Genomic DNA, 115,343 nt, shown 5'->3' on the forward strand with positions numbered 1-115,343 from the left:
CCGCCCGCCCCCGGAGGATGACGTCCCCTTCTAGGTGCTCGGGCGCGTCCATTCCGGCATGTCGAAGCTGAAAATCACCATTGTCGATGATGACCGCGACACGCGGGAGCTGCTGGCGGCGGCCCTGGAGTACGAGGGCTTCGCCGTCACCATGGCGGCCAACGGCCTGCGGCTCATCGCGTCGCTCCAACTTCACCGGCCGCATGCCATCCTCCTGGACGTGAACATGTCCTGGATTGACGGCTTCGAGCTGTGCCGGGCGGTGAAGAAGAACGAGCAGTTCCGGGACATCCCCGTCATCTTCATCAGTGGCCGCGGGGAGCCCGAGGACAAGCGGCACGGCATGGCGGTGGGCGCCGCGGACTACTTCGTCAAGCCGCTGGACATGGACAAGCTCGTCAGCCGCATTCGCGAGCTCGTGCCCGCGCAGATTCCATAAGAGGAGCACGGACGCTCGTGGCAACGTTTCAACTGAACTCCTTCCTGGCCGCTCAGCAGGCGCGCGTCGAGTCCCTGCTGAACGAGCGCGTGGCGCGGCTCGGGCCTTCCGGGACGCCGCCGCAGCTCGCGGAGGCCATGCGCTACTCCCTGCTGGCCGGCGGCAAGCGCCTGCGCCCGGTGCTCTGCCTGGCCTTCGCGGACCTCGTGGCGCGCGGAAGCGCCGTGTCCGCGGTGGCGGGCGACGCGGCGTGCGCGCTGGAGTACGTGCACACGTATTCGCTGGTGCATGACGACCTGCCGGCGATGGACAACGATGACTACCGCCGGGGCCGGCTCACCAACCACAAGGTGTACGGCGAGGCCATGGCCATCCTGGCGGGTGACGCGCTGTTGACGGAGGCCTTCACCCTGGTGGCCAGTGGGCCTGAGAGCATGCGCGCCGCGCTGTGCCGGGAGCTGGCGGTGGCCTCGGGCGCGGCGGGCATGGTGGGCGGGCAGGTGCTGGACACCGCCGAGGACCGGCCGTCCGCGCTGGACTACCTCATCCGGATGCACCGCATGAAGACGGGCGCCCTCATCCGGGCCGCGTGCCGCATGGGCGTGCTGGCCAGCGGTGGAGACGCGGACGCATTGGCGCGCGCGGACACCTACGGTGACGCGGTGGGGCTGGCCTTCCAGATTGCCGATGACCTGCTGGACGTGACGGCCACGGCGGCGGAGCTGGGCAAGCCCGCGGGCGCGGACGCCGCGGCCGGGCGCTTCACCTTCCCGGCGGTGGTGGGCCTGGAGGCGTCGCGAAAGCTGGCGGACCAGAAGGTGGCCGAGGCCATCGCGGCCGTACGCCCCCTGGAGGGCGAGGACGGGCCGCTGGCGGCGTTGGCGCGCTACACGGTGGAGCGGAAGTCCTAATGTCGGAGTTGCTGTCACGCATCGGCTCGCCTTCGGACGTCCGCGCACTTCCCGAGGAGGCACTGCCGCTCCTGTGCCAGGAACTGCGCGAGGACATCATCTCCATCTGCGGCCGCGTGGGAGGCCACCTGGGGGCCTCCCTGGGCGCGGTGGAGCTCATCGTCGCGCTGCACCGCGTGTTCCATTCGCCCCAAGACGCGCTGCTGTTCGACGTGGGACACCAGACGTACGCGCACAAGCTCCTCACGGGGCGGCGTGACCGCATGCACACGCTGCGGCACGCGGGCGGCATCGCGCCGTTCCTGGACCCGCGGGAGAGTCCTCACGACGCGCTGCTCGCGGGGCATTCATGCACGGCGGTGTCCGCGGCGCTGGGCGTGCTGGAGGGCCGGCGGCAGCACGGGCACCGAGGCCACGTGGTGGCGGTGTTGGGCGACGGCGGCCTCACGGGCGGCCTTACATTTGAAGGGCTCAACAACGCGGGGGGGAGCTCCCTGCCGTTGGTCGTCGTCCTCAACGACAACCAGATGTCCATCAGCGCCAACGTGGGGGCCATTCCCGCGCTGCTGCGCACCCGCGAGGCGCGCGACTTCTTCGAAGGCCTGGGCTTTACCTACCTGGGCCCGGTGGATGGGCACGACCTGCCTGCGCTGATTCGCGCGCTGCGCGAGGCCCGTGCCTCGTCGCGGCCGGTGGTGGTGCACGCGCTGACGCTGAAGGGGAAGGGCTTTCCGCCAGCGGAGGCCGACGCGCAGACGCGTGGACATGCCATGGGCCCGTATGAGTGGCGGGACGGCAAGCTGGTGCGCTCGCGCGGTGGCCAGCGGACCTTCAGCGAGGCCTTCGCGGCGGTGCTCGAGGACGCGATGGCCCGGGACCCACGGGTGGTTGCGGTGACTCCCGCGATGTTGGAGGGCTCGGCGCTCAACGCGCTCAAGGCGCGCTTCCCGGACCGGGTGCACGACGTGGGCATCGCGGAACAGCACGCCGTCACCTTCAGCGCGGGGCTGGCCTTGGCCGGCGCGCGGCCGGTGTGCTGCATCTATTCGACCTTCCTCCAGCGCGCGTACGACCAGATCATCCACGACGTGTGCCTGCCGGGCCTGCCCGTCGTCTTCGCCGTGGACCGCGCGGGGCTGGTGGGCGCGGATGGGGCGACGCACCAGGGCACCTACGACGTGGCGTCCCTGCGCCCGCTGCCGGACCTGCACCTGTGGTCGCCCATGGTGGGGGAGGACCTGGCGCCCATGCTGGACACCGCCCTGGCGGCGCCGCACGCCTCCGTCATCCGCTTCCCTCGCGGCACGCTGCCGCCCCTGCCCGAAGGACTGAGCGCGGGCGAGGTTCCGCTGCGGGGGGCTCGCTGGCTGCTTCGCGCGGAGCAGCCCCGGCTCACGCTGGTGACGTTGGGACCTCTGGGCATCGCCGCGCTGGAGGCTGCGCGGGGCGAGCCCGGCTGGAGCGTGCTGGATGCGCGCTGCGCTTCGCCTCTGGATGAGGCCGCCTTGCTGGAGGCCGGCCGGTCCGGTCATGTCGTGGTGGCCGAGGAGGGCACCACGCGCGGCGGGCTGGGCAGCGCGGTGCTGGAGCTCTTCGCGGCGCACGGGCTGATGGCCCGCGTCCGGTTGATGGGCATGCCCGATGCGTTCGTTCCCCACGGGGACGCGCGGGTTCAGCGCGCGGAGCAGGGGCTGGACGCGGCGGGCCTGCGGCGCGCGGGACTGGCGCTGCTGGCAGGGGGCGGACGGTGAAGCCTCGCAAGGAGCGGTTGGACGTGCTGGTGGTGGAGCGCGGACTGGCCGAGTCGCGCACCAAGGCCCAGGCGCTCATCCTGGCCGGCCAGGTGGTGGTGGGCGACCAGCGCGTGGACAAGCCCGGCACGCTGATTCCGCAGGAGGCGGAGCTGCGCCTCAAGGGCGAGGTGCTTCCCTACGTGTCGCGCGGCGGGCTGAAGCTGAAGGGCGCCATCGACCGCTTCGGGCTCGACGTTCGAGGCAAGGTGGCCGCGGACATCGGCGCGAGCACCGGCGGCTTCACGGACTGCCTGCTCCAGCACGGCGCCACGCGCGTCCACGCGATTGACGTGGGCTACGGACAGCTCCACGAGAAGCTGCGTACGGACCCGCGGGTGCGCTCGCGCGAGCGCGTCAACGCGCGCTACCTCACGGAAGAGGACCTGCCGGAGAAGGTCGGCGTGGTCGTCATCGACGTGAGCTTCATCTCCCTCACGCAGGTGCTGCCGTCGGTGCTGACGTACCTGGAGCCGGGCGGGCTGCTGGTGGCGCTGGTGAAACCCCAGTTCGAGGTGGGCCCGGACCGGGTGGGGAAGGGCGGCGTGGTGCGGGATTCCGCCGCCCGGCAGGACGCCATCGACACCGTGACGGCGTTCGTCCGTGAGCAGGGCCTGGAGGTGCTCGGGTTGATGGACTCCACGGTGCCCGGGCCCGCTGGCAACGTGGAGGCACTCCTCGTCGCCAGCAGGCCCTGAGTCCTCGCGCTACGGCCGGTAGCGGCGGTAGTCGGACAGGGGCAGCGTCTGCACCACGTCGAAGCCGGTGCGGATCCACAGACGGCCTTCCGGGTCGATCGCGCCGCCCAGGCTGTCGACCACCTGGTGGCGGAACAGCTCGCGGGCCTCGCCGCCGGACGTCTGGTCCACGGCGACGATTTCGTTGGGCAGCGTCGGCGCGCCATCCAGCCCGCGGGCCGGCGCGTTGAGCAGGAAGAGCTCCGGCGAGTTGGGCCGCCGCAGCACCTGGAGCACGTTCAGCGCGCCATTCGCGTCGATGGAGCGGTTGTCCCGGTTGCGAATCTGCCCCGACGCGTCAAGGAACCAGACGCGTTGCTTGCCCATCGCGACGAGGCGCGAGGCGCCCGGGTGGTAGAGGATGCGCGCCAGCGGCACCGGGAGCGCGGGGCTGGTCCATTGGAGCCGAGCGCCCTCGCACTCGTCCTGGTTCGCGGCGCACGCGATGACCTGCGACTGCTCCGAGCCGAGCTGGAGGCCCAGGAAGAGCGTGTTGCCCGTGTCGTTGAAGGCGCCCAGGGGGAGGCGCTCGTTGCGCGCGAAGGTCCGCAGCTTGTACGCGGCCCGGGCCGTTCCGCCCGCGCCCTGCTCACCCGTCTCGCCCGCGTACAGCTCGGTGACGGTGACGTCCGTGCGCGAAGCATCCGGGCCCGTGCCCAGTGAGGCGATGAGAATCATCCCGTCCGCGCGAACCAGGGGCGGAGCGATGACGCTCTCCAGCGTCGTGGGCGCGTAGAGCCACTTGACCTCGGCCACGCTCTCCGACGTGCCGTTGGGGTTGTGGGAAAGCCGGCGCACCTCGTCGATGCGGTTGACGATGATGGCGTCACCGCCCGGCAGCACGGTGAGCTGCGTGGGGCCGATGTCCGTCGTCGTGCGCGCGGTGATGCGCAGCTCGGCGTCCACGGCGAAGGCGCCCACGTTCGGGGTCCACACCCAGCGCTTGCCACTGACGGGGTTGCGCTCGGTGATGACCGTCTCGGGAGTGCAGGCGATGGGCATCCCGACAGTGCCCGTCACCTTGCCGCTGAGGTCCACGCGGTACAGCGTGGGAATCTCCGTCGGCGGTTCGCCGCAGCCCACGAACGTGGGGTTTGCGCTGGTGCCGTCGATGACGAAGTGGTCGGTGACGACCTGTCCCGCGTTCTGCGGCTCCACGATGCGCCGCTGTACCGGGAAATAGGAGACCGGAGCGGGCTGCGAGCGGTTCGTGCGTCCGTCTGAGCACGTGGCCACCGCGTTCAGCGACAGGTTCGCGGCCAGGCCCACCGTGGCGTAGGGAATGTCGTTGCGCTCCAGCGTCAGCGTCATGGTGCCGCCGCTGTGCGGGAAGGTCCGGAGCAGGGTCTCCCGGTCATTGACGTTGAGCGTCGAGCCGCCCTCGCAGCCAGACACCGTGACGATGACCTGGAGCTTGTCGTCGGAGATGATGCCCGCGGGCACCGTCAGGGCGACCTGGGGAGGATCCGGTGTGGGAGGGGGCGGTTCACTGCCGCCACAGGCGGCGGCCAGGCTGCCGGCGACGATGAGTGCGGAGCGCCGCGCGCGCCGCGTCAGGGAGGGGTGGGCCATGGCGGCGACTCTAGCCGGTGCGCGGCGTCCCACGCATCCAGGCCCGTTTGTCGGGGTGGCCCGAACCGATTCTCGCTCTCCCCTGGGTACGGAACGTCCCCCAATGTCCGCGGGCTGTGGTAGTTCCGCCAGCGCCGTTGGGACCCTGTGCGGTGGGCGGCGTCACAGCGCCAGGGATGCGCCAGGAAGTTGCATGTGCAGCCCCACTGGCGCCTGATGGGCGGTAGGCAGGGCGGGCGGCCGTGCGCGGTCCGCGGGTGATTGGGAAGTGACGTCCATCGTGTACGCTCGACTCCCGGAGGGCTTGGGGGCGGCGGGGACCGACGTGGCCACATCCTCCCACCCATGCCCGCCGTTCTGGCTCCAGGGCGTGTTCAGCGGCATGATCGGGATCCGAACCATGAACTCTTTCGCACGCAGCGGGTTTTTGCAGCCTCTCTACCCGGCGCAATGTCGCCGGGGCTGGGGTTCACCGTGAGAGTCGAGATGCAGGCTGATCAGCGGGGACGCGTGCTGGTGGTGGCCGCCAAGGAGGCGGGCGATGCGCTCATGGAGCGGCTCACGTCGAGCGGCTACCAGTGTGCGTCGGCGGAGAAGGAGAGCGGCCTGGCCCAGGTCGCGGACACGTTGCAGCCAGAGGTCGTCCTGCTGGCGGTGACGGCGAAGCGCGCCGCGGAGATGCTGGAGTCGCTGCGCAAGGTGGACCGGCTCCAGCGCCTGCCGGTGCTGGTGGACCTGGGCCGCGCGCGCTCGGCGGAAGCTTTCAAGCGGCTGGCCGTGGACGATTGGATCCGCAGCGCCGACGAGGTGGTGCCCCGTCTGGAGGCCGCCCTGCGCGCAGGCCGGCTGCGTGACCGGGAAGAGCGGATCCGTCTGCGCATGGGGATGCTGCTGGAAATCACCCAGGCGGCCACCAGTTCGCTCGAGCTGGAGGAGATACTCCGCATCGCCGTGGACAAGGTGGGCCGTGTCACCGGGACGGACCGTTGCTCCGTGGTGCTGGTGGAGGGCAGCCATGCCCGCACCGCGAAGGTGGTGGCCACGCAGGAGGACCCGAGCCTCGTCCAACTGGACATCGAGGTGATGCGCTACCCGGAGCTGCGCCGCGCGCTGGAGACGCGGGAATCGGTGGTCATCGAGGAGGCGCAGCGCGACCCGCTGATGGCGGAGGTCCGCACCAACATCCTGCCGCTGGGCGTGAAGTCCATCCTGGTGCAGCCCCTCATCTGTCAGGGCGACCTGCTGGGGGCGCTGTTCCTACGGGTCTCGCGCGCTGACGCGTCGTTCGGCCGGGACGAGCAGGAGTTCGCCCAGGCGGTGGCCGGTGTGCTGGCCAACTCCATCCGCAACGCGCGCCTGCACACCGCGGTGAAGAAGAAGCGCGAGGACCTGGAGGAGGCCTACGTCCAGCGTTACCAAGAGCTGAACGAGGCCAACCGCCGGCTGAAGGAGCTCAACCGGCTCAAGGACGAAATCATCGCGGTGTGCAGCCACGACCTGCGCGCGCCGCTCCAGGTGCTCCTGGGGCACGGCCGGCTGTTGCAGGAGGGGCCGCTGGAGCCGCAGCAGCGCCAGTCCTCCGAGGCGATGATTCGCCAGGGAAAGAAGATCCTCGGCCTGGTGGAGTCGCTGCTGGAGAAGGGCAAGGGCGAGGCGGCGCGGCTGTCCATCGAGCCTCGCGTCCTGGATGTGGCGCAGCTCTGCCGCGACGCCGTCAACGAGCTGGAGATTCTCGCCGCGGACCGGGGCGTGTCGCTGCGCGCCGACTGTCCGGACAGCCTGATGCTCATCGGTGACGAGGTGAAGCTGCACGAGGTGCTGCAGAACCTCATCACCAACGCCATCCACCACGCGCGCCAGGACGGTGAGGTGGTGGTGAGCACCCAGCGCCTGGGCCGTCCGGACGGGGACGCTGCCAAGGTGTGCGTGCAGGACGACGGCGTGGGCATCCCGCCGGACGAACTGCACCTCGTCTTCGACCGCTACCGCCACGGCGGCAAGGGCGGGACCGGCCTGGGGCTGGCCATCTGCAAGGAGTTCGTGGAGCTGCACGGCGGTGAAATCTGGGCGGAGAGCCCGCCCGACACCGGCTGCATCTTCGTCTTCACGCTGCCGCTGGCGCAGGAAGCGCCGCGCAACCCGCGTCCGCCGCCCGCCGCCGCGTCCACGCCGCAGGAGCAGCCGCGCGTGTTGGTGGTGGAGGACGAGCCGGAGATCGCCGCGGTGCTGTCGGAGGTGCTGCGCTCCAAGTACCGCGTGGAGGTGGCGCGCGACGGCGCGGAGGGCCTGGCCCGGGCGAAGGCCCAGCGGCCGGACCTGGTGGTCATGGACGTGTTCCTGCCCAAGCTGGACGGCCTGGACGCGGCCATGGCGCTCAAGTCCTCGACGGACACCGCGCGCATCCCCGTCATCCTGCTGTCCGCCCACCAGGGCGTGGCGGAGAAGGTCCGCTCGCTCAACCTGGGCGCGGTGGACTACATGAGCAAGCCGTTCAACGCGGTGGAGCTCCTCAACCGCACCGAGCGCGCCCTCAAGCTGCGCCAGGGTGAGCGCGAGCAGCAGGAGAAGGAGAAGAGCAGCGCCTTGCAGCGGCGCACCGGCAGCGATCCCGCCACGGGCCTGCACGACCGGCGCGGGCTGTTGCTGCGGCTGGAGCAGGAGGTGGCGCGCAGCCGGCGTTACCACCGCGCGCTCAGCCTCGCCGTGCTCCGGCCCGACCGGCCGGTGGAGCCGGTGCCGTCCAACATCGCCGATGTCATGCGCAAGCGGGTGCGCCACCCGGATGCCATCTCCCACCTGGGCGGAGGTGTGTTCGCCGTCGTCCTGCCGGAGTGCCAGGCGGAGGCGGCGCGCGCCGTCATCAGCCGCATGTTGCCGGATGTGGAGAAGGCGACGGACACGGAGTACCGGTCGGCGGTGGCGGACGTGAGCCAGGACAGCGACTCGGTCGAGAAGCTGCTGGAGAAGCTGGGCGCGCCGGCCCCCGAAGAGAGCTGAGGCGACTGCGCGCGGGACGGGCTCACGCTAGACTCATGCTCGCGTGCGCCCCTCTCGCCTCCTCGTGTCCGCCCTGCTGGCCGTCCTCGTGGCGCCGGGTGTGTCCGCGGCCGCCCCCTCACGGCGGCCGCGCGTGGACCCGGAGGCCATGCGAGAGGCCATCGACGCGGGCTCCACGGACGAAGGCCGCTACGCTTCCTCCGCCAGCTACACGAACTACCTCCAGTCCCGGCTGAAGCACCATGCCGGGGACCACCGGGGCGCGGTGGACGCGCTGCGGCTGGCCCTGGCCACGGATGATGGGAACCCGTTGTTGCTTACCCGGCTGGGGGAGGAGTACGCCCGTCTGGGCGATTTGACGCGCGCGGAGCGCGAGCTGCGCCGGGCCGTGCTGCGCGCCCCTGCCTACTACCCCGCGCACGTGCTCCTGGGCCGCGTTCTCACGGAGTCGAAGCGGTTCGCCCGGGCCCGCCTGCACCTGCGGCGCGCGGTGACCCTCAAGCCTCGCGAGCCGGAGGCGTATCTCGTCCTGACCCAGCTCCACCTGGAGATGGGTGCCCCGGACGAAGCGGTGAAGGTGGTGGACGCGCTGGCGCTGGCGCTGCCGGGGGAGGCCTCGGGGTACCAGCGCCTGGGGTTGGCGCTGGCGGAGCGGGGCGACACGGCGCGCGCCGAGCGCCTGTTGGTAGAGGCAGTCTCCCGGAACCCGGGTGACGTGGAGGTGCTCACGGCGCTGGCGCGGCTGTACGAAGACACCGGCCGGCCCGTGCAGGCGGAAGAGTCCCTGGCTCGGGCGCTGGAGCGGGACCCGGACAGCCGCGAGGTGCTGCTGGGCGCCGGACGCGCGGCGCTGAAGGCGGGCTCCGCCGTCCGGGCGCGGGCGTACTTCGACCGGCTGTTGTCCCTCTCCTCCGAGCCGGAGATGCCGGTACGGGTGGCCTTCAGCTACCTTGCCGCGCGCGAGCCCAGGGCGGCCGCGGAGGTGCTGGAGGCGGCGCGCCGGGGGGACCATGCGGACCCTCGGCTGGCCTACTACGCGGGGCTCGTCCATGAGCGGATGCGCCGCTTCGCCGACGCGGCGGAGGCCTTCGCTGGGGTGCCCGCTGAGGCGGATGTCTACGCCGACGCACGCTTGCGCCGAGCCCGCAGCTTGTCGCTCCTGGGCGAGCACTCCCGGGCCCTCACGCTCTTCCGGGCCGCGATGCAGGAGTCGCCAGCGGACGTGGAAGTCCGGATGCAGTTCGCCCGGGCACTGGAGCGCGGCGGCACGCCGAACCGCGCGGAGCTGCTCCTTCGCGAGGGCCTGTCCGCCGGTCCCTCCGCGGCGCTGTATGACGCCCTGGCCGCCACACTTCATAGGCAGGGCCGGGGGCGCGAAGCACTGACACTGCTTCGCGAGGCGGTGGCCCGCTTCCCCCGGGACGAAGACCTGCTGTACGTGCTGGGCGCGGCTCATGAGCGGCAGGGCGACGTGACGGGCGCGCTGGCCCGCATGCGGGCGGTGCTGGCTGTGTCACCGGACCACGCCGCCGCGTTGAACTTCCTGGGCTACCTGCTGGCGCAGGCGGGGCAGAACCTGGACGAGGCCGAGCGGCGCGTGCGGCGGGCCCTGGAGCTGCGACCGGACACCGGGGCCTACCTGGACTCACTGGGCTGGGTGTACTTCCGCAGGGGGGACTACGCCCGGGCCGTGGACGCGCTGGAGCGGGCCTCCACGCTGGCTCCGGATGAGCCCGTCATCCTCGAACACCTGGGAGACGCCTATCAGCAGGTGGCGAGGACGGACGACGCCGCGGCCGTCTGGCGGCGCGCCCTGGAAGTGCTGACGCTGGACCCCGAGTCCGCCGAGCCTCCCGGCCAGCGCGCCGCGTTGGAGCGCAAGCTCAATGCGCTACCCACGCGTGCGCCAGACCGCTAAGTTGGTGGGCCTATGGCGCGTAGCGACGAGGGCTTCTTTCCCGGCAGGGACGGGACACGACTGTACTGGAAGTCCATCCTTCCAGACGCCGAGCCCCGCGCGCATGTCGCGGTGGTGCACGGGTATGGTGACCACTTCGGGCGCTATGGCTTCGTGACGGAAGCACTGCTGGCGGACGGCTTCGCGGTCCACGGCTTCGACTACCGGGGCCATGGCAAGGCCGACGGGCGCCGGGCCTACTGCGAGAAGTGGCCGGACTACCTGGAGGACCTGGAGGTCTTCTGGGAGCGGGTGCGTGCGGTATCGGAGGGCAAGAAGGCCTTCGTGCTGGCGCACAGCCACGGCGGCCTGATGTCGGCGACGTGGGCGTCCAGCCGGCAGGTGGAGGGGTTGACGGGGCTGGTGCTGTCGGCGCCGTACCTCAAGCTGGCCATCACCCCGCCGGCCTCGAAGCTGATGGCCGCGCGCGCGGTGGGCAAGCTGGTGCCATGGCTGAGCATCTCCTCCGGGCTGAAGGTGGAGGACCTCACCCATGACACCGACGTGCAGCGGGCCACCCGGGAGGACCCGCTCCACCAGGCCATCGCCACGCCCCGGTGGTTCGTCGAATCCACCCGGGCGCAGGGCGAGGCCGTGCTGCTGGCGCCGAAGATTCAAGTGCCGCTGTTCGTCCTGTGTGGCGCGGAGGATGGGGTGGCCGCTCCGGCGGCGGCGCGGGAGTACTTCGAGCGGGCGGGGTCGCCGGACAAGAAGTTCAAGGAGTACCCCGGAATGCGGCATGAGCCGCTCAACGAGGTGGGCCGTGCGGAGGTATTCCGGGATATCTCCGGCTGGATCTCCGCGCATCTCTGACATAATCAGGTCGCCCGGCTCCTAGGGAGGAGCTGGCGCTGGGTGAGGTCACCGCATGGCAACGGGTGAAACGGGCATCATCGGCAAGGGCATCGTCATCAAGGGCAACCTCACGGGAGGTGGGGACCTGGTGATCGAGGGACGTGTGGAGGGGCAGATTGCCCTGAAGAACCACCTCACCATCGAGAGCACCGGCAAGGTGCAGGCGGACATCCGCGCCGAGGAGTTGACCATCAACGGCGAGGCCAGCGGCAACATCGACGCCTCGTCGCGCGTGGCCATCAACGCCTCGGCCAAGGTGGCCGGCGACATCAAGGCACCTCGCGTCGTCATCGAGGACGGGGCTGTGTTCAACGGCTCCATCGAGATGGACGTACGGCTTCCTGACGACATTTGAGCTTCACGCCGCGCACGGCACGGCACACACCTTTCGAGAGGCGGACAACACTCATGGCGAATACGGTCATTGGCTCGAGCATCGTCATCGACGGGGAGATCTCCGGCGACGAGGACCTGGTCATCCAGGGCACCGTGAAGGGGAAGATTTCCCTCAAGGAAAGCCTCTACGTAGAGGGCAGCGGCGTCGTCGAGGCCGACATCGAGACGCAGAACGTGGAGATCGCCGGCCGCGTCACGGGCAACATCGTCGCCAGCGACAAGGTGGAGCTGAAGACGGACTGCCGCGTGGTGGGAGACATCAAGGCGCCTCGAATCCTCATCGCCGACGGTGCCTCCTTCAAGGGCAACGTCGACATGGACATGAAGGAGCGCTGATTCGTGGCCACCGCGAAGGAGCTCTCAGCGAGCAGCAACGTCGACAACACCGTGGTGGGGCCTTCCATCCTCATCAGCGGCCGGTTGACGGGCGACGAGGACCTCACGGTCCGAGGGCGCGTCGAGGGTGAGCTGACGCTCAGCCGCACCCTCATCGTGGAGCCCTCGGGCGTGGTGAAGGCCAACGTGGCGGTGAAGAACGCCATCGTCAGCGGCGTGGTGGTGGGCAACATCAACGCCACCGAGAGCGTGGAGCTCACCCGCGAAGGCCGCATGGTGGGCGACATCCGCGCCCCGCGCGTCATCATCGTCGACGGGGCCAGCTTCCGTGGCCGCGTGGACATGGGTGACGTGGAGCCGGGACGTCTGCCGGCCGAGCGCCCCGCGGTGGTCCGCCCCACGGCGGTGACCCGTCCCACGGCGACGCCCACGCGTCCGACGATTCCGGCCGCACGGCCCATGCCTCCGCCTCCGCCGTCGCGGCCCACGCCTCCTCCTCCGCCCGCGCGCCCCTCGGCGCCTCCCGCGGTGACGCGCCCCTCGGCGCCCATCACCCGTCCGGGGTTGGGTGGCCTGGGAAGCAAGCCGCTGCCGCCGCCTCCGCCGACCCGCGTGGAGCGGGCGGAGCCGCAGGCTGAGCAGGCGGGCTCTGCCGAGCCGCCAACGCCAGTCCTGGTGGGTGCTGGCGCAAAGAAGAAGGTCGTGGTGAAGAAGAAGACCCGCTAGCGCGCACGGCCCGCGCCGCCAGTCGTTGGCGGTGCGGGCGCGTGGGCTTTTCAGGGGTGCCACCATGGACGCCGAGCACAGGGTTGATGGACAGGATGGGACGGCGGGTGCTGGGCCCGAAGGTGGCTCGCAGGCGTCGTCCGGACAGGATGGCGGCCAGGGCGGTGCCGTGAGCGCCGCGCCGCACGCTTCGGGGGGCTCTTCGGAGCCGCAGGGCGAGCACAAGCGCGAGGACGCGTCACCGGAGGCCGGTGGTGAGCACCGAGCCGAGGGCACGCCACCCGCCGAAGGTTCGGAGCAGCGAGCCGAGGGCACGCCTTCAGAGCAGGGCGTTGCGCATCGCGCCGAGGACACGCCTTCCGAGCAGGGCGCTGCGCAGCGCGCTGAGGGCATGCCTTCCGAGCAGGGCGCTGCGCATCGCGCCGAGGGTACGCCTTCGGAACAGGGCGAGCCCCAGAACGCCGGCTCTGCGCAGGGGCAGGGCGGTGAGCCTCCCGTCGCCAGTGGCGACACACAGGGCGAGGGCGCACGTCCGCTCGATGCGGGCGGGGAAGCGCCGGGCTCCGCGGACGCCTCCGGGAGCGAAGGTTCAAAGGACCAGGCAGGTTCGCAGGAAGGTGGACTGCAGGCTGAGGGCACCACGTCCCACGGTCAGGCGGAGCCACCTGCCAAGGATGCGTCTCATGCGCAGGGCGAGCACCAGGCCGTGAGTGAGTCCCACGGGCAGGACGGAAGCGAATCAGGAGGCGGGTCCGTCGCCAACGCGGAGACACGTGCCGAGCAGGCCCCCTCCGACGGCGAGGCCCGTGCCACGCCCGGGCTGGACGAGCGCCCCCAAGGCGCGTTCTGGACGGGCGAGGCCGACGGGGACAAAGCCAGCGACGCTGACGAGGAGTCGCGGGAGGACGTCCTCCCCGAACCCGAGCAGCGGCTTTCGGGCCGGGTGACGACGGTGCTCCTGCCGCTGGAGAAGCTGCAGGACGAAAGCGCGTTCAAGCTTCGCCCGGAAGGCGACGTCTCGGGGCTGGCCACGGACATCGCGCGGCTGGGGCAGTTGTTCCCGGTGGACGTCCGCCCGGCGGGGGAAGACCGCTACCAACTCGTCTGCGGCTTCCGGCGGGTCGCGGCGCTGCGCTTCCTCAAGCGGGACGCCGTGCAGGCGCGGATCCACCTGCGGCTCTCGGACGAGGACGCGCTGGTGATGTCGCTGGCGGAGGCGATTCACGCCACGCCGGTGGGCCCGGAAGTCCTGGAGGCGAAGCGCGACGAGCTCGAGGCGCAGGGGCGCTTGAGCGCGGCCGTTCGCGACATGCTGGAGAAGGCGCTCGCCACCGAGGACACGCTGGCGCCGGAGGGCGTCGAAGAGGAGATTGACGCCGACGAGCTGGCGCAGGAAGTGGCGCAGCGGCTCGGGGCCATCAATCAGGACCTCTCGCTGCTGGCGGACGTGTTCGCCGCGCTGGATGAGTCGCGCAAGGCGGAGCTCCTGATGCAGCTCCGCTACTCGTCCGAGCTGGTCACCTATCTGGAGGGGCTGTAAGCCATGGCGGAACCGCTCGTGCGCGACCGTGCCCGGCTGTTGGAGCTGCTCACCGAGCGCTCCTTCGAGCAGCGCCGCGTGGTGCTCTCGTCCGGCAAGGAGTCGGACTTCTACATCGACTGCAAGCGCACGGCGCTGCTGGCCGAGGGCCACTTTCTCATTGGCCGGCTGTTCCTGGAGGCCATCCGGCGCGAGGCCCCGGAGGCCGTGGGCGTGGGCGGGCTGACGTTGGGTGCCGACCCGTTGGCGTCCGCGGTGAGCCTCACCGGCTATCTGTCCGGCACGCCGCTGGCGGCCTTCATCGTGCGCAAGGAGCCCAAGGGGCACGGCACGGGCCAGTGGATTGAAGGCCTGAGCGGGCTGGGGCAGGGCGCGGCGGTGGCCATCGTGGAGGACGTCGTCACGACGGGAGCCTCCACCCTGAAGGCCATCGAGCGGGCCCAGCTGGAGGGCCTGAAGGTGCTGGGTGCCTTCGCGTTGGTGGACCGGTTGGAGGGTGGGCGTGAAGCCGTGGAGGCCTCGGGTCACCGGCTCCACACGCTCTTCACCCGCAAGGACTTCATTCCGTGAGGCGTCCGTTCATCACCGCGGCGCTGCTGGGGCTGCTCGCGGGCTGTGTCACCACGCCGCCCACGGCCATCAGTGATCCGCCGCCGTCGCTGCCGGATGAACACGCGGAGCATTCCTACCGGAAGATTCTCGCGCGCTACACGGGACAGAAGGAAATCTACGACGGCTTCGACACGCGCGTGTTCGCGGGCGTGACGCTGCAGACGCTGTCCTTCCGCGAGGCGCGCGTGCATCGCCAGGCCGCCTTCCAGCAACTGCCCACGGTGAAGGTGGAGCAGATGCTCGCTGAGGAGCAGGCGAAGGCCGCGCAGGCCCACGAGTTCTTCCTGGGCGTGCACTTCAACGACTTCGTCTACGCCGACTTCGACTCCAAGCACTCCATCTGGCGCCTGGCGCTGGTGACGCCCGCTGGCGAGGTGACGCCCTCGCGCATCCGCCGGCTGGGCCGGGTGAACATGCAGACGCGGGCGTACTACCCGTACACGTCGATTTTCTGGGTGGGGTGGGAGATTCAGTTCCCCACGCAGATGTCCGACGGGAGCCCCGTCATTCCGCCCGGCACGGAGACGGTGACGTTCCGCATGGCCTCGTCGTTGGGCAAGGCGGACATGCAGGTGCGCGCGCAGTAGCGCCGCTCACGTCTGGCTGGTGCGCTTCAGCCACTTCTCGGCGGGCGGCATCGTCGGGCCCGCCAGCAGCCGGTCCACCAGGGCCGTGGGCGACGCGCTCACGGCGAAGGGCGCGGCCTGCTCCATGGGGACGAAGCCTTCCTCCGCGTGGTGCCGCGCCATGGCCAGCAATGGCTGGAAGAAGCCGCGCGTGTCCAGCAGTCCCATGGGCTTGCGGTGCAGGCCGAGCTGGGCCCAGGTCACGATTTCGAAGAGCTCGTCGAGCGTTCCAAAGCCTCCGGGCAGGGCGATGAAGGCATCCGAGCGCTCCGCCATCATCGCCTTGCGCTCGTGCATGGAGCCAACGGAGTGCAGCTCCGTGAGGCCCCGGTGGGCCAGTTCCTTGGCGCCAAGGAAGCCAGGCAGCACGCCCACGACGTTGCCACCAGCGGCCAGCGCGCCGTCCGCCACCGCGCCCATGAGCCCCACGCTGGCGCCGCCGTAGACGAGCGTCAGTCCTCGCCGCGCCAGCTCGGCGCCCATGCGTGTGGCGGCGTCCATGTACTCCGGACGCGCGCCGGGCCGGGAGCCGCAGAACACACAGACACTTCGCACTTCCATGTCAAAAGCCTCCACGCCGCTCGGGGTGGGCTGCGTAGAGCGCCACCACCACGGAGAGAAAGAGAAGGATGGGCAGGGCGCGCGCATAGACCTGCCGCCCCATGCGCAGGGCCAATCCGCAAGGCAGGCCGAAGAGGAAGCCGCCCAGATGCCCCGCCCAGCTCACGAAGGGGAGCAGGCTGAGGACAGCCACCTGCGCCAGCCAGATGAACAAGTCCCGGCGGCCCTCGCGTGTGGCGACGGGCAGCATGGCCCCCGCCCAGCCGAGAATCATTCCGGACGCGCCCACCGTGGGCACGTCGAAGTCGAAGATGAGTGAGAAGGTGGACGCCCCCAGCGCCGTCACCAGCGACAGGCCGAAGAAGCGCAGGCTGCCGATGCCTCGCTCCAGCGTGAAGCCGAGCGTCACCACCACCGACATGTTGAAGAGGAGGTGGAGGGGACTGCCGTGCTCCAGCACCGCGCCCAGCAGCCGCCAGTACTGGCCCGCCTGCACGAAGGGGCCGTACAGGCCCAGGGGCGGAATCTGCATCCGCCCGTGCTCGCTCCGGACCACCTGGGAGATGGGCAGGACCTGCTCGGCCAGGAAGAGCGACACCGCGCAGGCGATGAGCGCGTAGCACACCCAGGGCCGCGGCTGCGGTGGGCCTGGCACCGGTGGGCCAGGGGGCTGCGCGCCGGTGCCTTCACCGCCCGAGGCGGCGGAGGAGGGGGCATCGAGAATGCGTCGTGGACGGGAGGACATTCGGGCTCACGGCTCCCTGGACACGACGGTGTCTCGCAGCCAGCGGTGGTCGTCCGGGTGCGGGTAGTCCAGCGTGTAGTGGAGGCCGCGGCTCTCCTTGCGGCGGCTGGCGCAGTCGACGATGAGGTAGGCGACGTCGGCGATGTTTCGCAGTTCGATGACGTCGCGAGTCACCTTGAAGCGCCAATAGTAGTCGCGAATCTCCTCGCGCAGCAGCTCCAGCCGGCGCCGCGCGCGCATCAGCCGCTTGTCCGTGCGGACAATGCCGACGTAGTTCCACATGAGCCTGCGAATCTCGTCCCAGTTGTGGGTGACGACGACGCTCTCGTCCGACTCCACCGCGCTGCCCGAATCCCAGGGCGGCGGGTCCTCGGAGGGAGTGGGCTGGGAGCGCACTTCTTCGGCGGCCACCTGCACGGCGCGGTGGCCGAAGACGAGCCCTTCCAACAGCGAGTTGGACGCGAGCCGGTTGGCGCCGTGCAGGCCCGTGCAGGTGACTTCGCCGATGGCGTACAGGCTGGGCACGTTGGTGCGTCCCTCCAGGTCCGTCACCACGCCGCCGCACATGTAGTGGGCCGCCGGGACGACGGGGATGGGCTGCACCGCCATGTCGATGTTGAACGCCTTGCAGGTGGCGTAGATGTTGGGGAAGCGCTCGGCGAGGAAGGCGCGCCCCAGGTGCGTCATGTCCAGGTAGACGCAGTCGTCGCCTGTGCGTTTCATCTCCGCGTCGATGGCACGCGCCACCACGTCACGCGGCGCGAGCGCGCCCATGGGGTGGTAGCGCTCCATGAAGGACGCGCCGCTCTTGAGCTTCAGCTTGCCGCCCTCGCCACGCAGCGCCTCGCTGATGAGGAAGCTCTTGGCCTCCGGGTGGTAGAGGCACGTGGGGTGGAACTGGTAGAACTCCATGTTCGCCACCTTCGCGCCCGCCCGGTACGCCATGGCCACGCCGTCACCCGTCGCCACGTCCGGGTTGGACGTGTACAGGTACACCTTGCCAGCGCCGCCGGTGGCCAGCACCGTCACCTTGGCCAGGAAGCGCTCGATGACGCCGTCCTCCAGCAGGGCGTAGACCCCCAGACACCGGCTGACCCCAGGGGAGGGGACGCGCCGGTCCTGGATGAGGTCGATGGCGGCCGTCTGCGGGAAGAAGGTGATGTTGGGGACTTCGTCACACGCGGCGAGCAGCGCGCGCTGCACCTCGCGGCCGGTGATGTCGCCCGAATGGATGATGCGGCGCGCGGAGTGGCCCCCCTCGCGCGTGAGGTCGAATTCGCCGGTGATGCGGCGGTTGAACTCCGCGCCCAGGTCCGCCAGTTCCTGCACACGGCTGGGGCCTTCCTTCACCGTGACTTCCACCGCGTCGCGGTGGCACAGCCCCGCACCCGCCACCAGCGTGTCCTCGATGTGGGCCTCAAAGGTGTCAGGGGGCGCGAGCACGCTGGCGATGCCGCCCTGGGCATAGGCCGTGTTGCTTTCGAACCGGTCGCGCTTGGTGAGGATGGCCACCGTGCCATGGCGGGCCGCCTGGAGGGCGAACGAAAGACCCGCCACGCCGCCTCCCAGGACGAGGAAATCGAACCGATGGGGCATGGTGAGCAGCCTTAACGACTGTAAGTGCTGGAAACAAGGCGTTTTCTTGAGGACTTTCCCGCGGATGTCTAAGGTTCGTGGGCCGATATGCGTGCCTATTCCGCGTTCCTCTCCGTCGCCGTGCTGGCCCTGCCCTTGTCGGCGGGGGCGGATGCCATCTACCGGTACGTCGAGAAGGACGGCACCATCATCTATACGAACGTGCAGCCCTCGGGCAGCAAGCGGGCCAAGACGCTGAAGGGCACGTTCACCAAGGCCCCCGCGAAGAACACGCCGGTGGTGGGCCGCAAGCGGACCCCGCCGGAGTTGGATCCGCACATCACCGCCGCGGCGCTGCGCTACCGCATCCCGCCGGCGCTCGTGCGCGCCATCATGCACACCGAGAGCAACTTCAACCCCAACGCGCTCAGCCACAAGGGCGCCAGCGGGCTGATGCAGCTCATGCCGGCCACGGCGACGGACATGTACGTGAAGGACATCTTCAACGAGCGCGACAACATCGAGGGCGGCGTGCGCTACCTGCGCGTGCTCGCCAACATGTTCGACGGCGACATGGTGAAGATGGTTGCCGCGTACAACGCCGGCCCCGAAGCGGTGAAGCGCTACGGTGGCAAGGTGCCCCCCTACGAAGAGACGCAGGGGTACGTGCGCAAGGTGCTCAAGCTCTACTACCACTACAAGGAGCGCGAGGCGGCCGTCTCGAGCGGCCCCAGCGAGCCCACATCCCAGAATGACGACGCGCGCGAAGGGGCGGGGGGAGACGAGCCCCGCTGATGATGAGTTCCTCCAGCAGCTCTCCCGCGGTGGCGAGCTGTTGGCCGCAGGCAGGGTCCACGAGGCTCAGCCGTTCCTGGAGCGTGCCCACCAGCTCCAGCCCCGCATGGAGAAGGCGCAGAACCTGCTGGGCCTCTGCTACTTCAAGCTCGGCCTGTACGACAGGGCGGCCGAGCTGTACGAGATGCTGGTGCGCGACAACCCGGTGGACCCGACACTGCGGGTCAACCTGGGCCTGGTGTACCTGAAGACGTCCGCGCTCCAGCGCGCGGCGCGCGAGTTCGAGACGGCCACCGACCTGGCCCCCGAGCACCAGAAGGCCCAGAACTACCTGGGCCTCACCCTGGCGCAGATGGGCGAGTACGGCCGCGCCCGCGAGCACTTCCTGCTCGCCGGCAGTGACGTCATGGCGGAGAAGATGTCTCGCGCCATCGCGGGGGAGAGCTACGCGAAGCCGGCCGCCGCCGCCACGCCACCGCCGCCCCGCAGCGCGCCGGTGGAGCCCCGTGTCGCCGAGCCGCCGCCCGGCGCCCAACCGGAGGAAGAAGAAGAGATTCGCTTCGCCGAAGACGAGGGCCCCAGTGCCCTGTCCGACGCCTCGGCGTCCGAGGCGACGGAAGCCACGGCTGACAGTGGCGTGGCGCGGGAGGCGCCTCCCGAGTCGACCTTCGATGAGACCTCCGAGGCGGTGGCCACGAGCGTGCCGCCGGCGCCCGTGCCCCTGACGCGGTTGCATCTGCGCAAGATGCCCGCGACGTCGCTGGCGCCCACGTCTCCGGCGCCGGAGTCCTCACCCGCTCCGGACGGCGGGCGGTCGTCGCTGGCCGAACTCGCCGGCGCGGTCGTCCTTCCCGGCGCGGAGGCGTCGCGGCCCTTCGGCGCGGGGCCGGGCTGCTACACCGTGACGGTGGAGGGGGAGCTCCTGACGCGCCTGGATGGCCTGGTGGCGCTGGCGGGGCAGCTCTCCTTCCAGCCGGAGATGAAGCGGTTCCGGGGCCGGGCCACGGACAAGTCATTCGGGGAAGGGGCGGCGCGGATGGTGCGTGCCCGGGGGCAGGGCGTGCTCTATTTGGAGCCGGCCGCGACCCGTACTTTCCTGGCGGTGGACCTGGGCGAGGACTCCGCGTACTTCCGCGACGAGTGCGTGTTCGCCTTCGAGGAGCCGGTCATGTTCGAGAACGGACGGGTTCCGTCGGACATCGCGCCGGACCTGGACCTGGTGCACCTGCGAGGGCAGGGCCAGGTGCTCTTGAGCCTCCCGGGGCCGCTGCGCGCGGTGGCGGTGCGCCAGGAGCAGCCGGTGACGGTGCCGCTGACGCACCTGGTGGGCTGGCAGGGCAACCTCACGCCGCGCATGGTGCCCGTGCTCAAGTCCCCCTCTGGGGAGCCGCTGCGGGCGGCGGTGGAGCTGGGCGGTGAAGGTTTTGCCCTCATCGCCCTCGGTGTCCGCTAGAAGGGCCCCTGCCATGGCCACGGACCGAGCGGCGCGGAAACAGCGGAAGCGAGAGGAGCGCGCCCGGAAGCGCGCGGCGCGCAAGCCCAGCGTGTTGGTGCAGGAGTTCTGGAACCTGCCCAACATGCTCACGTTGGGGCGCATCCTCATCATTCCGCTCTTCGTGTGGCTGACCTACGACGCGGACCCCCTCAACTCGCTGCTGGCGGGGCTCGTCTTCGCGGTGGCCGCCATCACCGACGTGGTTGATGGCTACCTCGCGCGGAAGTGGAACCTCATCACCGTGGTCGGCAAGTTCATGGACCCGCTGGCCGACAAGCTCATCGCCATGGCGGCCCTGGTGATGATGGTGCGGCTGGGGCGCATCGCCGCGTGGGTCGTCATCGTCCTGCTGGCGCGGGAGCTCATCGTCAGCGGACTGCGCACCATCGCGGCCAGCGAGGGCATGGTCATCGCCGCGGGCCAGGAGGGGAAGTGGAAGACGTCCCTCCAACTGGTGGGCATCATCTCGCTCTGCGTCCACTACGTGCATCCACTGGAGTTCGGCACCTTCTCCGTGCCGGTGGACTACAACCTGGTGGGCCAGGTGCTCGTCTACCTGTCTGGTGCCTTCTCGGTGTGGAGCGCGGTGGTGTACTTCCGGGCGTTCCTGGCCATGTTGGCGAAGCGTGGGGGGGAGCCTGACCCCACGAAAAGTGTTTGACGGGTCCGGAAGGGCTCTGTATACCCCACCTCACTTCCGGCCCGGCGGTCACACGACGGTGACGGAAGTGCGGTACCTGATGCGGGAATAGCTCAGCGGTAGAGCATCGCCTTGCCAAGGCGAGGGTCGAGGGTTCAAATCCCTTTTCCCGCTCCAAAATCGGGCCCTCTGGAAACCCAGAGGGCCTTTTAGTTTGCAGGGTCTGACGCGGGAATAGCTCAGCGGTAGAGCATCGCCTTGCCAAGGCGAGGGTCGAGGGTTCAAATCCCTTTTCCCGCTCCAAATTGAGGCCCTCTGGGAAGCCAGAGGGCCTTTTGTTTTTCCGGTGTCCTGGTGGCTCAGGCGCTGGAGCCAGGGCCGGACATTCGCTCGGTTGATGGCTTGCTCTTCAAATGAGCAGCCATCCGAGGGCGTCAGCAGAGTGGGGCCGGGGCGCCGGGCGTCCTCGCAACAGCAAGCGGCCCTGCTATAGAAGGCCCCCTCATGATTCGGCTCGTCCGTGAACTGTATCAGTACCGGGGCTTGCTCATCAGCCTCGTCCAGCGGGAACTGAAGGCGCGTTATCGCGGCTCGTTCCTCGGCTTCCTGTGGACGTTCCTGAATCCGACGCTCCACATGCTGGTGTACGTGCTGCTGTTCACCGTGGTGATGCGGCAGAACATCCCCAACTTCCCGTTCTTCATGTTCACGGGGTTGTTGCCGTGGATCTGGTTCTCCACCTCGCTGGCCAGCGGCGCCAGCGCCATCAGCGACCGGCGAGATCTGCTGACGAAGGTCCGCTTCCCCGCCCAGGTGCTGCCCACCACGGTGGTGGTGACCAACCTCTGCAACTTCGTCCTCTCACTGCCGCTGATGCTGGGGCTGGGCATGGCTTACGGACAGTGGCCGACCTGGCATGTCGTCATGTTCCCGGTGGTGGTGCTCATCCAGCTCATCTTCACGCTGGCGCTGGCGTACATCCTGGCCGCCATCAACGTGACGTTCCGGGACCTGCAGCACATCGTCAGCAACCTGCTGACGCTGTGGTTCTTCGCCACGCCCGTGTTGTATCCGTTCTCGACGATTCAAGATGAGAACGTCCGCACGCTGATGATGGCACTGAATCCCATGGTCAGCTTCATGGCGTCGTACCAGGCCATCTTCTACGAACACCGGCTTCCGGATTCCGGACCGCTGCTGGCCCTGGGGGCTGTCTCCGTGGTGCTGCTGTGGGGCGCCTCGTCCATCTTCGAATCCCGCCGCGAAGAGTTCGCGGAGTCCATCTGAGCGTCGGTATGACTGAACCCATGGACGCCATCATCCTGAAGGACGTCGTGAAGAGCTTCCGGAAGCGGACCATCCGGGGCGAGTACACGACCTTCAAATCCGAGCTGCTTCGCTGGTTGCGCGGCAAGCGCCAGGCGCGTGATGCGAGCCTCATCACTGCGCTGCGCGGCATCAACCTCGCCATTCCCAAGGGCAAGACGGTGGGCATCATCGGGCGGAACGGCTCGGGGAAGAGCACGCTGCTCAAGCTCATCACGGGCATCTACACGCCCACCTCCGGCGACCTGCAGATCAACGGTCGCATCTCCGCCTTGCTGGACCTGGGCGCTGGTTTCCATCCGGACTTCTCCGGACGGGAGAACATCCTCATCAACGGCATCATCCTGGGCATGACGCGCGCCGAGGTCCGGGCCCGGATGGATGAAATCATCGCCTTCAGTGAGCTGGGCGAGTTCATCGACGAGCCGGTGCGCACCTACTCCAGTGGCATGTACATGCGCCTAGCGTTCGCGGTGGCCACGCACGTGGACCCGGACATCCTCATCATCGACGAAATCCTCGCCGTCGGGGACGAGCACTTCAGCAAGAAGAGCCTCGCCAAGATGATGGACTTCAAGCGTCAGGGGAAGACCATCGTCCTGGTGACGCACGAGCTGGGCACCGTGGAGCGCTGGTGCGACCTGGCTGCGTGGATTGATGGCGGCTACGTCCGCCGCGTAGGCAAGCCCTCGGAGGTCACCGCCGAGTACCGCGAGGCCATCTCCCTGGCCGAGGCCCAGTCCGCTGCCTTCACGCCCCCGGCGCTGACGGAGGGCGGCGGGGCGCTGCCGCAGGTGCCGGCCGCGACGCTTCCCTCCGAAGGGCCCGTTCGCATTCACAGCGTTCAGTTGACGGACGCGCAAGGTGCACCCCTGGAGCTCCTGTCGCCTGAGCAGGGCGTGGAAGTACGCGCGGCGTTCGCGGTGGATGAGGCCTGCGAGGACGTGGACTTCGAGGTGCGGCTCCAAGCCGCGGACGGGCGAACCCTCTACGAGACGAGCACTCGCCGCGAGTCGGTGGTGCTTTCGCGGATGCCGTCTCAAGGCGTGCTGCGCTTCCTGATTGAGCGACTGGGCGTCCTGGGCGGAGAGTATTCGCTGGTGGTGTCGGCCCGGTCCTCGAAAGGGGATTCGTCCGCGCGTTGTGTGTTCAAGGTGGTCTCCGAGGACGAGGACGAGGGCGTGTTCCGGCCTCCGCACCGGTGGTTGGTGGAGGCGGGGCTGGAGGCTCAGTCGGGTGTCCCGTGTGCTTCGGGCACACCCCAGCGCGTGGTGGTGGGATGAAGCACTGGGAGCGCGCCAGAACCCACGGGGAAAGGTGAGCCATGTGGCAGAAGTGGGCTGAAGTGACACAGGGGCCCGCGGAGGCGCCTGGTCCGGGGGAGTTCGCGCAGATGGTGGCTGCCCTCCGGAAGGTCCTGGAGGAGCGCCAGCCGTGCCTCCCCGAGCAGTGTGATGAGCGCAGCGCGCTGGAAGGCGCCTTGCGGCTGGCAACGGAACACCTCCACCGCGCGCTTCCCGAAGGGGGGCAGGGCCTGTCCTCGCTCCAGGAGGCCGCGCGGCTGGCGGACCCGGGTGCGTTCTCCGTTCCCGCCTCACACCGGGCGCGTGGCGGCAAGCTGGTGACGACCGCCAAACGTGCCTTCGTCAACGGGCTCGCGCCCTTCCACATTGAAATGCTGCGCCCGCAGGGGCGCTTCAACCGCGCGCTGGTGCGGGTGCTGGAGTACCTGACGGTGCACCGGGCCCTGGGCTTGCGTGATGACGTGACGTCCTGGGCCGTGGCGCAATTGGAGCCGCTGGCGGTGCCCACCCGGTGGGGAGTTGGCTCGCACCGCGGGCGCGTGGCGGGCGCGCTGGTGGGCTTCGCCAAGCGGGGCTATCTCCTCACGCTGGGCCCGGTGTTGGAAGCCGTACTGGAAGGGCAAGCCCGGTGGAACCTGGCCATGGTGGACGCCATCCGTGTGGCGGCGGGCCTGAATGCGCCGGCGGAGGCCGAAGCGCGGCGCGTGGTGGCAGAGGTCGAGGCGCTGCGGGAGCCGCAGGCCGGCCGCGCACTGCCCGGGGCACTGAAGGCGACTCACGTGCTGTGGGGCGAGGTGCTGCGGCGCCAGGCCCGTTTCAATTCCGAGTCCGTACTCGCGCTCGCCAACCTGTTGGGCACGCGGACGGCGCCTCCGCAGCCTCCGGCGCTGACGGACTATCCCGCCTGGTGTGAGTCGCGCGAACCGGCGCGCATCGCTGCGGCGCGTGAGGCTGTGTCGCGGCTGGCGGAGCGGCCCCGGCTGTCGCTCGTCACCCGTGTCCACGACACACCTGAGTCCTTCTTGCGCGAGTGCCTGGGCTCGGTGGCGTCCCAGGTGTATGCCGATTGGGAGTGGGTGCTGGTGGATGGCGCCAGCAAGGCGCCTCATGTCGCGAGTCTCCTTCGGGAGGCAGCGGCGCGGGAGCCGCGCATTCGCGTTGTCACCTCCGCATCTGGTGGAATCGCCCGGGCTACCAATGCAGGGCTCGCGGCGGTGCGTGGCGACCTGGTGGGCTTCCTGGAGCCGGATGCGACGCTGGCGCCGCACGCGCTGGCCGAGGTCGCGCTGGCATTCGCGGAGCAGCCCGAACTGGACGTCCTCTACACGGACGAGGACCAACGGGATGCGGACGGCCGCCGCACGTCGCCCTTCTTCAAGCCGGACTGGTCTCCCGACCTGATGCGCTCCGTGAACTATGTGGGCCACTTCCTCGTGGTCCGTCGCGGGATGCTCGAGCGGGTGGGGGGCCTGCGCGAGGGATTCGACGGCGCCCAGGGCCATGACCTGGTGCTGCGGCTGAGTGATGCCTCCGCACGCATCGGCCATCTCCCGGAGCCGCTGTACCACGGGCGTGCGGCGTTGACGCCTTCCCCAGGGAATGTCGAGGCCACGAAGGCGGGTGTGCGGGCGTTGATGGCGCACCTGGAGCGCAAGGGCGAGGTCGCCGAGGTGACGAGCCCGGCGCCCATGCAGTACCGGGTCCGCTATCCGGTGCGGGGCACGCCGAAGGTCTCCATCATCGTTCCCTTCAAGGACCGTCCGGACCTGCTGCGAACCCTGGTGGACAGCCTGCTGGCTCACACCCGGTATCCTCACTTCGAGGTGCTGCTCGTCTCCAACAACAGCACGCGTCCGGAGACGTTCGCGCTGCTGGAGCAGTGGGTGGACTCGCGGCTGGTGAAGCTGACGTGGGACCACCCCTTCAACTACCCCGCCATCAACAACTGGGCCGCGAAGCAGGCCACCGGGGAGCTGCTGCTCTTCCTCAACAACGACATGGAGGTGGTGGACCCTGCCTGGTTGGACGAGCTCGTGTCGCAAGCCCAGCGGCCCGAGGTGGGCGCGGTGGGGTGCAAGCTGCTCTTCCCCGAAGGCACCGTGCAGCACGCGGGCGTCGTGGTGGGGATGACGGGCTTCGCGGGGCATCCCTTCTGGCGGCTGCCAGATGGCCCCATCTCCACACCCTTTGGACACACGGAGTGGACCCGGAACTGGCTGTCCGTCACCAGTGCGTGCGTCATCCTCCGCCGCGAGGTCTTCGAGTCGCTGGGGGGCTTCGATGAGCGCTTCCAGGTGTGTGGCAGTGACGTGGAGTTGGGCCTGCGGCTGAACACGAAGGGGCTGCGCGTCGTGTGCACGGCGCAGACTCGGCTCATCCATCATGAGTCCGCCAGCCGGCGCGCGGACGCCATTCCGGAGGCGGACTATTGGTTGTCGTATGCGGCCTACCGGCCCTGGCTGGGACCCAAAGGCGACCCCTTCTACAATCCACACCTCACGCTGACCGCCACGGACTGCGGCCTTCGCCGCCACCTGGAGGACGGGGACTCGCTCGCGGTGCGCACCCTGGGGCGGGACGTGCCCAGTGCGAAGGACGTGAGGGGTGAGCAGCGCGCCCGGGCTCAGCGTCATCTGGTGGAGCACCTGGATGCCTGGGACTTCACGCCGGAGCAGGCACGGTCCGCGCGCGAGTCGGCGCCGGGGGCCCTGGTGGCGCTCCGCGCGAAGGGCAGGGTGGAGACCGCCACATGGTTCGTGCCCGCGTTCGGCCACGTCTATGCGGGCATCCACACCATTTTTCGCTTCGCGGACCTGATGCAGCGCCGCCATGGTGTGCGCAGCGACTTCGTCATCTACGACCAGCCGACTGTTCGGCCCGGGGACATCGAAGCGCGCGTGGCGAGCATCTGCCCAGGTGCGGTGGGCGCGGTGCGGGTGCTGCGCCGTCCGGAGGACGTGGCGGAGCTGCCCGCTTGTGACCTGGCGCTGGCCACGGCGTGGACCTCCGCATACCGCGTGCTGCATCACCCTCGTGCCGGCGTCCGCGGGTACTTCGTTCAGGATTACGAGCCGCTGTTCCACGCGGCGGGAACGCCTTCCGCGCTGGCCGAGCAGACGTATGGCCTGGGCTTCTACGGCATCTTCAACACGCCGGGCCTCTACCAGCACGTCGTGGACCTGCATGGAATGGACGGTGTCTGGTTCGAGCCGGCGGTGGATGGAACGCTGTTTCACGCCCGCCGGCCACCACGCCAGGGGCCTGTACGTGTGTTCTTCTATGGACGGCCTGGCAACGAGCGCAACGGCTTCGAACTGGGGCTTGCGGCCCTGGCCCGCCTCAAGCGGGAGCTGGGGCCGGCGGTCGAGGTGCTCGCCGCGGGAGCGGAGTGGGACCCGGAGGCCTATGGGGTCCGGGGGCTGGTCACCAATCTGGGGATGTTGCCCGCGGAACGGACGGCCGCGCTGTACCGCGAGTGTGATGTCGGGTTGTGTTTCATGTTCACCCGGCACCCGTCTTATCTGCCGCTGGAGATGATGGGTTGCGGTGTCACTGTCGTGACGAACGATAATCCCACCAATCGATGGCTGCTGGCGCATGGCGACAACTGCCTGCTTGCCGAGCCGACCCCGAGTGGCGTACTGGCCCGGCTTCGAGAAGCCGTTTCCGATGGCGCGCTCCGGCAGCGGCTCGGCGCGAATGCCGCGGAGCGGGTTCGTCGAACGACATGGGAGGCCGAGGTTGACCGAGTCATGACAGGCCTGCTGACGGGGGAGAGCGAGCTGCACCCTGCCAGGCAGGTGGGGTGAAGCCAGTCGCTTCGGCGGAATCGCGCGGACCCTGGGGGGCCGCGCCAGAAGGGATATCTCATGCGGGACAGCACCCAGCACCGAATCGCTCCGGAGCCTGAGCCGGACCCTTCCCACGGGCCGCGTTCGGACGAGCCGGAAAGCAGTCAGTATTGGAAGTCCACCAGCGGCTACACATACCGGGAGATGATCCGCAACCGGCAGGAGCACGGCAGCCGCGGCTATGCGCAGCAGGAGCAACTGCTCACCACGCTCATGTTGACCGAACAGCGCGCGCTGTCACGGCCACTGGACGTGCTCGAGTTTGGCTGCGGCTTCGGCCGGCACGCGGCTTATCTGTCGTCGCTGGAGGGCGTGCGCTACCACGGCTACGACTTCTCCGAGGCCATGATGGAGCCGCTGCGCAGCGCGCCGCCCGTGGGGCTCCAGCCCGTCGAGGAGCGGCTCTGGAGCGGTCCGGACGCGCTCACGGCAGTGGGGAGCCGCCAGTTCGACATCGTGTTCACCGTCTCCGTGCTCATCCACAACCCTCCGGAGCGGCTTCCGGGGTTGCTGGACACGCTGGGGAAGCTCGTGCGGCCCGGAGGGCTGCTGTGCCTGGTGGAGAACAAACTCGTCCCGGTGGGCGTCTGGGACAACGGCTGGCACGACGGCTGCTGGCTGCATCCCTATGCGGAGCTGGTACCCACGGGATGGGACCTGCACTACGGCTCCGGGTTGATGGAGACGCACGACCTCTACGTCTTCAAGCGCAATGAGGGCCAGCGGCGTCGCTACTTCCTCCTCTCGGCGGCGGAGCGCGCCCGCGAGGAGACCCGTGAAGTGACGCTGGAGTCGCTCCAGGTCCAGTCGCTACCCCGGTTGCGCGAGTGGACGCTCCAGGCGGGTGAGGCGCTGCGGGGCGCGGGGCGCACGGGAGACATGCGCGTCTCGGAGCTGAAGGAGCGGTTGGATGTCGAACTCCAGCGGTCGGCCCGGAAGCAGCGCCTGCTGGCACTTTCCGACGAGCTGGCGCAGCTGCGAAGCGAGCCGCTGGAGGCGCTTCGACCCGCGGCTTCGGCCGCGCCGACGTCGCCTGGGCACGTCGTCGTCACCGAGGGCGTGGTGGTCGACGCGCCCCTGGACACGCGCTGGGCACACCCGGAGCCCCGGCTGGCCCGGCTGGTCCACATCTTCCATCAGGAGTGGTACGGCATCCGCGCCGCCTCGGGCTACGCGCCTGGACACAAGATTGGTATCACCGCCAGCCGCCCGCTGACCGCGGCGGACCACCGGCGCATCGTGGAGACGTGCGAGGCGCTGGGGGCACGCGCTGTCGTCTTCCAGGGCTTCTCCCCCAATGCGCTTGAAGTTGTGCACATGCTCCGCCGCGTGTTTGGCGGTGCGTTGAAGCTGAGCTGTGTGTGGCATGGCTCCACGTCCCAGTTCCACTTCGACGTCGAGCTGAACAGCTTCAGCCGGCTGCTGGCGCTGAAGGCGGAGGGGGTGCTGGACGGGGTGGCCTGCGTCAAACCGCAGATGCACCAGTTGTCGCCGCACATCTACCCGGACGTGCTGCTGAACTTCCCGCCGCGCGTCGCGCCCGAGGACTGCCGCCACCGGGCCCCCGCCACACGCGCGGCCCTGGTGCCCACGCCGAACAACTGGTGGAAGAACTTCTACTCCAATGTCTCCGTGGCCGCCTCGCTGCCTCGGATCGACCGGGTCTTCGTCACCAGCGCCTTCGCGTCCTCGCCTGAGATTCCGCTGCGCGCGTCCATCGTCAACGTGGGCCCCTTGGGACGCGCCGAACTCTTCCACCTCATCCGAGAGTCGGACGTGCTGCTCAACGTCTCGCTCTCCGAATGCCAGCCGATGACGGCGTTGGAAGGCTTGGCGCACGGCGTGGCGTGTCTCACCGGGCCAATCTCGCTTGGCAAGCTGGATGAACACCCGTTCCAGAAGATGGTCCAGATCGCGGGGACCGGGGCGCTCGGTGACATCCGCTCGGCGGTGTCCCGCGTCCTCGAACTTCGCGACCGCGCTCCCGACGAGTACGCGCAGATGCTGGAGGACTACACCCGCATCCTCTGCGCCGACGCCGTCAACCGTTACCTCGAGTTCGCCCAGCCATGAGTCCTACCCGCGTCTGCCTCGTCACTGACGAGCTCTACCCCTTCACGGCAGGGGGCATTGGCCGCCTCACGCACAATCTCATCGTGGATTCGCTGCGACGGACCGAGGACGTGGAGTTCCACGTGCTGGTCCCCGCGACGGTGCCGCTCCAGCCGGCGCAGGTCGAGGTGTACTTCGGCAACCGGGTGAAGCTGCACGTCTGTCGCTACCGAGAGCCCCAGCAGGGCGCCGCGGACGCGCATGGCATCTACCCGCCGCTGTCGGCCTTCCGCGACACGCGCTGGCATGGGGAGTCGCTGGAGTTCATGCGCTACCTCAAGGCGCGTGAGCAGGAAGGGCTGCGCTTCGACGTCGTCGAGTTCATCGACTTCCACGGTTGGGCCTTCTGCAGCCTCCAGGAGAAACGCCTGGGGCTCGCCTTTGCCCAGACGACCCTTTCGGTGCGGCTGCACTCCACCAGCGGCATCCTCATGCCGCTGGAGCCCAACACACTCGAGGTGGAGAACCTCGGCCGGTATGAGATCGAGCGGAAGGCGCTGTTCGACGCGGACGTGGTGGTGGCGCACCTGCCCTGCATCGCCAGCATCAACCAGCGGTTCTACGGGTTCGACGAACAGTGGCTGCGCAAGGTCCGGGTGGAGTTTCCGCCCGTGGTCGTGGACGCGGCACCCGTGCCCGCGCCGCCGATACCCGCGACTCAGCGCAACCTCGTGTTCATCACGAAGATTCAGCCGCTCAAGCATCCCGATGTCTTTGTTCGCGCCGCCGTCCTCCTGATGCGCGGGTGGCCGGAGTACGCGGGCAAGGCCGTGCTGGCGTGCCATTCCTTTGATTCGAGCTACCTGGCCGAAATCAAGGGGCTGGTCCCCGCGGACCTGATGGACCGCTTCGTATTCATGAAGCCGGGGCCGGACCGGGACGTGCTGATGCGTTCGGGGGTGGTGGCCATCACCTCCCGCTTCGAGTCGCTCAACCTCACGGCCTACGAGAGCTCGGTCGCGGGCGGGCGGCTGGTCCTCAACGCGGAGTGCGCGGCCTTTGGCGACGACAGCCCCTTCGTGGATGGCGTCAACTGCCACAAATACGACGGCACGGTGGATGGCCTGGCGGCCACCCTGCGCAAGGCCTTGGAGGCGCCCGGGCTCGAGCCGGTGAAGTGGACCGTGAGCACGCCCTACTGGGAGACACAGGCCCCCGTCGCGGCGCCCGCTGCGTCCACCAGGACGCCGCTGGTCAGCGTCATCATCCTCAACCAGGACCGTGGGCGCTCCCTGCCGGAGGCGCTGCGCAGTGTCGCTGCCAGCACGTACCCGGAGGTGGAGGTCATCGTCGTGGATGATGCGTCGACCGGGGGCTTCGACCTTCAGGTGCTGACGCGACTGGAGCAGTCCGCGGCGACCACCCAGGACCTCCGGGTCATTCGTTCTCCGGTGCGCCGCGGCCTGTCGGGGGCTCGCAACCTGGGCCTCCGCGCCGCGCGTGGCGAGTACGTCCTGTCGCTGGATTCGGATGGCTGCCTTGCTCCGGGGTTCATCCAGTACGCGGTGGCGGCGCTGGAGGCGCAGCCCGCGTTTTCGGGGGTGGCGCCAACCTCCGGACGTTTCCATGGGGCCGAGGACCTGGCGGAGCGCAGGTTCGCGGATTTTGACGTGTACCTGGGCGACTGTCCGTCCCTGTCATTGGTGGCGGACCGCGTGTCCTCGCACGCCGCGCTGCTTCGCAAGTCTCTCTTCGAGAAGCACGGCTACGACGAGGCCTTGTTGAGCCATGAGGACTGGGGGCTCTTCGTCCGGTGGGTCCAGGGTGGGCACCGTTTCCTGGTGACGAACCAGGCCCAGGTCTTCACCCGGCGGAGCGAGCGCCCGCCCTTGACGGACGCGGAGCGGCGCCGCTTCTTCCAGCGCCTCGTGGGCATCTTCGATGGGATGCAGGGGCCACTGCATCCCTCGGTGCGTGTGTTCAGCCTGCTGGCACACTCGCGCGATGCGATGGTGGACCTGTTCAGCACCCTCCACGCACCCGCGCCCGCCTTGAATGCATTTGCGCCCGTGGATGTGGCCCAGGCGTTGTCTGCCGCGATGCGTCCGTTGCGCTATGACGTGGTGGACTGGATGAACGCCGCGGTGAAGCGGTTGCCTGGCGTGCATCCGCTCCTCAAGCAGGTGGCGGGGGCTACTGCCGTTGGGAGCGGCCCGGGTGACAGCGCGGAAGGTGGGGGGGGCTCGCCGCTGCGCTACGCACTGGTGGACCGCGTCAACGGCTTGTTCAAGCGAGCGCCCTTGGTTCACAGCGCGTTGCGCTGGACGATTTCCAAGGTCTCCTGATGTGCACGGGGCGCTACCCAGGCCGAGGCTGCGCTTCGGTTCCTGGGGGCGCCTCTTCGGTTGTGAGTAGCGCCAGCGTGGCGAAGGTGGCGATGACCGACCAGTAGATGAAGCGGAAGTCGTTGCCGATGCCAATGACGAGATAACTGAGCGCATAGCCCAGCCCGGACAGGGCCGTGCAGCAGGCTATCGGCGTCCTCCTGACGCGCCTCAGCGCCACGACGGTCAACGCGCCCAACACGAGGAGCCACGCCCAACCGCGGAAGAAGATCGACTTGCCAGCCCAGTTTTCAATGGTGCGCGCCCACTGGTTCACCAGTCCTTCTCTGGGGGAGCGAAGGTGGAATGGATTCGCATCGATGTCCTGGAGGATGGGAAATGGCATGGGACCCGCGAATGCGCCCGTTAGGTGCCGGAACGAGGCAATCCGATGCTTCATCCAGGTTGTAGGGTGCGCGCGGAGGACCCGAAACCATTCGTCCACGAACTCCTGGCGCCGGAAGACCAGTGGGTCGAACGGAATGGGGCGCGCACCTTCAGCTCCTCCGAAAAGCGGCCACACATGGGTCGGCGTGTAGCTGATTGCCAGTTCTTTCGCGGAGGTCTTCTCTGCCAGCAATGAACTCGGTAACAGCTCCGGGTGGACGGTATAGATGCCTGCGAGATCGAACAGGAATAGCTGTCCCGCCGCCCATCCCCGATTGGCATTGAGCAGATGGTTGGGCAGGGCAGGCACAAGGGCAAGGCCCCCAATCATCACGACCAGCGCCGGTATTTTCAGGGGCCAGCGCCAACCATGTGGCGCGAGTTGGGCCATGGTGGGGATTGCCAATGGAATGGCTGCGACGATTGCGTTGTGACGAAATGCCACGCCCGCCAGAAGGAGTAGCAGTGCAAGAACGGGACGGTGAACCTTGAGCGCGGCGACTGCTCCGAGCAGCGCTGCGGCCATCATCACGTCCTTCCACAAGACGACAGCGAGTGCCCATACCGTGGGAGTGAGCAGGAATGCTCCCATGATGATCAGACCCCACTTCCCTCTGGCCGGGTCGGAGGAACGGGCCAGATACGACATGGCGATGCCCAGACCAATCAGTTGCCCCACGAATGCCAACCAGGGGGAGCCCGTGAGCTTGCCGCTGAGGCCCAGGAGCCATGAACCTAGTGGTGGGTGAATGTCATTGTAGCTCCCGGTGAGTCCCTGGGTGTATTGGTCGATGGAGTCAGGGGACATCAGGCCGGGTTGGAATGCAGCATAGAGCGCTATTGCCCAAAGCAGGACTTGGATGTGAAGCACCTTGTCCCGCGACTGTGCATCATGAAGGAATGGCAGGAATCGCATTGTTCGCCTCTGGCCTTTCTCAATGAACAGGGGTCATCGCAATGCGGTGATTCTTGCGGTTGGAGACGGAGTTGGCGTCAGGCAGGTGTGTCAGGTGGGTGCTGAAGGTCGTGAGGTAGGGATTTCGCTTCGGTGACGAGCAGCGCCAGGGTGGCGAACGTGGCGATGATTGACCAGTAGATGAAGCGAAAGTCGCTGCCGATGCCAATGATGAGATAGCTGAGGGTATAGCCCAAGCCGGAAAGCGCAGTGCAGAAGGCAATTGGCTTTTGTCGGACAGACCGCAGCGCCACGACAGTCAGGCCGCAAAGCACGAGCAGCCAGGACCAGCCACGAAAGAAGAGCGAGTTCGCGGCCCGAAGCTTGATGTCATGCAGGCGTTTGTACATCCAGCCTTCGCTGGCCACGCGAAGCTGGAACGGGTTGGGGTCGATGCTGTGGTGAAAGGGATAGAAGACGGGGCCAGGGCTGGCGCCAACCAACCCGGCGAAGGAGTCCAGCCTGTGGCGCATCCAGGTGGTGGGATACTTGCGCACCATCCGGGACCATTCGTCGATAAACTCCTTACGTCTTGGCTCAAGAGAGCCGAACATGATGGGGCGTGTTCCTCCGTGCCCTGCAAACAGGTGGCCCACATGAAGCGGCGAATAGGCTCGGACGATTTCGTCGGGGGACGTATCACCGGATAGAAATGACTGAGGAACCAGCTCGGGATGTGCAGCGTAGATCCCCGAGAGGTCGAACAGGAAGAGTTGGCCCGCGGCCCAGGCGCGATTGGAGTTGAGTGTCCTGCTGACGAGCGCAGGCGAGAATGTGAGCCCCACGACCACGATGACGAATGCTAGGCACTGTTGAGGTCGGCGCCACGTCTGAGGTGAGAGTTGAACCACGGCGGGGATTGCCAGCGGCACTGCCGCAATGAGTGCATTGTGGCGGAATGCCACGCCTGCCAGGAGAAGAACGAGTGCGATCGCTGGCCGACGGTACTTGAGTGCTGCGACAGCACCCAGGAGTACCGTCGCGGTCATCACGTCCTTCCACAGGATGACGGCGAGCGCCCAGACAGTGGGCGTGAGTAGGAATGCTCCCATGATGAGGAGCCCCCAACGCCCCTTTGTGGCGTCCGACGACTTGACGAGTGCCGCCATGCACGCCCCCATCACGAGGAGCTGCATGGCGAGCACGAGCCAGGGGGAGCCGACCAGCTTTCCACTGATGCCCAGAATCCACGAGCCCAGAGGTGGATGGACATCGTTGTAGTGTCCATTGAGGCCCTGCGTGTACTGGTCGATGGAGTCGGAAGACATCAGCCCTGGCTGGAACGCGGCAAAGAGCGCCGCGGCCCAGACCAGGACGCCCATCCGAAGGGCTCGATTCCGTGAGGGCTCATCCACGAGGAGCGTGGCGGACCACTTCATGTAGATGGACTTGAGGGTGGCTTGAGTGTGCATTGCTTTGAGTGGATGCCTCACGAGGCCCTGGGAGGGCGCCGGACTCGAAGTCTGGAGAGGAGTTGGTGACGGAGCGGCCGGGAATCATCCGGGTCGTTGAGTAGTCGTTGGGCGGTGCGACGAACCAAGGTATGAACAGATTCGAATCGCTTGAGTGTGCTGTTGACCCTGTCGGCGACCTGCGTCAGGAGTGGAGCGGGGGCGGCGTTGGCCATGCGGATGCTGGCTTCTTGTCGGTGGGCGCGTCCTAGATGCATGCGGAGTGCGCGCTCCGGGTGGAGCGGCAGCGTGGGGTGCTTCTGGCACAGGTAGGCCATCAGCGCATAACGGTCGTTGACGCGCATGCTGCGAGTCATCGAGTCCGGACGCAGCCGGTAGTGGAAGAGCGGCTCCGGGATGATGGAGCCCGTGAGGCCTCGCTCCGCCAGGGAACAGAAGACGTCCCAGTCCTCGTAGGCCGTGAGCCATTCGTCGTAGCCACCAACCTCTTCCACGCGCCGCCGTTCCATCAGCGCGGTGCAGGTGGAGGCTACGTTCTCCGCAAGCAGGGCGTCGCGCTCGGTGCCCCAGGGAATCCAGCCACCCACCGGCGCGTCCGGGCTGTCGACGAAGTAGGAGACGAGGGAGGAGACGTATGCCAACCCTGGCGTGCTCTCCATCACCGCAACGGCCTTCTCCAGGAATGTGGGATGGATGAGATCATCTGGATCCAGCGGAAGGATGTACCGGCCTCGTGCGGCGCGCAGCCCGACATTCCTCGCCGAGCTGAGCCCTCCGTTCGGCTTGCGAAGGATGCGGACGTCCGCTGCATCGAGCGCGTCCAGTACGGCAATGCTATCCGGATCGGTGGAGCCATCATCCACGATGATGATTTCGTAGTCGGTGAATGTCTGTGCACGGATGGAGCGCAGCGTCTCCGGCAGGTAGCTCCCCATGTTGTAGTAGGGCACCAGAATGGACACATGGCGCGAGGTGCCGGGTGTAGCGCGGGGCGCGGCGCCAATGGGGCCAGGGTGGCGACTCGGCATGGCATCCGCCACTGTGGCCTCGAACCGGCGGACGAAGCTCGACGGCGCGCAATGCGAAGCGATGCGAGAAGGAGCTGCCTGACGAGCAGCTGCGCGGAGCGTGGACGAGGAAAGGGCCTGGCCGAGCATGGCTGCCAGATGCGCGGAGTCATCAGCCCGGAAGAGCAGACCGCTGTGGCCGTGCTCGATGAGTTCAACCATGCCTCCGGCATCGCTGCCCACCACGAGTGCTCCGGCCGCCATGGCCTCCAGGCACACGTTGGAAAAGCCCTCCCACCGGGAAGGGATACAGCACACCGTCGCGCCAGTGAGGGCCGGGCCCAGTTCGGAGTCAGCACGCCCGGGGCCAAAATGGAATCTGCTCCTCCAAGCGGGCGCGATGCGCTGTTCCAGCCAGTCCCGCATGGAGCGTCCGCAAGGGCCGGTGCGGGTGTCTTCGCCCACGAGGTGGACCTCCGCGGAGAGACCTCGGTCGAAGAGGGACTGCATGGCCTCGACGAGCAGGTGGACGCCCTTCCGGTACTCCAGGCTTCCGAAGTACAGCACTCGAGGTGGGCTGTCGCCTGCAGCCGGCGCGGTGGCGGAGCGCGGGGGGGGCTGGAAGGGAGGCGGAAGCACGAGACCGGTGTCCTTCATGCCCAGCCGAATCCGTGCACGTTCCAGGGCGGCCGCGGAGGGAGCGAGCACGAGGTCTGCTTCACGGATGGCGCTGTCCTCCATGTGCTCCCCCTGTGCGGCGTCCATGTCCAGCGCGGCAATTCGGTTGAGCCACAGCCGGTCGTGGCTGGAGTCGTGCAAACGCACCGCGAGGACCGCGGTGCGGAAGTGTCCCAGCGTCCGCCGGGCGCGCATCGCGAAGTAGCCCTCGCCTTCGGTGTCAGGAAATTCGATGACGTCGAAGGGATGGCGCGTGTGGAGCTCCAGGACGCTCCGGTACGCCGACCACGCGTGGCGAAGGGCTTCGTGTGGGAACGCGCCTCGGAGGTCCGTCTCGCGCTCATCGACGGCGTGGACGCGGACATTGGAGAGGAGTGCCTTGGCCTGCTGCTTGGCCGCGTGGGCCTTCGTGAGGACGTGCACCTCGTGGCCTTCGGAGACGAGGGCTCGGCTCATCTGGGCGACGTAGGTCCCGAATCCATTTCCAGCGAAGGCGGTGAGTTCTTTGTAGACGAGACAGATTCGCAAGGACCTGACCTTGGGAAGGGACAGCGCCGAATGGACGGGGCATACACCCGAACGGCGGCCCGCCTCAACGGTGCCTCGGCCTCAACGGTGCAACGCTCGCCCTTCGTTGTCAGCGCTTTCGTCTCGGAGGCCGCTTCGGTGTCCCCGCTGGAGCAGGTTCGTGGCGCTCGGCAGTGACATGGCCCGTGGCTTCGAGCTTCGCCAGCCTACGCTCCAACTCCTTGCGCCATGCGGCCTGGGCACGGGCCTGCTCACGCTGCACGTCGTGCAGCGTGGCCAGCGCGTCGAGGATGGACTCGTTGAACTCCACCTGCTTGCGCAGCACTTCGTTGATGAAGAGCTGGAAGGTGAGGCGGAAGGCGCGCTTGGCCAGGACGAGCGCCGTGCCTGTGAGGCCTCCCCGGTGGGAGGTCGCCGGTTCCGCGTAGCGGCTGTCCATCTTCCCACGCGCCTCCTGGAGCAGCGCGGGCCAGGGCGCGGGCGTGGGTGGACGGGCCGCCGCCTCTAGCGTCTGGCGAAGCGCCTCCTGGGCTTCATCGGAGGGCGTGGGCAGTTGCTGCGTTTCGCGCGCCACGGCCTCGGCCGTGGGGGTGCGCGTGATGAGGTCTTCAGGTCGCACGTGGGAGGACTCCCGTTGAAGCCAGCGTCGTGAGCAGTGCCTGCAATGCCGTCTCGACGTGAGCCGGCTCCTCCACCACCAACCTGCCACCCAAATGCTCCCGAATGGATGCGAGCAGGGCCGGCTGGCTGGCAGGTGCACAGATGCCCCAGGCTCGCGCCGAGACATGGGGCAGCAGTGTCTGCGCAGATACCGTGTCCGCGCTCAGCAGCACCACGGGCGCGCTCGAAGCCCGCACCGCCGTCTCCAGCGCGGAGGACCCCGGTAGGGCCGTCCTGGGGTTTGAGTCCACCGGTTGGTCCGGCGTGAAGTGCGTCACCGCGACACCGTCGTCGCTGATGGGCTCCGGCGACAGGGACGCGTCCTCACCCCACGGGCGCAGGGCAAGCACCCGGGCACCTGGCAGGCGCTCCGCCAACCGGCAGGCTAGGCGCGAGGCTGGCTCCTCGGGCCGCACGGTGAAGCCAGGGCAGACGAGCTCCACGGTGGCCGCAGTCGTCGTGGCCGCCGGGCGCCGCGGCGCCGTACCGGAGCAGATGCCTTCGAAGGCGACGCGGACCTGTTCGGCTACGGCCTCCTGCGACAGCTCGGCGATGCGTTCACGTTGCGCGGTGATGACCTGCGCGCGCAGCCCGGCGTTGCGGTCCAGCACGGCGAGCAGCTTCGCGACCTCGCGAGGCTCGTCCGAGCGCGTGGCGAGCCCCGCGCCGCCCATCGTCTCCGGCACGGCGGCGGCGCCGTAGGCCACCACGGGAACGCCCCGGTACATGGCTTCCAGCAGCGGCACGCCGAAGCCCTCGTGGCGGCTCATGGAGAGGTATGCGGACGCCGTGGCGAAGCAGGCGGAGAGCTGCGCGGCGCTGACGCGTCCCAGGAAGCGGACCTGCTCGGCGCCCAGCACGTCCTTCAACCCGTGCAGATAGGCGCCGTAGGCCCCATCCCGGTGCAGGTAGCCCGCGACGACGAGCCGGCTGCGGGGCTGGTAGAGCCGCTGGTACGCGGTGAAGACGCGCAGCACGTCATCCACCTTCTTGCTGGGCACCGCGCGGCCCACGAAGAGGATGTTGGACATGCCGTCGTCCAGCTCGGCCTGGAGCGCCGGGTCCGGCGCCGTGTCGAACGCCGCCCAGTCGATGGCGAAGGGCAGCACCGCGACGTTCGGGTAGCCCGCGGCCACCAGCTCCTCGGCGCTGAAGCGCGAGTAGGCGAAGGCCGCTTCGACGTGGGGTCGCAGCGCCAGCAGTTCATCCCGGGCGGCGTCACACGCGGCGGCCACTTTCCGCTCGAAGCCCTCGAACAGCCTCGCGGGCGTCACGTTGTGGTAGACGAGCACCTTGCGGCCTGGGCTCTTCGCGATGCGTGGCACCAGCCGCGATTCGAAGCTGTGATGCACCAGCAGGACGGCGTCGCGGTCCGCTTCCCGCGCGTAGTCGCGCATCGGGCGGACCTGGTCCTTGCAGGCGTCGTCCCAGGCGTCGGCGTAGATTTCGGAGGCGTGGCCCCAGCGGCGCAGCAGGCCCTGGAGATAGCGCACCTGATTGCCCACGGCGTCGCCCCAGGCGAGCCGAGGGAGCACCTGGTGGATGGCGGGAAGCCCGGTCCGGAGGGGAGGGGGGCGCGGTATGCTCACGACCGGCTCCCTTACCCCCGTGCAGGGCCGCCCACAAGCCTGGCTTCCCTCGTGCCTTGACGGTTGTGGACCCCTTCGATACGCAGGCGCTCGCTCCGAGCGCATGAGGTCCACGGGACAATGAACGTACTGGTGACAGGTGGCTGTGGCTTCATCGGGTCCAACCTCGTGAAGTATCTGCGCCGTGAGCGGCCTGCCTGGACGGTGGTCAACCTCGACAAGCTCACGTACGCCGGTAACCTCGAGAGCCTGTCCGAGCTGGAGGGCGACCCCCAGCACGTCTTCATCCGGGGCGACATCGGCAATCGCGAGCTGGTGGAGCACCTGATGTCCGTGCACGCCATCGACGCGGTGATGCACCTGGCGGCGGAGAGCCACGTCGACCGTTCCATCCTCGGGCCGGAGGTGTTCGTCACCACCAACGTGCTGGGCACCCAGCAGCTCCTGGAGGCCAGCCGCGCCCGCGGCGTGAAGCGCTTCCTCATGGTGTCCACCGACGAGGTCTACGGCTCGCTGGGGCCCACGGGCGCCTTCACCGAGTCCTCGCCGTTGCAGCCCTCCAGCCCGTACTCGGCCAGCAAGACGAGCTCCGACCTGGTGGCGCTCGCGTATCACCACACGTTCAACCTGGACGTCGTCGTCACGCGCTGCTCGAACAACTACGGCCGCTACCAGTTCCCGGAGAAGTTGATTCCGTTGATGGTGGTGAACGCGCTGCACGACAAGCCGCTGCCGGTGTACGGCGACGGCGGCAATGTGCGCGACTGGCTCCACGTGGAGGACCACTGCCATGCGCTGCTATTGGCGCTGGAGAAGGGCCGGGCCGGCGAGGTCTACAACATCGGCGGCGGGGCGGAGCGGCGGAACATCGACATCGTGAAGGCGATTCTGGGCCTCGTGGGCAAGCCGGAGTCGCTCATCCAGTACGTGAAGGACCGGCCGGGACATGACCGGCGCTACGCCATCGACCCGTCGAAGATTCGCGCGGAGCTGGGCTGGACGCCCGCGCACACCTTCGAGCAAGGCCTGGCGGAGACGGTGCGCTGGTTCGTGGACCACCCTGCGTGGTGGCAGCGCGTCACGAGTGGCGCCTATCGCCAGTACTTCGAAACGCAGTACCGCACGCGCCTGCAGGGGAGGGCCTGAGCCATGCGCTTCCTCGTCACGGGTTCCAACGGGTTGGTGGGCAGCCGCGTGTGTTCCTTGCTCCACCAGGGCGGGCACCAGGTGGTGGGCCTGGGCCGCGGTGCCCGGCGCACGGGCGGAGCGTATGGCTACGCGAGCGTGGACCTCACGCGCGAGGCGGACGTCGCCGCCGCCGTGGAGACCGCCGCGCCCGAGGTGGTCATCCACTGCGCCTCCATGACGGAGGTGGATGCCTGCGAGAAGGACCCGGAGGCCGCGTACGCGGGGAATGTCACCGCGGCCGCCGCCGTGGCGCGGAGTGCTCGCAAGGTCGGTGCGCACCTGGTGCACGTGTCCACGGACTACGTCTTCGACGGCGAGGCCGGGCCCTATTCCGAGGACGCGATTCCGAATCCTCGCGGCGTGTACTCAGTGACGAAGCACATGGGGGAGCAGGCCGCGCGCGTGCTCGCGCCCGGCTGCGCCATTGCTCGCACCGCCGTGGTGTATGGCTGGCCTCCGGTGGAGGGCCGGCTCAACTTCGGTGCCTGGCTGGTGACGGCGCTGGAGAAGGGGCAGCAGGTGCGCCTCTTCGAGGACCAGATTGTGTCGCCCAGTTTCGCGGACAATGTGGCCGCCATGCTGGTGGAGCTGGGGACGCGGCGGCTGGGTGGAGTGTGGAACACTTGCGGCGGAACGGTCATCGACCGGGTGGGCTTTGGCCGCGCGCTGTGCGAGGTATTCGGGTTCGATGCGAGGCTCATCGTCCCCACCCGCATGGCGGAGCTGAAGCTCGCCAGCCCCCGCCCGCTCAAGAGTGGTCTGCGCACCGACAAGGTCCGGGCCGAACTTTCCGTTCCTCCCTTGGCGCTCGCGGAGTCCTTGTCGCGCTTCCATGCGACCTGGCTCGCGGCTCGGGGACACTGAAGTGCCGAGGTGGACATGAAGGGCATCATCCTCGCCGGTGGTTCGGGGACGCGGCTGTACCCACTGACGCGCGTGGTCAGCAAACAACTGCTGCCCGTGCATGACAAGCCGATGATCTACTACCCGCTGAGCACGCTGATGCTCGCGGGCATCCGGGACGTGCTGGTCATCTCCACGCCGCAGGACCTGCCGCGCTTCCAGGAACTGCTGGGCAGTGGCGACCAGTGGGGCATGCGCTTCAGCTATGCGGAGCAGCCCAGGCCGGAGGGACTGGCCCAGGCCTTCGTCATCGGCCGGGACTTCGTGGGCGCTGACAGCGTGTCGCTGGTGCTGGGCGACAACATCTTCTACGGCCACGGCCTGAGCGAACTGGTGAAGCGCGCGGCGTCGCGTACCTCGGGCGCGACGGTGTTCGGGTACTACGTGAAGGACCCAGAGCGTTACGGCGTGGTGGAGCTGGACGCGAAGAACCGCGCGGTGAGCCTGGAGGAGAAGCCGCTGAAGCCGAAGTCCAACTACGCCGTCACCGGGCTGTACTTCTACGACAACCAGGTGCTGGACATCGCCGCGGGCCTCAAGCCGAGCAAGCGGGGCGAGCTGGAGATTACCGACGTCAACGCGGAGTACCTGCGGCGCGGCCAGCTCGACGTGGAGCTCATGGGGCGCGGCTACGCGTGGCTGGACACCGGCACGCACGAGTCGCTGATGCAGGCGTCGAACTTCATCGAAATCATCGAACGCCGCCAGGGCCTCAAGGTGTCGTGCCCGGAGGAGATTGCGTTCCGCATGGGGTACATCGGCGCGCAGCAACTGCTGACGCTGGCCGAGCCCATGCTCAAGAACGACTACGGCCAGTACCTGCGGGCGCTGGCGGAGAACCGGGGGGCCGTTTCGTGAAGGTGACGCCGCTGGAGATTCCGGAGGTGCTGCTGCTGGAGCCCAAGGTATTCGGCGATGACCGCGGCTTCTTCATGGAGATGTTCCATGCGGCGAGGTACGCGGCCGTGGGCATCCCCGGGCCCTTCGTGCAGGACAACTACTCGCGCTCGGCGAAGGGGACGCTGCGGGGCCTGCACTTCCAGGAGCCGCAGGCCCAGGGGAAGCTGGTGCAGGTGTTGGCGGGCGCCGTGTACGACGTCGCGGTGGACGTGCGGCGCGGCTCGCGCACCTTCGGCCAGTGGGTGGCGGCGGAGCTGTCCTCGGACAACCGCCGTCAGCTCTGGATTCCGCCGGGTTTCGCCCACGGCTTCTGCGTGGTGAGTGACTCCGCGGACTTCCACTACAAGTGCACCGCGCTCTACGCGCCGGAGACGGAGCGGAGCGTCGTGTGGAATGACCCGGACCTGGCGATTCCCTGGCCGGTGAGCGAGCCGCTGTTGTCGCCCAAGGATGCCCAGGCCCCGAGACTCCGCGACGCGCCCTTGCTTCCGGAGTACGTGGGCTGAATCGTGCCTGGGCATCCGGCTTCCAGCAACGCTGAGGCAGGAGGAGATTCTCCAAGGGGCTCGCGGCTGGCCTCGATTGCGGTGGCCAGCGCGCTGTTCATGGAGTTCGTGGACTCCACCGCGCTGTCGACCGCGCTGCCCCGGTTGTCGCTGGCGTTCGGCACCGACCCCATCCACCTGAAGCTGGCGCTGACGTCGTACATCCTGGCGTTGGCGGTGCTCACGCCCGCGAGCGGCTGGGTGGCGGACCGGTTCGGGCCCCGTCGCGTCTTCATGTTCGCGATGAGCGTGTTCCTGCTGGGCTCGGTGCTCTGCGGCTTCTCACAGTCGCTGACCCAGTTGGTCCTCTTCCGCACCCTCCAGGGGCTGGGCGGCGCGTTGATGACGCCCGTGGGGCGCATCATCGTGGTGAGCTCGGCGCCGCGAGAGCGCCTGGTGGCCGCCTTGAGCTGGTTCACCATGCCCGCGCTCGTGGGCCCGCTGGTGGGGCCTCCGCTGGCGGGCCTCATCCTGGGCGTCGCGGACTGGCCGTGGATTTTCTTCATCAACGTGCCCGTGGGCATCCTGGGCATGCTCGCGGTGGCGCGCTTCGTTCCGCCGCTGCACCAGCCAGACCCGGGCCCCTTCGACACGCGGGGCTTCGTGCTCGTGGCCGTCGCCATCACCACGCTGATTGGCGCGGCGGAGACGGTGGGCATCGGGCTGATGCCGCTGCCGTTGCAACTGGGGCTCGCGGCCGTCGCGTTCTCGTCGCTGGGGGCCTACGTGTGGCACGCGCTGCGCGTGGAGCGGCCCGTGTTGAATCTCCGGTTGCTGCGCATCGACACCTTCCGGGCCAGCATGATTGGTGGAACCCTGACGCGCATGGGCCTGGGGGCGTCGCCCTTCCTCCTGCCGCTGCTGTTTCAGGTCGGCTTGGGCTGGACGCCCGTCGAGGCAGGGCTGGTGACCATCGGCGGCGGCGTGGGCGCGCTCGCCTGCAAGTCGGTGGCGCCCTACATCATCCGGCGGTTCGGCTTCCGGCAAACGCTCATCTGCGCCAACCTGGCGTCCGCCGTCCTGACCGCGATGCCGGCCTTCTTCCGGAACAGCACGCCGATTCCGCTCATCGTTGGCTTGCTCATGGTCAGCGGATTCATGCGCTCGATGCAGTTCACCGCGATCAACACCGTGGCGTATGCGGACATCCCCCCGGACACGGTGAGCAACGCGTCCACGCTGTCCGTGGTGACGATGCAGATGGCGCTGGGGTTGGGCATCAGCTTCGGCGGGTTGATGCTGCACCTGGCGCGCGGCGCTGGCGAGGCGCCGTTGACGCCGGACCGCTTCGTGCTGCCGTTCATCGCGGTGGGCATCATGTCGTCGCTGGCCGGACCGCTCTATCGCCGGTTATCGCCCAATGCCGGGGCGCACATCGGGGGCCGCAGGGTGGGGTGAGCCGAGCGGCTCATGTGCCCGAGCGAAGCCACTCCGCGAGTCTTGCGCGCTTCTTCCCGCGAAGGTTCGTCATCAACGCGCTGTCGCTGATGTTCCACGCTGCGCCGAGGCGCCTGGCCGTGCGCGCCACCCAATCAGGAAGTTGCATCAACTCGCATGCGCCAAGTCCCTGGATGTCCTTGTGCAGCTTTTCGTTGTCGAAGTGGGTGTCGCTCCAGGCGTTTCTATCGAGGCCATCCATTCGGGATGTCTGCCAGACACTGAACCAGCGAGGGGCGCGGCTATCCACGTTGATGTTGCAATGATGGACGAGGGAGTTCGCCGCATGGGTGTCCCCAGCCAGAAAGTAGGTTCTGAACCAGATGGCATCCAGCTCACCGAAGCCCAGGTGCCGCGCCAGGTCGAGCGCGGGCGAGCGCGCGCGACGCCCCTGGAGCAGGGCCTCCATTCGCGCGAACAGGTCGTCCATCACGGGGGTGGAGCGCGCGTGCTTGCGCAAATCCTCCAGGCGGTCCAACTCCCAGCCCTGGCTCTGCACGGCCCGCTCCACATGGGGAATGAGCGCATCGACCGAGGCGTCCGATGCATCCACCGTCAGCACGGCCAGCATGTCCAGCGACACCTGCTCACAGGCCACGACAGCGGTCTGGATGGCCTGGAGCAAGGACGGGGTGTTCGCCAGCGCCTGGAACTTTGCTTTGCGCTGCTTCGAGCCCCACGCATACGTCGTCTCCAGGTCGAGCAGGCCCTGGAGTGCTGCCTTCCAGGTTGCTCGGAGCTCGTCGTCGGAGGCTTCTTGGGGGACCGCTTCGCGTAGGAAGTAGGCGTAAGGCCGGGAGTCGGCTTCGAGCCGACCCAGGAGCGCGCGGATGACAGGGGCAGGGAGCTGCTGGCAGTTTCGCCCGAATGACCAGAGGGACGCGGGCTGCCCGTGAATGAGACTCAACGCGGCGTGTGACGCAAGGTCGGGGTCGACACCCGCTGGCAGCGCCTTGAGCGTCTTGGTGAACTGCTCCCAGTTCTGGCGGACTGGCGCGCGGAGAATGGATTCCACTTCCGCCACGGAGGGACGCTGAGGCATGCCCCGGGCTCTACCAGAAACGCTCCGGGCTCACCCGTGACGAAGCTCAATCAGCTGGTTGTGCATTGCCACGGCCGGGAATATGTTGAACCATATGGTTTAGCAATGGCGCCCACCCTCGGGTTGAAAGGAAGAGCCATGTCCTCAGCACAGAGCGTCCAGGTTCGCGTCACACGGCGTTTCAACGCGTCGCCTGAACGGGTGTTCGACGCGTGGCTCGAGCCGGAGATGGTCGGCCAGTGGATGACCGGGCCGACGGTCCGGGACGAGGAGGTGCTGCGGCTCGCCATCGACCCGCGAGTGGGCGGCAAGTTCTCCTTCTTCGTGCGGCGGGCCGGAGAAGAAATCGACCACGTGGGCACGTACCTGGAGATCGACCGTCCGCGCCGGCTCGTCTTCACCTGGCACATCGACAAGGAGGGGGACGAGCTCAGCCGGGTGACGGTGGAGATCTCCCCTCGCGACACCGGCTGTGAGCTGACGCTCACCCACGAGATGGACGCGAAGTGGGCCGACTACGCGAGCCGGACGGAGCAGGGCTGGGCCACCATGATTGACGTGCTCGTCCGCGTGCTGGCGCAGGGCTGACACTCCGGTCATCCGTCGCGCCTTGATTTGAAGGTTAATCTCGTTATGCAGCTAGAGTCGCCTCTCCCGTCCGGGTTGCACCGTGACAACCAGAGAGGTGGCCATGAAGCGCATGACGACATGGAAGCGGACGTTCCTGCTGCACGCCACGTGGGCGCTCCTGGGGGGCACCCCGGCGGCGGCCGTGACGCCGTCGAACGTGACGAAGGTCTCCCGGGTGACGGGCGCGACGCCCGCCGGTGAGCTGCTGCCGAACCCGAACCAGACGCACACGAACCACGACGTCCATGGGACGGACCTGGGCATCGTCTGGGACAAGGGCGGTGGCGAGGTGTTCGTCCTGTTCGGGGACACCTTCGGCGCGGGCTGGTGTGGCAATGGCGGCTGTGGGGGCGGCTGGCGCAGCAACGTCCTGGCGCGTTCGTCCGATACGAACCTGGCCGACGGCTTGTCCTTCTCCTCCATGATTCAGGACGGGCCTCGGCATGCGAAGGAGATCCTCGCGTCCCGGAAGGTCAACTTCGACGAAATCACCGTCATCCCCACCGCGGGCGTCACCATCGGCTCGCGGCACTACATCCACTACATGTCCATCCACCACTGGGGGGACCCGGGCATGTGGTTCACGAACCATGCGGGCATCGCGTACTCGGATGACCAGGGGCAGAACTGGGTGAAGCACCCGACGGCGCGTTGGCAGAACACGTCGGCCTGGACGAACAACTTCCAGATGGCGGCCTTCGTCAGGAACGGCGGGTTCGTCTACATGTACGCGACGCCGAACGGCCGGTTCGGGAACGTCCACCTGGCCCGCGTGCCGGAGACGGCGCTGCTGGACATCAACGCCTTCCGCTACTGGGATGGAAACGGATGGAGCGTGTCGCAAGCGGCGGCGCGGCCCGTCGCCATTGGCATCGCGGGTGAGTTGTCCGTCTCGTACCACGCGCCGCTCGGGCGCTTCCTGATGACGTACCTGAACGAGCACCGGCAGGCGGTGGTGATGCGTGACGCCGCCACGCCCACGGGGCCCTGGAGCGGAGAGAAGGTGCTCGCCAGTGGAGCCGTGTACCCGGGGCTCTACAACGCGTTCATCCACCCCTGGGGCAACACCGGAAACTCGCTGTACTTCGTCATGTCCCAGTGGACGCCGTACAACACCTTCCTCATGCGGGCCACGCTGGCCCACGACGCGCACAGCGACAACCTGCTCTCCGAGCCTGGCTTCGAGACACAGGCGGCCACGCCGGTGATGGCGCCCTGGTATCTGCAAGGCTCGGGCGGCGTGGACCGGGCGCTCGGCAACGCGCGCAGTGGGCAGGACAACGGCTTCGTGTACGCGAGCAGCGGTTGGAATGCGCTCAAGCAGCGCGTCGTCGTCCAGCCCTACACGGACTACACCCTGCGCGGCTGGGTCCGCAGCTCCGCCAACAACACCGCGGGCTACTTCGGGGCTCGCGGGCCGGGCAATGGCCCCATCCTGGGCGAGGTGCCCTTCGGTGCGCTGGGGGCCTACACGGAGCAGGTGGTCCACTTCAACTCCGGGCCGAACGCGCTCATCGAGGTGTATGGCGGCCTCTGGGCCGACAACGTTGATACCTGGCTGCAGCTCGATGACGTCAGCCTGACGCGTGGGAGCAATCTCATCCACCAGGCGGGCTTCGAGCAGCAGTCCTCCAACAACGCCACGTCGCCCTGGTACACCGAAGGCAGGGCGGGCATCGACCGGGGACTCGGCTATGCGCGCACGGGCGCCAACAACGCCTGGGCGCGGAACGACACGGGGTGGAATGCCGTGAAGCAGGAGGTCGCGGTGACGCCGAACACCCAGTACACGTTGACGGGCTGGGTGAAGACGTCCACGAACCACGCGGATGGCTACTTCGGCGCGCGGCTGCTCCGGGGCGGGCCCATCCTCAACGAGGTGCGCTTCGCCCAGCCGCTGGGCAACTACACGCAGTTGTCGGTGTCGTTCAACTCCGGCGCCCAGCACAGCGTGGAGGTGTTCGCGGGGATGTGGGCGAACAACGGCGACACCTGGATTCAGGTGGACGACCTGACGCTGACGCGGAACTGAGGCCCCTTACCGCGAAGGCGGGGAAACGGCCCCTGTGAAGGGGGGGCCTGGTGGTATTTCCTCGACTTCGCGGACGTGGCGGGCGGCATAGCCCCGCACCGCCGCGATGAGCGTCAAGAGGCCGGCGGCGATGAAGCACAGCGCGATGCCCCGGCTGCGCGCATCGAGCTGTTCCAGCGGCCCGAAGAGGGCGGGGATGGCAAAGGAGACGCCGTCCAGGTGGTCCGCCATGACGCCCGCCGCGAGGTACGCCAGCGGCTGGACGGACCAGGCAATCATCCCGCGCATGGCGAAGACGCGTCCCCGGAGTGCGGCGGGGACCTGCCCCTGCCAGATGGCCTGGCTGCTTGCATCCATGATGGGGATGCAGAATCCGGCCATGAAGGTGCAATACCCGAGCATCCTCAGGGTGGGGAACAGCCCCGCGAGCACCACGACCGTCCCCAGGCCCAGCCCGACTCCGAGCACCCCATGGATGCGGTTCTTCGGCCCGCCCCACGCGGTCATCACGACGCTCCCCAACAGGAGCCCCAGGCCCCCCGTGGACAGGAGTCCCCCGAGGACGGCGGGGTTGGCGATGTCCAGCACCAGCGGCGGAAGCAGCACCTGCATGGCGGAGAGCGAGCAGTTGGTGGTGACGGAGAACGCGAGCAGACCGAGCAGACCCCGGCGTTCCTTGAGGTAGTTCCACCCTTCGAGGGCTTGTTGCAGCGCGGAGGTGCTCGCATCCGAGGAGGCCCCGCTCCCAGTGGGCAGGCTCCGAACGAGCGACAGCGTGGTGATGGCGGCCAAGCAGCTGATGAAGTCGATCAAGACCACCGTGCCCAGGCTGGTGGCGCTCATCAGGAACCCCGCCAAGGGAGGGGCGATCAGGGGCACGGCGGCATCGCTCGCCTGGACCAGTCCGTTGGCGCGGCCCAGGTGCTTCGCGGGGACGAGTGCTGGCGTCAGGGCGGTGTACGACGTCCGCTGGAGCGCACCGCTCACCGACGCAATGGCGGTGCCCACGTAGACGTGCCAGGGCGCGAGCTGACCAAACGAGATCAGAATGGCATAGACGAGGGTGACCAACCCCGCGCCGCAATCTCCCAGACGCATCGCGTTCCGGAGATCCCAGCGATCCACCAGCACCCCCACGATGGGGGCCACGAGCACCCCGGGCAGGATGGTCAGCACGGAGATCAGCGCGAAATCCGTGACCGAGCTGGTGAGGCCATACACCCAGAGCCCCAGGGCGAAGCTGGTCAGGGCGCTGCCGAGCTTCGACACCGTCTGGCTGCCCCAGATGATGGCGAAGCGCAGCACGCCGTTCCCTGGCTCGCTCATCGCTGCTCAGACGCGGGGGACCTGCGGTGCAGAGAGGAATAGGCCTCTTGCAGTTTCATCCCCAGGGCAATGCGTGCCGCCACGGGACCGACGCGAACCGCTGACGGGATGTCCCACCACCAGAGGTTGAACGCGATGGAGGGGGAAACGGTGTGGACGCGATGCCACCAGTTCACCGGCAGGAAGAGCAGTTCGCCCGGTTCGAGGATGAAGTCGTAATCCGGCCGGAGCCCGCTCGCGGTCATCTTCCTGGCCGCTCCCGCCTCGAGGTCCACTCCGCTCAGGTCCGCAGCCCAGTCGAGCGGTGCCGGTTGGAGGCGCCGGGCCTGGTGGGGCGCATAGAGTTGCCAGCGCTTCTGGCCGGAGAGCTGGGCGTAGAGGTTGTGGGCGCGATCCCTGTGAAGCTGGGCGAAGGTGCCGCGCGGGGCGATCCAGACAGAGGATTCGGTGAGGCGGTTCAACCAGCGGGGGGCATAGTCCGGGAAGCGGACGTCCTCCCGCAGGGAGGGGACGGCCCGAAGCAGCGACGGACCCACCAGATGGTTGATGTCCTCCGGCCGCTTCCCCAGCATCTGGTCCGAGAGTTCATCCAGGTCGCTTTCGAGCGGAAGCGACGAGGAGGCCCCCACCTCGTCCAGATAGGTGGACAGCTTCATCCTCCGTGCGCCGCCCAGGGGCTCCGAAGTGCCTGGCAGGGCGCCCCGCGTGTAGAGCGCCGACCTGACGGTGATCTCGACGCCTCCGTGCATGGCGCGGAACCACTCGAACGTCCACTTCGAGAAGGCGGGCCATTCCTGGACGGCGCCGGTGAAGATGACCGGTTGTCCCGCCTTCTCCCACGACGCAATGAAGTGCTCGCGGGAGACGAGCGGAACCCGGGGGATGGCCTGAGGCATCATGGCGTGCTCCTCCATCCTCCGGGTTACTGTACGGTCACCGCCGTCTCGTGGCCGCGCCGTTTCAGGTCCAGGATCAGCAAGTCGAGCGACATGTTCTCGTCGTTCGTCGAGAAGATCTTGTTCTCGTTGAGGTACTGCGACATCTCGTTGATGAAGGTCTCGATGTACTCGACCTTCCGCGGGTAGTCGTCCTCGTCCGCGTAGCCCAGCAACGAGTCGAACGAGCTGGACCGCTCGTAGCGCTTGCGGAAGGGGGACTTGGAGTAGTCGCGCGAGGTGATTTCGAGCGGGGTGAAGAGGCGCAGCTCGAGCCTTCCTCGGACCGTGAAGAAGGGGCGGACCTTCTTCTCCAGCACGTTCTTTCGCAGGAAGTCCACGGTCATCTTGAGCTGATCCACTGTCTCACCGGGATAGTTGTGGAACAGCATCAGCTTGTTCACGATCCCCTTCTGGCTGCTGATGTCGAGGATGTTTTGCACCTGCCGGATGGAGACCCCCTTGATCATCTTCTTGAGGACTTCCTGCGAGGCGGACTCCAGGCCCCATTCGATGACGCGGATGCCGGCCTTGTGCCAGAGCTCGAGGATCTTCTCGTCGGTGAACTGGGGCTCGAAGCGGGCATAGGTGAGGATGTTCACGTCGAGGCCGCGCCGGATCAGCTCCTCGGCGATGGCCGTGCCCTCCTTCACCTCCAGCATGTCATCCACGAAGTGGAAGAAACGCGTGTTGTAGCGCTTCGCCAGGAGCTCGATGTTGTCCACCGTCTTCACGGCGTCGTTGCTGTAGTAGCCGGAGTACGTCTTGTAGTGGTTGCAGAACGTGCACTTGGCGAAAGCGCAGCCGCGCGAGGTGGACAAGGGCAACGTCGGCAGCAAGAACTTGTCGAGGTCGTAGCCATCGAAGTCCGGCCGGAAGATCGAAAGCTGGATGTCGTGGCGCGGCTCGTTGACCTGGATGTTCCCTTCCGCATCCCGGAAGACGACGCCGTCGAGCTGCTCCACGGGCTTGCCGCGCAGGAACTCCAGGAAGGTGGTCTCCGCTTCCTTGAGGAAGGCGTAGTCGATGCAGTCGTTGTTCTTGAGGTACTCTTCCTTGAAGGTGGAGGCGTCCGGTCCCCCGACGGCGATCTTCCCCTGGATGAGCGGCTTGAGGCGCCGAGCGAACCAGAGCGTGGCCTTGCGCTGAATCTGGATGACGGAGAAGCCCACCACGCGCGGGTTGAGGGCCGCCACCTCCCGGACCTTCTGGTGCAGGAAGTTCGTCACCGGGTTGTCGATTTCTCCGCCGGCCTCGTCATAGGTCAGCGCCAGGTCGATGACGATGTGCAGCATCCCGGTCAGCACGAAGATGAGCGAGGCGAGGCTGCTCTCCTGCTCGTCGCAGAAGACCTCTTCGTACTTGCGGGCCTGGAGCTTCTGCTTCACCTGTTCGACCCTGGCGAAGCCAATCTGGTTGTCGATGTAGTGCAGGTAGACGAGCGCGTTGCGGATGCGATCGAAGTCCGCCGGGACGTCGATGTGCGCCTTGGCGAGTTCAGGGAGGAACCGGTAGGCCAGATCCTTCAGCATCTCCTCCGTGAGGAGGAAATCCCGGAGCAGCACGTTGACGTCCTGCTGCTTCACCTTGAAGAAGTTCTTCCTCAGGGCCGCCGTCAACGTGGGCACCGCCAGATGCGGATAGTCCATGTTGTGGTTTGGCATCTTGAGGAGGACCGCGTCGGTGCGGCGCTCGCGGGCGGCCGGCGTGTCGGCGTTGTCCTTCCCAGGCTGGGCGGCGTTGTCGTCGGCCATGGACGGATTGCTTGCCATCGGTGTACCCCAGTGTGATTGGTTCAGCTCTTGCGACCCTTGTCGGTCGCGAGCTCCAGCGAGTTGCGCTCCAGGATCCACCTGTTGTCCACGAAGACGGGGGACTGGCACTCGTAGGTGTCGGCGATCGAATCCAGATCAAACTCCAGCACCACGCTGTTGCTGCTGTGCCGCCACTCGTTGTACTGGCCCAGCGAGGCATACCGCTCGAGGAAGGCCTGGTCGAACGCGGCGATTCGGGCCTCCACCGCGGCCTCCACCCCATAGCCTCTGCGCAGCTTCGCGATATCGGCTTCGACGGACTGCTCCTGGTTCATGATCCGCGCGAGGTGCCACAGCTCCTTCAGCGCGTAGAAGTGCTTCACGAAGCCGCCCCGGCTCAGGTTCACCGAGTCGTTCAACTGCGGCCAGCGGGACCAGAGTTCGGCGAGGGCGTTCGCCAGTTGCGCCGAGTCGTCGCCACCGGCCGTGAAGGGGACTTCGATCACCGGGAAGCGAGACAGGAGGTTTCGATCCTCCGGGCTCTCGGAGAGCTTCCGCAGCTCGGAGAGCAGCGCAGGGAGCGTCTGGGGCAGCCGCTCGGCGGTGATGCAGAACCGGAAGTCGATGATGTAGCGCCGCAGGAGGGCGGCCGTGGACCGGAGACTGTCCGCCAGTCCGGAGAAGTTGTCATGGTCCGTCAGGTGCGGCAGCAGCATGAGCTTCGGCAGCCGGCAGTCCAGGCGGGTGAGGAGGTCGACGAACGACGCATCCGGTTGCGCCGGGCTCAAGATCTTGAAGTTCGGGTCCGGCTTCTGCGAGTCCTTGCGATCCCGGAACACGCCAATGATCTGCTCGAGCTGTGCGCGTACCTGCGCGTTGTCGTGGGGCACCACGAGGAATGCTGTCAGGTGCGCGTAGTGCGTGTTGTGGTACCAGCACAGCTCCTGCTCTATCCGCGCGAGGAGACTCTGCTCATCCAGGACAGGGAGGACATACTCGACGATTCGCTTACGCAATCTTCCTCCACCTTACAGATGGCGGGCTGTTCACGATTCACACGAATTATAACGGTCGGCGGGCGTCAACGCTACCCGGGGCCATTCGCGCTGCGCTGCGTCGGCGCCGGGCCTAGCCCTCTTCTTCGGGGCGCCGCGGGGTGACGGGTTTGGGTTTGATGCGGCGCAGCCGATCGAAGTCCGAGGCGCGGCGTGTGTCTTTGAGGACGCCCTCTTGCTTGCGCTCGGTCTCCGTCTGGAGCTCCAGACGGGCGAGGCTCCTGTCCGCCCCGCTGGCGAGCTGCCGTAAGAGCAGCTCGTATTGCCGGTGCATCCGCGAAATGGTCGCCTCGTCGAAGATGTCGGCGTCGTAGCTCCACGAGGCCTCGAGCCCGCCGTCGTGCTCCGTGAGGATGACGACGAGGTCGAACTTCACCGCGTCGAAGTTGGGCGTGACCTGGCTCAAGCTCAGGTCCCCGAGGCGGAGCGGTGGCAGCGGCGTGTTCTGCAACACGAAGAGAATCTGAAAGAGCGGGTTGTAGCTCAGTGAACGCTCAATCCCGAGCTCGTCCACGACGCGCTCGAAGGGCACGTCCTGGTGCTCGTAGGCCTCGAGCGTCAGCGCCCTGACGCGCTGGAGGAGTTCCTGGAACGAGAGGGAGCCTTGAACCTGGCACCGGAGCGCGAGGGTGTTGACGAAGAACCCGATCAAATCCTCGGTGAGCGGGTGGGCCCGATTGGCCAGGGGAACTCCCACCACGACGTCCTCGCTGCCCGTCAGCCGGTGGAGCAGCGTGTAGAAGGCCGCCAGCGCGGTCATGAAGAGCGTCGTCCCCTCCTGTCTTCCGAGCTTCTGGAGCGCTTCGGTGTCCTGGGGGCTGAGCCGTCCAACGACGAGCTTGCCGCGGTGGCTCGGAACTTCGGGCCGTGGGAGCGCGGAGGGTAACGCGAGCCGCGCGGGGGCTCCGGCCAGCCGCTGGCGCCAGTACTGGAGCTGGCGCTCGAGGAGCTCGCCCTGGAGCCAGTGCCGTTGCCAGTACGCGAAGTCGGCATATTGGATTGGCAGGGGCGGCAGCGGGTTCTGCTTGCCTGCGCTGAACGCCTCGTAGAGCGCTGTCATCTCGCGGAAGAGCACTCCCAGTGACCAGCCGTCCGAGACGATGTGGTGGAGCGTCACCAGCAACGCGTGCTCCTGTTCGTCCAGCCGCAGCAGGCGAACGCGCAGCAGCGGGGGCTCGGCGAGTTCGAACGGCCGCTCCGCCTCCGCCTTCTCGATCTCCCGGGCACGCGCCTCGCGCCCGCCCGTGGGCAACGCGCGGAGGTCCTCGACCGGCATCTTCAGCGTCAGCGCCGGCACGATGCGCTGGACCGGGCGTCCCTCCTGGGACTCGAACGCGGTGCGGAGCACCTCGTGGCGCTCCAGCAGCGTCTCCACACATCGCTCGAGCACCGCCACGTCGAGCGCACCGGTGAGCCGCAGCGCTCCCGGGATGTTGTACGTCGAGGCGTGCGGCTCGAGCTGGGCGAGGAACCAGAGCCGTTGCTGCGAATAGGACAGTGGCAGGGGGGCGCCCCTGTCCACTGGGGAGAGCGGCCGCGAGGCGGCCTGCCGGGAGCGGCTTGCCGCCTCGATTCGCTCCGCCAGCGTGGCCACGGTGCCGCCCTCGAACAACGACTTCAACGGCAGCTCGATGCCGGTGGTTTCACGCACCCTGGACAGGAGCCGTGTCGCCAGCAGCGAGTGCCCACCCAGCTCGAAGAAGTTCTCGTGAATCCCGACGTGGGTCCTTCCGAGCAACTCGCGCCAGAGCGACACGAGGGTCAGCTCGGCCGCGGTGCGAGGTGCGCTCAGGGGGCCTCCAGCCTCTGGGCCGTCCAGAGGCGCTTGGGCAAGCACCCGCCGATCGACCTTGCCGTTCGGGGACAGGGGCAGTGCGTGGTGGAACACCACGGCGGATGGAATCATGTGCTCTGGGAGCTGGGGCTCCAGGTAGCCCCGCAGGTCGCCGGAGGTGAGGGCGGAGGCGTCCCTGAGGACGACATGCGCCACCAACCGCTTGGTGTCCGCGCGCTCCCCGGCTGCCACCACGGCGGCGTCACGCACCGCCGGGTGCCTGAGCAAGGTGGCCTCCACCTCACCGGGCTCAATCCGGAAGCCGCGGACCTTCACCTGGTTGTCCACCCGGCCCAGGAACTCGATGCGCCCATCGGCCCTCCAGCAGGCGAGGTCTCCCGTCCGGTACATGCGGCTGCCCGGCTCGCGGCTGAACGGGTCCGGCAGGAACCGCTCCGCGGTCAGGTCGGCATGTCCCATGTACCCACGCGCGAGCCCGTCGCCCGCGCAATACAGCTCGCCGGGCGCTCCGAGCGGCACGGGCTCGAGTCCTGCATCGAGGAGATGGACCCGCGTGCCCGTGACAGGCGCGCCGATGGGGACCGGTGCCGTGGCCTCCTCCAGCGCCTCCATGGAGTGGCAGCAGGTGAACGTGGTGTTCTCCGTGGGGCCATAGCCGTTGATGAGCCGGAGCCCGGGGTGACGATCGAGCACGCGGCGCACGTGGGTGGGGGAGAGCACGTCTCCGCCCGCGAGGAGCTGCCGCACCCCCGAGAGTGCCTCCAGGTGGTGCTCCACCACGTTGTGAAAGAGCCCGGCGGTCAGCCACAGCGTGGTGACCCGATGCCTGGCCAGGGTGTCCTCGAGGCGCTCGAGTGATGTCCCGTCGCCGGGGAACAGGACCAGGCGGCCACCGTTCAACAGCGGCCCCCAGAGCTCCAGCGTCGCGGCATCGAACGAGAATGGCGCGAGGTGGAGGAAGGCATCCTCCGCGGACAGCGTCACGTAGTTGGGGGCGGTGACGAGGCGGACCACGGCCCGGTGGGGGATGCAGACGCCCTTCGCCTGGCCGGTGGAGCCCGACGTGTACATGACATAGGCGAGGTTCTCGGCTCCCACCGCGTCCGGCACGCCTCCCGCGGACTCACCGGCGATGGTCGACCATCCGGCGTCGAGGCAGAGCCGGTCCGCGAGGGTGCCCTCGAGCGTCGGCTCCAAGGCCTCCTCGGTGAGGACGAGCCTCGCGTCCGCGTCCGTCAGCATCCGCGTGAGGCGCTCCCGTGGGTGGCCCGGCTCGAGAGGCAGGTATGCCCCCCCTGCCTTCAGGATGCCCAGCATGCCGATCACCCTCTCGAACGAGCGGCGCACATACAGGCCCACCCGGGTGTCGGGTCCAACGCCGCGGCGCCGGAGGTGATGCGCAAGCTGGTTGCTGCGTCGATCCAGTTCCCCGTACGTCAATCGCTGGTCGTCCAACTCGACGGCGACGGCGTGTGGGTTCCGGGTGGCCTGCTCCTCGAAGCGCTGGTGGATGGTCGCATCGCGCGGGTACCCACGCCCGGTGCTGTTGGCCCGGGTCATCACCGCCACTTCCGGCTCGGTGAGCAGCGGGAGCCGCGCAATCGGTGCGCCGGGGTGTTCCAGCGCTCCCCGGAGCAGCCGCTCGAAGTGCTCGGCCATGCGGGACACCGCCTCGGTGGTGAGCCAGGTGGTGTCGAACTGCCAGCTCGCCACCCAGCCTTCACCCCTTTGCTCGATCTCGAGCAGGAGATCGAACTTCGCCTGCTCGGGCAGCACCTCCTCGAAGGAGGTCTTCAGGCCCGGTAGGGTGGGGCCCCCGCCGGGCGTGTCCCGCAGGAGGAACATGAGCTGCAGGAAGGGCGGCCGGCTGGACGTGCGGACTGGCCGGACAGCCTCCACCAGCTTTTCGAATGGCAGATCCTGGTGCGCGAGGGCGGTGAGGGCCACCTCGCGTACCCGTGCCACGAGCTGCTGGAACGTCACGTGCTCGGGAAGGTGGTTTCTGAGGACCAGCGTGTTCACGAAGAACCCGGCCACCCCTTCGAGTGCCCGATGGGTCCGGTGCGCCACCGCCGTGCCGACCACGAGATCGCGTTGCCCGGTGTGCCGGTACAGCAGCGCGTCGAATGCGGCGAGCATCGCCATGAAGGGCGTAGCGCCCTCTGCGTGGCAGAGCGCGTGCAACGAGGCCATCAGTGGCGCGGGCAGGGGGCGCCGGACGACGCCAGCCGGACCGGGGACGCTGGAACGCGTCCGGCGGGACAGGGGGAGCTCAAGCTCCGTTGGTGCGCCCTCCAGTGTCCTCCGCCAATGCGCGAGCTGCTCCGCTTGCACTTCGTCATTGAGCCACCCGCGCTGCCACACCGCGAAGTCGGCGTACTGCACCTCCAGCGCTGGCAGCACCGCCTCACGCCCGGCGCTCCGGGCGCCATAGAACTCGGCCAGGTCCCGGAAGAGGAGGTCGAGCGACCACGCGTCGCACACGACGTGGTGGAGTACCACCACCAGGCGGTGCTCCTCTTCGCCCAACTGGAGCAGCCGCGCGCGCATCAGCGGCGCTCGTGAGAGATCGAAGGGGCGGGCGGCCTCTGCGCGGACCAGCTCCTCCGCGCGAGCCTCCCGTTGCCCGGGAGGCAGCGCGCGCAGGTCATCCACCTCGAAAGGCAGTTCCACCGCGGGCTCGATGAGCTGGACCGGTTCACCATCCCGCTCGAGCAAGCGGGTCCGCAGGATTTCGTGCCGCCGCGTCAGCTCGCTCAGGGAGAACTCGAGCGCGGCGGCATCGAGCCTTCCAACGAGGTGGAGCGTCCCGGGCATGTTGTAGGCGGCGCTGCCGGGGTCCATCTGGGCCAGCAGCCACAGCCGTTGCTGCGCGAAGGACAGTGGCGGTGGTGAGGTGCGGCTGGCGCGGACGAGCGGCGGAGTGGCACGGGGGGCGGGGGTATTTCCGGCCTGTTCGATTCGCGCCGCCAGCGCCGCGATGGTGCCCTCCTCGAACAATGCCCTGAGTGGCAGTTCCACCCCGAACGTGCTCCGGAGCCGGGCGAGGACCTGCATGGCCAGCAATGAGTGGCCTCCCAACTCGAAGAAGCCCTGGTCGATGCCCACGCGCTCGAGCTGCAGGACGTCCGCCCAGATTCCGGCGAGCATCGCCTCGGTCTTCGTTCGCGGCGCTTCTCCTTCGAACGAGGAGGGCGGGGGAGGCAGGGCGCGCCGGTCCACCTTTCCGGAGGAGCCATACGGGAACGCGGCGAGCCGGACGATCGCGGCCGGCACCATGTACGGGGGCAGCCGCGCGGCGAGCTGAGCGCGCAGGGCCGACGGCGCCACTTCCGGTGCGGCAACCGCGTACGCGATGAGCCGCGCCTCCTTTCCCGCGTTCTCCCCCTGGAGGAGGACGATGGCGTCGCGGACGCCCTCACAGGCGCGGAGCGCGGTTTCAATTTCACCTAGCTCCACGCGGAAGCCCCGGACCTTCACCTGGTCGTCGGCGCGGCCCAGGTACTCCAGCACGCCGTCCGCACGCATGCGGGCCAGATCGCCGGTGCGGTACATGCGGCTGCCCGGCGTGGTGGCGTGCGGGTCCGCCATGAAGCGCTCGGCGGTCAGCGCGGGATCGCGGAAGTAGCCTCGGGCCAGGCCCTCACCCGTCAGCCACAGCGCCCCCACGCCGCCAGCCGGTACGGGCTCGAGCCGCCCATCGAGGACGTAGGCGCCCATTGTCCGCAGCGGTTGTCCGATGGGGACGTCGTCCAGCCCCGTTGTCGTCGCGGCGGACAGGTCGTGGCAGGTGGCGGACACCGTTGCTTCGGTCGGCCCGTAGACGTTGATCAGGTGAATGGACGGTGGCGCGTGGCGGTGCCACTGCGTCACCCGGTCGGCGCGCACGCGCTCCCCTGCGACAATCACGAAGCGAAGCGACGAGGGAAGCGTGAGGCCCCTCTCGGCCATCGCGGCGACCACCGTGTGGAAGAAGGCGGTCGGCAGGTCCAGCAGCGTCACCGCCCACCGTTCACACCCGGCGAGGAATCCCTCCACGGTATCGAGCATCGCCGCGTCACGGAGGACGAGCGTGGCGCCCGTGCAGAGCGCGAGGAAGATCTCCTCCACGCTGGAGTCGAAACTGAGGGAGTTGAACTGGAGGACGCGATCCTCGGGGACGACGCCAAAGCGCACCCGCTCGGCCTGGACGAGGCTTGCGAGGGCGCGATGGGACACCATGACGCCCTTGGGCCGCCCGGTGGAGCCAGACGTGTAGATGACGTAGGCGAGGTTCTCCGGCGTCACGGCGGAGGGCGGCGGCTCATGGCGTGTCTCCCCGGCCTCCACCGTCACCACAGTGACGCCCTGGCTGGCGAAGAAGGCCGCGTGGGACGCATGGGTGACGGCGATTCGCGCCTCCGAGTCCGCGAGGACGTCCGCGCGCCGCGCGTTGCTGAACTCCGGGTCCAGCGGTACGTAGGCCCCTCCCGCCTTGAGAATCCCGAACACCGCGATGAGCTGCTCAATCGAGCGTTCGAGGTAGAGCACCACGCGGGTGTCGGGTCCTACGCCCATCTCGCGCAACCGCCAGGCCAGCGCGTTGGCCCGGGCGTCCAACTGCCCATAGGTCAGCGAGTCCTCTCCGGACAGGATGGCGGCCGTCTCCGGCGAGTGCCGCGCGCGCGCCTCGAACCAGGTGTGAACGCAGGCGGGCGATGGCGTCTCCAGGGCTCGCCCCCATGCGAGCAACCGCGCCCGGTCTTCCGCGGGGTCGAGCTTCAGCGCGGCCAGCGGCGCATCGGGCTGGTCCACGGCGCTGTGCAGCAGCGACTCGTATCTCCGCAACAGCCGCTCGGCCGTCCCGGGCTCGAAGAGGTCCACGTTGTATTCGAGCGCCACATGGAAGCGCCCGTCGAGTTCAGCGATGGAGATGGCGAGGTCGAGCTGGGCCGTTCCGAGCTCCAGCTCCAGGGACTCCATGGCCACACCCGCGAGCGAGAGCCGCGCGCCGCCCGTGCCCTGGGCCAGGGCCGCCAGTCCTTTCTCGCTTCGCGGCGGAGATTGCTGGAAGGAGAAAATCGTCTGGAACAACGGGGAGCGGCTCGCCTGGCGCAGGGGGGCCAGACGCTCGACGAGGAGGCTGAACGGCATGGCCGCGTGTTCGAGCGCCTCATGGACGGTCCGGCTCGCTTGCGCCATCAACGCGCGGAACGAGAGCCCATCATCCAGTTCCAGGCGCAGCACCAACGGGTTGACGAAGTACCCGACCGTCTCCGCCAGCTCGGCGCGATCGCGGCCCACGGTAGGTACTCCCACCCAGAGCTCCCGCTGGCCATTGTGCCGGTGCAACAGCGTGGCATACGCCGCGAGCAACGGGGCGAAGGGAGTCGCCGTTTCGCGGCGAAAGAGCTCCTTCAACCGCGCCGTGAGCGCCGCGTCCAGCACGCGCTCCTTTCTGCCGCCGCGGTACGTCTGCACCGGCGGGCGGGGGTGATCCGCCAGGTGCTCGAGGACCGGCGGGGAGCCCGACAGCCGGTGCCGCCAGTACTCCCAGACGCGCTGTCCGTGCTCACCTTCGAGCCGTTCCTGCTCCCAGCGCACGCCGTCCGCGTAGGTGGCCGCGGGGGCGGGAAGCACCGCCGCGACACCGTCCCGCTCGGCGGGGTAGAGCGCGGAGAGTTCCCGGGCAAGCTGTCCGAGCGACCAGAAGTCCGCGATCAGATGATGCGCCACCACCAGCAGTACCTGCTCGGTCCCGCTCCGCCGGTACAGCCGGACCCGAAGCAGGGGACCCCGCTGGAGCTCGAACGGGAGCGAGGCCTCTTCGCGGAGCCGGGCGCGCAGCGTGTCGTCACTCCAGGCGGAGGCGTCCTCGTAACGGAAGCCGGCTTCTCCTTCCGGGTGGACCCGCTGGAAGGGCGTCCCTTCATGCGCGTGGAACGTGGTGCGCAGGCTGGGGTGGCGCTCGACGAGCCGGTGCACCGCGCGCCGGAGCAGTCCCTCGTCGAGCGGCTCCAAGACGCGGAGCGCCGCGGCGATATGGTAGGCGGCGCTGTCGGGCGCGAGCTGGTGCATGAACCACAGCGCGCGCTGGCCGTGTGACAGAGGGAAGTCACCTACCTCCGCGCTGGCCGGGCGCTCGGGCTGCCAGTGCGCGCCGGCTGCGCGCGCCGCTTCGACCCCAGCGGCGATCTCCGCCAGGTTGCGGCTGCCCAGCAAGCGCGGCAACGGCACGATGACGCCCCATCGAAGCTGGAGCCGGTGCTGGAGCTCCACGCTCGACAGCGAGTCCAGGACCAGTTCCTCCAGGCCCGCCGTGGCGGCAACTGGCAGCGAGAGAACCTGGGAGACCTCCTCCGCGACTTCGCGCCACAGCGGCGAGTCCTCGAAGCCGGGCGGCGCGCTCTCTGCCGCGGTGAGGGGCCCTGTCCTTGCCGTGTCCGGTGTGGCGTGTGCCAGGACCTGCAGCTCGCCCGCGAGGAACGCCGCGCGGCACGCATGTCGTTGAATCTTCCCGCTCGACGTCTTGGGGACCGAGCCTGGTTCGATCAGGACCACCGAGGAGGCCATCAGCTCGTGCTGCTCGGCCACCGCTCTGCGAATCGCGCTGATGACCTCGTCGAGGCCGCTTTCCACGCGCTGCGCGTTGGCCTCGTAAACGACCACGAGCTGCTCAGTGCCATCCGCTTCCACGGAGAATGCCGCGCCAGAGCCGGGGCGCACCGCCGGGTGGCATTTCTCGACCGTGAACTCGATGTCTTGGGGGAAGTGGTTGAGCCCGCGGATGATGATGAGGTCCTTTGCGCGCCCGGTGACGAAGAGTTCACCGTCGCGGAGGAATCCAAGGTCACCCGTGCGGAGAAACGGGCCCTCGCCCGTGCCGCGCAACCGGGCCTGGAAGGTCCGCGTGGTGGCCTCGGGTTGGCCCCAATAGCCACCGGCCACGCTCGAACCCGAGACCCAGATTTCGCCAATCTCCCCATCGCGCCGGAGCTCGAAGGTTTCCGGATCCACGACAGCCAACCTGCCGTCGATCACATTCCGTCCGGAGCCCACCAACGCGTGTGCCGCGGCGTGCCCGGCCTCCACCGGGATGGCCTGGCCCCTCTGGAGCGCCTGTCCGTCGAAGGACGCCACCTGGGGGGCTTGCCCCACCTCCGAGCCCGAGACGATCAGTGTCGCCTCCGCGAGCCCGTAGCAGGGATAGAACATCTCGCGGCGGAACCCGACCGGGCCGAACGCCTGTGTGAAGCGATCGAGGGTCTCGGGACGGATGGGTTCGGCGCCGTTGAAGGCCACGCGCCAACTGCTCAAATCCAGACCCTCGCGCTGCTCCGGACGGATTTTTCGCGCGCACAGCGCATACGCGAAGTCGGGTCCTCCGCTGGTGGTGCCGCGGTACCGGGAGATGGCCTTCAGCCAGCGCAGGGGCTGCTGGAGGAAGTCCATCGGAGACATGAGCACGGCTGGGTAGCCCGTGTAGAGCGGCTGGAGGATTCCGCCGATGAGCCCCATGTCATGGTAGGGCGGCAGCCAGATGATGGCCCGGCTTGTCGGGTCCTGCCGGAAGCACCGCCGGATTGCCTCCAGGTTGTGCAAGAGATTGCGGTGGGTGAGCGTTACTCCCTTCGGCAGGCTGGTCGAGCCGGAGGTGTACTGGAGGAAGGCGAGTGAGTCGCCGGAGAGCGGCGGCGGCGTCCACGCATCCGAGGCGCGATCGTCGACTTCATCCGTGACGATCCAACGCAGTTGAGCCAGCTCGGGGGCGATTGGATAGAACTGGCGGAGCAGCTCCAGGTGCTCGCTCCGGATGAGGCCGGCGGCGGCCTGGGCGTCGGTGGCGATCGCCTGGAGCCGCAGGAGCGAGCGGTCGTGCCGTGGCGGGTACACGGGGACCGCCACCATCCCGGCGTAGAGGCAGCCGAAGAACGCGGCGATGTACTCCACCCCTGGCACATAGAGGAGCAGGATGCGGGTGCCCGGCGGTAGCTCCGCCAGCCGGGCCGCGATGGCCCGGGCGCGACGATCCAGCGCGGCGTATGTCAACCGGTCTTCCTGCGTCTCGCCATCTACCAGGAAGGTGTAGAGGCCGAAGTCCGGCGCTCGTTGAGCTCGCTCGCGCAGAAGCTCCACCAGCGTGAGCGCGTGGGCAGGATTATCGCTGTGATGGCTCATTTGGCGTGGGCATTCTATGCCCAGTTTGGAGCCCGCCGCATCCCGGAGCGGAGCGGGCGGTGGCTTTGCCACAGGGCGTCTGGAGAGGAGTTTCGTGCTGCGGTAAAGTCTTTCCTCTCCCGTCTCCGCGTGGGTGCCTTTTGAGGATCTGTCTCATCGCGCTTCCCTGGTCTCTGTACCGCCATCCATCGGCCGCCCTGGGCGCGCTGTGCGCCTACCTGAAGCAGCAGGAGCCCACGCTCGAGGTGGTGTGCCGTTCTGACTTTCTCGACGCGGCGGCTGCGCTCGGTTTCGGCTGCTACGACCGGATCTCTCAGTCCTCTTACGATGTCGGCGAAATGTTGTACGCAGCGCTGTGTTTTCCGGAGAGGAAGGAGCAGGTGCGCGCCTTCTTCATCTCGCGGATGGAGGAGTCAGGTGCGCCGCTCACGGGAGCGGGCAGCTTCCTCGACCCGAAGATTCACGGCGAGCGTCCTACCTGGTCGAGCGCGTTCGACGTCATCCAGGCCCGCTTGGAGGCGCACCTGGACCGCGTGGCGGAAGAGGTGGCCGGACGCTACCAGCTCGTTGGTTTGACGACTTGCTTCGGACAGCTCTTCGCGAACCTGGCGCTCAGCATGCGCATCAAGCGGCGCTCCACCGGGACGCGGATTGTGCTCGGAGGTTCGACGGTCTCCGAGCGCGTCGGTCCCTCTCTCTTGAAGGAGCTCGACTGCTTCGACTACGTCATCCAGGGTGAGGGCGAGCAGCCGCTGCTGGCGTTGGCGCGCGGACTGGCCGCTGAAGAGGACGTCAGCGGCCTGAAGGGGCTCATCACGCGAGAGACCGCCAGCGCCCTGCCGCGCGGCGCGCCCTTCTGGGAGGTGTCCGACGTCAACAGCCTGCCCATCCCTGATTACAGCGAGTACGCGACCCGGGCGGAGGCGCTCAACTTCCTCTGGCTGATGACGGTGGAGGGCTCCCGGGGCTGTTGGTGGGATCGGGCGAAGCGGACTGGCAACCCCAAGGCGACGTGTCACTTCTGCAACCTGAACGTGCAATGGAGTGGCTACCGCGAGAAGGGGGCCGAGCGGCTCGTCTCGGAGGTGGTGGCCCTCAACGAGCGCTACCACAACAACGTTCTTTTCTTCCTAGACAACATCATTCGGCTCAAGGGGGTGGATGAGTTCGCGCAACGGCTCATCGATACCGGCAAGGACTGGGTCATCTTCTATGAGATGCGTGCCAACATCCGTCCCCACGAGCTGTTGATGTTGTGGCAGGCCGGTGTCCGGTTCGTCCAGTTCGGTATCGAGAGTCTCTCCGAGTCGTACTTGAAGCGGATCGGCAAGGGGACGTCGGTCATCACCAACCTGCAGGTGATGAAGATCTGCCATGAGCTGGGAATCTCGAACGGCGCGAATCTCCTCACCGACTTCCCTGGCGGGCGGCCAGAGGAAGTGGCGGAGACCTGCGAGACCATCCAGCGGTACGCGCTCGGCTACGAGCCGCTCTCGGCCAACCGTTTCTGGCTCGGACGCGGGGCCACCGTCCAGGTGCTGAGCCAGGAGTATGGGGTCCGCAACCTGCGCAACGCCGACTTCTACCGGGCCGGGTTGCCCGAGGCGCTCTACGAGCGGCTGTACCTGCTCGATCTGTCGTACGACCAGGACGGACCCGTGGCTGACTGGAGCCACGTCCGCGCGCTCTGCAAGCAGTGGGGGGCCGCTTACTCCGCAGCACGCGCCAGCGAGTACCGGCACCTGCTGACGTACCTCGACAGCGGGCAGTCCATGCGCATCTTCGATGCGCGGACCGGTGTGCTCCGGACATCCGTGTTCAAGGGCCTCGCGCGCGATGTCTACATGTACTGCGCGGAGATACGCCGCTGGGACGATCTCAACCAGGAGTTCATCGAGCCGGGCAGGGCCACCGCGCAGCAGCTTGCGGAGCTCCTCGAGGGGTGGAACCAGCAGGGCTTGCTGTACCGGGAAGGGGAGCGCTTGGAGGGGGGCCGGTTCCTCTCACTGGCCCCCGCCTTCACGCCTGAGCTGGCGTCGCGGCGCATCCGTGCGGCCCACGCGGCGGAATTGAAGCGGCGCGGCGCCAGGGCGGATGCGCCGAAGCCCCATCCCATGCCTCCTCGCGCGGGTGACAAGGCCCCGCCGCCCGTCCAGGTGAAGGCGTAGGCCGGGCGGGTCAGAGCCGGATGGTGGCGTACGTGGAGACGCGCAGGTTCGCTGTCGTCCACGCGGGGAGCCGCGAACGCGCCTCTTCGAGCGGCGGCGTCCATTCCGCGAAGAAGGCTTGTACGTCCACCGGCACCTCCTCCTGGCCTCTCAGATGCAGCGAGACCTCGTAGTGCCCCCCTGGCGGTGCGAGCACGTCGAGGACATAGACCGAGTCCTCCGGCGCCAGTGGCGGGAGGGGGGCCGGGAGCGACCATCCCGCGAGGGCGGCCCGCGGAATCCGCACCCGGCCGAGGTATGCCGCGCCCAATTGGAGGCGCAGCCGCACGGTTCGGAGCGCGGTAGTTCCGTCGTCCTGTGATTCGAGCACCTCGACCTGGGGTGCAGGCAGATCCGCGGGCGGCACTGGCGCGGTGTAACCACCGCGAAAGCCCGGCATCCGCGCGGCCGCTTGAAGGGGCCCGGGCTGCCCGGAGAGCGCGGCGCGCGGGTCGGGAAAGTCCCAGCTCGAGTAATGCACCTCACTGCGGCCCTCCTGAAGGCGGTGCTCCAGCCAGAGCCGCTTGGGCCGTTCGGGCGTGTACGGGAAGCGCAGGAGCAGCGCGGCCAGGAAGGCCACGCTCACCGTGGCGAAGGCCGTGGTCGATGGGCCGAAGCGGGACTGCTCCTGGACAGGGGCAAGTCCGAGCACGGTCGCCAGGGCCACCGGCAGCGCTGCCAGCAGTGCCACGAGTGGATCGAGTGGTACCCCCAGCCGAAGGTGGCCCGCCACCGGGACGAAGAGCTCCAGCAGGGAGCGCCCCATCTGCACGGTCAGCAGCAAGCCCGGCACCCAGCCCACATACAGGGCCATCATCCGAGCGCGAGGCGAGGCGAGGAAGGTGGCGGCGATGAGCCCGAGCGCGCCGCCCAGGGTCCACCACAGCGCCAGGTAGGCGGTGCCAAGCCCCAGAAGCTGCAACGCTCCCAGTGTCAGCACCCACAGCCAGAGCCCACCGAGCCAGGCCGTGAACACGCGCTCCTGGGGCGCCACGCCCCGGGCAGCCAGTCTTCGCGCCCACAGCGCGCGGGGGAGCAGCGCCCCAGTCACAGCGAGCGTGCCGAAGGCCGCGACGGCCAGCCACGGCGAGGCGTACCAGCCATGTGGGCGTTCGAATGCGTAGTGGGGCAGGAAGCCGAAGGCAATCGGCACCACCAGCGCCACCGCGAGCGAAAGCGTACAGAAGCCGAGCCCCTCGGCGGCCAGGGACAGGCGGACGAGTTTCCGCCGTGAGGCGAGGACGGTGGCGCCAGCCACCAGCAGCGCGGCGGCCGCGGCCCAGGCCCACGCCGCGTGGGCGCCGTACTGGAGCATCCAGCGCCCCAGCACGTCGTAGTAGATGGACGGGCCCGAGCCTTTCCCGTCCGGGAATGGCCGTGTGGCGAGCTCGCGTGTCACGGCCAGCGCGCTTTCGCCCATGTGCTGAAGGCTTCCGGGTTCTACCCGCTCAGGCCGATCCAACGGGGAGTGCACCGCATAGCCATCCCGGAAGAGGGCGAGATCCAATCCGGAGATGCCCGCGCTGCGGTACACGTGGCCGTCGGTGCCCGCCGGAACCAGTCGATGCTGGAAAAGGTCCTGGCCCAGCACGTCGCCGAACGGTTGGGGCACGGCCCGGGCATAGGCCTCCAGGAGCCAGGACGCGTCCGGCCCGGCCTGGAAGAGGATTGCCCGGCCGCCCAGCCCGGTGGCCTCGAGGTTCAGGAAGGTGCGGACCTGGCTCGCCCACCGGTGCTGCATGAAACCGGCTGCGCCGAGCAGGCCATATTCCTCGGCTCCATTGAAATTGAAGAGGACCGTATTCTCGAGCTCCGGTCCGTTCGCGAGTGCGCGCGCGACCTCGACCATCGCGGCGATTCCGAGCGCGTCGTCCGCCGCTCCGGCGCCCTCGGGAGAGCTGTCGTAATGGGCCGAGAGGAGCACCGCGTCCGGCCTGCGTCCCGGCAAGCGGGCCACCACGTTCCGGACGGTGTAGGCGACGAGGGTGTCGTCATCGAGATAGAGCCCCTCCGCCTCCTGAATCTCGACCTCGAGGCGCGGAAGCTCGCGCAGCACGCTGGCCAGGTAGGTGGCTGCCTCCTGGTGGGCGGGGGTGCCGGGGATGCGCCGGCCGATGCCATCTGCCAGGTGCCGCATGACGCGCTGGGCACGCACTTCGGAGAACTCGGTGGAAGGCGCGTCCGCGGTGCGGGGACTGGGTGTCCGGATTGCTCCGGCCTGGATGGCGACGACCACCAGGGTGAGCCCCAATCCGAGCAGCCAGGGGCGAAGCGCGCCAAACCACGAGGAGGGGGATGGAGGGGCCACGTCGTACCGTGCGAGAGGCGCCACCGTCGCGGCGGCCGTGCCCACGCGAGTCTAAGAGTTCACCGCGCCACCGGAAAGGATGCCTCCGGCAACGCGTTCCGGAGGGCGAGTCCTCCGGAAGAGGTCCACCACCCGGCGCTACTTCTTGAGCTTGCCCAGGAGCTTGTCCAACTTCGACTGGTCCAACCCGGCCAGTGGGAAGTCTGAAGGCGCGAGGACCTGCCGCTCGGGAACCCCGCGCTCCGCGAGCAACGTCCGGAGCGTGTCCAGGTACCGAGCGGAGAGCCGCTCCACGGTGGCGGTCTCATGCAGGTCGGTGCTGAAGTACCAGGTGACATGGAGCTGACCGTCCGCCACGCGGGCAATCACCGCCAGCTTGTGCTGGCGCGTGGGCGCCCGTTGCTCCGGGTGGTCCAGCACGGTGAACCACGGACCCGCGAGGTGGTACTGCCCCACGTACCGGAAGAGCACCTCGGCCTGGGGCGCGCGCGCCAACCGGGCGCGAAGCTCCGCGTCGGGTGAGAGGTAGCGCAGCACCCCGTAGCCCAGGCCCCGGTTCGGCACGGAGCGGAGCTGCTCCTTCACCGTCCGCACGGTGGCGCTGGGCCCCGCCCGTTCCGGCGTGAGCCGCACGGGGTACAGCGAGGTGAGCCAGCCCACCGTCCGGGAGAGATCGACGTCCTCGAAGACGTCCTCGCGCCCGTGGCCTTCGATGTCGAGCAGCACTTCCGGATGACCCGTCCACTCGTGCAGGGTCCAGGCCAGGGTGGCGATCAGCAGCTCGCCAATCTCACACCGGTACGCCTCGGGCAGCTCGTTGAGCAGGAGCCGGCTCTCTTCAGGCGACAGGGCGTGTGTGAATTCCCGCTCCAGGTTTGTGGGAACCTGGGGCTCCGGGCGCTCCACAGGAAGCGGCCGGGGTGGCTCCTTCCCCTGCGCGGTCCAGTGCGCGAGTTCCTCCCGCAGCCGGGGCGAGTCCGCGTAGCCCTGGAGTCGCTCGAGCCAGTCGCGGACCGAGGTGGTCCTGGGCGGCAGCTTGCATTCGCCGCCTCCTCCGAACTGCTCGTAGGCGAGCTGGAGCTGTTCGAAGAGGACGCGCCAGGAGACGCCGTCCACCACGAGCCGGTGCGCGGCGATCATCAGCCGGCTCGGGCGGTGGGGGCCCAGCTCGAGCAGGGCTGTCACCACCACGGGGCCCCCGTCCAACCGGAGCTTCGCCTGGAGTTCCTGCCCTAGCGCTTGGAATCGCTCCTCGAGCAGGGCGTCAGGGACCGAAGCGAGGTCAATCCGGGTGAACGGCATCGGTGCGCCAGGCGGGGCCATGAGGGCTTCCCAGCCGGAGCCATTGCGCGTCACTCGGAGCCTGAGCACGTCGTGGTGGTTCAGCAGGGCGGTCAATGCCTGCTGGAGCCTGGACGGGTCCAGGGGTTGCCGTGCTTCGAGGGGTACGACAATGCCCCAGCCATCCAGGTCCGGTACTTCCTGCTCCAGGAACCAGCGCTGGATCTGGGTCAGCGGTAGGGAGCCGGTGACCGGGCCCTCGTCGTCGGGAGAGGCAGGTGCCTGGGCCGCGACGCTGGCCAGCTCGGCGATGGTCTGGTGCTTGAAGAGCTGCCGCGGGGTGAGCTTCAGCCCTGCCTGGTCGGCTTTCGAAACGACGAGGATCCCCAGGATGGAGTCCCCACCGACGCTGAAGAAGTTGTCGGTGACCGACACCTCCTTCAGGTTCAGGACCTGGCACCAGATGTCCGCCAGGGTGGCTTCCACGGGCGTCCGAGGGGCAACGAGTTGGCTGCGTTGCCTCCGCCGCGCCTCCTCCAGGGAGGGGAGGGCCTCGTGGTTGACCTTCCCATTCAGGGTGAGCGGCAGCTTCTTCAGGTGGACGTAGACGTTCGGGAGCACCTCCTCGATGAGCCGCTCCGCGAGGAAGGCGCGGAGTTGAGCGTGCTCCTGTTCCTGGCGCGAGACGTAGTAGGCGACGAGCACCTCGTTACCGTTCGTGTCCCGTTTCAGCATCATCACGCTGTCGCGCACCTGAGGGTGCTGATTGAGCGCGTGGCGCAGCTCGTTCAGCTCGATGCGGTAGCCGTGGTACTTCACCTGGTTGTCCGCCCGGCCGAGGTGCTCCAGGGTTCCGTCGGGCAGGTGGCGGGCGAGATCCCCCGTCCGGTACATCCTGGCACCGGGCGTGGCGCTGAAGGGATTGGGGAGGAACGACTGCGCGGTCAGGTCTGGACGGTTCAGGTACCCCCGGGCGAGCGCAGCACCACCGATGTAGAGCTCGCCGCTCATGCCCACTGCCACGGGCCGCAGCCTCGCGTCGAGCACGTAGACCTGGGTGTTGTCGATGGGGCGCTCGAGCGGGAGGGTGTTGTTCGCGGCGAAGGGCCGCGACGCATCCAGCCGGTACGTCATCACGCCCACCGTCGTCTCCGTGGGCCCGTAGTGGTTGTAGATGCGGCACTCGGGCGCCTGGGCTTGCAGTTCTTCGGCCCAAGCGCGGGGCGTCGCCTCGCCGCCAAGGATGAGCCGCTGCCGCGGGAGAAGCGCCCCGGCCGTGCCAGCGCTCGCGAGCGCGCGCAGGTGGCTGGGGACAATCTTGAGCACGTCAATCGGGTTGTGCTGGAGGTACTCCACGAAGGCCGCCGGATCCGACACGCGCTCGGCGGAGATGACGTGCAGGGTTCCGCCGAGACAGAGCGCGGGGAAGATGACGGTATTGCCGAGGTCCGCCGAGAAGGTGGAGACGGTGGCGTAGGCAGCGCCTTCGGGCAGGTCCAGCCGCTCCATCACGCTCGCGACATAGTTGTGGAGCTGCCGGTGCTCGACGACGACACCCTTGGGACGGCCGGTGGAGCCGGAGGTGAAGAGGACGTACGCGGGGTGCTCCAGCAGGGCTCCGCCGCGTGGGGCACTGGTGGGTTCCCCGGCGAAGGTGGCCTCTTCGTCGAGGCACAGCACCTCGCGCCCCTCGGCCTCGGGGACGGTTTCGCGCAACCGTTTCTGGGTGAGGAGGACCTTCGCCTGGATGTCGTCAAGCAGCCCGGCGAGCCGTTGCCGGGGTTGGCCCGGATCGAGCGGGACGTAGGCCCCGCCAGACTTCAGGACGGCCAGGATACCCACCATGATTTCGAGCGAGCGGTTGAGGTACAGCCCCACTCGCATCTCCGGACCTACGCCCCGGCGGCGGAGCGCGTGCGCCACCCGGTTGGCCCACGCGTCGAGCTGCGCGTAGGTGAGCGTGCGCTCCTCGTAGACGAGGGCCACCCGGTCCGGATGGCGTGAGGCTTGTTCTTCCACCCAGGTGTGGACGCAGCGCGCCGGGTGTTCCCGGGCCGTGGCGTTGAAGTCCACCAGCAACCGTGCCCGCTCGCGTGGGCTCACCGCATCCAAGCCATCCAACCGCGCCCGCGGTGAGCCGGCTATCTGCTCCAGGAGCGCTTCGAGTTGCCCAAGCACCTGTTCAGCGGCAGCGGGCGGGAAGAGGCTTCGATCGTACTGGAGTTCGAGCGTGAGCGTGGACCGCGTCCGCAGGCAGCAGAGGCACAGCTTGGATTGATCCACATAGGCGCGTGCCGATTCGAGTCGGAGCACACCCGCGCCCTCGTGCGGCGTCTCCGGCACGTCCTCCCAGCGGAAGCCGATGACGGGGAAGTCCCGGCCAGGAACGCGCTCGCCATCCGAGGCGGGCCAGACATAGTACCGTTGCCACTCCAGCACTTCGCGCCGCTCCTGCTGGAGCTGGAGGGCCAGCTCGCCCAGCGGCTGGGCCGCGTCGAGGCGGACGCGGAGCGGCACCCAGCGGGAGAGGGGGCCGACCACTTCCGCCAGTTCCTCGTGCTCGCGTCCGTCGCTCTGAAGGCCCAGCACGAGGTCCGTCTGGCCGGTCAGCTTCCAGAGCTCCGCGCTCCAGGTGGCGAGCAGAAGGCCCTCGAGGGAGCACCCCAGCTCGCGCGCCGCCGCGTCGAGCCGCGACAGCCGCTCGCCGTTCAGCGTCAACTCGAGCGATGCCGGGTCGAACGCCTGCGCCGCGTTCGCGGGCCTTTCAAAGGGCAGCATCACCGCCGCGCCTGCGGTGGTCCCGTGCTTCTCCCAATAGGTGGCCGCGGGGTGGTCTGGCTCCGTCAGCTCCTCGCGGAGCTCGTTCTGCCATTCAGAGAACGAGAGGTGAGAGGCCTGCTCTCCGTCCTGCTCCGGTTCCTGGGCTTGCCCTGCGATGTCTCGCTGAAGCTCCGAGCAGAAGCGCCGCAGGGTGGCGGCGTCGGCGCACAGCGCTGGCGCCACCAGCCCCAGCAGGTGTTGCCCGGTGTCCAACGTCATCAGGCTCACGCGGAGGACGGGGCCGGTGTCGAGCTCGAAAGCGCGCTGGCCCACCTGTTGGAAGTGGGCGAGGGCGCGTTCCTCGCGCGTGGCGGCGGGGAAGGTGCGGAAGTCCACCCGGTCCCACTCCACCTCGCCGCTCGCCATCAGCTCCTGCACGGGGGCGTCCAGTCCCGGCAGGCTCGGGAAGCGGGTTCGGAGCGGCTCATGTCGCGCGACGAGCCGCGCCACCGCGTGCTCGAGGGCACCGGGTTGGGGGGCGCCCTCGAGCCGCATCAATGCCTGGACCCGAAGCGTCTGGTGCTTGCCGTGCAACCGCCACAGACGAAGCTGCTGAGGAGAGAGCCGATACGCTTCGATGCTCAATTGCGAACTCCCATCATCTTCCAGCCAGCACCGCTTGGGACGAGGCGCCGCTCCATTGGCGCACCAGCGCTTCCATCTGCCCCACGTAGTCCCGCTGCTGGACGCGCTTCGTCTCCGAGGAGACGGAGGCGATCTCCAGCGCAAGGAGCTGGTGGGCCAGCCGCATCAGCGCCTTGAACTGCTCCGTCTGGAGCCCCCGCCCGAGCAGGTAGGGGATGATCCAGAAGTCGAATGACCACTGCGGCAACCAGACGGAGTCCTTCACCGTGAGGAACATCCGGTCGATGTGGTCCATCGCCTCCAGGCTCTCCATGGTGTCGTGCCGCCAGTTGAACCCCTGGCCGGTAATCCCATACTGCTGCCGCTTCGCATCCACGGCGGTACCGGGTTCGCAGTACCAGAGCTGGGTGCGGTAGTAGTGCGGCCGGGTCTCCTGGATGAACGCGAGGGTCTCGTCGACCGTCTCTTCCGTCTCGCCGGGGAAGCCCAGGATGAATGACGCGAAGGTGAGGATGCCGTGGGCATGCAGCCGCTTCATGCCGCTCACGTACTTCTCCACCGTCGCGGCCTTGTTCATGTTGGCCAGGATTCGCGGCGAGCCGGATTCAATCCCAAGGAAGACGCCGCGGCACCCGCTCTGCGCCGCCAGGTCCACGGCCTCGTCGTCCGAGTTGCTGCACCGGAAATAGGAGAACCAGTTGAAGCCGTAGCGGCGCTCGATCAGCAACCGGCACAGTTCCTTGAAGCGCTTCAGCGGCACGTTGAACGTATCGTCAATGAAGACGACGTTCTGGGTGCCCAGCTCGGCCATCGCGTCCAGTTCGCGTGCCACCGCATCCAGGCTCGCCAGGGTCAGGCTGCCGGCACGCATGGGATAGGCACAGAACGAGCAACTGTATGCACAGCTCCGGGCGGTGCGGGTCTGGAGCGTGGGGCCCAGGGGGCTCTCCGCCATGCCGCGCCAGTCGATGATGTTCTCGTCGAGGGAGTTGCTTTCCGCCTGCGGTGGGTTGATGCGATAGCGCCCTGCGCGGACGGGCCCTCCCTCGGCGGGGTAGATGAGGTTGGGGACGTCGCCCAGCTCCTGGCCCGCCTTCAGCCGGTCGAGGACCCGCGAGAGCGTGAGTTCGCCCTGGCTCTCGACGACGTAGATGTCCGCGCCGAGGTCGTCGAGCACCACCGCGAGTTCATTCCCCTCGTAGCGCCGGTGATGATTGGAAACCAGCGGACCGCCGACGATGATCCGGACGTCGGGGTTGTGCTGGCGGATGAACTGCACCATCTCGATGACGGGATCATTGAGGACGTAGAAGGTGGTGGTGATGGCCACCGCGCGAGGGTTTTGAGCGAGCAGCTCGGCCAGGCGCTCCTTCTCGTGCTGGAACAGGTTGAGGTACGTCACGTCATGGCCGTGGCGGCGCAGGAAGCTGCTGAGATAGACGGCAGCGAGGCTGGGGATGCCTCCAGAGCGGAACGCTGCGTGCGGCGTCCCCGAGGGGAGGGCCCTGCGGTACACGTGGTTCAGCAGGTCCACGTAGTTGAGCCGCTTGCCTTCGAGCTCGATGAAGCTGAACTTCAGATCCCGATACGCTTCGGAGTCCTCGCCAAAGCGCCTGATTCCGGCTTCGTACTCGTCGAACGGGGTCTCGTTGTACCCGATGACGATGCAATCGCGACGTGTCGCCTCCGCCATGACCGCTCCCCTGTGCTTCGGTCCGCTGCTGCCGGATCCGCCTCGCCACGGTGAGCTGGGGCTGCTTCCGGGGTGGGCCGGGAGCGCTCCCCTCTACCGCTACCTATGAATTGCGGATTTTGCGGAATTCTCGCAGACGCTGCTACCTGATTCAACCTGCGCCGGGGGCACCCACTCCTGGAGTCCCTCCATCAACGCACAGAGTCTCTGTTCGGGGTCCCCGAGGAGACGCTCGAGCACGTACTGCATTTGCGCCAGCGCACGGGTGGCCGTGTCCTCGTCAATCCAATCGCGCTGCCAGCCGAGTTCGAGCCTCAGCGGTGGGCCCGGGACTGCCACCAGTGACAGCGGGTAGGGCCAGCGATCGATGATCCGCATGGCCTCTACCGTGAACCCCGGTGCCGTGCGTTCGAGGACGAAGCGGATGGGGTAGTTCTCGAAGCGGAGGACGCTGTCGAACAGGGGGTTGTCGTCTGGCAGCCCGGTCCAACGCCTCAACGCCGAGAGTGGAACGTGGCTGAACTGGCGCTGCTCGGCCTGTTGGGCTTGCAACTGGGCCAGCCACTCGAGGACGGGAGCGCCCGGTACCAACCGGACCCGCGTGGGAAGCGTGTTGATGAGGTGCCCGACCATGTCCTCCACACCCGGGAGGTCCACGGGGCGCACGGCCGCGGTCACCCCGAAGACGACCTCCTCGGCGCGAGGGCCATTGGCCAGGACCAGTGCCCACGCACCTTGGATGAGGGTGTTCAGCGTGAGCCGGTGTGTCCTCGCCAGTTCCTGGAGCGCCGTTGTGGTGGCCGGCGCCATCTCGAGCGTTCGTTCCGCATACCGCGAATGCTCCAGAGGTCGCTGCCCGCCGGCTGGGGCGTGGGAGGCCGCCGGTGGTCCGGCCAGGCCCGCCAACTCGCGCCGCCAGTATTCCTCCGCGCGCCAGGGCTGCTGGCGTTGCACCCAGGCGACGAGTTCCCGGAAGGGGGGCCGCGGCGGCAGCTCCACGGGGACCCCGCGCGAGAGGCTGCCGTACACCGTGAACACTTCTTCCAGCAGCAGGGACATGCTCCAACCGTCGAGCATGCCGTGGTGGCTGCTCCACACGAGGTGGCATGCCTGAGGCGCGAGCTGGATGAACGTGAGCCGTAGCAGCGGCGGCCGGTCTGGGCTGAAGCCGGTCTCACGGTCCGCCTCGAGGAATTGCTCCAGCAGGACGCGCGCCTCACTGTCCGTTCGCTTCGTCCAGTCGAGCCGCTCGACGGGGAGCGAGGGGGCGCGGTGGACGAGCTGGTGGGGCTCCGCCGTCGCCTCCAGCGCCACCGAGCCACGGAGCGCCGGGTGCCGCTCCATCACACGCTGGCAGGCCGCGACGAAGGTGTCTGGCGAGAAGGTGCCCACCAATCGGCACGAGAGCTGGGTGAAGTAAGCCCACGCCCCGGGGTGGGCTCGCGTGTGCTCGAACATCTCGCGCTGGCCAAGCACGAGTGGATACACGTCTTCCGTGCCGGGCGCCTCCGCCAGCAGGCGCTCAAGAGACACCGGTGCCAGCCGCGCAAGCGGGAAACGGGCCGCGCGGCCCCGGTGCCCGCCCGCGCGCGAGAGCGCGACGAGCTCCCTCAGCACCTGGAGGAAGCGCTCCGCGAGTCGGGCGATCGTCGAGGCGTGGTGGCGGGCCTCGCTGTAGGCCCAGCCGATCCTCAGCCGACCGGCGTGAATGAGTCCGTTGACCTCGAGCGCGTGGGTGCGCGGCGCCAGGGGGCTGACGGTCGGGCCTGGGGACTCTTCCGCGGGTTGAAAGAGGCCGTCGCCCGCGAACACCTGATCGAATTGCCCCAGGTAATTGAACAGCACCTGCGCTTCGTCTGAGGGGAGGCCACCGGCGTCACCCTGGCGCAGGTAGCGCAGGACGCCGAAGTCGATGCCCTGGTTCGGGATGCGCTGGAGCTGGGCCTTCACGGATTCCAGCAACTCCAGGAGGCCGCCACCCGCGGGGGCTTCGAGCACCACAGGGAAGATGGAGGTGAACCACCCCACCGTGCGAGAGAGGTCAACGTCATCGAACAGCGGCTCCCGGCCGTGGCCCTCCAGGTCCACGAGCCACCTTCGGCCCCCCGTCCAATTCGACAGCACGGAGGTGAGCGCGGTGAGCAGGACATCGTTCATCCCGCAGCGGAACGCCTCAGGCACCTCGCGGAGGAGCGCGGACGTCTCCTCCGCTCCGAGTTCCACGGTGTACGTCCGGGCGTCCGCGGCGGTGTCGCTGGCGGCCGATGCTCCGGGCAGGTCCTCCGGGAGCCTTGCCACATTGGAGCGATCCATCCGCCGCCAGTAGTCGAAGGCGGGGGTGGCGGAGGCCGCGTACTCGCGCAGCCGTCTGGACCAGTGCTGGTACGAGGTGGTCTTCGCAGGGAGGTGGATTTCGCGTCCCTGGAGGAGGGACTGGTACGCCGCCTGGAGATCCTCCAGCAGGACACGCCAGGAGAAGCCGTCCACGGCCAGGTGATGGGCGAGGAGCAGCAGGCGTCCCGCCTTCCCGTGGCCGAGGTCGAACCACACGGCCCGCAGCAGTGGGCCCTGTTGGAGATCCAGGCTTTCTTGGAGGCTTGCCGCGGTGGCCTCCAATTCGCGGCGCTGATGTTCCGGGGGCAAGCCGGAGAGATTGAACATGCTCACGGCTGGCGCGCGCTCCAGCTCGACACAGTGCTGGGTCCAGCCATGCCCGGTTTCTTCAAAGCGCAGCCGGAGCGCGTCGTGATGGGCGAGGAGCGCCTGGAGCGCCGGATCGAGGAGGTCCGAGCGGAAGGCCGCGTGGGTTTCCAGCAGCACGGCCTGGTTGAAGTGGTGGGGGGCGGGTTGGGGCTGCCGGAAGAACCAGCACTGGATTGGGGTGAGTGGGACGTCACCCTTGACCAGTCCCTGCTCCGCGATGATGGCCCCACCGGTACCCGCCGCCGCAGCGAGCTCCTCGAACGTCTGATGATCGAAGAGTTGCTTCGGGGTCAGGTGCAGGCCGGCCCGGTTCGCCCGGCCAATCAGCTGCACGCCCAGGATGGAGTCGCCGCCGAGGTCGAAGAAGTTGTCGCGGATGCCGACCCGTTCCAGGCGCAGGATCTCGGCACCGAGGGAGCACAGCAGGGCTTGCGTGCGGGTCCGAGGCGCGACGTACGCGTGGTGGGGTTCGCGTGCGAGCGCCTCCGGCGCGGGGAGCGCCCTGCGGTCCACCTTGCCGTTCGGCGACAGGGGCAGTGCGTCCAGTGGCACCACCACCGAGGGGACCAGGTGTTCCGGGAGCTTCGCGCGAGCGAGCTGGCGCAGCACCTCGGGCTCCACGTCCGCGCCTTCATTCGGTACCACGTAGGCCACCAGCCGCTTGCTGCCCTCGAGGTCCTCGCGCGCGACCACCACCACCTCGCGGACGCCGGGGGCCTGGCCGAGCACCCCTTCAATCTCGCCCAGCTCGATGCGATATCCTCGCACCTTGACCTGCTCGTCCCTGCGGCCGAGGAAGTCCAGCACTCCATCCGGGAAGCGGCGCACCCGATCCCCAGTCCGGTACAGCCTGGCGCCAGGGATGTCGCCGAACGGATCCGGCACGAAGCGCTCCGCGGTCAGCTCCGGCCGGGCCAGGTAGCCGCGGGCCACGCCGTCCCCGCCGATATAGAGTTCCCCGGGCACTCCCACCGGTACGAGGCGCAGGTGCGCGTCGAGCACGTAGAGTCGCGTGTTCGCGATTGGCCGGCCGATCGCTACTGACCCCGTGCGGGCGTCACCCGGCCTGGCCTCGTGGACGCAGCAGCCCACCACCGTCTCGGTCGGCCCGTACTCATTGATGAGCCGTGTCCCTGGTGCGTGGCTCCTCCAGGGCTCCAGCGCTTCGGCGGTCAATGCCTCCCCGCCAATGACGAACGCTCGCGCCTGTCCGGCCAGCGCCGCCGGGTCGAGCTGCCGCGCGAGCAGCTTCAGGTGCGTCGGCGTCAGCTTGACCAGGCTGAAATCTGGCTTCGAGCGGAGTGCCTTGGCCAGCCCCTCCAGCCGGTCGTCCTCTGGGACCAGCGTCACCGTCCTTCCTGCCACCAGCGGCGCGAGAAGGCTCGTCACCGTCAGGTCGAAGGAGATGGAGGAATGCACCGGAGCCCCCGAGCCCTCCGCCACGTGGTACGCGCCGGTGCACCAGCTCAGGTAGTTCACCACTCCCCGGTGTTCAATCATCGCCCCCTTCGGCGTGCCGGTGGAGCCCGAGGTGTAGAGCACATACGCCAGGTTCCCGGCGGTGACGGGGGCCTCCAGATTCGACGTCGCCTCGCGCGCCAGCGGCTCCTGGTCCGCGTCCAGGCACAGCAGTTGCTCTCCTTGCGAGGGGAGCCGGTCGGCGATTCGTTCGAGGGTGACCAGCACCGGAACGCGGGCGTCCCGGAGCATGAAGCCGAGCCGCTCGGAGGGGTAGGTGGGGTCGAGCGGGAGGTACGCACCGCCCGCCTTGAGGATGCCGAACAGGCCCACCACCAACTCCGGACCGCGCTCGAGGCACAGGCCGACCACCGTCTCGGGGCCAACGCCCATCGCCCGCAGGCGCCTGGCGAGCTGGTTCGCTCGCTCGTTCAGGTCGCGGTAGCGGAGCGTGAAGCCTTCGTGGAGGACCGCGAGGGACTCGGGCGTCCGGCGGACCTGCTCCTCGAAGAGCGTATGAACGCAGGCCGCGTGGGGGTACTCCGCCCGGGTGTCGTTCCAGACGGCGAGCAGTTGCTGCTCCTCATCCGCGGACAGGAGCGGGAGCGCGGAGATGCGGCAGCCAGGGGCCGCCACCGCGCCCGCCAGGAGCCGCTGGAAGTGCGCCACCATCCGGCGGATGGTGCCTTCATCGAACAGCTCCGTGCTGTACTCCCACTTGCACTCCAGCCCCCGCGGCGTCTCCGCCACGAAGACGGTGAGGTCCAATTTCGCGGAGGCCTGTTCCAGCTCCACCGGCTGAATCGTGAGCCCGGGCAGCGACAGCTCCGAGAGCGCCACGTCCTGGAGCAGGAGTTTGACTTGAAAGATGGACGCATGGCCCCGGCTCCGCTCGGGATTGAGCACCTTGACCAGCTCTTCGAAAGGCAGGTCCTGATGCGCGTACGCGTCCAGCGCCGTGGCGCGCACCTGCCCGAGCAGCTCCCGGAATGGGGGATCTCCGTCGAAGCGGGTGCGCAGCGCGAGCTGGTTGACGAAGAAGCCGATCAGCCCCTGGGTCTCGGCGCGGCTGCGATTGGCCACGTCCGTGCCCACGACGATGTCATCCTGTCCGGTGTAGCGATGAAGGAGCGCTTGGAACGCCGCCATCAGCATCATGAACAGGGTCGCGCCTTCGCGCCGGGCCGCTGCCCGGAGCGCCTCCGCCAGCTCCGTGGGAATGAGGGACGCCAGACTAGCGCCCGCGCCACTCCACGCCGCCGGACGCGGCCGGTCCGTTGGCAACGCCAGCACCTGCGGCGCGCCCGCGAGCTGCCGCCGCCAATACGAGAGCTGGCGTTCGAGCACCTCCCCCTGGAGCCAGCTTCGTTGCCAGAGCGCGAAGTCCGCGTACTGGATGGGCAACTCCGGTAGCGCGGGCCCGGTGCCGGGGGCCGCGGTGTAGAGCGCGGCCACCTCCCGCACGAGCACGGTCTCGGACCAACCGTCCGAGACAATGTGGTGGAGGGTGAGCAGCAGCACGTGGTCGTCCGGAGCGAGCCGCAGCAGGGTGGTCCGCACGAGCGGTCCCCGGGTCAGATCGAATGGCCGCGAGGACTCTTCCCGAGCCATCCTCGAGGCCATCGCCTCTCGGCCGTCAGGCGGATGTTCCTCGAGCGACACCAACGGGACGGGATGGGGGGCTGGCGGGGTGATGTGCTGGAATGGCTGGTCCTCGGCCATCTGGAAGGTGGTGCGCAGCGACTCGTGACGCCGCACGACCTCGGAGCAGGCGCGCCGGAATGCCTCCACGTCCAACGGGCCGCGCAATCTGAGCGGCACCGCCATGTTGTACAGGGCGCTGTCCGGCTCGAGCCGGTCGAGGAACCACAGCCGCTGCTGCGCGAACGACAGCGGAATCCGCGGGGGCCGTGGTGCGCTCGGGATGATGGCGTGGGTGGGGGTGGCCGCTTGGGCCTCTCGAAGGAAGTCGATCAGCTCCGATTTGTGGGCGCGCAAGGAAGCGCGCAGCTCCTCGGTGAGCACGCCCTTGGGCGCGCTGCAACGGAGCTGCTCCTGCTCCAGCCACAGCCTTACGCCCCGCTGGCGCAGCTCCGTGACCAGCTCGAGGACTGTCACAACTCCACCTCTTCGCGCTCGATGTCCTCCGGCTCGTCCTTGGGAGGGCCCGAGGTCGCCCAGCGGAGGGCCTCGATCTTCTCCGCCAGCCGGGCCACCGTGGTCAGCTCGAACAGGGTCCGCAGCGGCAGGTCGATGCCGAAGAGTTCGCGCAGCCGGGAGTGCGCGCGGACAGCGAGCAGCGAGTGGCCGCCGAGCTCGAAGAAATCATCCTCGACGCCGATCGGCTGGCGCGACAGCACCTCTTGCCAGAGCGCCACGAGCCGCTCCTCCACATCGGAGCGAGGGGGCGAGGGCGCACGCGCTTCCTGGGCAGCGGCGGCGTCCGGTATGGGCAACGCCTTGCGGTCCACCTTCCCGTTGGCGTTCAGCGGCAACGCGGGCAACACGACGAAGACAGAGGGCATCATGTAGTGCGGCAGATGTCCCTGGAGGAACTCACGGAGGAGGGTGATGCCCTCGTGGCCGTCGCGGCTGCTGCCCCCGGCAGCTCCGGGCCAGGTCCCCTCGCGTGGCACCACATAGGCGACCAGTTGTTTGCCGCGGGTGGGCAGCTCGCGCGCCACCACCACGGCTTGCCTGACCGTTGGGTGCCGGGCGAGCACCGACTCCACCTCACCGGGCTCCACCCGGAAGCCGCGAATCTTCACCTGGAAGTCCGCCCGGTCGAGGAACTCGATGCTTCCGTCGGGGCGATAGCGGCAGATGTCACCCGTCTTGTAGAAGCGCGCCCCGCTGAGGGTGGAGAACGGATCCGGTAGGAACGACGCGGCCGTGCGCGTGGGATTGTTCAGGTAGCCGCGGCCCACCCCGATGCCGCCAATGTACAGCTCCCCAGCGAGCCCGACAGGCACCGGACGCAGCCGCGAATCCAGGATGTACATCGTCAGGTTCGGCAGCGCGTAGCCCACCGGTACGCGCTCCTCGTCGTCCGGTGGTGGCTGGGACACCGTGTAGAGGTTCGTGTCGTCCGAGGTCTCCGTCGGGCCGTAGGCATTGAGCAGCGGCACGCGCGGGTACAGTTTCAGCCACCGTCTGCAAAGCGCGGGCGGGAGCACCTCTCCGGTGGGAATGAGGCAGTGGAGCGACTGCATCGGCAACCGCGCGGGGTCCATCCGCTCGAGCTGCTCAATCATCGCCGTCAGCAACGCGGGAACCACCTCGAGGACTGTGATGCCTGTCCGGTCCAACTCCGCCAGGAAGCTGGCGGGATCCCGCGTCAGCTCGGTGTCGAGAATCTGGACGCGTGCTCCCAGCAGCAGCGGGGCGAGGAACTGCCAGACGGAGATGTCGAAGCACTGTGAGGCCGTTTGAGCCATCACGTCCGCCGGCCCCAGCCGCAGGAAATCAATCATGCCGCGCATGTGGTTGATCTTCCCAGCGTGCTCCAGCATGGCGCCCTTGGGGGCGCCCGTGGAGCCGGACGTGTAGATGACATACGCCAGGTTCCGCCCGTGGCTGCGGCACGGCGGATCGTCCGCTGGCGCCTGGCGCTCCAGCAACTCTGGGATCTCCAATGCGCGTGGCCGGGCACCGGCGGGCAGGAGCGCCAGCGCCGCGTCGAGCAGCGCGCGGCGTTCTCGGGACACCACCACCATGGGGGTCTGGCTCTGCCCGAGGATTTGCGCCAACCGCTCGGCGGGGTGGTCCGGATCCAACGGGAGGTAGGCGCCTCCCGCCTTGAGAATCCCGACGATGGAGGCGAGGAAGTCCACCCCTCGATCACCGAGCAGCGCGACGACGATGTCGGGCCCCACGCCTTCCGTGATGAGCGGATGTGCCAGCTGGTTGGACCGGGCGTTGAGCTCGCGGTAGGTGAGCTGGTCGTCGCGGTGAGTCACCGCGATTGCGTCCGGGGTCCGTGCGGCCTGCTCCTGGATGAGCTGCGGGATGGAGCTGTTGAACGGGTAGTCCGCCCGCTGCTGGTTCCAGTCGAGCAGGACTTGCCGGCGCTCGGCGTCCGGCAGCATCGAGAGTTCGTCCAGGCGCCGCTCGGGGTGATGGGCCAGCTCCTCGAGCAGCCGCGCGTAGTGCGTCAGCAGCCGCGCGAGCGTCGCATCGTCGAGCTGCCGGCGATCGTAGCTCGCCAGGAGGGTGAAGGCAGGGCCGGGGACAACGTCGATGTGAAGGATGTAGCTGGTGAAGTCGTAGGTCTCGATGTCCGTGACGGTCGCGCCACCGCCCGGCGAGGTCTCGGCGTGGGCGAAGGGGAAGCTCTCGAAGACGAGCAGCGTCTCGAAGAGGTTCTGGCCGCGCGGCACCTCGCTCCAGCCGTGAATCTGCACGAGCGAGCTGTACTCGTACTGGCGCGCTTCGGCCTGCTCGCGCTGGAGCTGTTGGAGGTATGGCAGGACGAGGCCGTCTGGATCGACCCGCGTCCGCACCGGCTGGGTGTTGATGAACATCCCCACCATGGATTGCGCGCCCGGCAGGTCAGCGGGCCGTCCGGACACCGTGGTGCCAAAAACGACGTCGGACTGGCCGCTATAGCGGCTGAGCAGCAGCGCCCAGATGCCTTGGAAGAGGGTGTTTGGCGTCAGCGCGTGCGTCCGGGCAAGGGCGCGGAGCTGCTCCGACGTCTCTTCGGAAAGAATGAGTGAGGAGCGCCCATGCCAGGAACCCTCGGCCTTCGTGGCCCGCGCCACCGGCAGGGGCGTGGGTGAGGAGAAGCCTGCCAGCCGCTCGCGCCAGAAGTGCTCCGCCTGCCCGGATGATTGCTGTTGGAGCCAGGCAATGTAGTCGCGGTAGGGGCGCGTGGCGCTGCGCGCGGGGCGTTCGCCCCGGACGAGCGCGTGGTACGCGTCGAGGCACTCCTCGAGGAGCAGCCCGAGTGACCAGCCATCCAGCAGCAGGTGATGACAGCTCCAGACGAACGTGTGGGTCCGAGGGCTGGTGCGGATGAGGAGCAGCCGCATGAGCGGCGCCTGGTCGAGCGCGAACCCGCGCTGGCGATCCGCATCGAGGAGGGCCGCCAGCTCACGATGCTGTGCCTCGGGTGCGAGGTGGCCCCAATCCTGCCGGGTGAGCTGCACGGAGACGGCACGGTGGACGACCTGGAGGGGCTCCTCCAACTCCTCCCAGGTGAACGAGGTGCGCAGCGCTGGGTGCTGATCGAGGACGTGCTGCCACGCTGCCTCGAAGTGCGCCGGCTCCACGTGCCCCTCCAGTGTGCACGTAATCTGGAGGAAATACTGTCCTGCCTCGGGAGCGTACAGGGTGTGGAAGAGCATCCCCTGTTGCAGGGGCGAGAGCGGGTAGATGTCTTCGATGGCGTGGTGTGACATCAGTCAGCCCGTCCGGTTCGTTGAGAGGGACACGCCGCGAGCAGGGCGGCAATGTGAGAGGTACCGTTGTTTCAATGGCAGTTCAATCCAGGGAACACGTTCCACGCCTATGTATGGGTGGAGCGTGCGCCGCGCGCCCACGCCACGCGTTCGTCGATGCGGCGGCTCAACCGGTAGAGGGCTGGACTGAAGCCCATGCGGGGCCAGGCGCGGGAGGCGGTCAGATTGGTTGCGCGCCAATCGGTGATACAGGCGCGGAATCCCATTCGCCTGGCCTCCTCCACGCCGCGCGCGAACAGCGCACGGCCAACGCCGCGGCAGCGAACGTCCTCCCGTGTGACCCCTACCGTGAAGGTGACGCTATTCGGAGGCGTCAGCACTTCATCGGGGGACTGTTCAGCAGGGCTGAAGATGGCGAACCCGAGCAGCCGTCCTTCCTGCTCGGCGAGCCAGATGCGATCGGCTTCGCCCTCAATCAACTCCGTGTAGTCCTGCGGCCAGTCTTCGGAGAACTCGGGCAGGTACGGCGCGAACACCGGTGACGCGCGCTGGTGCTCGGAGATGAGCCCCGCCATTTCCAGGAGCCGATCCAAATCGTCCATGCCCGCGCGGCGGATCCGGAGGGGGCTGTCCAGGGCGCCAGGCCGAAGGTCCACCGGGTCCAGGGAACGGAGCGCGTGGACTTGCTCATGCCCGAAGCCGGCGCCGTACCAGGCCTCGAGCGCGGGACGATCATGGGCGGGGACGAGCGCGGCGTGAACGAAGCAGCCGTCCTGGACCCACTGCGCGGCCAGGGCCGCATACAGGTCGCGGTACACCTCGGGACTCGTTCCCGGGGCGAGCGCGTGGCCGGGCGCGAACAGCCAGGCCGAGCGCCCCCATGTGGTGTCGATCCGCAGTGTCCCGAGGGCGAAGCCGATGAGCTGCCCGTTCTGGAGCGCGGCGAAGCCGCTCGTGCGAGGCCGCTGCCGGAGCGCTTCCAGGATCCGCCGCGCTTCGGCGGCTGACTCGGGCTCACCCGGCAACAGCGGGAGCGCGGCCCGGTGGGCGCGGTGCCGCAGGGCGAGCAGCGAGGCGGCCGCTTCCAGGTGCTCGTTCACGAAGGGGACCAGGTTCATGGTCCGAGCTTGTCCCGTCTTCCGCGGACAGTCCATGTTCCCTGGAAGCCACGCCGCGGCCTCACGCCACGGGCTGCGTCAACGCCAGACGCACCAGTCGCATCGCTTGTTCGAGCAGCTTGGGGTCGTCGGATGGGAAGCGGTAGGGGAACCGGTAGCGCGCGCGCAGCGACGCCACACGTTCGGCGATCTGCTCCGTCGGCTGCGTCTGGAGGATCGCCGCGACGAAGAGCTTGGCGAGCTCCTCCATGTCGTCGGCCATGAGTCCGTGGTACGTGGGCTCGTTCAGGCCGACCCGGAGGACCGGTTCAGGAATGCCGGGCAGCGATGGATAGGCATTGGTGCGGATGCCCGCGTCGAACAGCCGCTGGCTCGCGGTGAACGCGTCCACGCCGGATGCCCGCGTCCGGACCCAGAGCTGATGGCCGGCAGAGAAGCCGCGTTCCTTGCCGTCAAGCTCCAACCCAAGACGATCGAGCGCGGCGCCGAAGCGCCGGGTATTCAGCACCACCTGGGCAGCGTACTGCTCACCCCGGCAGTGCTTGAACTCGAGCAGCGCCAACGCCAGGCTCACCGTCGCGCCGAAGTGGTGGCTGCTCACCATGTACTGCTGGGTTGCTCGGAAGCGCTCGAAGAGTTCCCTCCGGTTGGTGGCGAAGATGGCCTTCTGCGGTCCTGGGAAGGTCTTGTGGGTGGAGCCGCCGAAGGAGTGGGCGCCCTCCGCGAGCGGATTGGGAAGCTGGCGGCCGAGCACCAGACCCATCCAATGGCTTGCGTCGATGTGGAGCAGGGCGTTCGGGGCCTCTCGCTGGACGGCCCGCGCCAGCCGTTCGACGTCCAGGGGAAACAGCGCATTGGACTGATCGATGTAGACGAGCCCCGGCTGGTGGGCGCGCAGCGCCTCGACGAACTGTGTCTCGTCCACGGTGTGCGCGTCGGGCCCCGTGGCGTAGCAGACCTTCAATCCCAGCCGGGCGGCGACGCTCGCGGTCGCATAGTGCCCGCCCTGGGCGCGGGATAGCAGCATCACCGTGGAGCCAGGGGGGCCTCCGAACGCGGACAGCGTCAGGGTCATCAGGTTCAGCCCGGACAGCGCGCGCACGTTGACGAACTCGGCGCCGGCCAGCTCGCGCAGCAGCGGCCTCGCCAGCTCGGTCTCCAGCGAGGACAGCTCTTGTACGCCCCGGAACTCCCAGGGCTCCTCTTCTGCCCCATCATTGAAAAAATAGCGGTGGTGTAGATCGAGCAGCATCGGCAGCTTGGCCAGCGCCGACATGCTGTTCTCGCTCGGCACCATGTTCAGGGTGCGCGCGGCGCGTGTCTCGTGCTGTTCGAGGCGGGTCAGGATCTCTGAGATCTGTTCCAGGTCCACGGACACTCCTTGAGGGAGGCCCGCGAGACAGGCCTCCACCGTGCAATCCTAACGTCATGTGCCAGGCGCTGGTTCGCTGTCGGAGCCGCGAGCGGCACTTGCATGACTTTCCCATGATTGGCACAATCCTGGACTCTCACCGGAGGGTTCAGGATGAACGTCCGGATGCGCAGCCCCCACGTCGCGTGAGCACGTCCAGACGGCAGCGCGCTTCAGCCGTTCCCGGGCGGGCGCGTGGGCCGGGTGGGGAAGCGTTCGAGGCGGTGAGGAATGGCAAGGTCGACACCGCAGGTGGGTCTCCCTCTCGAGGACGCTTCATCCTTCCTGCTGCACGAGCAGGTCGCGGAGCAGGCCCGGCGCACGCCGGACGCCATCGCGATCTGGTCCGAAGAGGAGGAGGTGTCCTACGGGGAGCTGGAGGCTCGTGCCAACCGGCTCGCCCACCACCTGCGGCGGCTGGGGGTGGGACCCGAGTCCATCGTGGGACTGCACGTCCCTCGCTCCATCGACATGGTGGTCTGTGTGCTCGGCATCTGGAAGGCGGCGGGTGCCTATCTTCCGCTCGATCCGGAGTACCCCGCCGAGCGCCTGCGGCTCTTCCTGGCGGAGGCGCGCGCGGACCTGCTGGTGACCTCCGGCTCCGTGGACGTGCGATGGGAGTGGGGCGGCCATCGCGCCGTCGAGCTGCGGCGGGATGCGGCCCGGATTGCTTCCGAGCCCGATTCTCCGCCCGATAGCGGACCCACCGCCGAGCACCTGGCCTACGTCATCTACACATCGGGCTCTACTGGGAGCCCGAAGGGCGTGATGGTGACGCACCAGGCGGTGGCCAACCACTTGCGCTGGCGTCAGGAGACGTACCCTCTGGGCGCGGCAGACGCGTTCCTGCAAAAGGCCTCCCTGAGCTTTGACATCTCGGTCTGGGAGATCTTCGCGCCGCTGATCGCTGGCGCGCGCCTGGTGCTCGCTCGGCCGGGCGGGCAGCGGGATGGAAGCTACCTGGCCGGCTTGATCGCGCGGCAGAACGTGTCCGTCGCGCACTTCGGCCCCACGCTGCTTCGGGTGCTGCTGGCGGCGCCGGAGCTGGAGCGCTGCCTATCGCTGCGGCACGTCTTCTGTGGTGGCGAGGTGGTCCCGGTCTCCTTGTGTGAGCGGTTGCTGGCGCGGGTGCCGGCGCGGCTTCACCACCAATATGGGCCGACCGAGGCGACCATCGATGCCTCCTGCTGGGACTGTGTCCCGGGGGAGACGCGCCCCTATGTCCCGATGGGAGCGCCGGTGGCGAAGACGCGGCTCCATGTCCTGGACGCACGCGGTTTCCTCTCCGCGCCGGGTGAGGTGGGAGAGCTCTTCATCGGGGGCGTGGGGCTGGCACGGGGATACCTCCGGCGCCCGGACCTCACCGCGGCTGCCTTCGTCCCGGATCCGTTCAGCGAGGAGCCGGGCGCGCGGCTGTACCGCACGGGAGACCTCGTCCGACGGATGCCGGATGGGACGCTGCAGTTCCTTGGCCGCCGCGATCATCAGGTCAAGGTTCGTGGCTACCGTGTCGAGCTGGGTGAGATCGAGGCGGCCCTCGTGGGCCACCCCGGGCTCCGCGAGGCGGTGGTGGTCCATGGCGAAGGGGAGGGCGAGAGCCGACTGGTGGCTTATGTCGTCCCGGCGCGGAATGCCGCGGAGCCGCTTGGGCTCACGGCGCTTCGGGCGTTCCTGGAGCGGTCCTTGCCGGACTACATGGTTCCGGCGGTCTTCGTTCAGTTGGACGGACTTCCCCTGACTCTGACAGGCAAGGTGGACCGTGGCGCGCTGCCCGAGCCATCGGCGTTCAACCGCCTCGTGCCATCAGGCATTCAGGAGGCGCCGCGGGATTCGCTGGAGGAAAGGCTGTCTCAGCTCTGGGGAGAGGTGCTGCGCGTCGCGCCCCCGGGACGCCACGCGCACTTTCTGGAGCTGGGAGGGGACTCCATCCTCGCTGTCCGGATCGCTGCCCGTCTCCGCGAGGCGGGTTGCCGGTGCCGGCCCTCCCAGCTCTTCAGCCATCCCACCATCGCGGAGCTCGCCGGGGTGCTGCGCGCGGCCTCGCAGCAACTCCCGGAGGGAGGGCGCGACTCCGCTGTCCTGGAGGAAGAGTGGCCCTCTTCTGCCGTGGCAGAGCCGTATCCGCTCACGCCCATGCAGGAGGGAATGCTGTTCCACACGCTGCTCGCGCCCGGTTCGCGCGTGTACCACGAGCAGTTGGAGTTCGAACTTCGCGGTCCGCTCGTTCCGGAGCTTATCGAGCAAGCCTGGTGTGAGGTGGGAGCCCGTCATCCGGGGCTGCGGATGCGCTTCCAGTGGGAGGGGCTCTCCGCTCCACGCCAGTCCGAGGCGCGGGAGTTGCCGCCAATCGAGTGGTGGGACTGGCGCTCACAGGATCCGCTCGCGTTCGAGGAACAGCGCGAGCGTTTTCTCGCCGAGGATCGGGCGCGCGGTTTTGCGCTCACAGACGCGCCGCCGGTGCGCCTGTCGGTGGTCCGGCTGGAGGATGGGCGGTATTGGGCCGTCTGGAGCCTGCACCACCTCGTCTTTGATGGCTGGAGCGCGGCGCTCGTTCTGGGCGAACTCTTCGCCACGTACGCGGCGCTCCGGGCTGGGACCCGCCATGCGCTGCCCCCGGCCCGGCCGTACCGGGATTTCGTGCGATGGGTCCGCTCGCGTGACTTCTCCTCGGAGGCTCCGTTCTGGCGGGAATCGCTGGGGCCTGGCGTCTCTCCAACACCCCTGTTCGTGGACCGCCGGCCCACCAACCGCGTGCCGGAGCCGGACGCGGCGCTGCGGCTGCGGCTCGACGCCGGACGGACCGCCCGGCTCAAGGCCCTGGCGGGGCGTCACCGCATCACGCTGAACACGCTTCTGGCGGGAGCGTGGGCCGTGCTCCTGGGGCGCTACAGCGGCCAGCGCGAGGTGATGTTTGGGCTGGCGGTGTCCGGGCGTTCCATCGAACTGGACGGAGTGGAAGGCATCGCCGGGTTGCTGCTCAACACGTTGGCCGTGCGGGTGGAGGTGCCCTCCCAGGCCACCGCCGACGGCTGGCTGCGCACGCTCCAGGCTCGGCTCACCGAGCTCCTTGCTCACGAGCAGACACCGCTCGCCGAGGTCCAGCGGTGGTGCGCCGGCAAGCCCGGTGAGGCGCTCTTCGAGAGCCTGCTCGTCTTCGAGAATTACCCTGCGGAGGCGGCGTGCTGGAGCCCGCCGGGCACCGGGCTCGTTGTCGAGCGCCGCTTCGGCGCGGCGCGTGCTCCCTATGCGCTTACGATCACCGCGCGTCCGGGCGAGGCGCTCGAACTCTGGGCCTCCTACGAGCGCGCCCGGTTCAGCGATGAGGTGATCCAGCGGTTGTTGGGGCACCTGGAGCAGTCACTCTGGGCGCTGGTGGAGGGAGGCTCCAAGGCGTTGGCGTCGCTGGAGTTGCTGCCAGGGGGCGAACTGTCGGCGCTGCTGGAGCGCGGCCGAGGACCGCGAGTGGCACCCGCGGTTGAGGCCGATCTCCCCGCCCTCTTGGAAGCCCAGGCCGCGCGCACTCCGGAGACGGTCGCGGCGGTGTTCCAGGACGAGCGGGTGACGTACCGCGAGCTGGACGCGCGCGCGAACCAGCTTGCCCACATGCTGCGAAGCCATGGCGTGGGTCCAGAGGCGCGGGTGGGGCTCTGTCTCCCGCGCTCGCTGGAGCTGCTGGTCGCGGTGCTGGGGGTGCTCAAAGCGGGTGGGGCATATGTCCCGCTGGATCCAGACTACCCAGCCGAGCGGACGGCCTACATGATGGCGGACGCGGGCGTGACCGTGCTGTTGACGCACTCCGCGGTGCGCGGCCGGCTTCCCACGGGGCAGGTCCGGTCGATCCTCTTCGATGACGTTCGCGGTGAGCTGGCCGCGTTGCCCTCCACGCCTCCACCGCGGTCGGCGCTCTCCACCCGGTTGGCGTACGTCCTCTATACCTCCGGCTCCACCGGGCGTCCCAAGGGCGTGATGGTGACGCACCAGAACGTGCTCAACTTCCTCCAGTCGATGCGGCGCGAGCCGGGGCTGGGGCCCGAGGACGTGGTGCTCGCGCTGACCTCACTCTCCTTCGACATCGCGGGGCTGGAGTTCTTGCTGCCGCTGGCGGTGGGCGCCCGCGTGGTGATTGCTCCGCAGGCGTGGCAACGCGATGGGGCACTCCTGGCCGCGGGGTTGAGCCGGTGCGGCGCGAGCGTGCTGCAGGCCACCCCCGCCACCTGGCAGATGCTGTTGCAGGCCGGGCTCCCGGTGGGCCTGCGGCTGCGAGCCTTCTGCGGTGGAGAGGCCATGTCCCGGCCGCTCGCCCGCGCGCTCCGGGACGCGGCCGTGAGCGTTTGGAACCTGTATGGCCCCACCGAGACGACCATCTGGTCCGCGGTGGCGCGCCTCCAGGGCGAGGCGGCGGAACCGTCGCTCGGCCACGCCATCGACAACACGGAGTTGTACGTCCTCGACGCGGGGGGGCGCCCGGTGCCGGTGGGCGTCGCCGGCGAGCTGTTCATCGGCGGTGAGGGAGTGGCTCGGGGCTACCTCGGCCAGCCGGCGCTCACGGCGGAGCGCTTCGTTCCTGATTCCTTCTCGGCCAGGCTGGGGGCGCGCCTGTACCGCACCGGTGATCTCGTCCGCTGGCGGGAGGGCGGGGGGCTCGAGTTCCTTGGGCGCATGGACCATCAGGTGAAGGTGCGTGGCCACCGCATCGAGCTGGCGGAAATCGAGACGACGCTCGCCGGGCATCCGGCGGTGGCGCAGGCGGTGGTCGTTGCCCGGGTGCACGCAGCCGAGGATGTGCGGCTGGTGGCGTACTTCATCCCGCGGACGGGCCAGGACGGGCTGGATGTGCAGGCGCTGCGCCAGTGGCTCTCGGAAAGGTTGCCTGGGCCCATGATGCCCACCGCGTTCGTCCCGCTGGTCTGCTTCCCGTTGACGCCGAACGGCAAGGTCGAACGCCGCGCATTGCCAGAGCCGGAGTGGGGGGCGGCTCCACGGGGGACGGGTGCATCCGTCCCGCCGCGGAGCGCCACCGAGCGAGCCGTGGCGGGACTCTGGCGCGAGCTGCTGGGGGGGAGTTCGATTCCCGGCGTGTTCGACAGCTTCTTCACGCTGGGGGGACACTCGCTGCTGGCGGTCCGGTTCGCCATGCGGGCGCACACAACCTTCAGGGTCGAGCTGTCGCTTCAGGCGCTGCTCGAGCAGCCGACCGTCGCGGGGATGGCGGCGGTCATTGATGCGGCGTTGGAGCGCTCGCCGGTTCCGAGAGGGGATGCGGAGGTGGATCCGCTGGCCGACGCCGTGCTGCCACCCGGGATCGAACCTCGTGGCGCGATGCCCGCGCGGCCGCGCCCCCCTCGGCACCTCCTGCTGACGGGCGCGACCGGCTTCGTGGGCGCCTTCCTGTTGAAGGAGCTGCTGGAGCGGCTGCCCGCGCGCATCCACTGCCTCATCCGCGCGGCTGGGCGCGAGGAGGCGGGGGCCAGGCTGGAGCGGCGGCTCCGCGCCTATGGACTCTGGGAGGAGCGCTTCCGGGAGCGGATCGAACCTGTCCCGGGAGACCTGGCGAAGCCCGGGCTGGGGCTTTCGTCCGAACAGCTCGGCGCACTCGCCGGGCGGATCGACGCCATCTACCACTGCGGCGCGGAGGTGAGCTTCCTCTACCCGTACCGGGAGATGCGGGCGCCCAACGTGCAAGCGACGCAGGCGCTTCTGGAGCTTGCGTGCCGGGGCCGGCCGAAAGTGTTCCACCACGTGTCCACGCTGTCCGTCTTCCCGCCGCATCTTCGCCGGGGAGGGGCCCTGCTCACGGAGGATGATGCCATCGAGGGCGCGACGGGCTTCCGCACCGGTTATGCCCAGAGCAAATGGGTGGCGGAGCGGTTGGTGGCGCAGGCCCGCAGCCGGGGAATGCAGGTCGCCATCTACCGCCTGGGCAACGTGACCGGCCACAGCCAGACGGGCGTCTGGAATACCACCGACTTCGTCACCCGAACCCTGAAGAGCTTCATCCAGCTCGGCAGCATGCCGGTGTTGGATGGCACGCTGGACCTGCTCCCAGTGGATTTCGTCGCGAAGGCGATCGTGCACCTGGCGCAAGAGCCGCAATCCCTTGGGAGAACGTTCCATATGAGCCACCCGCGGCCGGTGTCGGCCGGGCTGCTGCGGGGGTGGCTGGAGACGTTGGGCTATTCGCTGCGCAGCCTGTCGCAGGCCGAGTGGCTCGATGAGTTGCGGCGGGAGACGGAGCGCCGGGACCACAACGCCCTCTTCGCGCTCGCTCCGCTGATTGGAGCGCGGGAGGCGCCGGGCGGCGCGGGGCCCCTGCAACTGTTTTCATCCTGGGGGCGCGTGGACCACCGGAACACGCGCGCGGGATTGGAGGGCAGTGGCATCGAATGCCCGCTGGTGGACGAGTCCCTCTTCCGCACCTACTTCAAGTACTTCGTCGAGAGCGGCTTCCTCCGCGCGCCTGGAGCCTGAGCGTCGGCCCACGCCGGACGGCGCTCTGCCGCCTAGTCGGACACCTCTGGAGGCAGCATGTCCTGGCAGCGCCGGATGCCTCGCTGGGCCTCCACGAGCTGCGGATGGTCGCGCTTCAAGGCGCGATAGAGGGTGATGGCCGTCTCGCAGTTGCCGTCATTCTCCAGGGCGCGGGCGCGGGCCATGCGCTTCGAGGCGTCCTCCACCTTGCCCGCGAGTGCCGCCAGCTCGGGCTCGACGGCCTCCAAGCCCAGGCTCCGTGCCTGGGCCAGCCGTTTCATCGCGCTGTCCAGCCGGCCTTCGTTGAAGTCATTGCCGATGTCGATGGCCTGTCCCGCCGCGAGCACCTTGAGCTGCCGGGTCGCGACATCGTCGGGCGCCGTCTCCACCGTCCCGGTGGTGGCGTGAGGTGACGCTCCGGCCTCTTTGGCGGGGGGCGCCGGTTGCGCCGGGGAGGCGACTGGAACCAGGGTTCCCTCCTTGACGTCGTCGCCGCTCCCGCCCCGGAGGGCCACGAGGCCCACGCCGCCCAGGAGCAGGAAGCCCGCGATGCTCAGCCCCACCACCGCGCTGGATTTCGAGCGCTTCGGCGCCGCGTAGGGGGAGGCCGCGTGCGCCGTCTTGTTGAAGCCCTCTGCGCCCACCCGGAGCCCGGAGGGCGCGGCGGGCTGGGTCAGCGGAATGGGCGCGGTGCCCGTCACCGGCGGGGGCTCCGCCGGGGCGGCGCGCACCAGGGTGGCCTCGGAGCCCTCCGTGCCAAACAGGAGCGTGGCCGGTCGCGCTGGTTCGAGACCGCCGCCGGTGATGGCGGGGTTGACGCCGCTGACGGCGCGCCGGCTGGTGAGGGTGGGCAGCGCGTTGACCAGGTCCGACGCGAAGGCCTCCATGGTGGCGTAGCGCTCCTCGCGGCGCTTCGCGGTGGCCTTCTGGATGACGGCGTCGACGGCTGGATGTTGGAGGTCCGCCGTCACCTGCGCCAGTCGTGGCATGGGCTGGTGGACCTGCTTCTGCATGATTTCGGTGACGCTGTTGCCGTCGAAGGGCTGCTGACCGGTGAGCAGCTCGAAGAGGACGATGCCCACCGCGTACACGTCCGCGCGGGCGTCCACGTCCAGGCCCATGGCCTGCTCGGGGGACATGTAGCGCGGCGTGCCGGCCACCGAGCCCTGGAGGGTGAGCCGTGTCGCGCCGTCGGTGATTCGGGCGATGCCGAAGTCCAGCACCTTCACGTGCCAGCCGCGCATGCCCTGCCGGACCATGATGTTCTCCGGCTTGAGGTCGCGGTGGATGACCTGGCGCGCGTGGGCATAGGCGAGCACGTCCGCCACCTGGAGGACGATGTCCACGGCTTCGTCGAGCGCGAGCCGGCCACAGGTGGCGAGCAGGCTCTTGAGGTCATCCCCCTCCACATACTCCATGGAGATGTAGAGGCTGCCTTCCTCGTCCTGCCCGAAGTCGTGCAGCGTCACCGCGTTGGGGTGCGCCACCCGCGCGTAGCTCTTGGCCTCGTTGAGGAAGCGGCGGGCCACGTCCGGGTCCATGGACAGGCCGCTGTTGAGGAACTTCATCGCCACCTGCTGGCCGATGCCCACCTGTTCGGCCAGGTACACCGAACCCATGCCGCCCTGGCCCAGCCGCCGGAGGATGCGGAAGCGGCCTGCCACGACACGGCCGAGCATCCGGTCCACGGCCGGCGCCACCGTCAGCAGCTCGGTGCCGCCACAGGCCGGACAGGCGCCGTCCCACTTCTCATGCTGGACCTCGCACCGCTGGCAGATGAAGAGCGACATGGTGTCCTTGCTGGGCCGGAGGGGAGGGGACCGCGGTCAGCGCGTGGCCGGGGCGTAGCGCTGGAAGAGGATGCGCTCCAACTCGCGAGCTCCCGCCTCGGGAGACTTCCGCTGGGCGGAGGCCGCGCGGAGCACGTCCGTGCGCGCATCTTGCGGCAGGTCCGTCTCCAGCACCGTCAGCGCGCCGTCCAAATCTCCGGCGCGCTGGAGCGCGGCGGCGCGCCACACGCGGTACTCGGCGCGCTCGGGCGCCGCTGATGCGGCCTTCGCGAACAGGCGCTGCGCCCCGGCGGGGTCTCCACTCTGGAGCGCCGCGAGCCCTTCCAGGAAGGGCGCCTGGGCAGCGGCATTGGCGGACGGCTCCCCCGTGTCGCGAGCCAGGTCGAAGAGCGCGCCAGACTCCCGCAGGCGCGCCGTGGGGAGCGCTTCACCGGCCAGGGCCCGCTGGTGCAGGTCGTCGGTGGTGGCCTGGGAGGCCGTGCTCAGCCGCGCGGCCATGTCCCCCAGGTCCGTGCCCAGGTAGCCCTCGGACACCAGCGTGCGCAGCGTCTCGCCCGCCGCGCCGGGGCCCACCAGCCGGCCTTCCTCCAGCGCGGCGAAGAAGCCGGCCTTCAGCTCCACGTGCCGGGCCGTCATGTCGGGCGGCACCTTGTTGCGCTTCTTGCGGCGCGCAGCCTTCAGCTTGCGCTCGCATAGGGCCAGCTCGCGCTGCGCCTTGGTGCGGTCCTGGATGTCCGGCGCGCTGCGCACATAGGCGCGGTAGGCGGCGCAGGCACCGGGGACGTCCTTCGCCCCCATGCGCGCGCGGGCCAGGCCGAGGTAGGCGGGCAGCAGGGATGGGTTGGCGCGCGTGGCCTGGAGCAACACCTCCGCCGCGTCCTTGTGCTTGCGCTTGTTGTAGAGGCGGGTGCCCTCGGCCAGCAGCGCATCGCCACGGCCGACGGAGGGCCCCACCAGGGGCTCGGCCAGGGACAGGCCACACGTCAGCAGCACACAGGCCCACGTCAGGCGCCGCAGGTCAGAACGCATAGCCCAGCCCTCCGCGAATGTTGCTCGTTCCGGCAATCTTCTTCAGCAGCGTGAAGCTGTGCTGGTACGCGACGGAGGCGTACAGGCCCTCGTACACGAAGATGCGCGCGGTGGCCTGTCCGGACGCGTGCAGGTCCAGCGCGTAGAGGCCGTCCTTGAAGATGGCCGCCTCACCCGCGCGTTCCTTCACCAGCAGTCCTCGGCCCTCCAGTCCCACCTGGATGGCGAAGGACACGGGCCCGAGCACGTAGCGCAGCTGCGGCTGGAGCGCGCGCAGCGACACCGCCTGTACCCGCGTGTCCAGCGACGACACGCCGTCCGGCCCCACGCCGCCCACGCCAGGCGGTACGTCGATGCCCAACGTCCAGGTGTCGCCGGTGGAGGCGTAGGTGGCGCCCACCAGCATGACGCCGAAGAACTGCCCATAGCGGCCGTACTCGACACCTACGCCGCGCAGGTTGCGCGAGCCCGGTGCGCGCACGTCCCGGGTGCGCAGGCTCTCCAGTTCCTCCGAGGTGCTCAGCGGCTGGGACGCCAGCGACGTGCCCGTGAGGCGCTGCATCTCGAACGAGGCCTCCAGGTAGCTCTGCCGCGCCATGGTGGCTTCCTTGCGGCGGCGCATGGCCAGCTTGAAGGCCTGCATGGAGGTGGGCGTCAGCGCGTGCTCCAGCGTGTAGGTCCCGCCGGGCGCGATCTCCGCCTTCACCTCGTGGGGCTCGTAGCCGTCGAGCGTCAGCGACACCCTGCGCGTGCCGGGCTGGATGCCCTGGTCCACCGCGGTGGTCCCCACCGGCTGGCCGTCCACGCGAATCTCCGCGCCCTCCGGCTGCGCCTTCACCACCAGCCGCGCGGGCACCTTCTCCAGCGCCGCGTTCAGCTTCACCTGCTGGCGCGAGCTCATCACGCGCGTCTCTTCCTTCGGAAGGTGCGAAGCCAGCTCGAAGCGGAAAGTGTGCTCACCCGGCAGTACCTCCGTGGTGAAGGGCGTGGAGCCCACCTTCACGCCGTCGATGAAGACGGTGGCCCCCGCGGGCGTCGTCTCCGCCACCACCGTGGCATTGAGCGACAGGAACTTCACCAGCACGCCGGCCAGGGCCTTCTCGAACGCGGGGTTCGCCGTCTCCGCCTGCCCCCGGGCGCCCGTGCCGGGCCGGACGCTGACGGCGCGGAAGCGGTAGCCGGCGTCGTCCTGGCCCACCTGCACCAGCACCACGCGCTCCAGGCCCAGTGATTCCAGGTACGCCTCCAGCGGCTCCCGGCAGCGCGCCTCGCCGGACACGCAGCGCAGGTCGCCACCCTGGCCCTTCAGGTGCATGGCCAGGGCGCCCCGGCCGATGAGCTGCTCCGCCTGCACGTCCTGCGGTATCAGCGCGGCAATCCCTTCCTCGGTGCGTTGCAGCAACGCGTCCTGTCCTGGGTACAGGGCCTGGACGAGCCACAGCGTGTGCGAAGGGGCGGGTGCCTGGGTGTCCGGGGGCATTCCGGGTGTGGCGCCGGCGCTCAGCGCCAGGCTGACACTCAGGAGACAGGAGACGAACATGGCGTCCTCGGGAGAGGGGGCCGCGGCGGAACCGACCGGCGGCCCCCGTCCAAGGTGTACGCCAATGAACGCTCTCCTGCCTAGGGGGGAGGACCGAGAACGAAGGGATTTCCGGGAAGGCGCCTTCCAGGGGCTTCCTGCTCGCCTGTCCTCCGGCCGCATGCAGGGAAGCTGGGGGCTGGAGGTCGCCTGGGGTGTGGGGAATGCGCATCGTTCCCCCGGTCGCAGCACCTCCGAGGAGGCGGAATGGTTCTCCCTGGCAAGGGAATGAGCTGGAAGAAGTTCTTTCTGGCGCTGAAGGACGAGTGGACGCGCGACGAGGTGGGGGACGTCGCTGGCGCGCTCACCTTCCGGGTGATTCTGGCGCTGTTCCCATTCCTGCTGTTCCTGGTGTCGCTGGCGGGTCTCCTCATCGAGCCCGCCCAGGCCCAGGTGCTCATCCAGGAACTGGCGCGGGTGGCGCCCCGGGAAGTGACGTCCATCCTGAGCGAGCGCATCGAGGCGCTGGCGAACAGCCGGCCGGTGGGGCTGCTGACGGTGGGCGGCGTCGGTGCCGTCTGGGCGGCCTCCGCGGGCGTGGTGGCGCTGATGACGGCGCTCAACAAGGTCTACGGCGTGACGGAGTCGCGTCCCATCTGGAAGCTGCGCGGCATCGCGCTGCTGGTGACGCTGGGCGGCGCGGCGGTGGCCATCTTCGCGGCGTTCGCGGTCATCGTCACGCCGGTCATCGCTGGCAAGCTTCCCGGCGGGTTGGGCACCGTGCTCATGTGGCTGCGGCTCCCGGTCGCGGGCCTGCTGATGATGTTCCTGTGGGCGGTGCTGTACTACGTGCTGCCGGACGTGAAGCAGAAGTTCCGTTTCATCACCCCAGGCTCGGTGGTGGGCGTGCTCATCTGGGTGTTCGCGTCGTGGGGCTTCTCCCAGTATGTGGCCAACTTCGGCAAGTACGACGTCAACTACGGCGCCATCGGCGGTGTCATCGTCATGCTGCTGTGGATGTGGATCTCCGCGCAGGTCATCCTGCTGGGCGCGGAAATCAACGCCATCCTCGAGCACCGCTCCCCGGAGGGAAAGGCGCCGGGCCAGAAGGTCCCGGAGCAGGGCAAGGCGCTGACCGCCACCAAGACGGAACTGGAGGCTGGAGGTGCGTTGCTTCCGGGCGCTCCGGGCTTCCATCCCGTGGTGGACCCGGTGACGGGCCGGCCCCTGGATGACCCACCGTCCGCTCCGCCCAGGCTGCGTGACACGCCGCTCGCGGCGGCCTTCAAGTGGACGCTGGGCATGGGCCTGGGGTTGTTCCTGCTGCGCAAGTCGGCCCCGCGGTAGACGGTCCTTCTTTCCCCAGCGAAGCCGGGGCGTTCGTGCGTGACGACGGGTGGCTTTTGACTCGCGGCGCCACTCCGGTGTGAAGGGTTGTCGTCGCAGGGGGGCTTGCGGAGCGCCTACTCCCAGTGCGAGCGTGCGCGCCATGTTGGCTGGACGACAGTGGCTTCCGTCATCCACTGACAGCCCCCCTCGGACATCCCCCCGCACCCTGATCGCCCCGGCGCACGGACCGCGTACGCCCTGGAGTTCCGATGTCTCAGACCCCCTTCTGGCCACTGCGCTGCGGTGCGGTGCTGCTCACGGCTCAGCTCGTCCTCGCGTGTGGTGGCGGCGAGCCGAAGCCTCCACCTCCCACCGACCTCACGCCGCCCACGACGCGCGCCACGCCCGAAGGAGGCGACTTCACCACCTCCGTGGTGGTGACGCTGGCTTGTGACGACGGCGGCAGTGGCTGCGCGGCCACGTACTACACGCTGGATGGCTCCACGCCCGGCACGGGCTCCACGCAGTATCGCGAGCCCTTCACGCTGGGGCGCACCACCACGGTGCGTTTCTACTCCGTGGACGCGGCGGGCAACGCGGAGGCGCCGGGGACGGCGACATTCACCCTGGTGGGTTCGGCGGACACCGAGCCGCCCAGCACGGTGGCCAACCCCGCGAGCGGCGCGTTCAGCAGTCCCCGGAGCGTGGCGCTGACGTGTGACGACGGTGCGGGCAGCGGCTGCGCGGCCACGCACTACACGCTGGATGGCAGCGTTCCCACACAGGCCTCGCCGCGCTACACGGCGCCCCTGTCCATCGCCATGTCCACCACGTTGCGCTTCTTCTCCGTGGACCGGGTGGGCAACGTCGAGGCGGTGCGGCAGGCGCGTTACGTCGTGGACACGGGCGTGCCCCAGGTGGCCGCGACGCCACGGGGGGGCCCGTTCACCGGGACGCGCGTGGTGACGCTGACGTGTGACGACGGTGAGGGCAGCGGCTGCGCGGCCATCCACTACACCACCAACGGCGCCATTCCCTCCCTGGACTCCTCCGTCTATGAGGAGCCCCTGGTGCTGACGGCCACCACCCGCGTGCGCTTCATCGCGGTGGATTGGGTGGGCAATGTCCCCGAGGTGGTGTCGGAGCTCTACACGCGGGAGGCCTCTTCCGAGGACCGCGTGGTCCCCACGACGACGGCGACGCCCGCTGGCGGTGTCTACTGGAGTGCCCAGTCCGTCGTCCTGAGCTGCGCGGATGACGCCGAGGGAAGTGGCTGCGCGGGTACGTACTACACGGTCGACGGCAGCGCGCCGACGACATCCAGCATCCGCTACACGGGCCCCATCACCGTGGCCTCCTCCACCACGCTGCGTTTCTTCTCCATGGACATCGCGGGCAACGTCGAACCGGCGAAGTCCGAGCAGTACACGATGGACACGGTGCCGCCGGTGACGACCGCCACGCCCGTGGGCGGCGTCTATCACGACGCCGTCACCGTGACGCTGGTGTGCAACGACGGTGGTTCGGGCTGCGCCGAGACTCGCTACACGCTGGATGGCTCCGCGCCGGTGTCGAGCGCGTTGCTGTACGAGCGGCCCATCACGATGACTCGGAACACGATGCTGCGCTTCGCCTCCACGGATGCGGCGGGCAACGCGGAGCAGGCGAAGCAGGAGTCCTACGTGCTGCCCGACCTGGACCGGACGGCGTCCGAGCAGATCCAGGCCGTGCGCAACGCGGCGAATGGCCCGGTGAACCTCCTCATCAACGGAGCCCGCGTCACCTTCATCAAGGACGCCGTGGGCAACGCGGTGAACGACGCGGCGGGTTTCTTCCTCCAGGCGGAGCGGACCGGGCCCGCCGTCTTCGTTCCGGTGGACCCAGCGACGCTGTCCCCCGTTCCGCAGGTGGGAGACCGGGTGCGTGTCACCGTGAATGCGAAGAGCCTCGTCAACGGCCAGACGCGCGCGAGCCTCTCTGGCTTCAACGTGCTCAGCTCGGGGCACTCGGTGTCGGAGCTTCTCCAGGACGTCAGCGACGTGGACGTCACCATCGGTGGGACGCAGCCCGAGTATGAGTCCGAGTACATCTCCATCACCGGCACCATCGGCGCACCCGGGTTCTCCGCCGCGGGGCTGGGGCATCTGCAGGCGCCGCTGACGACGGTGGGCGTGCCGGCGGGCTCCTCGGCCGCGGTCGCGCTGCGCTTGCGCGTGGTGGAGCCTCTTCGTGACAGCCTGGCCTTGACGTCGGGCTGCTCGCTGACGGTGACGTCTCCGCTCTGGATGTTCATGTCCGGCACGCAGATGACGCCCACCATCCAGCCCTCCGTGTGGACGGCGAGCCAGGCCACCGTGCACTCGTGCCCGGCGCCCCGGGTCATCAACGCATGGGCCACGGGCCGCAACACGGTGATGGTGCGTTTCGGCCGCCCGCTCGACGCGGCGAGCCTGGTGGCCAACGGCAGTCAGTTCTCCATCCCCGGGCTGAGCGTCACCCAGGCTCAGTTGCAGAGCCGCACCGAGGTCGCGCTGACGACCAGCAACCAGACGCCGCGCCAGCCGTACACCGTGACGGTGGCGACCACCGTGCGTGACGCGCGCGGCGTCGCGCTGGATCCCTCGGCCACCCAGACCAGCTTCCCGGGCTACGTGCAGACGGCGCGGCTCCGCCTCTCCGAGCTGGCGCCCGCCGTTCCTCAGAACCGCGACCTGGTGGAACTCGTCGTCCTCGCGAGTGGCTCCGTCCAGGGCGCGACGCTGACGGATGGGAACACGGCGCTGGCCACGCTCCCCGATGTGCAGGTGTCGACAGGCGACATCATCGTCATCCACCTCAACCCGGACCGCGTCACGCCCGGGGTGGACGCACCCGCGTCGGAGACGACCAGTCGGACCCAATACCCGTCGAGCCAGTACACCGCGAACCATGACTCGGCCTGGGATTTCCAAGGGGGCACGATGGGTCTCTTTTCGGGCAACCGGGTCCTTCGTATCCGGGACACGTTCGGCACCACCCAGGACGCCCTGGCGGTCATCGAGACCAACAACACCTTCTTGAACTACCCCGCGATGCTCCAGGCGCTCCAGGCAGAGGGCCAGTGGTGGCCGGCGGACTGCTCCGGTGTGCCCTGCGCCTATCCGGATGCGTGGTACGTCTCGGTGGACTGGACCCCGGCCTTCGACTCGCCGGGGCTGGCCATGTCGTTGGGGCGAAACGGGCAGGGGGACACGGACTCGGCGAGTGACTGGTCGGTGAGCATGTCCTCGTTCGGCTACGTCAACCCGTTGCCGTAGCTCGCGCCAGACGGAGCAACGACAATCGCCGCCTCGTCCCGGGAGCGTATCCCCGGGCCGGGCGGCGATTCGTGTTTCCGCGTCGTGCCTGTTCCTACCGGCGGCGCGCGGCGACGTCGGAGTGCTTCTCCACGAACTCCGAGTAGGGCCCGTTGAAGTCGAGCACCTCCTGGCCTGCCTGGAGCGACCAGATGCGGGTGGCCACCTCGGAGATGAGCTCCTGGTCGTGCGTGACGACGATGACCGTGCCCTCGTACTTCTGGAGGCCTTCGGCCAGCGCGGCGATGGACTCGAGGTCCAGGTGGTTGGTGGGCTCGTCGAGCACCAGCACGTTGTCCTGCATGATCATCAGCTTGGACAGGAGCAGCCGCACCGTCTCACCACCGGAGAGGGTGTCGGTGTTCTTCATCCGCTCCTCACCGGAGAAGAGCATCCGGCCCAGCACGCCGGAGATTTCCTCGTTGGTGAGCTTGTCGTGCAGGTCACGCAGCCAGCCGAAGCAGGTGGTGCCCTTGCGCACGACGCCGTGGTGGTCCTGCGGCAGGTAGCCCACGGAGGCCTGGTGGCCCCAGCCAATCTTTCCGCCGTCCGGCTCCAACTGGCCGGCAATCATCTTCACCAGCGTGGACTTGCCCACGCCGTTGCGGCCGATGACGCAGACCTTCTCGCCCTTGCAGACCAGGGCGTTGAAGGGCTTGATGACCTCCTGGCCGTCGAAGGACTTGTGGATGCCTTCGACCATCAGTGTCTGCTTGCCGCTGACCACCTTCTGGTCGAAGCGGATGAACGGGCGCGCGATGTTGGAGCGCTTGAGGTCGTCCGACTTCAGCTTGTCGATCTGCTTGATGCGGCTCTGCACCTGCGAGGCGCGGGTGCCGGCGTGGAAGCGCGCGACGAAGTCCTGGAGCTGGGCAATCTTCTTCTTCTTCTCCTCCGTCTCGGACTCGACGCGGCTGCGCACCTGCGCCTTCTGCCGGACCATGTCGTCATACCCACCGGGGTAGTGGATGATGGTCTCGTAGTCGATGTCCGCGATGTGCGTGCAGATGGCGTTGAGGAAGTGCCGGTCGTGGCTGATGGTGATGAGCACGCCCTCGTAGTCGTGGAGGAAGCTCTCCAGCCAGCGGATGGAGTCGATGTCCAGGTTGTTCGTGGGCTCGTCGAGGAGCAGGCCTTCCGGCTTGCCGAACAGCGCCTGCGCGAGCAGCACGCGGAGCTTGAGGCCGCCGGTGAGCTGCTTCATGGGCTCTTCGTGGAAGGCCTGGTCGATGCCAAGGCCCGCCAGCAGGGTGGCCGCGTCGCTCTCCGCCGAGTAGCCGTCCTCCTCGGCGATGACGCCCTCCAGGTCGCCCAGCCGGTTGCCGTCCTCCTCGGTGATGTCGGACTTGGCCAGCAGCTCGTTCTTCTCGGACATGGCCGCCCACAGGGCACGGTTGCCCATGAGCACCACGTCGAGGACGCGGTTGTCCTCGTAGCGGAAGTGGTCCTGGCGCAGGATTCCCAGCTTGCGAGGCCGGACGATGTTGCCCATGTCCGCTTCCTCGTCCCCGGCGAGGATCTTCATGAACGTGGACTTCCCGGCCCCGTTCGGACCGGTCAGGCCGTAGCGGCGGCCCGGCGAGAACGTGACGTTGACGTCCTCGAAAAGCTTCTTGGGCCCGTAGGCCTTGGAGACGTTGATGACGTTGAACATGGCGGCGGCGTTGTAGCGGAAATGGTGCGGTGGGCCAAAGCGGCGACGTGTTTCGCGTTCTGCAGGAGACCGCGAGGACTCCATGTAACCGCTGGGAAGGCGGGAGAATGCCGCCCCGGAGTCGACTTCAGGCCCCGGAAGCGGCGGCGGAGGACGTGAGATGCCGGGAGGCCGGCGGCGTTCCGCCTGGGACGGAATGCCAGGACGCCTGTACGGCTGTCCAGGAGGGAAGGGGGCCGGGATGGCGGGTGGGGGAGCGGGCAGGGCAGATGGATGCGGTGCCTGCCGGGCATGACGGGTATAAGCGCCGGCCCATGGCCGTTCGTTTCGAGCTCCTCACCACCGACCCCACGGGCGCCCGTGCAGGCATCCTGCACACACGCCGGGGTTCCTTCAAAACCCCCATGTTCATGCCGGTGGCCACCCACGCGGGCTTCCGGCACCTGGCCATGGAGGAGGTGAAGGAGGCGGGCGCCAGCATCCTGCTGGCCAACACCTACCACCTGATGCTCCGGCCGGGCGCCGAGGTCTTCAAGCGCTTCGGCGGCATTCACCCCTTCATGCAGTGGGATGGGGGCGTGCTCACTGATTCGGGCGGCTTCCAGATCTTCTCCCTGCCGGAGGATCGGCTCATCACGGAGAAGGGCGCCCACTTCCGCAGCTTCTACGACAACAGCCGGCAGCTCCTCAGCCCCGAGTCGAGCATCGCCATGCAGCAGGCCATCAACTCGGAAATCATGATGGTGCTGGACGTGTGCATCGACTCGCGGACCGACGAGGCCGGCACGCGCGAGGCCATGGAGCGCACCCACCGCTGGGCGGTGCGCAGCCTGGAGGCGAAGGCGGCGCGGGACACCGGGCAGGCGATGTTCGGCATCGTCCAGGGCGGCGTCTTCCCTCACCTGCGTGACGAGAGCGCGGACTTCCTGACGAAGCTGCCCTTCGACGGCTTCGCCATTGGCGGTCTGGCCGTGGGCGAGACGAAGGTGGAGCGCGAGTCCATGACGTTGCGCGCCACCGCGTCCCTGCCCCCCGACAAGCCGCGCTACCTGATGGGCGTGGGCACGCCCACGGACCTGGTGGAAGCCGTGCTGCGCGGTGTGGACATGTTCGACTGCATCATCCCCACCAAGATGGCCCAGCAGGGGTACGCGTACACGTTCAGCGGGCTCATCCGCATCTCCCGCAGCGTGTTCCGCCTCTCCGACGAGCCGCTGGACGCGGAGTGCGACTGCTACGTGTGCAAGCGCTACACGCGCGGCTACCTGCAGCACCTGATGCGGGGCAAGCACCACCTGGGCTCGCGCTTCCTGTCCGTGCACAACGTCCGGCACTACCAGAAGCTGATGGGGCGCATCCGCGAGGGCATCCTGGGGGGGACGTACGCGCAGGTGTACCGCGAGCTGAAGGCGGCCATCGCCACGCCCAAGGACTTGAAGGACGAGGCCAACGCGCGCGCGGTGACGCTGAAGGAGGTCGGGTGAGCACCGCACCCGACGCCAACCCGCGCGACGGCGACTTCGAGCTCATCACCCTGCGCAATGGCGCTCGCGCCGTGCGGCACCTGGGCCATGGCGAGGTGATGCACCCCTCCGTGGGGCCGTGGCAGGAAGCGCTGCGCCTCTATGTGGAGCAGGCACGGCTGGCGGACCGGCTGCGCCAGCCCGGGCCGCCGCTGGTGATTCATGACGTGGGGCTGGGCGCCGCCACCAACGCGGTGGCCGCGCTCACCTGTGCCAGGAGTCTGGGCGCGGAGCAGCGCCGGCCGCTGGAGGTGGTCAGCTTCGAGGTGGACCTGGCGCCGCTGCGGCTGGCACTGGCGGACGCCGAGGGCTTTCCCTTCCTCCAGCCGTTTCGTGACGCGGCGGAGACGTTGATGCGCGACGGGGTGTGGGAGGCGGAGGGCCTCCGCTGGCGGCTGCTGCTGGGGGACGCGGTGCCTCACCTGGACGGCACGCTGCCCGTGGCGGACCTCGTCTACTTCGACCCGTTCTCGCCGGCGTCCAATCCGGACATGTGGACCGAAGCGGTGCTGGCCCGCGTGCGCCGCCACTGCCGCGAGGACGGGGAGGGGACGCTGCTGCTCACGTACAGCGCGGCCACGCCTACGCGGGTGACGCTGCTGCTGGCCGGGTTCTTCGTGGGCGCGGGTGTGTCGACGGGGACCAAGGGTGAGACGACGGTGGGCGCCTCGCGGCGTGAGTCGCTGGAGGCGCCGCTCGGTGAGCGGTGGCTGGAGCGATGGAAGCGGTCGTCATCCCGGGCGCCGCACGGTGGGCAGCTCACGCCCGACATCGAGGCGCGCGTGCTGGCGCACCCGCAGTGGCGGTGACGGGCCGGGCCGCAGGGTGCCCTTCGGCACGCCACGCTGTGTGGCTCGGCACGGCGTTGGGTCGGGTTTCCGGGGCGGGTGCTGCTTCCGCCTCTGCGGGCGGGCTCCGAGTGACGGAAGACATTCGCCGCGGTCCGGGTTAATCGACGGGACATGCACGACGCCCTTCAGATGGAGGACTGGGGCGGCACCGGTCCGGTGCTGCACCTGGCCCACGCCAACGGCTTTCCTCCGGGGTGCTACCGCAAACTCATCGAGCACCTGAAGCCGCGCTACCGCGTCTTCACGCTTCGCACGCGGTGCCTCGTGCCGGGCTCCGACCCGCGCGAGCTGCGGACCTGGGATGACATGGCGGATGACCTGATTCACGCCCTGCGTGCGCACGGCGTGCAGGGTGTCGTGGGCGTGGGGCACAGCATGGGCGGCGTGGCGACGCTGCTGGCCTCCGCGAAGGCGCCCGCACTCTTCCGGGCCGTGGTGGCGTTGGACCCGGTGTTGTTCACGGGGGCGCGGGAATGGGCGCTCCGTGCCTTGACGCTGCTCGGGCTGCGAAGCCGCGTGCCGCCCGCGAGTCTGGCTCGGCGGCGGCGTGAGTCGTGGGGCGCTCGTGAAGAGGCCGCGCGAAGCTACGGCAAGAAGCCGCTGTTCGCGCGCTTCGACCCGGAGTGCTTCCAGGACTACATCACCCACGGCCTCACCGAAGCCCCGAGCGGCGGCTTCCGGCTGACCATCCCCAAGGCCTGGGAGGCGCGTGTCTTCGAGACGTCTCCGAAGGATGTCTGGCGCGAGCTGGGCACCGTGAACGTCCCGTCTCTGGTGATTCGCGGCGGTGAGTCCGACACGCTGACGCGCGACGCGCTGGAGCGGGCCCGCATCACCTTGAATGATCCCCAGACTGAGGAGCTTCCCGGCACGGGGCACCTCTTCCCGCTGGAGCAGCCGGAGCGATGCGCCCAGCGCATCGTCACGTTCCTCGATGGCCTGGAGTCGGCCCGCGCGGCTGCCAGGGCCGCGCGTTGAACCACAGGGGCGGGTGCTGACATGTCCGGCCCCGATGACCTCCAGGGGCGCTGACCGGACCCCTCAGGAGTGAGCTTGCGAGGTCGCTGTTCGGAAATGTCGGGACTTTTGTCGCGCCAAAACCCCCGACATTTCCGAACAGCGAGCTCCGTGTCCGCGACCGGGCCCCCCACCTGCTGAGGCCACTTCGGGGGCGGGCACCCAGCGTTCGGGCACCCATCCGTTGGGTTCAGCGCTCTTGGGGGCTGGCCCAGCGGCTTGCGCCTCCCGATGGCCAGAGGCCTGACGGGGCGCAGTGCGCCTGCGCGCAAACACCCATCCGTCGAGCTCGGCGCTCCTTGGGGCTGGCCCAACGACTTGCGCCCCTCCGGCGGGCCCGGACGCGGCCGGGTACCCTGCGCGCGAACACCCATCCGTCGAGCTCGGCGCTCCTTGGGGCTGGCCCAACGACTTGCGCCCCTCCGGCGGGCCCGGACGCGGCCGGGCACCCTGCGCGCCGAAATCCATCCGTTGGGCTCGGCGCTCCTTGGATTCGGCTCAGCGGCTTTCGCTCTCCGGCTGCCCCGGGAGCTGATGGAGCAGGGGCGCTTCCAGGCTCCTCGCCCGCGCCGCCTCGCGCGCGAGGAAGGCCTGCCTCGCGCGCAGGAGGTCCTGGCCTCGCCGTGCTTCGAGGACCTCGAGATAGGGGCCGACACTCTTCCTGACGCGGCAGATTTCCGCGAAGTGTCGAACCTCATCCGAGGTGGTGAGCCCTGAGAGGAGGGCGTCGTGGAGTGCTCGCACGGCGATAGGGAATCCCAGCTTGTTTCGATACTTGAACAGGTCCGCGACCGTCTTCGCGACGCCGTAGACGGTGATGGGCAATCCCCAGAGCAGGCGGTGCTCGATGCCCTCGGTCTGTGCACGCCCCGAGAAGCGGACCACCTGGAGCGGTGGCTGGTCCCAGCGCGGTTTACGCGCATGCGCTCCAATGGCCATCCAGACCTCTGTGGGGGATTCAGACAGCAAGCCGTGGACCCACAGCGCGGACTTCAGGCAGAGCACGCCCCGGGGGACGCGCTTCACGGCGATGGCCGCGGCTGTCACCATCGCGCTCGAACGAGCCCAGACGCCGGGCGCGACTTCTCGCAGGGCTCCGACATTGCACAGCAGGTTGAGCTGGCTGCGTGGAGCGCCATGGGTCTCCAGGTTTCGAGACCGTAGCAACCCCAACGACTCAGCCAATCCGGCCACGGAGGGCCGGGACTTGTAGCCAGGCCTCCGACGCAATCTGCTTCCCATTCCCCATCCCTCCCCAGCGCCCGGCGTTACCGGAGCGCATTCCGGGAACAGCGTACCGGGGAGGCCCGACAGACTTCCTGCGGCTCAGCGTGTGGCCTGCTCCTTGGAGGAGAAGGTGAACTCCGCGCGGCGGTTCTTGCGGAACGCCTCTTCCGTCTGGGTGTCGGACAGTGGCCGCTCTTCGCCGTAGGAGACGATGGAGAGCTGCTTGGGCTCCACGCCGAGGTTGCGCAGGTAGTCGCGCACCACCGCCGCGCGCCGGTGGCCCAGCGCGATGTTGTACTCCGTGGTCCCCAGCTCGCAGGTGTGGCCCGACACCGTCACTCGCGTCAGGGGCCGCTCCCGCAGGCCCGTGGCGAGCTGCGCGAGCATGTCGCGCGACTCGGGCCGCAGCGTGGCCGAGTCGAGCTCGAAGTACACCGGCTCGGCGGACAGAGGGCTCATGGCCCGGCGGGCCGCGTCCTCGTCGTCATCGGAGGTCCGGTTGGACGTTGCCGCCGTGGCGGTGGGGCTGTGCTGCCGGTCCGGCAGGTTGTCCGTGACGGAGGACGTCTTGGGCTTCGAGGCGCAACCAACCAGACTGACCGCGGCGAGGAGAGACAGGAGGGTTCGGTTCATGCCCTGTGTCATCTACAAGGCCCGTGCCGCGCCCCCGGCCCTCTGTGACGCCCCAACCGTGGCCCGCTCACCATTGCAGCGTGCCCAGGTCAGCGTTGCGGATTGCCTTCCGCGCGCTCGCGCCGGTGGATGGTGGAGACGTCGATGCCGAGCAGCTCGGCCGCCTTCGTCTTGTTCCCCCCGCACCGGGCCACGGCCCAGGCGATGTACTCCGTCTCCAACTGCCGGAGGGGGACGATGGTGCGCTGTGCCGCGGCCAGCGGGTGGTTCTCCTGGCTGGTGTCCGAAGGCAAATGGGGGCGCAGTTGCGGCAGATCCACCACCTCCGTCGAGCCGAGCACGACCAGCCGCTGCACCAGGTTCTCCAGCTCGCGCACGTTGCCCGCCCAGGGCAGGGCCCCCAGCGCTGCCAGCGTCTCCGGAGAGAACCGCTGCACGACGGAGCGCGGATTGCGCGCCTTGGCCTGCTGGAGGAAGTGCTCGATGAGCGCGGGGATGTCCTCGCGGCGCTCGCGCAGGGGCGGCAGCCGCAGCGTGACGACGTTGAGCCGGTAGAAGACGTCCGCGCGGAAGCGGCCTTCCTTGACGCGCGTCTCCAGGTCCTGGTGTGTCGCGGCCACCACCCGCACATCCACCGTGCGCGAGCCGTCCGCGCCCACGGCCCGCACCTCGCCGTCCTCCAGCACGCGGAGCAGCCGGGCCTGGAGCTCGGGGGCCATGTCGCCAATCTCGTCCAGGAACAGCGTGCCGCCGTCCGCCTCCACGAAGAGGCCACGCCGGGCCGTGGTGGCGCCGGTGAAGGCGCCTTTGACGTGGCCGAACAGCTCACTCTCCAGTAGCGCGTGTGGCAGCGCGGTGCAGTTGACGGCCACGAAGGGCCCCGCGCGCCGGGTGCCCTCGAAGTGCAAAGCCCGGGCGACCAGCTCCTTGCCGCTGCCGCTCTCGCCGCGCACCAGCACCGGGGCGCCGGACCAGGCCACCCGCTCAATCAACGCGTAGAGGTCGCGCATCGCGGCGCTGCTGCCCACCAGGGCACCCAGGCCCCCACGGTCCGCGGCCTGCTGCTTGAGCGTGCGGTGCTCGGTGCGCAGGCGGCGCTGCTCCAGCGCGCGCTCCAGTGACAGGCGCACCTCGTCCAGCCGGAAGGGCTTGGTGAAGTAGTGGAACGCGCCGCGCTTCATCGCCTCCACGGCGCTCTCCACGCCGCCGAAGGCCGTCATCATCACCACGGGCAGGTCCGGGTCCAGCTTGCGCGCGGCGTCGAGCACGTCGAAGCCGTCCACGTCCTGCATGCGCAGGTCGCACAGCACCGCGTCGTAGACGCGCGCGCGCAGCTGGGCGATGGCATCCGCGCCGCCGGTGGCGATGTCGACCTTGTAGCCGTCGTCCGTCAGCGGTTCCTTCAACATCTGCCCCATCTCGACGTGGTCGTCGACGACGAGGACCCTGGCTCTAGACGACATGTCGCTCCTCTCCGGCGGGTGCCGCGGCGGGCCAGCGCACGGTGACGCGGGTGCCTCGCTCTGGCGCGCTGTCCAGTTCGATGCGGCCTCCATGGTTGCGCACGATGTGCGCCACCATCGTCAGGCCCAGTCCGGTGCCCTGGCCGCGCTTCTTGGTGGTGAAGAAAGGGTCGAAGACCTGGTGGACGTGGCGGGGGGCGATACCGCAGCCGTTGTCCTCGACGTCCACGCGCACCATGCCCCAGGCGCCCGGTGCCTCTCCGGTGTCCATACTCGCGCTCAGCCGGACGCGTCCGCCGGCCCCGCACGCGTCACACGCGTTGAGCACCAGATTGATGAGCACCTGCTGGAACTGGTCGGGGTCGGCCGCCACCGCGGGCGCGGGCGAGGCGACCGTCACCTCCAGCTTCAGGCGCCGCCGCTCGGCCTCCATCCACAGCAACTCCCGCACGCTGTGCACCAGGGGCTCCAGCGGGACTGCCTGCGCGTCCGCGGGCTGGAGCCGGGAGAAGTCGAGCAGCTGGCGCAGCGTCCGGCTCACCCTGTCTATCTGCCCGACGATGGTGCCCAGGCCGGCCGCCTGGGGGTGCTCGCGTCCCAGCTTCTCCTGCACGTACTCAGCCCGGCCGCGGACGATGCCCAGCGGCGTGCCAATCTCATGGGCGATGCCCGCCGCCAGCACGCCCACCGTGGCCAGCTTCTCCGCGCGCAGCAGCTGTCCTTCCAGTGCGCGCAGGCTGCTCAGGTCCTCGATGACGACCAGCGTGTGGACCTCCGGCGTGTTCGGCTCCAGCGGCACCGCGTGGACGTTGTACTGGCCCGGCTCTTCGAAGAGGCAGAGCGGTTCTCCGTGGAGGCTGCGCACCCGGCCGTCGCTCATGGCCGCGTGGACCAGGTCCTCCAGCCGCTGGATGACGGGGGCCTGGGCCTGGGGAAAGGCCGCCGTCAGGGGCTGGCCCACGACGTCCGCCGGCATGCGGGCGCTCAGCGCGCGGTTGGCGGCGGAGATGTGCCGGGTGGAGGAGAGCGCCAGGACCCCGGTGGGGATGTTGTCGAGAATCTTCTGCGTCTTGTCGTGCAGGTGCGCCAGCCGCTGCGCATGGAGCTGGCTGTCCCGCAGGGCTTCCGCCCGGCTGCGCGCGAGCACCACGTACACACCGAAAGCGATGAGGAACCCGGAGACGAGCACCGCTGCCAGCGACAGGCGGAGCACCAGGCCGCGCTCATGGCTCCGGAGCACGCGCGTCGACGCGAGCGTCGCCACCGGCCAGGCCGCGCCATTCTTGAACCGCACCGGGCTGAAGGTGGCCACCACCTCCGAGTCGCCCAGGCCGAGCCGGGCGGCCTCCTTGCGCTCGATGATGCGCGTGCCCGACTCACCCGCGCGAAGCGCCCGCGCCAGCGCCGCGAGGCCGGGCGTCTGGTGGCCGTCGGTGTCCAGCCGCCGGTAGCTGTCCGCCAGGTTCGGGTGGGTCAACGCTGTCGGCGTTCCATGGACACCCAGCACCAGCAGCTGCGTCTCCGAGTCCGACGCGAGCAGCTTCAGCGGGGCGAAGCGCGGCTCGGCGTCCACCAGCACCACGACGACGCCGCCGCTGTCCTGCGCGTCCTCCGGCAAGGCGGTGGCGAAGGCGCGCAGCCAGCCCGATTGGGCCCGGGGAAGGGGCGGGGATGAGATGACGTGGCCCGGCGGATGACTGCGGGCCTGCGCCACGGTGAGAGCCAGGTCCTCCGCGGTGAACTGGTGCGTCATCGCCGCCGCGCTGCGCCGGTCCACCAGTCGGAGCCTTTCCTGTCCGTCCGTGCCGAAGACGAGGATGGCCTTGTACTGACCCACCGCCTCCAGCAGGGCGCGCATCTCGCGCCGGTGCTCCTCGGCGGTGCCCGGCTGGGCCAGCAGCTCGCCCGCGAAGCGCAGGTCCTCCTCCGCGCTCTCCAGGGCGGCGGAGACGCCGCGCACGGCCTCCAGCAGCTGCGCCTGTCGCTCGCGGGCCATCTGGTCCACCAGCGCCTGCCGGTCGCGCTGCATGAAGTGCAGGACGCCCGCGATGACGCCGGAGAGCATCAGACACAGCAGCAGCACGGGGAGGACAGGCAGGCGCATGAACACGGGAGGCAGGGGCGACACCGGCGCGGGGGCTCCGGTGCTTGCCGGGCCTCCACGCCGCCTGGCAGCGCTTCGTCCCGGAGGAAAGCTCCTCCGGTAGCAACGCCCGTGCCCCCCGGCTTGTGCCTCTGCGCGGAGGCGGCGCCCCATGGCGAAGCGCCGCAATCTGCATGGCCCCCGTTGCATCCTGCCAGGGCCCGCGCGGGTGACGCGCGCTGGCGAAGGCAGGCGGTGACCGCCTCAGCGGCGGGACGCCTGCTGGGTGAGCTGCTGGGACGCCTCGCGCACCTTGCCCTGGATGCGGCGGAGGTTCTGCGGCCCCATCCGCAGCAGGTGCTTCTGCGCGGCCGTCAGCCCTTCGAGCTTCGGGTCGGCGTAGACGAACATGGCGCCCTTGGGGACCACCTCGACGTCACCGTCGATGACAGGGACGGCGAGCACCTGCTCGAAGGCGAGGTGGAGCGTGGCGTCGAAGGTGCTTCCGGGGCGAGCCGTCTCCATGTGGAGGCGCTCGGCCAGGTGTCGCACCTCGCGGTAGGTGGACACCAGCACGCCCATGTCGAGCGAGCCCACCACCTTGCCGATGACGTCGTAGCGCGCGTAGCTCTGCTTTTCGATGACGAGCTTGCCGGCCTTGCGGCGTGCCTCGAAGGTGCCGGCCGGAGCGAGGAAGCTCACCGCCTCGCGGGGGCTGTCACCATGGGCCACGTTGCCCACGACGGTGACGAAGCGGCGCAGCAGGGCCTGCTCCTTCAGCCACGTGGCGAACTCCGGCATGAGCGACGCCCGGGCGAGCCGTGTGCGCAGCAGCGCGTCCATCTCCGCGGAGGAGGGCAGCGGCGGCTCCGCGCGCGGCGCCAATCCGGGGTGGGACGGCTTGGGGATGACCGCCATGGAGGGATGCGGCAGCGCCGTCGCCGACTGGCGCAGCACCAGCCACGTGCCCACGCCCGCGAACAGCATCACCAGCGCCGCCACGCCTACGCCCCAGTGCATCCGGCGCTGGGGCTTCGTCACCACTTCAGGGTTGCTCATGCGTCCATCCTCCAAGGGATGCCGCATGGGATTGCAGCCGCGATGCCAGCAGAACCGCGCCGCCGTGAAGCCGCGCGGTTCCCTCTGAGACGTGGGCCGTCGTGTGGCCCTGGGGCCACGCTCGGCCGCCTTGCGAGCGTGGCGTGCTGCGCGGCATCCCGTGGCGAAGCGCCACGGGGCGCGCAGGGGATTGCTACGCGCGAGGCCGGGACGCGCCCGAGTCGTCATCCGTGGCGGAGAGGGCGGCCTCGGCTGGGGCCTCGGACCAACGGATGTGGAAGGTGGCCGCGGTGCCGTCGAACTCCTCGGGGATGCTGACCACCCGCCACCCACCGCACAGCTCCACCGCGCGCGCCAGCAGGCCCGCGGAGAAGGTGGGCAGGTCCGCCAGCACGTCGTTCATCCGCAGCTCCACCGAAGTGGGGCTGCGCTCGACGATTTCGACCACACTGAAGTTGTTGCCGGCGCGAAAGCCCATGCCCGCGCGAAGCAGCATCCGCCGGGGCCCGGCCAGCCGGACGACGCCCAGCAGGGCCCGGCCGAAGAAGGTGCCGAAGTACGCGTCCATGAACCGCTCGCCCAGCGAGTAGTAGGCCGCCTCGGCGGGGACGCCGCCGTAGACGTGGCCGGCGGCGATTCGGAGGAACTCCTTCCACTGCTCCAGGGTGTAGGCCCGCTCCAACTTCTGGTCGAGCTCCAACCCCGCCCGGCGCAGGTGCTCACGGCACGCCGGAGTGAGGCGGTTCTCGAGGGCGCGCACGAAGAGCGCCTCGACGGTCTGGTTGAAAACAAGCTTCTCGGAAGGAGTCATAGAGGCGCCCCGTATACACCGGGCGGGCCGTGGGATGCTTGCCTACCGGTGAAGGTTTGTTCAGTGAAACTGTCAGCGAGTGTCAGAACGACCTGCGTCACGTACTGGCTGTCAGAGCGACATGTGGGTGACACGCGCAGGGCGCACCTCCTGGTTCCTTGACGGGGAGTGCAGTTATTCCAGTTCTATCCCATTCGCGCGAGGACCTGGGAGGGGGGCGTCCCCGGGCAGGCACGAGAAGGCCATTGCGCCCTGGCGAGCCCGGCCGCAATGACGGAGGCCATGGACACGCGCGCCCCTGGTACCTCGAAGACGGACCCGTCCTACAACGTGCTCCACCAGCAGCGGACGCGGCTGCCGCTGGACGTCCTCTTCGCGCCGCGCAGCGTTGCCGTCGTCGGGGCCACCGAGCGGCCCGGCAGCGTGGGGCGCACCGTGCTGTGGAACCTCATCAGCAACCCCTTTGGCGGCACCGTCTACCCCATCAACCCGAAGCGGCCCAACGTGCTGGGCATCAAGGCATGGCCGTCCCTGGGGGCCTTGCCGGAGCGGGTGGACCTGGCCGTCGTCGTCACGCCCGCGCAAGCGGTGCCCGGCGTCATCCAGGAGTGCGCGGAGTTGGGCATCCGGGGCGCCATCATCCTCTCTGCGGGCTTCAAGGAGATTGGGGCGGAGGGGGAGCGCCTGGAGCAGGAGATCCTCCGCATCGCGCAGGCGGCCCAGGTGCGCATCATTGGCCCCAACTGCCTGGGGGTGATGCGCCCGCCCAGCGGCTTCAACGCGACGTTCGCCGGCGCCATGGCCCGGCCGGGCAACGTGGCCTTCATCAGCCAGAGCGGCGCGCTGCTGACCTCCATCCTGGACTGGAGCCTGCGCGAGGCGGTGGGCTTCAGCGCCTTCGTGTCGGTGGGCTCGATGCTGGACGTGGGCTGGGGCGACCTCATCGACTTCCTGGCCGACGACCCGATGACGCGCTCCATCCTGCTGTACATGGAGTCCATTGGCGACGCGCGGGCCTTCCTCTCCGCGGCGCGCGAGGTGGCGCTCACCAAGCCCATCATCGTCATCAAGGCCGGCCGTACGGCGCAGGCCGCGCAGGCGGCGGCGTCTCACACGGGCTCGCTGACGGGCAGTGACGAGGTGCTCAGCGCCGCCTTCCGCCGCACCGGCGTGCTGCGCGTGGATTCCATCGCCGACCTCTTCTACATGGCGGAGACGCTGGCCCGGCAGCCGCGCCCCGCGGGCCGGCGCCTCACGGTGCTCACCAACGCGGGCGGCCCTGGGGTGCTGGCCACGGACGCGCTGGTGTCGGGGGGCGGCGAGCTGGCCACGCTCAGCGCGTCCACGCTCCAGGCCCTGGACGCCTTCCTTCCGACGCAGTGGAGCCGCGGCAACCCGGTGGACATCCTGGGAGACGCGGACCCGGAGC

68 protein-coding genes and 2 tRNA genes (1 of these 70 running past the window's edge) are annotated in these 115,343 nt (G+C 68.8%); 38 read left to right on the top strand and 32 right to left on the bottom strand.

The genetic code is table 11. From position 1 onward, the window contains the following. Positions 1-58 precede the first annotated feature (58 nt). From FL344_RS08185 to FL344_RS08200, 4 genes are read left to right on the top strand one after another with little or no spacing between them, the layout of a single operon-like run. Positions 59-439 carry a PleD family two-component system response regulator gene (locus FL344_RS08185; protein ID WP_026113988.1) on the top strand — a complete coding sequence of 127 codons (381 nt, stop codon included), beginning with the start codon at positions 59-61 and terminating at the stop codon, positions 437-439. 17 nt (positions 440-456) lie between these two features. Further along, positions 457-1,350 (top strand): polyprenyl synthetase family protein, encoded by an 894-nt coding sequence (locus FL344_RS08190; protein WP_141618105.1) that lies wholly within the window; start codon positions 457-459, stop codon positions 1,348-1,350. After that, positions 1,350-3,101 carry a 1-deoxy-D-xylulose-5-phosphate synthase gene (locus FL344_RS08195; protein WP_141618106.1) on the top strand — a complete coding sequence of 584 codons (1,752 nt, stop codon included), beginning with the start codon at positions 1,350-1,352 and terminating at the stop codon, positions 3,099-3,101. Before FL344_RS08190 ends, FL344_RS08195 begins: the two co-directional genes overlap by 1 nt. Beyond that, positions 3,098-3,838, top strand: coding sequence for a TlyA family RNA methyltransferase (locus FL344_RS08200; RefSeq protein ID WP_141618107.1), 741 nt, complete (start codon positions 3,098-3,100; stop codon positions 3,836-3,838). The genes FL344_RS08195 and FL344_RS08200 overlap by 4 nt, the downstream gene beginning before the upstream one ends. 9 nt (positions 3,839-3,847) lie before the next feature. Here FL344_RS08200 and FL344_RS08205 read toward each other — a convergent pair whose 3' ends face one another. After that, complete coding sequence (locus FL344_RS08205; protein WP_141618108.1) at positions 3,848-5,449, bottom strand: hypothetical protein; 1,602 nt, start codon at positions 5,447-5,449, stop codon at positions 3,848-3,850. A 486-nt stretch (positions 5,450-5,935) separates the two neighbouring features. On the opposite strand from FL344_RS08205, the gene FL344_RS08210 reads away from it, so the two are divergent. The 9 genes from FL344_RS08210 to FL344_RS08250 all read left to right on the top strand — a co-directional run bounded on the left by FL344_RS08210 (position 5,936) and on the right by FL344_RS08250 (position 15,455). Beyond that, on the top strand, positions 5,936-8,446 hold the full coding sequence (locus FL344_RS08210) for an ATP-binding protein (protein WP_141588768.1): 2,511 nt from the start codon (positions 5,936-5,938) through the stop codon (positions 8,444-8,446). A gap of 43 nt (positions 8,447-8,489) precedes the next feature. Further along, entirely contained in the window at positions 8,490-10,364 is a 1,875-nt protein-coding gene (locus tag FL344_RS08215) for a tetratricopeptide repeat protein (RefSeq protein ID WP_141618109.1), read from the top strand. A 12-nt stretch (positions 10,365-10,376) separates the two neighbouring features. Further along, positions 10,377-11,216 (top strand): alpha/beta hydrolase, encoded by an 840-nt coding sequence (locus tag FL344_RS08220; protein WP_141588770.1) that lies wholly within the window; start codon positions 10,377-10,379, stop codon positions 11,214-11,216. 55 nt (positions 11,217-11,271) lie between these two features. Continuing rightward, positions 11,272-11,613 carry a bactofilin BacN gene (gene bacN / locus FL344_RS08225; RefSeq protein WP_002636699.1) on the top strand — a complete coding sequence of 114 codons (342 nt, stop codon included), beginning with the start codon at positions 11,272-11,274 and terminating at the stop codon, positions 11,611-11,613. Beyond that, positions 11,610-11,990 (top strand): bactofilin BacO, encoded by a 381-nt coding sequence (gene bacO, locus FL344_RS08230; protein ID WP_011554629.1) that lies wholly within the window; start codon positions 11,610-11,612, stop codon positions 11,988-11,990. Before bacN ends, bacO begins: the two co-directional genes overlap by 4 nt. A gap of 3 nt (positions 11,991-11,993) precedes the next feature. After that, entirely contained in the window at positions 11,994-12,716 is a 723-nt protein-coding gene (gene bacP, locus FL344_RS08235) for a bactofilin BacP (RefSeq protein ID WP_141618110.1), read from the top strand. 64 nt (positions 12,717-12,780) lie between these two features. After that, positions 12,781-14,256 (top strand): ParB N-terminal domain-containing protein, encoded by a 1,476-nt coding sequence (locus tag FL344_RS08240; protein WP_228564863.1) that lies wholly within the window; start codon positions 12,781-12,783, stop codon positions 14,254-14,256. 3 nt (positions 14,257-14,259) lie between these two features. Beyond that, entirely contained in the window at positions 14,260-14,826 is a 567-nt protein-coding gene (gene pyrE / locus FL344_RS08245; protein WP_090494249.1) for an orotate phosphoribosyltransferase, read from the top strand. Next, the gene (locus tag FL344_RS08250; protein ID WP_141618112.1) at positions 14,823-15,455 is read left to right on the top strand and encodes a hypothetical protein; all 633 of its coding nucleotides are present in this window, start codon (positions 14,823-14,825) and stop codon (positions 15,453-15,455) included. The genes pyrE and FL344_RS08250 overlap by 4 nt, the downstream gene beginning before the upstream one ends. 6 nt (positions 15,456-15,461) lie before the next feature. Here FL344_RS08250 and FL344_RS08255 read toward each other — a convergent pair whose 3' ends face one another. From FL344_RS08255 to nadB, 3 genes are all read right to left on the bottom strand, one after another. After that, positions 15,462-16,055: a TIGR00730 family Rossman fold protein gene (locus tag FL344_RS08255; RefSeq protein WP_141588773.1), complete on the bottom strand. Its 594-nt coding sequence runs from the start codon at positions 16,053-16,055 to the stop codon at positions 15,462-15,464. Position 16,056: 1 nt separating this feature from the next. After that, positions 16,057-16,710 (bottom strand): rhomboid family intramembrane serine protease, encoded by a 654-nt coding sequence (locus FL344_RS08260; protein WP_090494245.1) that lies wholly within the window; start codon positions 16,708-16,710, stop codon positions 16,057-16,059. Positions 16,711-16,806: 96 nt separating this feature from the next. Further along, on the bottom strand, positions 16,807-18,396 hold the full coding sequence (gene nadB / locus FL344_RS08265; RefSeq protein ID WP_090494243.1) for an L-aspartate oxidase: 1,590 nt from the start codon (positions 18,394-18,396) through the stop codon (positions 16,807-16,809). A gap of 87 nt (positions 18,397-18,483) precedes the next feature. Here nadB and FL344_RS08270 point away from each other — a divergent pair, with 87 nt between their 5' ends. The 10 genes from FL344_RS08270 to FL344_RS08315 all read left to right on the top strand — a co-directional run bounded on the left by FL344_RS08270 (position 18,484) and on the right by FL344_RS08315 (position 32,183). Then, positions 18,484-19,170: a lytic transglycosylase domain-containing protein gene (locus FL344_RS08270; protein WP_141588775.1), complete on the top strand. Its 687-nt coding sequence runs from the start codon at positions 18,484-18,486 to the stop codon at positions 19,168-19,170. After that, positions 19,127-20,623 carry a tetratricopeptide repeat protein gene (locus FL344_RS08275; RefSeq protein ID WP_141618113.1) on the top strand — a complete coding sequence of 499 codons (1,497 nt, stop codon included), beginning with the start codon at positions 19,127-19,129 and terminating at the stop codon, positions 20,621-20,623. The genes FL344_RS08270 and FL344_RS08275 overlap by 44 nt, the downstream gene beginning before the upstream one ends. 13 nt (positions 20,624-20,636) lie before the next feature. Next, positions 20,637-21,326, top strand: coding sequence for a CDP-diacylglycerol--glycerol-3-phosphate 3-phosphatidyltransferase (gene pgsA, locus FL344_RS08280; protein WP_141588777.1), 690 nt, complete (start codon positions 20,637-20,639; stop codon positions 21,324-21,326). Between the two features lie 81 nt (positions 21,327-21,407). Then, positions 21,408-21,482, top strand: a tRNA-Gly gene (locus FL344_RS08285). Positions 21,483-21,533: 51 nt separating this feature from the next. Then, positions 21,534-21,608: transfer RNA gene (locus tag FL344_RS08290), tRNA-Gly, on the top strand. 201 nt (positions 21,609-21,809) lie between these two features. Continuing rightward, positions 21,810-22,592: an ABC transporter permease gene (locus FL344_RS08295; RefSeq protein ID WP_090494237.1), complete on the top strand. Its 783-nt coding sequence runs from the start codon at positions 21,810-21,812 to the stop codon at positions 22,590-22,592. 8 nt (positions 22,593-22,600) lie between these two features. Next, positions 22,601-23,914, top strand: coding sequence for an ABC transporter ATP-binding protein (locus tag FL344_RS08300; protein ID WP_141618114.1), 1,314 nt, complete (start codon positions 22,601-22,603; stop codon positions 23,912-23,914). Positions 23,915-23,955: 41 nt separating this feature from the next. Then, the gene (locus tag FL344_RS08305) at positions 23,956-27,744 is read left to right on the top strand and encodes a glycosyltransferase (RefSeq protein ID WP_141618115.1); all 3,789 of its coding nucleotides are present in this window, start codon (positions 23,956-23,958) and stop codon (positions 27,742-27,744) included. Positions 27,745-27,804: 60 nt separating this feature from the next. Further along, complete coding sequence (locus FL344_RS08310; RefSeq protein ID WP_141618116.1) at positions 27,805-29,859, top strand: class I SAM-dependent methyltransferase; 2,055 nt, start codon at positions 27,805-27,807, stop codon at positions 29,857-29,859. Then, positions 29,856-32,183 carry a glycosyltransferase gene (locus FL344_RS08315; protein WP_141618117.1) on the top strand — a complete coding sequence of 776 codons (2,328 nt, stop codon included), beginning with the start codon at positions 29,856-29,858 and terminating at the stop codon, positions 32,181-32,183. The genes FL344_RS08310 and FL344_RS08315 overlap by 4 nt, the downstream gene beginning before the upstream one ends. 13 nt (positions 32,184-32,196) lie before the next feature. On the opposite strand, the gene FL344_RS08320 is transcribed toward FL344_RS08315, so the two are convergent. The 5 genes from FL344_RS08320 to FL344_RS08340 all read right to left on the bottom strand — a co-directional run bounded on the left by FL344_RS08320 (position 32,197) and on the right by FL344_RS08340 (position 39,438). After that, positions 32,197-33,525: a hypothetical protein gene (locus FL344_RS08320; RefSeq protein ID WP_141618118.1), complete on the bottom strand. Its 1,329-nt coding sequence runs from the start codon at positions 33,523-33,525 to the stop codon at positions 32,197-32,199. 77 nt (positions 33,526-33,602) lie between these two features. After that, on the bottom strand, positions 33,603-34,886 hold the full coding sequence (locus tag FL344_RS08325; protein WP_228564864.1) for a hypothetical protein: 1,284 nt from the start codon (positions 34,884-34,886) through the stop codon (positions 33,603-33,605). A 107-nt stretch (positions 34,887-34,993) separates the two neighbouring features. Continuing rightward, on the bottom strand, positions 34,994-37,117 hold the full coding sequence (locus tag FL344_RS08330) for a glycosyltransferase (RefSeq protein ID WP_255508177.1): 2,124 nt from the start codon (positions 37,115-37,117) through the stop codon (positions 34,994-34,996). Between the two features lie 181 nt (positions 37,118-37,298). Further along, on the bottom strand, positions 37,299-37,808 hold the full coding sequence (locus tag FL344_RS08335) for a hypothetical protein (RefSeq protein ID WP_141618121.1): 510 nt from the start codon (positions 37,806-37,808) through the stop codon (positions 37,299-37,301). After that, positions 37,798-39,438, bottom strand: a complete 1,641-nt coding sequence (locus tag FL344_RS08340) for a glycosyltransferase (RefSeq protein ID WP_141618122.1) — start codon at positions 39,436-39,438, stop codon at positions 37,798-37,800. The genes FL344_RS08335 and FL344_RS08340 overlap by 11 nt, the downstream gene beginning before the upstream one ends. Positions 39,439-39,558: 120 nt before the next feature. Between FL344_RS08340 and rfbB the strand changes: the two genes are divergently transcribed. The 5 genes from rfbB (at position 39,559) to FL344_RS08365 (ending at position 44,372) form a co-directional block, all read left to right on the top strand. After that, entirely contained in the window at positions 39,559-40,584 is a 1,026-nt protein-coding gene (rfbB, locus tag FL344_RS08345; RefSeq protein WP_141255201.1) for a dTDP-glucose 4,6-dehydratase, read from the top strand. 3 nt (positions 40,585-40,587) lie between these two features. Then, complete coding sequence (locus FL344_RS08350) at positions 40,588-41,490, top strand: SDR family oxidoreductase (RefSeq protein ID WP_141618123.1); 903 nt, start codon at positions 40,588-40,590, stop codon at positions 41,488-41,490. Between the two features lie 15 nt (positions 41,491-41,505). Continuing rightward, positions 41,506-42,387, top strand: a complete 882-nt coding sequence (rfbA, locus tag FL344_RS08355) for a glucose-1-phosphate thymidylyltransferase RfbA (protein ID WP_141618124.1) — start codon at positions 41,506-41,508, stop codon at positions 42,385-42,387. After that, on the top strand, positions 42,384-42,935 hold the full coding sequence (rfbC, locus tag FL344_RS08360; protein WP_141618125.1) for a dTDP-4-dehydrorhamnose 3,5-epimerase: 552 nt from the start codon (positions 42,384-42,386) through the stop codon (positions 42,933-42,935). Before rfbA ends, rfbC begins: the two co-directional genes overlap by 4 nt. An 81-nt stretch (positions 42,936-43,016) precedes the next feature. Further along, positions 43,017-44,372, top strand: a complete 1,356-nt coding sequence (locus FL344_RS08365; protein WP_228564865.1) for an MFS transporter — start codon at positions 43,017-43,019, stop codon at positions 44,370-44,372. 10 nt (positions 44,373-44,382) lie between these two features. On the opposite strand, the gene FL344_RS08370 is transcribed toward FL344_RS08365, so the two are convergent. After that, positions 44,383-45,453: a hypothetical protein gene (locus FL344_RS08370; protein ID WP_141618127.1), complete on the bottom strand. Its 1,071-nt coding sequence runs from the start codon at positions 45,451-45,453 to the stop codon at positions 44,383-44,385. Between the two features lie 138 nt (positions 45,454-45,591). Between FL344_RS08370 and FL344_RS08375 the strand changes: the two genes are divergently transcribed. After that, on the top strand, positions 45,592-46,041 hold the full coding sequence (locus FL344_RS08375; RefSeq protein WP_141618128.1) for an SRPBCC domain-containing protein: 450 nt from the start codon (positions 45,592-45,594) through the stop codon (positions 46,039-46,041). 112 nt (positions 46,042-46,153) lie between these two features. Further along, positions 46,154-48,115, top strand: coding sequence for a DUF4185 domain-containing protein (locus FL344_RS08380; protein WP_228564866.1), 1,962 nt, complete (start codon positions 46,154-46,156; stop codon positions 48,113-48,115). Positions 48,116-48,121: 6 nt separating this feature from the next. On the opposite strand, the gene FL344_RS08385 is transcribed toward FL344_RS08380, so the two are convergent. From FL344_RS08385 to FL344_RS08405, 5 genes are all read right to left on the bottom strand, one after another. Beyond that, entirely contained in the window at positions 48,122-49,441 is a 1,320-nt protein-coding gene (locus FL344_RS08385) for an MFS transporter (RefSeq protein WP_141618130.1), read from the bottom strand. Beyond that, complete coding sequence (locus tag FL344_RS08390; RefSeq protein ID WP_228564867.1) at positions 49,438-50,340, bottom strand: cupin-like domain-containing protein; 903 nt, start codon at positions 50,338-50,340, stop codon at positions 49,438-49,440. The genes FL344_RS08385 and FL344_RS08390 overlap by 4 nt, the downstream gene beginning before the upstream one ends. Before the next feature lie 23 nt (positions 50,341-50,363). Continuing rightward, positions 50,364-52,130 (bottom strand): radical SAM protein, encoded by a 1,767-nt coding sequence (locus FL344_RS08395; protein ID WP_141618132.1) that lies wholly within the window; start codon positions 52,128-52,130, stop codon positions 50,364-50,366. Between the two features lie 41 nt (positions 52,131-52,171). Further along, positions 52,172-53,146, bottom strand: coding sequence for a hypothetical protein (locus tag FL344_RS08400; RefSeq protein WP_141618133.1), 975 nt, complete (start codon positions 53,144-53,146; stop codon positions 52,172-52,174). Between the two features lie 112 nt (positions 53,147-53,258). Next, positions 53,259-63,137, bottom strand: a complete 9,879-nt coding sequence (locus FL344_RS08405; RefSeq protein ID WP_141618134.1) for a non-ribosomal peptide synthetase — start codon at positions 63,135-63,137, stop codon at positions 53,259-53,261. A gap of 140 nt (positions 63,138-63,277) precedes the next feature. On the opposite strand from FL344_RS08405, the gene FL344_RS08410 reads away from it, so the two are divergent. Continuing rightward, the gene (locus tag FL344_RS08410) at positions 63,278-65,305 is read left to right on the top strand and encodes a RiPP maturation radical SAM C-methyltransferase (RefSeq protein WP_141618135.1); all 2,028 of its coding nucleotides are present in this window, start codon (positions 63,278-63,280) and stop codon (positions 65,303-65,305) included. A 10-nt stretch (positions 65,306-65,315) separates the two neighbouring features. Here FL344_RS08410 and FL344_RS08415 read toward each other — a convergent pair whose 3' ends face one another. The 7 genes from FL344_RS08415 to FL344_RS08445 all read right to left on the bottom strand — a co-directional run bounded on the left by FL344_RS08415 (position 65,316) and on the right by FL344_RS08445 (position 86,084). Next, on the bottom strand, positions 65,316-67,697 hold the full coding sequence (locus FL344_RS08415; RefSeq protein WP_194863036.1) for a M28 family metallopeptidase: 2,382 nt from the start codon (positions 67,695-67,697) through the stop codon (positions 65,316-65,318). A gap of 93 nt (positions 67,698-67,790) precedes the next feature. After that, positions 67,791-72,338: a non-ribosomal peptide synthetase gene (locus tag FL344_RS08420; RefSeq protein ID WP_194863037.1), complete on the bottom strand. Its 4,548-nt coding sequence runs from the start codon at positions 72,336-72,338 to the stop codon at positions 67,791-67,793. A 13-nt stretch (positions 72,339-72,351) separates the two neighbouring features. Beyond that, positions 72,352-74,031 carry a PhpK family radical SAM P-methyltransferase gene (locus tag FL344_RS08425; protein WP_141618138.1) on the bottom strand — a complete coding sequence of 560 codons (1,680 nt, stop codon included), beginning with the start codon at positions 74,029-74,031 and terminating at the stop codon, positions 72,352-72,354. Positions 74,032-74,130: 99 nt separating this feature from the next. Then, a complete protein-coding gene (locus FL344_RS08430) occupies positions 74,131-80,310 on the bottom strand; it encodes a non-ribosomal peptide synthetase (RefSeq protein ID WP_141618139.1) in 6,180 nt (2,059 codons plus the stop codon). After that, positions 80,307-83,594, bottom strand: coding sequence for a non-ribosomal peptide synthetase (locus tag FL344_RS08435; RefSeq protein ID WP_141618140.1), 3,288 nt, complete (start codon positions 83,592-83,594; stop codon positions 80,307-80,309). Before FL344_RS08435 ends, FL344_RS08430 begins: the two co-directional genes overlap by 4 nt. Positions 83,595-83,701: 107 nt before the next feature. Next, positions 83,702-84,712 (bottom strand): GNAT family N-acetyltransferase, encoded by a 1,011-nt coding sequence (locus FL344_RS08440; protein WP_228564868.1) that lies wholly within the window; start codon positions 84,710-84,712, stop codon positions 83,702-83,704. 61 nt (positions 84,713-84,773) lie between these two features. Next, positions 84,774-86,084: a hypothetical protein gene (locus FL344_RS08445; protein WP_141618142.1), complete on the bottom strand. Its 1,311-nt coding sequence runs from the start codon at positions 86,082-86,084 to the stop codon at positions 84,774-84,776. Positions 86,085-86,354: 270 nt separating this feature from the next. On the opposite strand from FL344_RS08445, the gene FL344_RS08450 reads away from it, so the two are divergent. Beyond that, the gene (locus tag FL344_RS08450; RefSeq protein WP_228564869.1) at positions 86,355-92,591 is read left to right on the top strand and encodes a non-ribosomal peptide synthetase; all 6,237 of its coding nucleotides are present in this window, start codon (positions 86,355-86,357) and stop codon (positions 92,589-92,591) included. 32 nt (positions 92,592-92,623) lie between these two features. Here FL344_RS08450 and FL344_RS08455 read toward each other — a convergent pair whose 3' ends face one another. Genes FL344_RS08455 through FL344_RS08465 form a run of 3 tightly spaced genes read right to left on the bottom strand, consistent with a single transcriptional unit; the run spans position 92,624 to position 96,950 of the window. Further along, positions 92,624-94,381, bottom strand: a complete 1,758-nt coding sequence (locus tag FL344_RS08455) for a serine/threonine-protein kinase (protein WP_141618143.1) — start codon at positions 94,379-94,381, stop codon at positions 92,624-92,626. Positions 94,382-94,417: 36 nt separating this feature from the next. Then, positions 94,418-95,410: a lipopolysaccharide assembly protein LapB gene (locus FL344_RS08460; protein WP_141618144.1), complete on the bottom strand. Its 993-nt coding sequence runs from the start codon at positions 95,408-95,410 to the stop codon at positions 94,418-94,420. Next, on the bottom strand, positions 95,400-96,950 hold the full coding sequence (locus FL344_RS08465; RefSeq protein ID WP_228564870.1) for a PEGA domain-containing protein: 1,551 nt from the start codon (positions 96,948-96,950) through the stop codon (positions 95,400-95,402). Before FL344_RS08465 ends, FL344_RS08460 begins: the two co-directional genes overlap by 11 nt. Before the next feature lie 246 nt (positions 96,951-97,196). Between FL344_RS08465 and FL344_RS08470 the strand changes: the two genes are divergently transcribed. After that, on the top strand, positions 97,197-98,276 hold the full coding sequence (locus tag FL344_RS08470) for a YihY/virulence factor BrkB family protein (RefSeq protein ID WP_141618146.1): 1,080 nt from the start codon (positions 97,197-97,199) through the stop codon (positions 98,274-98,276). A gap of 251 nt (positions 98,277-98,527) precedes the next feature. Further along, entirely contained in the window at positions 98,528-101,554 is a 3,027-nt protein-coding gene (locus FL344_RS08475; protein ID WP_141618147.1) for a chitobiase/beta-hexosaminidase C-terminal domain-containing protein, read from the top strand. 94 nt (positions 101,555-101,648) lie between these two features. Here the strand turns inward: FL344_RS08475 and FL344_RS08480 are convergent, their stop codons facing one another. Continuing rightward, positions 101,649-103,247 carry an ABC-F family ATP-binding cassette domain-containing protein gene (locus FL344_RS08480; RefSeq protein WP_141618148.1) on the bottom strand — a complete coding sequence of 533 codons (1,599 nt, stop codon included), beginning with the start codon at positions 103,245-103,247 and terminating at the stop codon, positions 101,649-101,651. A gap of 314 nt (positions 103,248-103,561) precedes the next feature. Here FL344_RS08480 and tgt point away from each other — a divergent pair, with 314 nt between their 5' ends. From tgt to FL344_RS08495, 3 genes are all read left to right on the top strand, one after another. Beyond that, complete coding sequence (tgt, locus tag FL344_RS08485; protein ID WP_141618149.1) at positions 103,562-104,731, top strand: tRNA guanosine(34) transglycosylase Tgt; 1,170 nt, start codon at positions 103,562-103,564, stop codon at positions 104,729-104,731. After that, positions 104,728-105,579, top strand: a complete 852-nt coding sequence (locus tag FL344_RS08490) for an MnmC family methyltransferase (RefSeq protein ID WP_141618150.1) — start codon at positions 104,728-104,730, stop codon at positions 105,577-105,579. The genes tgt and FL344_RS08490 overlap by 4 nt, the downstream gene beginning before the upstream one ends. Before the next feature lie 153 nt (positions 105,580-105,732). Next, the gene (locus FL344_RS08495) at positions 105,733-106,599 is read left to right on the top strand and encodes an alpha/beta fold hydrolase (RefSeq protein WP_141618151.1); all 867 of its coding nucleotides are present in this window, start codon (positions 105,733-105,735) and stop codon (positions 106,597-106,599) included. A gap of 537 nt (positions 106,600-107,136) precedes the next feature. Here FL344_RS08495 and FL344_RS08500 read toward each other — a convergent pair. The 6 genes from FL344_RS08500 to FL344_RS08525 form a co-directional block, all read right to left on the bottom strand. Then, entirely contained in the window at positions 107,137-107,880 is a 744-nt protein-coding gene (locus FL344_RS08500; RefSeq protein ID WP_228564871.1) for a hypothetical protein, read from the bottom strand. Between the two features lie 84 nt (positions 107,881-107,964). Beyond that, positions 107,965-108,498: an OmpA family protein gene (locus tag FL344_RS08505; RefSeq protein ID WP_141618152.1), complete on the bottom strand. Its 534-nt coding sequence runs from the start codon at positions 108,496-108,498 to the stop codon at positions 107,965-107,967. A gap of 89 nt (positions 108,499-108,587) precedes the next feature. After that, positions 108,588-109,961: a sigma-54 dependent transcriptional regulator gene (locus FL344_RS08510; RefSeq protein WP_141588817.1), complete on the bottom strand. Its 1,374-nt coding sequence runs from the start codon at positions 109,959-109,961 to the stop codon at positions 108,588-108,590. Continuing rightward, on the bottom strand, positions 109,951-112,065 hold the full coding sequence (locus FL344_RS08515) for a nitrogen regulation protein NR(II) (protein ID WP_194863038.1): 2,115 nt from the start codon (positions 112,063-112,065) through the stop codon (positions 109,951-109,953). Before FL344_RS08515 ends, FL344_RS08510 begins: the two co-directional genes overlap by 11 nt. A gap of 243 nt (positions 112,066-112,308) precedes the next feature. Continuing rightward, positions 112,309-113,103 (bottom strand): DUF3014 domain-containing protein, encoded by a 795-nt coding sequence (locus FL344_RS08520; RefSeq protein ID WP_228564872.1) that lies wholly within the window; start codon positions 113,101-113,103, stop codon positions 112,309-112,311. 193 nt (positions 113,104-113,296) lie between these two features. Then, positions 113,297-113,914: a DUF2378 family protein gene (locus FL344_RS08525; protein ID WP_090494158.1), complete on the bottom strand. Its 618-nt coding sequence runs from the start codon at positions 113,912-113,914 to the stop codon at positions 113,297-113,299. Between the two features lie 282 nt (positions 113,915-114,196). Between FL344_RS08525 and FL344_RS08530 the strand changes: the two genes are divergently transcribed. After that, positions 114,197-115,343 carry the 5' end (the start) of a bifunctional acetate--CoA ligase family protein/GNAT family N-acetyltransferase gene (locus tag FL344_RS08530; protein ID WP_194863039.1) on the top strand. It continues 1,592 nt past the right edge of the window, so only the first 1,147 of its 2,739 coding nucleotides appear in the window; the start codon lies at positions 114,197-114,199; its stop codon lies beyond the right edge, outside the window.

The organism is Myxococcus sp. AB036A (assembly GCF_006547355.1).
Classification (GTDB): domain Bacteria; phylum Myxococcota; class Myxococcia; order Myxococcales; family Myxococcaceae; genus Myxococcus; species Myxococcus virescens.

Coding starts and splice junctions, on each gene's coding strand:
- FL344_RS08480 (WP_141618148.1), bottom strand. CDS start 103,247: ATGTTCAACGTCATCAACGTCTCCAAGGCCTACGGGCCCAAGAAGCTT.
- FL344_RS08425 (WP_141618138.1), bottom strand. CDS start 74,031: ATGGCGGAGGCGACACGTCGCGATTGCATCGTCATCGGGTACAACGAG.
- rfbA (WP_141618124.1), top strand. CDS start 41,506: ATGAAGGGCATCATCCTCGCCGGTGGTTCGGGGACGCGGCTGTACCCA.
- FL344_RS08310 (WP_141618116.1), top strand. CDS start 27,805: ATGCGGGACAGCACCCAGCACCGAATCGCTCCGGAGCCTGAGCCGGAC.
- FL344_RS08455 (WP_141618143.1), bottom strand. CDS start 94,381: ATGTCGCTCTTCATCTGCCAGCGGTGCGAGGTCCAGCATGAGAAGTGG.
- FL344_RS08300 (WP_141618114.1), top strand. CDS start 22,601: ATGACTGAACCCATGGACGCCATCATCCTGAAGGACGTCGTGAAGAGC.
- FL344_RS08525 (WP_090494158.1), bottom strand. CDS start 113,914: ATGACTCCTTCCGAGAAGCTTGTTTTCAACCAGACCGTCGAGGCGCTC.
- FL344_RS08475 (WP_141618147.1), top strand. CDS start 98,528: ATGTCTCAGACCCCCTTCTGGCCACTGCGCTGCGGTGCGGTGCTGCTC.
- FL344_RS08405 (WP_141618134.1), bottom strand. CDS start 63,137: ATGAGCCATCACAGCGATAATCCTGCCCACGCGCTCACGCTGGTGGAG.
- FL344_RS08320 (WP_141618118.1), bottom strand. CDS start 33,525: ATGCGATTCCTGCCATTCCTTCATGATGCACAGTCGCGGGACAAGGTG.
- FL344_RS08295 (WP_090494237.1), top strand. CDS start 21,810: ATGATTCGGCTCGTCCGTGAACTGTATCAGTACCGGGGCTTGCTCATC.
- FL344_RS08520 (WP_228564872.1), bottom strand. CDS start 113,103: ATGAGCAACCCTGAAGTGGTGACGAAGCCCCAGCGCCGGATGCACTGG.
- FL344_RS08325 (WP_228564864.1), bottom strand. CDS start 34,886: ATGGGCGTCCTGGTCTGGGCCGCGGCGCTCTTTGCCGCGTTCCAGCCA.
- pgsA (WP_141588777.1), top strand. CDS start 20,637: ATGGCCACGGACCGAGCGGCGCGGAAACAGCGGAAGCGAGAGGAGCGC.
- FL344_RS08495 (WP_141618151.1), top strand. CDS start 105,733: ATGCACGACGCCCTTCAGATGGAGGACTGGGGCGGCACCGGTCCGGTG.
- FL344_RS08390 (WP_228564867.1), bottom strand. CDS start 50,340: ATGATGCCTCAGGCCATCCCCCGGGTTCCGCTCGTCTCCCGCGAGCAC.
- tgt (WP_141618149.1), top strand. CDS start 103,562: ATGGCCGTTCGTTTCGAGCTCCTCACCACCGACCCCACGGGCGCCCGT.
- FL344_RS08450 (WP_228564869.1), top strand. CDS start 86,355: ATGGCAAGGTCGACACCGCAGGTGGGTCTCCCTCTCGAGGACGCTTCA.
- FL344_RS08460 (WP_141618144.1), bottom strand. CDS start 95,410: ATGCGTTCTGACCTGCGGCGCCTGACGTGGGCCTGTGTGCTGCTGACG.
- FL344_RS08510 (WP_141588817.1), bottom strand. CDS start 109,961: ATGTCGTCTAGAGCCAGGGTCCTCGTCGTCGACGACCACGTCGAGATG.
- FL344_RS08305 (WP_141618115.1), top strand. CDS start 23,956: ATGTGGCAGAAGTGGGCTGAAGTGACACAGGGGCCCGCGGAGGCGCCT.
- FL344_RS08515 (WP_194863038.1), bottom strand. CDS start 112,065: ATGCGCCTGCCTGTCCTCCCCGTGCTGCTGCTGTGTCTGATGCTCTCC.
- FL344_RS08255 (WP_141588773.1), bottom strand. CDS start 16,055: ATGGAAGTGCGAAGTGTCTGTGTGTTCTGCGGCTCCCGGCCCGGCGCG.
- FL344_RS08435 (WP_141618140.1), bottom strand. CDS start 83,594: ATGTCACACCACGCCATCGAAGACATCTACCCGCTCTCGCCCCTGCAA.
- FL344_RS08505 (WP_141618152.1), bottom strand. CDS start 108,498: ATGAACCGAACCCTCCTGTCTCTCCTCGCCGCGGTCAGTCTGGTTGGT.
- FL344_RS08380 (WP_228564866.1), top strand. CDS start 46,154: ATGACGACATGGAAGCGGACGTTCCTGCTGCACGCCACGTGGGCGCTC.
- FL344_RS08315 (WP_141618117.1), top strand. CDS start 29,856: ATGAGTCCTACCCGCGTCTGCCTCGTCACTGACGAGCTCTACCCCTTC.
- FL344_RS08375 (WP_141618128.1), top strand. CDS start 45,592: ATGTCCTCAGCACAGAGCGTCCAGGTTCGCGTCACACGGCGTTTCAAC.
- bacN (WP_002636699.1), top strand. CDS start 11,272: ATGGCAACGGGTGAAACGGGCATCATCGGCAAGGGCATCGTCATCAAG.
- FL344_RS08395 (WP_141618132.1), bottom strand. CDS start 52,130: ATGGCCGACGACAACGCCGCCCAGCCTGGGAAGGACAACGCCGACACG.
- FL344_RS08470 (WP_141618146.1), top strand. CDS start 97,197: ATGGTTCTCCCTGGCAAGGGAATGAGCTGGAAGAAGTTCTTTCTGGCG.
- FL344_RS08220 (WP_141588770.1), top strand. CDS start 10,377: ATGGCGCGTAGCGACGAGGGCTTCTTTCCCGGCAGGGACGGGACACGA.
- FL344_RS08275 (WP_141618113.1), top strand. CDS start 19,127: ATGACGACGCGCGCGAAGGGGCGGGGGGAGACGAGCCCCGCTGATGAT.
- FL344_RS08370 (WP_141618127.1), bottom strand. CDS start 45,453: ATGCCTCAGCGTCCCTCCGTGGCGGAAGTGGAATCCATTCTCCGCGCG.
- FL344_RS08330 (WP_255508177.1), bottom strand. CDS start 37,117: ATGAGCCGAGCCCTCGTCTCCGAAGGCCACGAGGTGCACGTCCTCACG.
- nadB (WP_090494243.1), bottom strand. CDS start 18,396: ATGCCCCATCGGTTCGATTTCCTCGTCCTGGGAGGCGGCGTGGCGGGT.
- FL344_RS08385 (WP_141618130.1), bottom strand. CDS start 49,441: ATGAGCGAGCCAGGGAACGGCGTGCTGCGCTTCGCCATCATCTGGGGC.
- FL344_RS08240 (WP_228564863.1), top strand. CDS start 12,781: ATGGACGCCGAGCACAGGGTTGATGGACAGGATGGGACGGCGGGTGCT.
- FL344_RS08210 (WP_141588768.1), top strand. CDS start 5,936: ATGCAGGCTGATCAGCGGGGACGCGTGCTGGTGGTGGCCGCCAAGGAG.
- FL344_RS08205 (WP_141618108.1), bottom strand. CDS start 5,449: ATGGCCCACCCCTCCCTGACGCGGCGCGCGCGGCGCTCCGCACTCATC.
- rfbB (WP_141255201.1), top strand. CDS start 39,559: ATGAACGTACTGGTGACAGGTGGCTGTGGCTTCATCGGGTCCAACCTC.
- FL344_RS08350 (WP_141618123.1), top strand. CDS start 40,588: ATGCGCTTCCTCGTCACGGGTTCCAACGGGTTGGTGGGCAGCCGCGTG.
- pyrE (WP_090494249.1), top strand. CDS start 14,260: ATGGCGGAACCGCTCGTGCGCGACCGTGCCCGGCTGTTGGAGCTGCTC.
- FL344_RS08500 (WP_228564871.1), bottom strand. CDS start 107,880: ATGGGAAGCAGATTGCGTCGGAGGCCTGGCTACAAGTCCCGGCCCTCC.
- FL344_RS08270 (WP_141588775.1), top strand. CDS start 18,484: ATGCGTGCCTATTCCGCGTTCCTCTCCGTCGCCGTGCTGGCCCTGCCC.
- FL344_RS08195 (WP_141618106.1), top strand. CDS start 1,350: ATGTCGGAGTTGCTGTCACGCATCGGCTCGCCTTCGGACGTCCGCGCA.
- FL344_RS08465 (WP_228564870.1), bottom strand. CDS start 96,950: ATGTTCGTCTCCTGTCTCCTGAGTGTCAGCCTGGCGCTGAGCGCCGGC.
- FL344_RS08185 (WP_026113988.1), top strand. CDS start 59: ATGTCGAAGCTGAAAATCACCATTGTCGATGATGACCGCGACACGCGG.
- FL344_RS08440 (WP_228564868.1), bottom strand. CDS start 84,712: ATGAACCTGGTCCCCTTCGTGAACGAGCACCTGGAAGCGGCCGCCTCG.